69 protein-coding genes, 1 tRNA gene and 1 pseudogene (1 of these 71 only partly in view) are annotated in these 115,343 nt (G+C 45.6%); 14 read left to right on the top strand and 57 right to left on the bottom strand.

Translation table 11 applies throughout. The features are described from left to right. The 3 genes from AC0THY_RS03130 to AC0THY_RS03140 all read right to left on the bottom strand — a co-directional run. Nucleotides 1-402, bottom strand: the 5' end (the start) of a protein-coding gene (locus AC0THY_RS03130) for a PTS sugar transporter subunit IIC (RefSeq protein WP_489993017.1). It extends 663 nt beyond the left edge of the window; the window shows 402 of its 1,065 coding nt (coding positions 1-402); it begins with the start codon at nt 400-402; the stop codon falls past the left edge of the window. A gap of 292 nt (nt 403-694) precedes the next feature. After that, on the bottom strand, nt 695-7,552 hold the full coding sequence (locus tag AC0THY_RS03135; protein ID WP_489993018.1) for a discoidin domain-containing protein: 6,858 nt from the start codon (nt 7,550-7,552) through the stop codon (nt 695-697). A 32-nt stretch (nt 7,553-7,584) separates the two neighbouring features. Continuing rightward, entirely contained in the window at nt 7,585-11,007 is a 3,423-nt protein-coding gene (locus tag AC0THY_RS03140) for a family 43 glycosylhydrolase (RefSeq protein ID WP_489993019.1), read from the bottom strand. A gap of 578 nt (nt 11,008-11,585) precedes the next feature. Here AC0THY_RS03140 and AC0THY_RS03145 point away from each other — a divergent pair. Together AC0THY_RS03145 and AC0THY_RS03150 are read left to right on the top strand one after the other, a co-directional pair. Then, entirely contained in the window at nt 11,586-13,031 is a 1,446-nt protein-coding gene (locus AC0THY_RS03145) for a serine hydrolase (protein ID WP_489993020.1), read from the top strand. A gap of 10 nt (nt 13,032-13,041) precedes the next feature. Further along, a complete protein-coding gene (locus AC0THY_RS03150) occupies nt 13,042-13,305 on the top strand; it encodes a hypothetical protein (RefSeq protein ID WP_489993021.1) in 264 nt (87 codons plus the stop codon). 55 nt (nt 13,306-13,360) lie between these two features. Here AC0THY_RS03150 and AC0THY_RS03155 read toward each other — a convergent pair whose 3' ends face one another. From AC0THY_RS03155 to AC0THY_RS03175, 5 genes are all read right to left on the bottom strand, one after another. Next, on the bottom strand, nt 13,361-14,710 hold the full coding sequence (locus AC0THY_RS03155; protein ID WP_489993022.1) for a glucose-6-phosphate isomerase: 1,350 nt from the start codon (nt 14,708-14,710) through the stop codon (nt 13,361-13,363). 110 nt (nt 14,711-14,820) lie between these two features. Next, nucleotides 14,821-15,618, bottom strand: a complete 798-nt coding sequence (locus tag AC0THY_RS03160; protein WP_489993023.1) for a hypothetical protein — start codon at nt 15,616-15,618, stop codon at nt 14,821-14,823. A 182-nt stretch (nt 15,619-15,800) separates the two neighbouring features. After that, nucleotides 15,801-16,508, bottom strand: coding sequence for a 5'-methylthioadenosine/adenosylhomocysteine nucleosidase (locus AC0THY_RS03165; protein ID WP_489993024.1), 708 nt, complete (start codon nt 16,506-16,508; stop codon nt 15,801-15,803). Between the two features lie 99 nt (nt 16,509-16,607). Beyond that, nucleotides 16,608-17,669 carry a helix-turn-helix domain-containing protein gene (locus AC0THY_RS03170; protein WP_489993025.1) on the bottom strand — a complete coding sequence of 354 codons (1,062 nt, stop codon included), beginning with the start codon at nt 17,667-17,669 and terminating at the stop codon, nt 16,608-16,610. A gap of 262 nt (nt 17,670-17,931) precedes the next feature. Continuing rightward, entirely contained in the window at nt 17,932-22,719 is a 4,788-nt protein-coding gene (locus AC0THY_RS03175) for a glycosyl hydrolase family 95 catalytic domain-containing protein (protein WP_489993026.1), read from the bottom strand. A gap of 321 nt (nt 22,720-23,040) precedes the next feature. Between AC0THY_RS03175 and AC0THY_RS03180 the strand changes: the two genes are divergently transcribed. The 3 genes from AC0THY_RS03180 (at nt 23,041) to AC0THY_RS03190 (ending at nt 26,312) form a co-directional block, all read left to right on the top strand. Further along, nucleotides 23,041-24,801, top strand: coding sequence for a glycoside hydrolase family 2 protein (locus tag AC0THY_RS03180; protein WP_489993027.1), 1,761 nt, complete (start codon nt 23,041-23,043; stop codon nt 24,799-24,801). A 2-nt stretch (nt 24,802-24,803) separates the two neighbouring features. Beyond that, nucleotides 24,804-25,508, top strand: a complete 705-nt coding sequence (locus AC0THY_RS03185) for a hypothetical protein (RefSeq protein ID WP_489993028.1) — start codon at nt 24,804-24,806, stop codon at nt 25,506-25,508. Nucleotides 25,509-25,574: 66 nt separating this feature from the next. Continuing rightward, the gene (locus AC0THY_RS03190) at nt 25,575-26,312 is read left to right on the top strand and encodes a MerR family transcriptional regulator (protein ID WP_489993029.1); all 738 of its coding nucleotides are present in this window, start codon (nt 25,575-25,577) and stop codon (nt 26,310-26,312) included. Between the two features lie 5 nt (nt 26,313-26,317). Here AC0THY_RS03190 and AC0THY_RS03195 read toward each other — a convergent pair whose 3' ends face one another. Further along, nucleotides 26,318-26,587 carry a hypothetical protein gene (locus AC0THY_RS03195; protein WP_489993030.1) on the bottom strand — a complete coding sequence of 90 codons (270 nt, stop codon included), beginning with the start codon at nt 26,585-26,587 and terminating at the stop codon, nt 26,318-26,320. A gap of 247 nt (nt 26,588-26,834) precedes the next feature. On the opposite strand from AC0THY_RS03195, the gene AC0THY_RS03200 reads away from it, so the two are divergent. Both AC0THY_RS03200 and AC0THY_RS03205 read left to right on the top strand, forming a co-directional pair. Next, nucleotides 26,835-27,242 carry a GntR family transcriptional regulator gene (locus AC0THY_RS03200; protein WP_489993031.1) on the top strand — a complete coding sequence of 136 codons (408 nt, stop codon included), beginning with the start codon at nt 26,835-26,837 and terminating at the stop codon, nt 27,240-27,242. Between the two features lie 2 nt (nt 27,243-27,244). After that, on the top strand, nt 27,245-28,666 hold the full coding sequence (locus AC0THY_RS03205; protein ID WP_489993032.1) for a hypothetical protein: 1,422 nt from the start codon (nt 27,245-27,247) through the stop codon (nt 28,664-28,666). A 32-nt stretch (nt 28,667-28,698) separates the two neighbouring features. Here the strand turns inward: AC0THY_RS03205 and xylB are convergent, their stop codons facing one another. From xylB to AC0THY_RS03220, 3 genes are read right to left on the bottom strand one after another with little or no spacing between them, the layout of a single operon-like run. After that, nucleotides 28,699-30,168, bottom strand: coding sequence for a xylulokinase (gene xylB, locus AC0THY_RS03210; protein WP_489993033.1), 1,470 nt, complete (start codon nt 30,166-30,168; stop codon nt 28,699-28,701). Nucleotides 30,169-30,213: 45 nt separating this feature from the next. Beyond that, nucleotides 30,214-31,698 (bottom strand): L-fucose/L-arabinose isomerase family protein, encoded by a 1,485-nt coding sequence (locus tag AC0THY_RS03215; protein WP_489994139.1) that lies wholly within the window; start codon nt 31,696-31,698, stop codon nt 30,214-30,216. A 46-nt stretch (nt 31,699-31,744) separates the two neighbouring features. Beyond that, the gene (locus tag AC0THY_RS03220; protein ID WP_489993034.1) at nt 31,745-32,368 is read right to left on the bottom strand and encodes a DUF4867 family protein; all 624 of its coding nucleotides are present in this window, start codon (nt 32,366-32,368) and stop codon (nt 31,745-31,747) included. A gap of 170 nt (nt 32,369-32,538) precedes the next feature. Here AC0THY_RS03220 and AC0THY_RS03225 point away from each other — a divergent pair, with 170 nt between their 5' ends. Beyond that, nucleotides 32,539-33,666, top strand: a complete 1,128-nt coding sequence (locus tag AC0THY_RS03225; RefSeq protein WP_489993035.1) for an ROK family protein — start codon at nt 32,539-32,541, stop codon at nt 33,664-33,666. 70 nt (nt 33,667-33,736) lie between these two features. On the opposite strand, the gene AC0THY_RS03230 is transcribed toward AC0THY_RS03225, so the two are convergent. The 5 genes from AC0THY_RS03230 to AC0THY_RS03250 form a co-directional block, all read right to left on the bottom strand. Beyond that, a complete protein-coding gene (locus AC0THY_RS03230; RefSeq protein ID WP_489993036.1) occupies nt 33,737-34,729 on the bottom strand; it encodes a DUF4340 domain-containing protein in 993 nt (330 codons plus the stop codon). Continuing rightward, entirely contained in the window at nt 34,729-36,201 is a 1,473-nt protein-coding gene (locus tag AC0THY_RS03235) for a GldG family protein (protein ID WP_489993037.1), read from the bottom strand. The genes AC0THY_RS03230 and AC0THY_RS03235 overlap by 1 nt, the downstream gene beginning before the upstream one ends. A 10-nt stretch (nt 36,202-36,211) precedes the next feature. Next, nucleotides 36,212-37,075: an ABC transporter permease subunit gene (locus AC0THY_RS03240; RefSeq protein WP_489993038.1), complete on the bottom strand. Its 864-nt coding sequence runs from the start codon at nt 37,073-37,075 to the stop codon at nt 36,212-36,214. Then, nucleotides 37,072-38,331 carry an ABC transporter ATP-binding protein gene (locus AC0THY_RS03245; RefSeq protein WP_489994140.1) on the bottom strand — a complete coding sequence of 420 codons (1,260 nt, stop codon included), beginning with the start codon at nt 38,329-38,331 and terminating at the stop codon, nt 37,072-37,074. The genes AC0THY_RS03240 and AC0THY_RS03245 overlap by 4 nt, the downstream gene beginning before the upstream one ends. Nucleotides 38,332-38,603: 272 nt before the next feature. After that, nucleotides 38,604-40,064, bottom strand: a complete 1,461-nt coding sequence (locus AC0THY_RS03250; RefSeq protein WP_489993039.1) for a GntR family transcriptional regulator — start codon at nt 40,062-40,064, stop codon at nt 38,604-38,606. Between the two features lie 228 nt (nt 40,065-40,292). On the opposite strand from AC0THY_RS03250, the gene AC0THY_RS03255 reads away from it, so the two are divergent. Continuing rightward, nucleotides 40,293-42,749 carry a response regulator gene (locus tag AC0THY_RS03255; RefSeq protein ID WP_489993040.1) on the top strand — a complete coding sequence of 819 codons (2,457 nt, stop codon included), beginning with the start codon at nt 40,293-40,295 and terminating at the stop codon, nt 42,747-42,749. Between the two features lie 19 nt (nt 42,750-42,768). Here the strand turns inward: AC0THY_RS03255 and AC0THY_RS03260 are convergent, their stop codons facing one another. The 14 genes from AC0THY_RS03260 to AC0THY_RS03325 all read right to left on the bottom strand — a co-directional run bounded on the left by AC0THY_RS03260 (nt 42,769) and on the right by AC0THY_RS03325 (nt 65,802). Then, on the bottom strand, nt 42,769-45,198 hold the full coding sequence (locus tag AC0THY_RS03260) for a heavy metal translocating P-type ATPase (RefSeq protein ID WP_489993041.1): 2,430 nt from the start codon (nt 45,196-45,198) through the stop codon (nt 42,769-42,771). Between the two features lie 195 nt (nt 45,199-45,393). Next, nucleotides 45,394-46,005, bottom strand: a complete 612-nt coding sequence (locus AC0THY_RS03265; RefSeq protein WP_489993042.1) for a glycerol-3-phosphate acyltransferase — start codon at nt 46,003-46,005, stop codon at nt 45,394-45,396. After that, on the bottom strand, nt 46,005-47,129 hold the full coding sequence (locus AC0THY_RS03270; protein WP_489993043.1) for an MGDG synthase family glycosyltransferase: 1,125 nt from the start codon (nt 47,127-47,129) through the stop codon (nt 46,005-46,007). Before AC0THY_RS03270 ends, AC0THY_RS03265 begins: the two co-directional genes overlap by 1 nt. A 385-nt stretch (nt 47,130-47,514) precedes the next feature. After that, nucleotides 47,515-49,158, bottom strand: a complete 1,644-nt coding sequence (locus AC0THY_RS03275) for a hypothetical protein (protein ID WP_489993044.1) — start codon at nt 49,156-49,158, stop codon at nt 47,515-47,517. 6 nt (nt 49,159-49,164) lie between these two features. Next, a complete protein-coding gene (locus tag AC0THY_RS03280; protein ID WP_489993045.1) occupies nt 49,165-49,752 on the bottom strand; it encodes a hypothetical protein in 588 nt (195 codons plus the stop codon). Nucleotides 49,753-49,778: 26 nt separating this feature from the next. Next, nucleotides 49,779-50,486, bottom strand: a complete 708-nt coding sequence (locus AC0THY_RS03285; RefSeq protein ID WP_489993046.1) for a hypothetical protein — start codon at nt 50,484-50,486, stop codon at nt 49,779-49,781. Nucleotides 50,487-50,943: 457 nt separating this feature from the next. Continuing rightward, complete coding sequence (locus tag AC0THY_RS03290; protein ID WP_489993047.1) at nt 50,944-51,576, bottom strand: hypothetical protein; 633 nt, start codon at nt 51,574-51,576, stop codon at nt 50,944-50,946. Continuing rightward, complete coding sequence (locus tag AC0THY_RS03295; protein WP_489993048.1) at nt 51,573-52,613, bottom strand: hypothetical protein; 1,041 nt, start codon at nt 52,611-52,613, stop codon at nt 51,573-51,575. The genes AC0THY_RS03290 and AC0THY_RS03295 overlap by 4 nt, the downstream gene beginning before the upstream one ends. Continuing rightward, on the bottom strand, nt 52,606-53,736 hold the full coding sequence (locus AC0THY_RS03300) for a HEAT repeat domain-containing protein (protein ID WP_489993049.1): 1,131 nt from the start codon (nt 53,734-53,736) through the stop codon (nt 52,606-52,608). Before AC0THY_RS03300 ends, AC0THY_RS03295 begins: the two co-directional genes overlap by 8 nt. A gap of 37 nt (nt 53,737-53,773) precedes the next feature. Next, entirely contained in the window at nt 53,774-54,415 is a 642-nt protein-coding gene (locus AC0THY_RS03305) for a hypothetical protein (protein WP_489993050.1), read from the bottom strand. Continuing rightward, complete coding sequence (locus AC0THY_RS03310; protein WP_489993051.1) at nt 54,412-55,074, bottom strand: hypothetical protein; 663 nt, start codon at nt 55,072-55,074, stop codon at nt 54,412-54,414. The genes AC0THY_RS03305 and AC0THY_RS03310 overlap by 4 nt, the downstream gene beginning before the upstream one ends. Before the next feature lie 40 nt (nt 55,075-55,114). Then, nucleotides 55,115-55,588: a hypothetical protein gene (locus tag AC0THY_RS03315; protein WP_489993052.1), complete on the bottom strand. Its 474-nt coding sequence runs from the start codon at nt 55,586-55,588 to the stop codon at nt 55,115-55,117. Nucleotides 55,589-55,886: 298 nt separating this feature from the next. Further along, nucleotides 55,887-56,360, bottom strand: coding sequence for a hypothetical protein (locus AC0THY_RS03320; protein WP_489993053.1), 474 nt, complete (start codon nt 56,358-56,360; stop codon nt 55,887-55,889). Nucleotides 56,361-56,550: 190 nt separating this feature from the next. Further along, nucleotides 56,551-65,802 carry a DNRLRE domain-containing protein gene (locus AC0THY_RS03325; protein ID WP_489993054.1) on the bottom strand — a complete coding sequence of 3,084 codons (9,252 nt, stop codon included), beginning with the start codon at nt 65,800-65,802 and terminating at the stop codon, nt 56,551-56,553. 378 nt (nt 65,803-66,180) lie between these two features. Here AC0THY_RS03325 and AC0THY_RS03330 point away from each other — a divergent pair, with 378 nt between their 5' ends. The 3 genes and pseudogenes from AC0THY_RS03330 (at nt 66,181) to AC0THY_RS03340 (ending at nt 67,927) form a co-directional block, all read left to right on the top strand. Next, nucleotides 66,181-66,558 carry a BlaI/MecI/CopY family transcriptional regulator gene (locus AC0THY_RS03330; protein ID WP_489993055.1) on the top strand — a complete coding sequence of 126 codons (378 nt, stop codon included), beginning with the start codon at nt 66,181-66,183 and terminating at the stop codon, nt 66,556-66,558. Nucleotides 66,559-66,577: 19 nt separating this feature from the next. Next, nucleotides 66,578-67,366: pseudogene (locus AC0THY_RS03335) on the top strand (M56 family metallopeptidase); the annotation flags it as partial. A gap of 87 nt (nt 67,367-67,453) precedes the next feature. Beyond that, nucleotides 67,454-67,927: a hypothetical protein gene (locus AC0THY_RS03340; RefSeq protein WP_489994230.1), complete on the top strand. Its 474-nt coding sequence runs from the start codon at nt 67,454-67,456 to the stop codon at nt 67,925-67,927. Between the two features lie 218 nt (nt 67,928-68,145). On the opposite strand, the gene AC0THY_RS03345 is transcribed toward AC0THY_RS03340, so the two are convergent. After that, the gene (locus tag AC0THY_RS03345; RefSeq protein WP_489993056.1) at nt 68,146-68,964 is read right to left on the bottom strand and encodes a MerR family transcriptional regulator; all 819 of its coding nucleotides are present in this window, start codon (nt 68,962-68,964) and stop codon (nt 68,146-68,148) included. Nucleotides 68,965-69,021: 57 nt separating this feature from the next. On the opposite strand from AC0THY_RS03345, the gene AC0THY_RS03350 reads away from it, so the two are divergent. Beyond that, on the top strand, nt 69,022-70,443 hold the full coding sequence (locus AC0THY_RS03350; RefSeq protein ID WP_489993057.1) for an MATE family efflux transporter: 1,422 nt from the start codon (nt 69,022-69,024) through the stop codon (nt 70,441-70,443). On the opposite strand, the gene ilvN is transcribed toward AC0THY_RS03350, so the two are convergent. The 17 genes from ilvN to AC0THY_RS03435 form a co-directional block, all read right to left on the bottom strand. Further along, nucleotides 70,440-70,937, bottom strand: a complete 498-nt coding sequence (ilvN, locus tag AC0THY_RS03355; RefSeq protein ID WP_489993058.1) for an acetolactate synthase small subunit — start codon at nt 70,935-70,937, stop codon at nt 70,440-70,442. The two genes, AC0THY_RS03350 and ilvN, sit on opposite strands and share 4 nt — an antisense overlap. Further along, nucleotides 70,934-72,679: a biosynthetic-type acetolactate synthase large subunit gene (ilvB, locus tag AC0THY_RS03360; RefSeq protein ID WP_489993059.1), complete on the bottom strand. Its 1,746-nt coding sequence runs from the start codon at nt 72,677-72,679 to the stop codon at nt 70,934-70,936. Before ilvB ends, ilvN begins: the two co-directional genes overlap by 4 nt. Nucleotides 72,680-72,744: 65 nt before the next feature. Beyond that, on the bottom strand, nt 72,745-73,317 hold the full coding sequence (locus AC0THY_RS03365) for a TetR/AcrR family transcriptional regulator (RefSeq protein WP_489993060.1): 573 nt from the start codon (nt 73,315-73,317) through the stop codon (nt 72,745-72,747). A 124-nt stretch (nt 73,318-73,441) separates the two neighbouring features. Then, the gene (locus AC0THY_RS03370; protein WP_489993061.1) at nt 73,442-80,347 is read right to left on the bottom strand and encodes a glycosyl hydrolase family 95 catalytic domain-containing protein; all 6,906 of its coding nucleotides are present in this window, start codon (nt 80,345-80,347) and stop codon (nt 73,442-73,444) included. A 386-nt stretch (nt 80,348-80,733) separates the two neighbouring features. Further along, a complete protein-coding gene (locus AC0THY_RS03375) occupies nt 80,734-86,547 on the bottom strand; it encodes a glycosyl hydrolase family 95 catalytic domain-containing protein (RefSeq protein ID WP_489993062.1) in 5,814 nt (1,937 codons plus the stop codon). 734 nt (nt 86,548-87,281) lie between these two features. Beyond that, nucleotides 87,282-89,912 carry an ABC transporter permease gene (locus AC0THY_RS03380; RefSeq protein WP_489993063.1) on the bottom strand — a complete coding sequence of 877 codons (2,631 nt, stop codon included), beginning with the start codon at nt 89,910-89,912 and terminating at the stop codon, nt 87,282-87,284. A gap of 15 nt (nt 89,913-89,927) precedes the next feature. Continuing rightward, on the bottom strand, nt 89,928-90,593 hold the full coding sequence (locus AC0THY_RS03385) for an ABC transporter ATP-binding protein (RefSeq protein WP_489993064.1): 666 nt from the start codon (nt 90,591-90,593) through the stop codon (nt 89,928-89,930). Between the two features lie 119 nt (nt 90,594-90,712). Further along, nucleotides 90,713-91,744 carry a sensor histidine kinase gene (locus AC0THY_RS03390; RefSeq protein ID WP_489993065.1) on the bottom strand — a complete coding sequence of 344 codons (1,032 nt, stop codon included), beginning with the start codon at nt 91,742-91,744 and terminating at the stop codon, nt 90,713-90,715. Continuing rightward, nucleotides 91,741-92,424 (bottom strand): response regulator transcription factor, encoded by a 684-nt coding sequence (locus AC0THY_RS03395; RefSeq protein WP_489993066.1) that lies wholly within the window; start codon nt 92,422-92,424, stop codon nt 91,741-91,743. Before AC0THY_RS03395 ends, AC0THY_RS03390 begins: the two co-directional genes overlap by 4 nt. Before the next feature lie 139 nt (nt 92,425-92,563). After that, a tRNA-Arg gene (locus AC0THY_RS03400) sits at nt 92,564-92,637 on the bottom strand. Between the two features lie 196 nt (nt 92,638-92,833). After that, on the bottom strand, nt 92,834-93,724 hold the full coding sequence (locus AC0THY_RS03405) for a DUF3881 family protein (RefSeq protein ID WP_489993067.1): 891 nt from the start codon (nt 93,722-93,724) through the stop codon (nt 92,834-92,836). A 29-nt stretch (nt 93,725-93,753) separates the two neighbouring features. Then, nucleotides 93,754-95,031, bottom strand: coding sequence for a serine--tRNA ligase (serS, locus tag AC0THY_RS03410; RefSeq protein ID WP_489993068.1), 1,278 nt, complete (start codon nt 95,029-95,031; stop codon nt 93,754-93,756). A gap of 258 nt (nt 95,032-95,289) precedes the next feature. After that, nucleotides 95,290-102,519 carry an Ig-like domain-containing protein gene (locus AC0THY_RS03415; RefSeq protein WP_489993069.1) on the bottom strand — a complete coding sequence of 2,410 codons (7,230 nt, stop codon included), beginning with the start codon at nt 102,517-102,519 and terminating at the stop codon, nt 95,290-95,292. 626 nt (nt 102,520-103,145) lie between these two features. Beyond that, complete coding sequence (locus AC0THY_RS03420) at nt 103,146-103,658, bottom strand: DUF4446 family protein (protein ID WP_489993070.1); 513 nt, start codon at nt 103,656-103,658, stop codon at nt 103,146-103,148. A 26-nt stretch (nt 103,659-103,684) separates the two neighbouring features. Further along, a complete protein-coding gene (locus AC0THY_RS03425) occupies nt 103,685-104,569 on the bottom strand; it encodes a ParB/RepB/Spo0J family partition protein (protein ID WP_489993071.1) in 885 nt (294 codons plus the stop codon). Further along, on the bottom strand, nt 104,563-105,336 hold the full coding sequence (locus tag AC0THY_RS03430; protein WP_489993072.1) for a ParA family protein: 774 nt from the start codon (nt 105,334-105,336) through the stop codon (nt 104,563-104,565). The genes AC0THY_RS03425 and AC0THY_RS03430 overlap by 7 nt, the downstream gene beginning before the upstream one ends. A gap of 196 nt (nt 105,337-105,532) precedes the next feature. Further along, nucleotides 105,533-105,871, bottom strand: coding sequence for a hypothetical protein (locus tag AC0THY_RS03435; protein WP_489993073.1), 339 nt, complete (start codon nt 105,869-105,871; stop codon nt 105,533-105,535). A gap of 184 nt (nt 105,872-106,055) precedes the next feature. On the opposite strand from AC0THY_RS03435, the gene AC0THY_RS03440 reads away from it, so the two are divergent. Beyond that, nucleotides 106,056-107,000: an alpha/beta fold hydrolase gene (locus AC0THY_RS03440; RefSeq protein ID WP_489993074.1), complete on the top strand. Its 945-nt coding sequence runs from the start codon at nt 106,056-106,058 to the stop codon at nt 106,998-107,000. Nucleotides 107,001-107,429: 429 nt separating this feature from the next. On the opposite strand, the gene rsmG is transcribed toward AC0THY_RS03440, so the two are convergent. From rsmG to rpmH, 8 genes are all read right to left on the bottom strand, one after another. Then, nucleotides 107,430-108,149 (bottom strand): 16S rRNA (guanine(527)-N(7))-methyltransferase RsmG, encoded by a 720-nt coding sequence (rsmG, locus tag AC0THY_RS03445; RefSeq protein ID WP_489993075.1) that lies wholly within the window; start codon nt 108,147-108,149, stop codon nt 107,430-107,432. 101 nt (nt 108,150-108,250) lie between these two features. Continuing rightward, nucleotides 108,251-110,137, bottom strand: coding sequence for a tRNA uridine-5-carboxymethylaminomethyl(34) synthesis enzyme MnmG (gene mnmG / locus AC0THY_RS03450; RefSeq protein ID WP_489993076.1), 1,887 nt, complete (start codon nt 110,135-110,137; stop codon nt 108,251-108,253). 12 nt (nt 110,138-110,149) lie between these two features. Further along, on the bottom strand, nt 110,150-111,529 hold the full coding sequence (mnmE, locus tag AC0THY_RS03455) for a tRNA uridine-5-carboxymethylaminomethyl(34) synthesis GTPase MnmE (protein ID WP_489993077.1): 1,380 nt from the start codon (nt 111,527-111,529) through the stop codon (nt 110,150-110,152). A gap of 149 nt (nt 111,530-111,678) precedes the next feature. Beyond that, on the bottom strand, nt 111,679-112,566 hold the full coding sequence (gene jag, locus AC0THY_RS03460) for an RNA-binding cell elongation regulator Jag/EloR (RefSeq protein ID WP_489993078.1): 888 nt from the start codon (nt 112,564-112,566) through the stop codon (nt 111,679-111,681). Between the two features lie 12 nt (nt 112,567-112,578). After that, the gene (locus tag AC0THY_RS03465; protein WP_489993079.1) at nt 112,579-113,859 is read right to left on the bottom strand and encodes a YidC/Oxa1 family membrane protein insertase; all 1,281 of its coding nucleotides are present in this window, start codon (nt 113,857-113,859) and stop codon (nt 112,579-112,581) included. A 26-nt stretch (nt 113,860-113,885) separates the two neighbouring features. Further along, the gene (gene yidD, locus AC0THY_RS03470) at nt 113,886-114,095 is read right to left on the bottom strand and encodes a membrane protein insertion efficiency factor YidD (protein ID WP_489993080.1); all 210 of its coding nucleotides are present in this window, start codon (nt 114,093-114,095) and stop codon (nt 113,886-113,888) included. After that, entirely contained in the window at nt 114,092-114,451 is a 360-nt protein-coding gene (gene rnpA, locus AC0THY_RS03475) for a ribonuclease P protein component (protein WP_489993081.1), read from the bottom strand. Before rnpA ends, yidD begins: the two co-directional genes overlap by 4 nt. A gap of 52 nt (nt 114,452-114,503) precedes the next feature. Continuing rightward, the gene (rpmH, locus tag AC0THY_RS03480) at nt 114,504-114,638 is read right to left on the bottom strand and encodes a 50S ribosomal protein L34 (RefSeq protein ID WP_489993082.1); all 135 of its coding nucleotides are present in this window, start codon (nt 114,636-114,638) and stop codon (nt 114,504-114,506) included. Nucleotides 114,639-115,343: the final 705 nt, after the last annotated feature.

The raw sequence follows: 115,343 nt of genomic DNA on the forward strand, positions 1-115,343 counted from the left end.
TGTCCGTCCGGACACCAGATGTCCGATTACGATGGCCACATACGCGGCAATGAAGGCCCCCAGCGGTTCCCCCGGACCCGCCAGCACAATGCTCCCCTCCACAAGCACCTGCCCGGCCAGGATCTTACTGGCAAATCCGCCGACCATCCCCGCTGTGGCGGCAGATACCGTGACGAGGGGGCTTTCCTTAAACTTGTGCGCAACACCCACGCCGATCCCGGCGCTGGTCATGGCAGCCGCCACCTTACCGATCAGGAACAGCATGTCGCCCGCTGGGCCTCCGATCAGGTTACCCACCTGCTGAATGATGGTTCCCACAATCAGTGTGGCAAACAGACCCATGGCCATGCCGCTGAGTCCGTCAATAAAAATGTGATTCAATACCTTTTTCAGTGTCTTCATTCTCTCCTCCTTGACTGGCAGGACCCGTGCCTGCCTATCTTTACATCTGTCATGTCAGTAATTTAGCATACCTGTCCTCATAATTCAAGCAATTTCTTCCTTCCCCGTGAATATCCTGCCTGCTCACGGCTTTAATATACTCCGGTACCACTCCTGTGGGAATTGCACTGCCAAGTGTCCTTGCGTATCTTACAACGCCATAAATAATGCCGGGTCCCGCTTAAACGGTCTTCCGCCTAACCGAGACCCGACAGCTTTACGATCGAGGCCCTCCTTCACTACCTTTACAGCCCTATTTCATTCTTATTTTCACTGCCTTAGAATAACCAGAATAGGAAACATAGCTCTTTCCAACCTTTTTATAACTCCGGACCTTTACCTGATAGTTCTTGTTTCTTTTCAATTTCTTTGTGCTATAAGCAGTTGTCTTTGATTTAACTCTGGCAAGGCATTTAAACTTGCCCTTTCCGATTTTCAGCCAGATTTCATAACCATCTGCTTTTGTTAGCTTCTTTTTCGGAAGCTTAATCTTTATTCTTCTGGTACCGGATTTCTTTGCTGTTATCTTGGGCTTAAGCGGTGCAGTTGCCGTCTTTAGTGTCTGGGACGGTACTCCGTCTCCCGCAGCATTCACTGCAGTCACCCGGAAAGAGTAGACGCTTCCAACCTTAAGTTTCTTTACATTATAACTGGTTTCTTGGGTTTGACTTATCGTCTTCCACTTCTTCTTTTCCAGAACCTGCACTTTATAAGTATCCGCATTGCTTGCTTTATTCCAGTTTAGTTTAACGCTCTTGCTTTTATTTGTTTTTACTTCTGCTTTAAGATTTTGTACTTTTCCTGGTCTCTGCAATTCTTTTTTAGTGACCTTATAGGTTGCTGTCGCGGTCTTTGTAATCAAGGCATCGCCTGCCACGCAAGCGGTCACTTTAATCACAATCGTTCCGGCTTTATCTACAGTCAACTTATTCCCGGATAAAGTACCAGCTTTGTCCGGATCGGAATCAATGGCATATTGATACACAATCATACTGTCTGTGTGCCCTTCTGCCTCACAACTACCGATCAAACTTGCTTTTGCAGATAATATAACAGTCTTTGCTGCTTCCTTTGCTTCCAGAGTTATATCCTGACCCAGAAACTCAAGTATATCTATCTCACAGGTGCATTCCGGCTTATCTGGCTTCTCTTGTTTCTCAACGGTGATAACCGCCTGTGTCACCGACTGAACCAGGGTTCCAGCAATTGCCGCAGTCACTTCCACTTGAATCTCTCCGGCATCCTTTAAGATAAGCAGATCGCCTTTAAGTACTGCACTGTTGCTTGTATCTGTTTTGATCTGATAGGTATACTGAATGTCACGCACCCTATGCCCTTCTATTTCACAAGTTCCACCGATGGATGCCGATGCGTCCAGGACAACCTCTTTGCTTTCTTCTTCTGCCCCAATCTTGATAGTCTGATCCGCAAAGGTAAGGTTCTCAATTACGCAAGTGCACTGCGGACTCTCTTTTGTCACCGTTATGACTGCTAATTTTGTCTTCTTAATCTCCGGGTCAGAGCCGGTCACTTCAGCCGTTACTTCAATCTCCAGCTCCCCCGGTTCTGATACGCTCAGCTTATCGCCCGTCAATACTGCCGAACCGGTTGTATCCGATACTTTTCTGTAACTATAAGTGATTTTCCGTTCCGGATGTCCCGCCACCTGACAGGCCCCGCTCAGTTCTGCTTCGGCTGATAAGTCCACTTGTCTGCCTGCCTCGGCTGCACCTAACCGGATGGCCTGATCTGCAAAGGTAATCTCGCCAATATCACAACTGCATTCTGCCTCGCCGTCTTCTTTATAATATACATAGAATTCTGCTGCTGTAATATACTTGTCTACATCCCAGCCGCTGGTTCCCATTGCTCTGATTTGAATCCTGCGGGCCGAAACCGGAACAAATGCGATTTCTTTTTTGTCTTCGCTGTCTGCCCAGACACCCGCTCCTCCCGGAATATCTTCAAAATCATCCTGATCTTCGGTGGTGCTGTACCGCAGCTTGTAAGAAACAATTCTCCCGTTCCAATCCTTCCTGGGCACGTATTCCAACTTGCATACTGCATAAGTCTTTCCTAAATCTATGGTAATGCTGTTATTTATGTCCTTCGGAATATTCGGCTCGTTATTTCCTGAATAGTTCGAATGCCAATGAGTGGACTCATCTCCATCTACTGCCCAGCTTGCCGGACCGTCGCCACCCGAATTTTCTTCACTGTCTGCTATTGCGAATAATTCGGAAGAGGGGATTTTAAATACGGTTATCTTCTCCCAAACCGCCTCCAAAGTTATATTTTCCTTGGGAATCCGATACGACGTACCCGATGGATAAGTTTTTGTTCCGTCGCTCCATCCAATAAATTCATATCCTTCCTTCTCATAACCGCATGGGGGCAATACCGTAAAAGCTCCGCTATAATATGTAATGCTGGCCGGATCACTGCCACTGCTTCCCTGACCGCCGGTAAAAGAAATGGTTGTTTCTGTATTGATCACTTCGAAGTTGTCAAATTCTAACTTAGTACCGCTGCTGGCTGCATTTTTCCTTCCGGTTCCTTCTAACTTTATAGTATGTTTTCCGTACGCCAAACCCGTTTTCTCATAGATTAACTGTCGATTTTGTTTTGTCCCATAAAAGTCTGCCTCTGCCACTTCCGTTCCGTCAATGAAAACCTTCGTAATTCCAAAGTTTCCGCCCCTTGGCGCCTGTACCCGAATTCCGGTGCCCATAAATACTAAGGAGATAGTCTCTTCGCTGGTACTGGTTTCTGCATAGTGAATGCTTCCGCCATAATGATCATTCGGATTTCCAGTCCATTCACCCCAATTTCCTGTGAAAACGACTCTTTGATCACTATTATCCACCTTTCCTGTAATCGAGATATCCTGGACCGCTATGTTATCTGAAGGAAGACTTTCTTTTCCATCCAGAACATAGGTCACTTGATAACTTACATCCGCTATCTCTGCAAACTCACTCTGATCCTGATAAACAGCATCTGCTAAACCACTTTCTATCTTTTCGTAATCACTATCCTCTCCGTCTTTACGGTATACATTATAGGTAATGCCCGTAAACTCTATCTTATCCCAGAACACTTCGATACCTTCGGTTTCACCCATATAATATGCTTTTCCATCAAGGGGTCTATCCGTATCTGGTTTTTCCACATTCGGCCCTTTCTCCTCTAAAGCAAGGATCGCTTCTGCTAATTGTTTCTGTACCGCATTTATCTGTCTATAAGTATCTGAATGATACAAATATGATGGCGGCAAGACAGCTCCTGCTCCGCTTAAGGAACTCTGGTCATATTTTTTATTCAGCAAAGCTGAAGATTCTTCGAAATAGCGTTCAATCAAAGGTCTGACCTCTACCCAGGATTCAAATGTATACAGAGAGGAATCCAGATTCTCTGCATTGTAGGCAGTTACAGGCAAACCAGGCAATGAAACTGAAATATCATACTCCGGCAGCCATTCACCTGCCACAAAATCCCGTGCCCTGAAATAAATTTCATCATCGTATACATATACTTCATAAGCACTGCCTGTACCAGACTTACCAATTTGGTTGTAATTGAAAGATGGAACATCCACCAAAGTGCCATATGGACGGCTGATAACTTCTGCTGCACCGAAGCCGTTATGAATATGCCCGGAGCATAAAACAGTCTGCGGATATTTTGAAAGAATTGCTTTGACTTTTGCATCTTGCGGCCCAAAACCATTATACACATTACTTCGCCAATGGCTGTCATTAAGCGCCTGGTGAATGAATACAAAAATAGGTTTATTTAATTCTGCATTTTCTGCCAGTTTAGCTTCAAACCACTCCAATTGTGCGTCACTTAACCAAGCCGTATCTTTCGGCGCATCCTCAGGATTTAATACAATAAAATGGTATCCGTCAATCCATCTGTCATAATACGTCTTACCACCTGTTTCCGGCATATAATCACTACTATGCTTCATATACAGATCATACGCTGTTTCCCAATATGCATTGGGATTACCTGGTGTGGTTTGCCAATCACCAGAATTGGGACCTCTTACATCGTGATTCCCCAGAGCGATCATCACACTGTCATCGTTTACCGGCAGATGCGCCTTCAAAATATCATTAAATGCCTGGAATTCTTCCGGCCTGCCATCCTGAGTATTATCTCCCACGGTAACAAATGCTGACGCATCGGGATTTGCCATGCCCATATCTGTTAGTCCGTCTGCCAAATTTTTATAACTATTAGAATCCGGACTCGACTCCACATGCATATCGCTAATCAGGTGGAAACTCATATTCGCAGCAGTACCGCCATCTAAAAAACTCTCAAAAGCAGATTTTAGTGCCGCCAGAATACCCGCCGCCTTCTCTGATGATGCAGTTTTCAGTGCAGTCTCAGCCTTTGAAATCTCCGTTTGCATTTGGTTGATTGCTTCTTGTGGATACCTTGTCCCTGCATTTATATTCTCTAACTGCTGTTCTATTTTTGCAATTTCCTGATATGTCTTTTCCACACTTATGATTTCCTGCAACTGTGTTTTCGTTAAAGCTTTTTTATAGATTACCAGCTCATCAACACAGGCATCTTCCACACCGTATTTCGTATCTCCACCAGCGCCCAAAACAAGGTTCATAACATCTACAGGGCCTGTATAATCGGAAATATCCGCATAATTTTTGCTGCCCCAGTTTCCGGCCGCACCGGTTGCCTCGTTTCCGTCAATATATAAACGGGTTTGTTTTGCTCCGCTGCGGTCAATCACTGCGGATACATGATGCCAGGTATTATCCGTTGCCGCTTTAAACCGGTCGGTCTCTGCCCTTCCTTTTCCATCGGTAGTTGTATTGAAGTTCAGGTTGATGCCTTCTCTCATATCACCGATGTTAAAGCCCGGATTATCTCCGCTTTTCCAATCTTTGTTGCTGATGACAGCCCCCTCCTTTTGCATACTGCCATCTGCCTTATACCAAAACATAACCGTAAAATCGCCGGTTCCAAACTGAAGCTCCTTCGGGGTTCCAAAGTCCACATATTGTGTCGCAACCCTGTTTCTATCCTCCGGATTCACAAAGTGAATGGCTTTCCCTTTCACACCCTCAACAAATTCGGGGTTTCCAACTACCGTCCCATGATTTTTAGCTGCTGTCTCATCATTTGCATTAGCACCGTCAAAGCTCACTTTTAATACTGGTTGTGGTTTATTGGGGTCTTCTTTCAAGCTAATCGCCAGCTTGGGTGCATAAGCATTCCCTGCCTCCCTGCTTCCAAACCTGAGGCGACATCCGGTTACCGTCATATTCGTTGCAAAGCTCATTATTGTTTCTTCCGGATTTTCTGCCACAAACTGTTTCACTAATTTTGTAACATCAACTTTAATCTCTTTTTGAAGATCCGTCATGTCAAACTCTTCTGAAATGCCGGTGGTGTTTTCTATATCACTGGCATCGTATCTTAAGGCAGGTTGATTGGCATAGGTTAACGTTCCGGTATCCGCCCAGTTATCATTTACACTCTCGCGGCCGGTTCCCTCCTCCCAATCAGAGTCACACAGCGTTGCTTGTATTTGCCCTGTCTTTGCATTACCATCCGGTTGATTCAGATACACGAACGACAAATAGGCATGATCGATTTTCTCCGCTTCTAAATTCTCAAAACCTGAAATATCGTACTTTATATATCCGATTTTATTGTCATAGGAACTGTTGGGCCTGGTTCCCTCCCCTAAAACACCATTATTTCTATAGTTTGGATCTTTCTGCATTTGAATATAATGTTCGCCGCCATAGTTCTTGCCCTCTTCACTTCCCCACGACTGTGCGTTGGTATCTGCAATTGGGAAAATTCCTTCTCTGATTTCCAGCGGATCAGGCCGAGCAGCAAACTCGGTCAACTTTTCTGATGAAAAAGGAACTACAATCACCTTGCTGCCATGCTGGTCGTTTCCATAATCCTGTTCCTTCTCAACGTCAATCACCGCAAAAATCATCGCCTTAATTTTTCCATCTTCTACGTATATATTAGGACGTTCAATCTTTTTCCAGTTATTTACCGTTCCATCCTCGTATCTTAAGAATTCGGCATCCGGTGTATAGGCTGTTCCCGGGCGAAGCTTCCAGTCCGTAATCCCATCTTCGGAGGTCATGTAATAGGCTTTGCGCGCATCCCACTTGTTCGCCACAATATGGTACAGGCCATCAGAGTACCAGATAACAGGGTCCTCTATACAGTCTGTTGGCATTCCGGATATTTTCCACCAGAGTCCATTTTCTTCTACATTCCATCTTCCGGCAAGGGAGTCGGCAATCGCGATATCTCCCTCTCTGTTGGTAGCTTCATATCTTCCATCCGGTCTCACCATAATGCTGATATTTGACATGGAAAATCCACTGCCGCCCACAGCATTTAGTTTTCCTCCGTTATTATTGTCAATTAAAGACCACGGTCCTTCCGGCTCTTTGGCAATGTGAATCGTACCGTTTGCCGTTTCCTCATGCATTCCGGTATCACTGATGGAAATCGCATATCTGTATCCCTCATTATATAAGGGATCGCTTTCGCTTACCTCAAACGGAAAGACATTATGCCCGGCACCTTCACACCAATCCGGCCAGATCGGCCCCTTATCTTCATACGGTCCATATAAGTTATCACTTATCGCATAAACCGCCTGTGATCTCCGCCATCCTCCGGGCACAGTATCATTTCCCCAATGGCCGCTGTCCTGAGCCCAGCGGCTGGCAAACATATAATATTTACCGGTTTTATCATCTTTAATGATGCCGCCATCCCAATAGCAATAGTCGCTCATTGTCCTATCTTCCAAGCCGTTCCCCTGGTCACGGGGACCTACCTCCGGGGCGCCCCAACAGTCTGATGACAATTCTTCGATTATTGGCATTGGTTCTATGCAGTCCATGAATTGCGTTACTTCTGAGCCCTCTTTGCTTACATCAGATGGAATTGTTGCTGCTTTTAGATCCAATGCCGGAAAAGCCGCTGATAAGCCCAACAGTCCAGTCATCGTAAGCGCCGTAACTTTTTTTACCAGCTTTCTAATACGTTCAGCATTTCGAATACGTTTTTTTAGCATCATTTTTCTCCTTTTCATTCCTTCTCTTTGCTCCCACTCGTGTTAGGATATTACTTTTTTATCTTCACTGATTTTATCTTGCTATATTTACTGTAAATCTTTAATTTTCCAGCCTTTTTATAAGCCCTTATCCTCACATAAAATTTCTTTCCTGCTTTCAATTTCGAAAAGGTATACTTTCTTTTCGTTGATTTCACTGAATACTTTTTCGCTTTTTTCCAATTAAACTTTTTAGATGAAATCTCAAGTTTATAACCGCTTACCCCCTTCACTTCCTTCCAGGTAACTGTCGCTTTACCTCTTTTTTTGCTGCTTACAGATTTCAAAGAGACCTTCCCCGGTCTTACATTGACAACAATCACATCCTTCCCACTGCCGTCAGCCGGCTCTGTTGGTTTGATTGGTTTAATTGGTTCAATTGGTCTGCTTGGTTCGATTGGCTTTTTCTTCTTCGCCGGAACAACTACCGTCATTAAAAATGTATCCGTTTCCATTCCATTGTTCAGAATCACGCTAAGCTCTACTGGAGTTTTGGTCTCCTGCAAGGCTATTACTGCTTTACCTTGTACTATTTTAACCGCATCATGATTGCTGATCCAGACCACACTGGTGCCATTCTTTGTATGTAGTGGTATCATAAATTCCTGAACCGGATCTGTATCATTGATTTTCCAGCTCTCTACCAATTTTCTTAGATCCTCACTATCCGCTTTTACAATATCTCTTTCTTCCTTCCTATCCTTTGCAATGAGAATCCAGCTTACCAATACATCATGCTCTCCTCTTTTTATAAAATCCAGATTGATTTCGCCTCTTTCTGTTACAGTGACCGTATATTTCACTCCTTGCTTGTCACCAGTAATGTTTCTATTATCAACCGTTTGCCCATTCAGCCTTACTTCTACCGCTCTATTCTCAGCATACTCCGACCAGGGATCATAATATCCGACATACACATGATACTGCCCTTGCTCTAAATCGCTAAAATAGTAAGACAGATTTCCTTTTGTATACAATAGCGATTCATATAGGTTCGTACCATATTTATGAACAAACACCTCAGCAGTACTGCGATATCCCCATTTGGCGCCATCTGTTAACGGCTGATCAGCCTGGTTCCTGTTTTTTAAATCGATTTGATTATGAGCAACTAAGGCATCATAATCTGTATATGTGATTCCGTCTCTCGCCCCTGCATTAACGATGTAAGCAGCCCCTTTTACCGCAACCAAAATATCTGTTTTAATCTTCCTTGGCGAACCGGCGCTTATTATATCTGTTAAAGTTCCGGTTATCGAATACATACCCGGAACAGACTTATTTAATTTTCCGGTATCCCAGATGACATCTGTACTCTTTTCTTCTGTTCCAATCAATATATCAATACGATCCGGTAATTCCAATGTTTGGTCAAGATACACCATATCCGGCAGGGGTGTTAACGATGTAATCGTCCCTTTATTTTCCAATGATTCCAGTGTCCAGTCTTCATAAGGGCGTAAGATTAATTCGCCGTTTTCTCCAAATTCTACCGGAAGCCATACGTACTTGGGATTATTCAGTGCATTTATCAACGGATTATCCCGATTCCAGCGATCTCCCATATAGATGAATTTTCCATTTGCAGCATCAACCGGAAAAACATTGCTGCTTTGAGACCCAAATGTTCTGTCTGCCGGATATTTGGTTATGTTGCTGTCCGCCACGCAGGGATCGCCCATATCCTTCCATTCTCCAAAAATTGAGTCCGCAACCGCATACCTGGACTGCGTTGCTGCCCATCCCTCTGTTCCGGAAGTTAACATATAGTACTTGCCATTATACTTAAATAGTGCCGGAGCCTCCCGATGCTTCCGTACAAAACAACTGCTTCGTACAAAATCAACTCCCTCTTTAGCATCTTCCGGATTTGACGACAAATAAGTATAGTCTTCATTTAGCTTTGAAATAAATAGGGTTGCATTCTCTTCACTGGAATAGATTATATATGCGGTTTCATCATCATCCACAAATAAATTCATATCTCTTGCCATACCTTTATCATGATAAGCGCCCTCTACATAATTCAGGCGGTAACGACCTATAAATGTAAAGGGACCTGTTGGTGTATCACTGACAGCAACCCCGGCACTGGCAACTTCATAATTAGAACCATCTTCCGATAATGGTCCGTCTGCATGAAACCACATCACATACTTCCCGGTCTTTTTGTTATAAATAACTTTAGGACGCTCAATAACGGAATAACTATCATTAATCGCATCCAGAATATATTGTTTCTCCTCCAGTGTCTTATCCCCGTACAAGCTTGCAAAGTAATCTTCTTCAAAATCATATATATCTGTCAGGTTGCGCATCGCAACCCCTTCTTCCGTCCAATTATATAAATCGGCAGAAGAGTATACGCGGACTCCACCATCCACACTTCGATACCCATCCGTTTTGTCCTCTCCATACCAGTAATACTTTGTTTCTCCATTATGAGTAAACTGTTGTATCTGCCCACCGTGCGCCTGAATTTCCGTACCATTGGTATCGCACCAGATGCCACCCCCTGTTCCGGTAATTGAAGTATAGGTCTTTATTTCCCCCTTCTCCCGCAGACACCTATACTTTAATTGAAGCTTATCATAATAAGACTTTATCTTTGTCGTTGAAAAACTGTCCGCCTGAGGATTATTTGCGACTTTATCTGCATAATACCATGCCTCATCATATTTCTCTAAAGTCGATGCCGAATATATTGCCCGCTCTTCATCTGTTAATGAATATTCTTTTACCAATGCTTTTAATAAGGCCGCATCATAGCGAATCGGTACTTCCACGATAATATAGCTAAGTAACGCATCCTCATATTGATTGGTCCGATTCGGATTATGAATTTTTACATTTAATTCTCCATCAACCACTTCTATCGCATATCTTTTTTCCACTTTACTGTTCTGAGTCAGATATACACCTCTGCCTACTGTCTGATCCTCTAACACAATATCAACTGAGCGGCCGCTCCAATCATTATAAAACCCCAGCTTTACATCATATGTACCATCTGGTAATTCAAAATGATAGTAAATACCGGATACATCTTTCACATATGTATAATCCGCTGCCTCCGCACCATAATTATAGCGCTTACTGTCCGTTAAATTTTCTCCATCAAATGTTTGATTTGGATAGGCAATCGCAGGTCTGTTCTCATAATACCCCCACCATTTACCTGTCTGTTCATCCGGACCATATTCTTGTTCTACAACCGATTGATATAAACCCATCTTCCGATAGCCAGCCGGAATGTGGTACGGTAACTTAGTTCCACAATTAACTAAATATATAAGATGATCATGAGATATCAATTCTTCCGCTGTCGGAAAGACGGATTCGGTTTTTTCCTGTGCCAGTACCATTTTATCCGCATACATAACGAAAAAAAGCAGCATAGATATGATTACAATTATTTTCATTCCTCTTTTCATTTTAATGGTTTTCCCTCCCTGTTTTAAATGACGTTGGTCGACGCGCTTCATATATTTCTTATGGTTATTAAGCCAAATCTTACATTTGGATTTACCTGATACATTATTAAACTTTGCATTTAGCGTATAATCGTATTTATATCAAACAAAAAATAACGCAATTTCCTTGATAATATACCGTACTTTTTGTCAATGTTGATAGTATATATGATATGTATTTAAGAAAACATAGAATATTTTCCTCTTTCCATTAAAATTCTTAATTATAAATTAGTCATTTGCAACAATTGAGTGATCAGCATAATTGCTGAAATTGCAGGCTTTTTTATTTTTTTCATAGAGTTAAGAAGAATCCCGCGAGCGGGATTCTCCACTGCCTTTCACCATCTCCGGTTCAAGTCTATATTTACAATTCACGACAAATATTGTATCATTTCCTATAGACATGGAAAACTAACCACATAGCAAACGCTGTGGATCAGCAGGACTAAGCATTTGCTGTTCAGACTGAAAATTGATCCAGGTAACCGCAAAATGATAAACGGTTGCGGACAATGATGATAAGAGGTTTTAATTTTATGGATATAAAATGGAAGAAACCCCAAAATCTGCCGAGACGCCTGATACAGACTCTCTCTGTGGCAGGGGTTGCGGGATTGGTTGGAGCGGGGATTTTAAGCTATGGAGGACAGTACCGCGCTGTATCCGTCTCTCCTCTCTCACCGGAAACGGCAATGGAGACCGCGGGCAGTGCGTCCTCCAATAAGAAAACGAAAAAGGAGAACTCCTTCGAATCCGAAAACCGAAAAAGTGCTCAAAAAGAGACGGCAGGTCAGAACGAGACGCAGGCCCAAGAGAAAGACACCGCTAAAGGTGAGGGGAAAAGGGAGGCCTACGATCCCCAAAAGTACTTTAAAATCCAGGATCCCGAGTCCGGGGAAGAGGTTATGGCAGAGTACGCTCCTCCGGGGGGCGGTGAAAGCCTTTCCGGATACCTTCTGGTAGAGAAGGTCCCCGGGGAGACAAGCGGAGAACTGGTCCAGTATGAGCTTGTCCCCTCCACGGACGCAGACGCAGAGGGCAAGACCGAAAGCGGAGAGGAATCCAGTGGAGATTCAGACCAAAGTCCGGGAGTGACCATGACCGCTCCCTACGCCAAACCTTTAGAATACCTCCCCTCCATCAACCGGGATGTTGTGGGAATTCTCCAGTTTCAGCCCATATATCTAAAGGATTTGACCCAGCTTTCCCTCTCCTGGACACAGCTGGAACGGGAACTGACAAAAATGCTTGATAGTTACTCCGGCGACTGGTCCGTGTGCGTCATAGACCTGTCCACCCAAAACACCATCACCATCAACAGTCACCCCATGGAATCCGCCAGCCTGATTAAGCTCTATATTATGGGGGCTGTTATGGAACAGATCCATCTGGGGAATCTGGAAGAGACGAGCACCATCAACTCCCTTCTAAATGACATGATCACAGTCAGCGACAATGAGTCTTCCAATGAGCTGGTGCGCTACCTGGATGCGGACCACAATCACAAAAAGGGGATGGACGTGCTGAACGACTTTGCCAAACGCCACGGGTACATGGATACCCAGCAGATCAACGGTCTTGCGGACACCAGCCTGTGGGTGGACAGCAACAAAAGAAACGAGACTTCTGTGGCGGACTGCGCAAAGCTGCTCTCCGACATCTACGAGGGCAGTCTTGTCTCCCATATGGCCTCCCGCATGATGGAAGATCTGCTTCTGGACCAGCAGATCCGCTACAAGATTCCGGGAGCACTCCCATCCAATGTCATCTGTGCCAACAAGACAGGAGAGGTAGATGGGGTTGAGAACGACACCTCCATCATTTACTCAAAGGGCGGCGATTTCGTTCTCTGCATCATGTCCGGGGATTGGAGCAGCGGCAACACAGCCATTGACTATATCCACGACATCACGAAACTGGTGTACAGCTATTTTAATCCGGTAAACAATACAAATGAGGCCACTGCCTCCGCAGAAGAATAGGATGTGAACTATGCGCATTTGGGGAAAGATATTTAAGAGCAACAGAATGCTGCAGGATACGGTGGTGGAGGACAACACCATTGACACCCGCACGCACAAGGTGTTCCGGGCGTTGGAGGAAATCTGCTATGTCTTTGATCTGGGGAAACCTCTGTGGCTGGACGCCACTGTGGAGGAGTTCCGGCGGCACGATAAGGCACGGTTTAACCAGGACAATTTTATTGAAGAAATTCCGTTTGATTATCTGGAGATACAGGTGATTGATGAGGATTAACAAAGCACCGGTGCGGCAACCATACAGATGCCGCACCGGTGCTTTTATCATTAATTTATAATCTTTTTAACAACTCTTCTCTCTCTTTTTCATACCCCGGCTTGCCAAGCAACGCAAACATATTCCGTTTATAGCTCTCCACACCCGGCTGGTTGAAAGGATTTACGCCCAGCAGATATCCGCTGACACCGCAGGCAAATTCGAAGAAATAGAACAGCTCACCTAAATAAAATTCGTTCTGTTCTGGGATGGTGACCATCAGGTTTGGTACATTTCCATCCGTATGTGCAAGAATGGTACCGTTCATAGCACTCTTGTTTACAAAATCTACCGTCTTACCCGCCAGATAATTGAGGCCGTCTAAATCCACTGGCTCCTCCTGAATCTTCAGCTCACACCGTGGTTCTTCCACGTTCAGTACCGTTTCGAACAGAATACGGTTCCCGTCCTGGATAAATTGACCCATTGAGTGCAGATCCGTTGTAAGGTCTACAGATGCAGGGAAGATTCCCTTTTGGTCTTTTCCTTCGGACTCGCCGTAGAGCTGTTTCCACCACTCGGATACATAATGGAGGCTTGGCTCATAGTTTGCCAGGATTTCTATTTGTTTGCCTTTTCTGAGCAGGATATTACGGACGGCTGCATACTGCAGCGCATCGTTTTGCGCAAAGTCATTTTCCAGTGCACGCTTTCTGCCGGATGCAGCGCCCTCCATGAGTTTCGCGATATCAGCTCCGCTGACTGCGATGGGAAGAAGGCCTACGGCCGTCAGTACAGAAAATCTGCCCCCTACGTCGTCCGGAACTACAAAGCTCTCATATCCCTCCTCTGTGGCCAGATTTTTAAGGGCTCCCTTCGCTTTGTCGGTAGTGGCGTAGATTCTCTTTGCAGCTGCCTCTTTGCCGTATTTCTTTTCCAGCATCTCTTTGAAGATACGGAAGGCGATAGCCGGCTCCGTGGTTGTGCCTGACTTTGATATAATATTAACAGAAAAATCTCTGTCCCCGATAACATCGATTAAATGTTTTAAATAGGTGCTGCTGATGCTGTTTCCCACGAAGTAGATCTCCGGTGTTTTGCGGATCTCCCTGGAAACATTATTGTAAAAGCTATGGCGCAGGAATTCGATAGCCGCTCTGGCTCCCAGATAGGATCCTCCGATTCCAATGACCAGCAGGACCTCGCTGTCCTCTTTGATTCTCTGTGCCGCTTTTATAATCCGATCAAACTCTTCTTTGTCGTAATCAACAGGCAGATCAATCCATCCCAGGAAATCATTTCCTTCGCCTGTCTTGCTTACCAACACTTCTCTGGCATCTTTTACGAGCTTTTCCATGGGTGCCAATTCATTTTCACCAATAAACTTCATTGCTTTTGAATAATCAAACGTTACTTTATCTGCCATGATTTACTCTCCTTACGGTGTTTTATTTATCCATCCGGCTGCAGGGCCCTACAGCGGCGGACAGCTTCTTTCTTCCTAATTTTAGCAAAGTTGCACTTGATTATCAAGTATCAAGACAAAAATTCCTTTAACACCTCCCGTATTACCCTCTCCTGCTCCGAGGGGTCCATCTGTTTCAAGATCTCTGTGTTGCGCTCCTTGCTCCGTTCCACTCCTGCCGCCGTCTCACTGATACCCTCTTTCAGTTTAGCCAGGTTTTCCTTCAGCTCCTGCTTATCCCGCTGGGCCTGGCTGTGCACCACTTTTCCCCGCTTTCGCTTGGGCTCCATGGCGGCTTTCGCAGGCTCCGGCCTTCTCAGAGGCGCCACCTCCTTATCTGTAACTTCCACCTCCTGATAAGCCTGTCCAACCTGGGTATTGGTAAATACGTTTTCAAGGCCTGTAATCAGGTACTTTCTTCTATATCCATTATCGGTGAGCCCGTAGGACGCCGCGATCAGCAGCGCGGACGCTGCCGTGGCCCACAGATAGTTCATTCTCATATCCTGGGCTGCCCCTGCAAGGCCGGTTAAATAGTAACCTCCTATTCCAAAGGCGGCACACAGCACAAAAGCCATGCCTCCTAATTTACGCCAGGTGTGCAGGCTCATTCCCATAGCCTGGTACTCCATGACGCTCTTTCTAATGAATACTTCCACATTGGCCGCCCCTTCATTCAGCCGTCGGAAGGATTGGTACTTTTGTTTTAGCTGTTTCATAAACTTACCTTTTGGCATGCTCATGTTTGCCATATCTTTAATCAGCCTTTCATATATGGAACGTAAGATGATTTGACTGATTACCCCCAAGATACCAAAGAGCGCTACCCCATAAAGTAATACGTTTTGATTCGTGATAAGCTGCAACATAATGATCCCCCTTTTTTTGGTTTTGAAAATTTGTATCGCCATTATAGCGGATTTAGCGGGGTTTGAAAAGCTAAATCGTCCGACAAAAAAAGCCCGGGGAGTGTCGAAATCCCGGGCTTTTCTTTACTTGAACCACCTCGAATAGGGGGTTTAGAAATCATATGATGTCAGGCTGTGAGGGTTCACGCTGCACTGACATATTCCATGAGCCTTTTAACAAGTCGCACACTGTGCTCCACCGCCAGCTTCTCAAAGGCCGGGTAATCCATGGTCGCGCTGTCATCGGCCTTGTCTGAGATGGCTCGAATCACCACAAAGGGCACCTTGTTTAAGTGTGCGGTCTGGGCAATGGACGCTCCCTCCATCTCCGTACAATATCCGTCGAAATTTTGGGCAATTTTCTCTTTGACAGTCCGGTCAGAGATAAACTGGTCCCCGCTGACGATCCTGCCCCGAAACACCTGAATTTCAGGATTAACCTCCTCACAGGCCTTTTGAGCCAGCTTAGCCAGGTCCTCATCCGCCTCAAAGGAAAATGCCTCCATCTGAGGAATCTGACCCAGAGGATATCCAAAGCCCCTGGCATCCATATCGTGATGCACCAGGTCTGTGGATATCACCATATCCCCGATGTTGATCTCTGTCTTCAGGGAGCCCGCAATGCCTGTATTGATCACCGTATCCGCATGGAAATCATCGATGAGGATCTGGGTGCACACAGCTGCGTTCACCTTCCCTATTCCGCTGCGTACCACCACCGCATACTGTCCGCAGAGGATGCCCTCGCAGAACTCCATACCTGCCTTAGACACGATTCTGTGGATCTTCATATCTCTTTTTAAGGCATCTACCTCAACCTCCATAGCTCCTATAATTCCTACTGTGCTCATATTGTCCTCCATATCTGCTTGGCCTGTTCTTTCTATATTAATAAAGTACGGGAACAGGTTATCGCTGTTTGCTCTGCCTAGTAGGAAGTATAGCAAATTTTAAGGAGTTTGCAAACGGAATTTTTCCAGCGCCTTCTGAAACCTCTCCTCTCCCCTAAGCTCTTCCCACTCCTCCTCCGTCTCAAAGCTCTGTACTAACAGCCTGCGCAGCTGAGTCATATTTTCCTTTGATTCCTTGAGTTCGAGTGTGGAGAAAAAGAAGCTGTCCGAGTAGTCAAAGCTGATCCGGTCAAATTCTTCCAAGTATCGTTCCAGCCAGTCCAGGGCAAGGGAGCGGTCTCCGGAATTCATGTAAAAGTCCAGGTATTGTTCACAGACCGTGGTGTGATGCAGTCCAAACATGGTGAGCAGTTCCGCTCCCATGTCAATATACTTCTTCGCCCGCTCCCTGTCTCCTCTTCGGATATAGATGCCTTTTAAGCTATTCAGAGCCAGAATAATCCGGTTCAGCTTCTGGAACAGCTCCGTCTCAAACATCTTCTGTGCTTTGTCAAGCTTATTCTGCTGAAGGTAGAGCGAGGGGTAGAGGTCTCTCTTGTCATAAATAAGGTCCGGCATACCGTCCAGTATCTGCTCTGCCTTGTCAAAATCCTTCTTTCCCATATAATGCCCCACCAGCATGACCTTTGCAGCCTCCGCCAGATCCACTCGCGTTCCCGCAGCCACCTCCTCCAGAAGCTCCCGGGCCCGCGCCTGGTAGTCTGTCCTGTCCCCCTGTACATTGCAGATGAGCAGCATAGAGCTGATCAGGTTTGCCACCCGGAACTTCAGACAGAGGCAGTTTGGATACTCCTTCAAATATTTCTCACAGGCTTCAAGTGCCGTCTCATACCCCTCTGCCTCAAACCGCTTTCCCAAGTCTGCCTCCAGTTTCAGCACTTCCCGGTCAGTGAGCTCTCTTTGAAAGGATAAAAGTTCATCCAGGGTGGTATCCAGTATACGGGCCAGGGGCGCTAACAGAGTAATGTCAGGGTAGGAGTTGCCTTTTTCCCACTTATTTACCGCCGGCGCTGTAACCCCCAGAGCATTTGCCAGCTGTTCCTGGGTCATCTGTTTACCCCGGCGCAGTTCATATATTTTCTCATTTATTTTTAAGTCCATTACATTGCCTCCATGGTTGATTGTATTACGTCAGGCCTTACGTTAACTAAAGTATAACCCGTTTTCCCGGATAGCACAATTGAAGGGAAATTAACTTTCTGTTTCTTTTTTTAACGGTTGGTTAAGTGCATCGCTCCGGATTCTCCCACTCCGCCGCAGGGCGATCCCGCCCGGAGGGCTTTTTATATCATAGGGAATTCCGAAGGACTTTACTATGATATAAAAAAAGTGCGCCTCTAAGTCCAAAGGCGCACTTTTTTATCTACTTAACAGTGACGTTCACTGTCACTTTCTTCCCATTGGAAGACTTTATGGTAATTTTTGCGGTTCCAGCCTTTTTCGCTGTTACTTTCCCGCTCCTGCTCACGGATGCTACAGAGGATTTGGAGGAACGGTAGGTGAGTGTTCCGGTTGCGGTAACCGGGGTCTTAATCACGCGGATTTTGTAAGTACTTCCCTTTTTTAAGGTTATTCTTGTTTTTTCTGCCGTGATTTTGGTGATTTTCACAGCCTTCTTTGTGACTGTAAGCTTCAGGCTGGCTTTTGCTCCCTTTGCAGTGGTTACGGTGATGATCGTCTTTCCGGCTTTTCTGGCCTTTATTTTACCATTCTTGCTAACCGTGGCCACAGATTTCTTTGAACTGCTCCAGCTCTTGATCTTATCTCCCTTGATAAGGCCAGATGCTTTTATTCCAGCGGTGGTTTTGCCTTTCTGGAGTTTTGCAGTCTTTACATTTAATTTTACAGTTGGTCTTTCTGAGCCTTTGGTCACAGTAATCTTGCATACTGCCTGTACTCCATTTGCTGCTTTTACTGTGATTACTGCGCTGCCCTCTGCTTTTGCAGTTACTCTGCCATTTTTGTCCACTTCAGCCACTTCCGGCTTGGAAGATTCATATACCAGTGTCTTATCCACTGCCGTAGACGGATATGCTTTCGCGTTCAAATCTACGGTTTCTCCCACAAAAGCCTCCGCTGTCTGGCGCACCGCTATGTCGGTCACTTCCATTACTGTGGGTGTCTTGAGACCGCGCACTGCCTCTGAGATTGCAACTGCCGCTTTGTCTACTAAGCTCTGTTTCTTCTCGCTGAGGTTCTCATCACCGATCAATTCCTTGCCCACTGCAACCGCATTTTTCAACGCCTCCACACTGTCCCTGGTATAGCCAGACAGGTCTCTGCCCTCTGCATCCGCAATCACAGACGCAAGGGTAGCGGTGTCCGCCCGTTTCACCAGATTTTCTCTACAGGTATCCAGTTTCTTCGCCGCTGCATCCATTTCTGCCTGTGTGACGCTGTCACCGCTCAATGCGGCTTTTGCCTCCTGTAATGCCTTATCAAGCTCATCTTTTCCGTCCTGAATGTAGTTTTCCAATACAACCGCCTCTGCCTTTGCAATAGCGCCTGTAAGTTCGTCAAAGTCTTTATAAACCAGCTTGCCGGCATAGTATTCCAGATCTTCGAGAGCGAAAGCCACATCATCTGCATTCGTTGCGGGATCTGTGAAGGAGGCCTTTATATCCTCTATGACTGCCTGCAGTTTCTGATATCCATCCGGCTCCACCGCAATCTGATCAATTGCCTGCAATTCTGCCAGTTTTTTCACCAGGCTGGTGCGGTCTACAATCTTATCTGCACTTGTGTACACCCGGAAACCATCCACCCGGAAAATCAAAGTGCTGCTGCTGGGGTTCTTCTCATTTGTGGTCTCCACCTTAATGGTGTGCGGTCCCTCCTCCAAATCTAAATAATCCTGTGAGTCAAAGAGCACCGCATTTTGAATTCCGTTTCCGGAATCATAGGAATCCAACTTTTCGGCCGCCAATTTTCCGTCTATATAGATATTTACATAGGATGAACCTTGAGCTTTCTCTACGATATACTCCACACGGTTCCCCGTGAAAGTCATCTCTGCATATGACCATGCAGACTTACACACATGGATGCCGCCATTGGAATATTTTGAGCCGGTATTTCGATACCATTCTCCCTTGTTTCCTGCGCTGGTATCTGGTCCGGACTCTCCAAATCCGTAGGTGATTTTGTCTGTCTCGCTGTCGTCAATTTCCGTAGTGCTGATATTGTACAGCTCGTTCACTGCGAGAAGCAGTTCTTCAGCAGCCTTAACCGCCGCTTCATTGGACACCTCCATAGCCGTGTACAGGGTTTCCAGCTTGGCCTGTACGTTTTCCCATTCGTCACAATCTGCATAGCTGGTACCGGAAAGCGCCTTAACATAGTTTACGGTCTCAATCACGAAATTGTAAGAGTCATCCCACAGAGTCAAATCTGAGAGTGCCTTCTCTAGTGCTGCTGCCGCCTCTTCCACTTGCTCCTGAGTAAACTCCTCCGCAGCCAGAACTTCCTCTGCCTTTGCAAGCGCTGCCTTCAGGTCTTTCACCGTAGCTGCTGTGTAAAGCAATGTATCCACAGCTTTTGCTTCCTTTACGAGTTTTGAGAGCTCTCCTCTGTTGACTGTCTCCAGAGTGTACACACCGTCCTTTACAGTGTCAAATACGATGGTTCCCCTGTCTGTCTCCTGGTAAGCAACGGTCTCTCCTGCCTGGTCTGTCACTGTCACATTTCTAAGCTTGGCTGCATTTATCTCTGCCCGGGCTCCTGCATTGGAGGTAATCACTGCGCTCTCTACCTCCCCGTTGGCCCACTGCGCATCCACCTCAAAGTTTCCTCTGGCTACCAGTCCCGTGTAGCTTCCGCTGTCCCACTCGTCCGGAACTGCCGGGAGCATGTCAATATACCCGTTCTGGCTCTGAAGCAGCATTTCGGTGATTCCCGCAGTACCGCCAAAGTTACCGTCAATCTGGAAGTAGCTGGGCTGATGGTAATCAAAAAGATTCTCAAAGGTTCCTGTGGTCAGCAGGTTGTTCAAAAGCTTGTAGGCACGGTTGCCGTCCTGCAGTCTTGCCCAAAGGTTCAGCTTATGTCCCATAGACCATCCTGTGGCCTCGTCTCCCCGGTAGTTTAATGTCACCTTGGCTGCCTCCACCAGGTCCGGTGTATTGCTGGTGATCAGATTACCCGGATACAGTGCTACCAGCTGGGAATTGTGTCGGTGGTGGCCTGCGCTCTCCCCAAGGGTTTTTCCACTTTTATCTTTATTATATTCTACTTCCTGCTGCCATTCCTTGATCTGTCCGGAGGCCCCGATCTCAATGGGGTCCAGCTTTGCCATGGTTGTCTTCAATGTCTGGGCAAATTCATCATCTACACCCAGAATTTCTGCTGCCTCCGCCGTATCCTTAAAAATCATGTAAAGGAGCTGCTGGTCAAAATAGGTACCCACAGTCCACGGTCCCTGTTCGGATGAGTAGGAGGGAACCATATACAGCTTATCCTTGTCCTCCTCTGTCCGCCCCGGCTGCAGAATCTGAAGGTATGTCTTACAGCTCTCCTTCAGGATAGGATAAATCTTTTCCTTTAGATACTCCTCGTCCATAGTAAACTTGTAATAGTCATACAGATTCTGTGCGATAAAGGCTGCCCCTGTTGCGGTAAAGGAGGCCGTGGAATTGATGTTTCCGGTAAACCCAAGCGGTCCGTTTGAACAGTTTACGATCCAGCCGCTCTCGGTATCTCCTTCTTCCGGTTCAATACCCCAGGTTTTCTGGAAGGTAATACGTCCCGGCTCGCGCAGAGACTCAATGTAATCCACCAGCGAGTCTGCAGTCTCCACCAGGTTTGTCTCATAGGCCGGCCAATAATTCATCTGCAAATTGATGTTTGTGTGGTAATCCGCCTGCCACTGTGGTGCCTCCGAATCGTTCCAGATACCCTGCAGGTTCGCCGGCAGCGAAGTCTCTCTGGATGAGGCAATCAAGAGATATCTTCCGTATTGGAAATACAGCTCTTCCAAATATTTATTCTTTTTCCCATTCTGGTAGTTTTTAAGCAGCTGGTTTGTGGGAACGTCTGTCGGAAAGGAGCTTCCCAGATCTAAGGACACACGGTCGAAAAGGTTCTTGTAATCCGCCTCGTGGTTTGCGTATAATTCCTCATACCCCATCTTCGCAGCCGCCTCAATGCGCTCGGTCACTGCCTGGTGGGGATTTTCCCCCTTATAGTCTTTGGAAAAATCATTTACATAGCTTGTACCCAGTGCAATGATAATATAGGCGCTGTCAGCCCTGCTGACTTTAATCTGTCCATTGTCACCGCTGCTGTCATTGGCAGCCTGAATATTGCCGCCATCTGTAATTACCTTATATTGCCCCTCAAACTTCATGCCATTGTGCTTGAGTGAGCCCGCCAGGGTGATCGTATCCCCTTGTGCGTATACTTTTCCCTCTTTCCCGTAGGTGTTCTTGTCCACATTTCCGCCTGCGGATGAAGTTTTATTCGGAATCTGAGGTCTGAGGGTAAAGTTTACCGCTCTTCCCTCCGATGCGGAAATTTTGTATACCATCACGTTATCCGGATAATTTGCGAACATTTCCCTCTTATAATGAACGCCGTTGTAGTCATATTCCACATCTGCTACAGCTGTATTAAGATCCAGAGAACGTGTATAATTCGTCGCTCCTGTGTGGTTAAAATCAATGTAGGTCTCCGCAAAATTCTGGTAATTTCCCAATGCATGGCGGTTGTTCGGCAGATATTCACTGGGGGGTGTTGAAGTATTGTCACCTGCATAAAAACGTTCAAAGGCTTTGTCTACCAGCTTCTGCATGGTGCCAGCCGGATCTTCCACATTTTTATTTCCGTACATGTCCGCATCGGTCTTACCCTGCGCAATATTGGAATCAGGGCCGCCGGTCCAGAGTGTTTTCTCATTCATCTGCAGCCGCTCTGTATCCGTCTTTCCGAATACCATAGCGCTGATATGTCCGTTTCCGATGGGAAGCGCCTGGGTCTTCCATGTTCCAGCTGGTTCTGTATACCACAGCTTCAGGTTTTCTTTTTCTTCTTCTGCACTGTTCTCCATTAACTCCGGTGCATCCTGTTTTGCCGCCAGAGCTGACAGAGGCAGGGATGTTGACACCATTGCCGTAACCAATGCAGCCGACATAATCCTCATCCATCGCTTCTTCATTTTGTTGCCCTCCTGATTTTTTCAATCATCATCTACATTTATCTATATTAGCTAATATGTTCACTATTTTACTATTATTTCCCGTCATATTGCTAGCACAATTTTGTCCGATTGTGGACATTTTTTGTCTTTTTTGATTTTTGCATCTGCCATGCCCAATATTTACTATTGTTTTTTGTGCAAAAGTAATATTTTACCTATTTTTCATAATTTTTTCCCCTTGACATTGTGACAGCATTTTGTTGCAATCTAAAAATTTGTGTAAACGCCGGCTTCGTGGTAAAATATATAATATATAAGGTTAAAAGGGGAGGCTGTGACGTGAATATTAAGGATGCTCTGTCTACATTTCAATTCCATAAGAAGAAAGCTCCCCCTCGCCAGCTGACAACTGTGTGGGGAGAGTCCCTTGATCCAAAGCACATACTGGATGAATACCCAAGGCCACAGCTGCGCCGCAGCGCCTGGGTGAATTTAAACGGATGGTGGGATTATGCCATCTCCGCGGAAACACAGCGTCCGTCTAAATTTGACGGTAAGATTTTAGTGCCCTTTTCACCGGAAAGCCCCCTCTCAGGAGTCCAGCGGACGCTTATGCCCGATGAGTACCTCTGGTACCACCGAACAGTCTCCCTGAGCGAGCTGCCCAAAAAGCAGCGCCTCCTTCTTCACTTTGGCGCAGTGGATCAGGACTGTGCGGTGTATTGGAATGGAAATCCGGTGGACACTCATTTGGGCGGATATCTCTCTTTCACCGTGGATGTTACAAAGTACACCCGCATGGGCAGCAACACCCTTTGGGTGAAAGTGCGGGATGAGAGTGACCGTTCCTGGAAGAATCGAGGCAAGCAGAAGCTGAATCCCGGCGGTATGTTTTACACTGCACAAAGCGGAATCTGGCAGACAGTCTGGATGGAGTGGGTTCCGGAAAATCACATTCATACCTTAAAGCTCACCCCTTCCCTGGACGACGAAACCCTTCGTCTGGAGGTCCTCACTACCGGGCCCTGCACAAAGAAGGTGTCCGTCTACGAGGAGGGCCGGCTGCTGCTGTGCCAAAGCTTTCAGCGCTCAGCCCATACCCTTTCCATACCCCAGCCCCGCCCCTGGAGCCCGGAATCCCCGTTCCTCTACGATCTTGTCATTGAGACGGATTTCGACCGGATCGAGAGCTATTTTGCCATGCGCAAGTTTTCAGCGGGAGCGGATGCGAAGGGCCTTCCCAGACTCTTTCTGAACAATCAGCCCTATTTCCAAAACGGAGTATTAGACCAGGGCTATTGGCCGGACGGCCTGTACACAGCCCCCAGCGATGACGCCCTGATCTTTGATATTCAGGCCATGAAAGACTTGGGATTTAATATGATCCGGAAGCACTTAAAGATTGAACCCATGCGCTGGTACTACCACTGTGACCGCCTGGGGATGATTGTCTGGCAGGATATGGTCAACGGAGGAGGGCGTTCTCTCATGACCTTTCTCTGTTACCTGCCCACTGCCCTTCCCTTTGTCACCACCCACTTTAAGGACAGCTATTATCCCCTGTTCTCCAGGACATCCAAAAAGGGGCGCCTTCAATGGATCCGGGAGTGCCGAGCTGCTGTGGAGCAGCTCTACAACTGCCCCTGCATCGGTATGTGGGTGCCGTTCAATGAGGGGTGGGGTCAGTTTGACGCCCTGGAAATCACCGAGAAGATGAAACACTGGGATTCCACCCGGCTCATTGACCACGCCAGCGGATGGTACGATCAAAAGGGAGGAGATGTCCGAAGCGTACACAACTACTTCCGCAGGCTGCAGGTGATCCCCGAAAGCCGCCCCTATGTGATCTCAGAATACGGTGGATATACCTGTCATGTGGCAGGCCACTCCCACTCGGACCAGGTCTATGGATACCGAAAGTTCCAGACTCTGCTGCAGTTCCAGAAAGCGTTTGAGAAGCTTCAGGACGAAGTGCGCGGGCTGGCAGAGGATGGATTGGCTGCAGCTGTCTACACTCAGCTCTCCGATGTGGAGGAGGAGGTCAACGGCTTGTTCACCTATGACCGCAAAATAAATAAACTTAATCAAGAAAGGAAATGACTATGAAACATACAAGAAAATTACTGATACTTTTTTCGACCCTAGTGCTCGCCCTGGGCTTTACCCTCACTGCCCGGGCGAAATCCCCTATGAGATTCAGCAAAGAGATCTATGTGATGACAGAGGGCAGAAACGGTACCCTAACGCTGATCAACTCAGACAGCCGTCCGGAATTTCTCTATGACAGCGAGCTCTTCACAAGTACGGTTCTGAGCAACACCAAGATTCGCGTCACTGCAAAAAAGCCCGGCATCGAATATATCAATGTAAGGTCCGGTCTGCGCACCGCCTCCTGCCGACTGGTGATTATGCCGAAAGCCAATCCAGCCATAAAAAAGAAGGCAGTCCGCAATGGTACCAGGATCACCTACAAAAAAATTTCTCTGACTCTGCCTAAAGTGTGGAAAAAGAACGCATATGTGATTCTCACAGGAAAAAACTACATCTCCTTTCACGCAAAAGGCAGCTATAAGACCGGGTACTATGGTAAGGTCTTTGATGTCAGCTGGTGCTCCGTAAAGCAGTGGCGCCAGCTCAAAAACTACCTGCCCAACTACACATACCTCAAAAAGAGGGGCAGCCGCGTTTACTATCTGACCTTACCCTCAGACGTGCAGTTTAACACAGAGAGCAGGAAGCTGATGAAGCAATACAGCTCCCTGAGTAATTCTGTGGACACCCTAAAGAAATCCATTAAAATCCGATGATTGTATCAAATTTCTCTTGACTCTCACGCTGCGTCATAAACTATACTGCCCTTGAGGTGATAAGGAATGAAACGAAGTATTAGTGAAACAGCCAGACTGTGCGGGGTCAGCGTACGCACCCTGCACTATTACGATGAAATTGGACTTTTACCTCCCTCGAGTACCACCGAATCCGGATACCGGTACTACTCGGAGGAGGCCTTAGAAGTGCTGCAGCAGATCCTCTTTTACCGGGAGCTGGAGTTTCCGCTCAAGGAGATACGAAACATTCTTTCCCACCCAGACTATGACAAAAGACTGGCTCTGCAGAGGCAGAAAGAGCTGCTCCAGATGAAAAAAGAGCGTCTGGAAAAGCTCATTGGCCTGGCAGACCGTCAACTGAAAGGAGAGAATACTATGAGTTTTCAGGAATTTAATCAAAGTGAGATCAATGCAGTGAAAAAAAAGTACGCGGAAGAAGTAAAGGAGCGCTGGGGAGATTCCAGCGCCTATAAAGAGAGTGAGAAAAAGACCGAAGGCTACACCCCGGATGACTGGAAAGTCCTTACCCGGGAGATGGCTCAGATTTTTGAAGAATTTGCCGCGCTGCGTGCTGAGGACCCCGGCTGTGATGAAGCCAGAGCCCTTGTGAAAAAATGGCAGGACTATATCACCCAAAGCTATTACAAGTGCACAGATGAGATCTTGGCAGGCCTCGGGGAAATGTATACCTGCGATGAACGCTTTTCCCAAAATATAGACCAGGCAGGTGAGGGTACAGCCCGGTTTATGGGGGAAGCTATCCGCGCTTACTGCGGCCGATGAGATTGTTACTGTGAGCGTGTGAACAGCAACATAAGATTCGCCGCCCGTTCATAATCTTTCTTATGAACATAAATAATGTACTCTTTCATGAGCGCCTGATCCTGACCGTAGGAGCCCACCCTGGCCCTGGTATTCGCCAGAACCGAGGGGCTGCTGCGGTCTATTACTTTCAGGCTGTAATCAATCCCCTCTGTTGTCAAAAGATTTCTGATTTCAGACTGTTCTTTTAGCTGAAAAGTGATGCAGAGTTCCCTGCGGTTCCATACAGCAATCATGATCCTACTCCTCTCTGAATACGGTGTATCATGTTTTGTAACCCTATTCGTAACGGTTTAATGCCTTCACAGTTACATGCAAAAATCTATTTAAACGCAGCTTCGGTGAGGGCGTTTATCACTCCTGGATTCTCTTCTTATATTTTAATCTATATTTACCCCAATAACAAGCTTTCCGGTATGTAATTTTTCTTTTTCTTTTAAGTATTATATGATATAATACATTTAATACAAAGGAGGTGTGCCCATGATCCTTGAACTAGATCTCTCATCTGAGATTCCCATCTATGTGCAGCTGCGAAACCAGATCGTAATGGGGATTGCCAGGGGCCAGCTGCGGACCGGCGAATCCCTGCCCACAGTGCGCCGGATGGCGGCGGATGCGGGCATCAACACAATGACAGTGAACAAAGCGTATCAGCTGCTGAAAGCTGAGGGCTATATCGAAATCGACCGGAGGCACGGTGCAGCGGTGAGGGAAAACCTGGACATGGACCGGGAATTCCGTGAGAAATTCACATCTGAGCTGGAGCTGTTAAGCGCTCAGGCTGCAGCGAAGGGGCTCCCAAAGGAAGAGTTTCTAATTCTATGCAGCCGTATTTTCGATGAGTTTTCCGGCTGCTCTAAAAAATACGCACAGCCGCGGGAGGGATAGCTATGTTTTTAATTATCATTTTATTCTGCAGTATCTCCATGCTGGGGGCAGGCTACTATGCCTTTATGGCTGCCGCCAAGCCGCAGCAGCATCTGCTTTTGGGGGCAACTCTGACTCCCGAACAGATGCGCTCCCCTCAGGTTCAGGAAGTAGTCCGGAACTACAGGCGCCAGGTAAAGAGACTGGCTTTGCTCTGCATCCTGCTGCACGTTCCACTGTGTTTTTTGGCCAACTGGTATCTCTCCGTCTTCCTGATCCTGTATTTTCTCTGGTGTGGGATTCTGTACGGGGGCGGATATTTTCTGTATCAAAAATACTTTCAAAAGATCTACTCCCTGAAAAAGCAGCAAGGGTGGTTCATGGAGGACTCCGCCCATTTGGTTACCATTGATACAAAGTTAAGCCACGCCAGCGGGAAAATGCCACTCTCTGCATGGTGGTTTCTGCCCTCCTTTTTAGTCTGCCTGGCTCCTCTGTTCTACCCGGGCCAGGAAACTGCCGCCTCTCCAGGAGTCATCCAGCCGTTGCTGTTTGCACTCGCCTTTGGACTTAACCTGCTCTTTTTGATTCTCTACTATGTGACTGCGCGCAGGCGCAATGTGGTGTACAGCCGGGACAGCAGGATCAATCTGGCCTGCAACCGGATTGCCAAGCGACTCTGGTCTCTGTGCTGGATCGTCACCGCTGTGCTGAACAGCTTGAGTCTTATATATCTGCAGTGGGAATGGCGGGGAGGCCAAAAGGAGGATTTCACTGCCCTCTGGATCTACCTCTGCTTTCAGTCAGTGCCTGTACTCCTGCTCTTTTGGAGCCTGCGCTCCATGGGAAAGCAGATTTCTGACCTTGTTAATACAGACCCGGAGCCTGTGGTGGTGGATGAGGATGCGTACTGGGCCAGGGGATATTACTACAATCCAAACAGGAAGAGCTTTCTGGCGCCCGCCAGGCCGGGTATGACCTCCAGCCTCAACTTCAACATGGCCCATCCCGCAGCCAGGTTCATCTGCTACCTGTTCTGGGGAATCTTAGCTGCCTTGCTCCTGTGGATGGTGGTTTTGTTCCTGAGACTGGACTTTACGCCCTTTGGTCTGACAATTGCGGGAAATCAGGTTTCGATAACCGCAGGTTCCTATGACATGGAATTTCCCCTGGAGGAGGTGGAAGAAGTCTCCCTGGTGGACGGACTTCCCACCCAGGATTACACCAAAAATAACGGGGCCGATACCGGGCAGTACCTGTTGGGCAAGTTTCGACTCAAGGGGTACGGGCAGTGCCGTATGTACTACTATATAGGTTACGCTCCTGTGGTGAAGATTGTTCTGTCGGAGTGTACGGTTTACTTTAATACCCGGGATTCTGCAAAAACCCGGGAGCTGTACGAACAGTTAGCGCAGAAAGTGCAGAAGCGACCGGGTCATTTTTGAAAAATGACCCGGTCGCTTCTGCACTTTTTACTTTATACGAGTTCCTTAAACAGTTTCTTCACACTTGGGTAGATCTTCCTGAACTTCTGGTACCGCTCATCGTACTTCCGGGTCAGCTCCTCGTCCGGCATCACTGTGTCGGACACCCGGACCAGCTTCCCGGCAGCCTCCTGCACGGTAGCATACTCTTTGCAAGCCACCGCCGCCAGGATTGCGCCACCGTACCCCGGCCCCTCCTCAGTCCGCACGATATCTACCGGAATTCCCAGAACATTTGCGATGATCTTTTTCCAGAGAGGGCTTTTTGCCCCTCCCCCGCAGATCTTGGTCCTCTTAATCTGGATTCCCAAAGATCTTGCCACCTCAAAGGAATCCCGGATGGCAAATGCCACCCCCTCCAGGACCGCCTGGGTTAAGTCTTCCCTTGCGGTATCCATTGTCATTCCGATGAAGGTTCCCCTGGCATCTGAATCGTTGTGGGGAGACCGCTCTCCCATCAGATAGGGGAGGAAAAACACTCTGTTCTCACCCAGCTTCGTGATTGTCTCCTGCTCTTTCCCGTACTCCCTGGTATTCAGGATCTCCTCCATCCACCATTTATTGCAGGACGCGGCACTAAGCATACACCCCATCAGATGATAGTGTCCGTCCGCATGGGCAAAGGCGTGCAGGGCATTGTTTGGGTCCACTTTAAAATGCTCGCTGGAAATGAATATGGTTCCGCTGGTCCCCAGGGAGATATTACAGCATCCTTCCCCCACGGTACCGGTTCCCACTGCAGCTGCTGCATTATCTCCCGCTCCCGCTGCGATTTTTACATCACTGGGAAATCCCAGCTCTTCGGCCAACTGGGGCAGCAGGGTTCCCACTGCCTCATAGCTCTCATAAATCCTCGGGAGCTGGCTCTCTGTAATCCGGCAGATGCCAAGCATCTCATGGGACCAGCACTTGTGTTCCACATCCATCAGCAGCATACCGGACGCATCCGATACGTCAGTGCAGAAGCTTCCCGACAGCCTGTAGGCCAAATAATCTTTTGGCAGCATGATCTTACTGATCTTCCCAAAGTTCTCCGGCTCTTCTTCCATGAGCCACAAAATCTTGGGAGCTGTGAATCCGGCAAAGGCAATATTGGCGGTATACTGGGAGAGCTTTTCTTTTCCCACAACACGGTTCAAATAGTCTGTCTGCTTAGACGTCCTCCCATCGTTCCACAGTATTGCGGGACGAATCACCTGATCCCTGTCGTCCAGTACCACCAGCCCGTGCATCTGCCCCCCAAAGCTGATTCCTCTGATGGTACTCCTGTCACATTCCACTGTCAACTCTTTTAACCCTTTAAGCACTGCCTTCCACCAGTCCTCAGGATTCTGTTCCGACCATCCCGGCTGAGGAAAATACAGCGGATATTCCTTTGACACCGTATTTTCAATATCTCCTTCTGCACTCATCAAAAGCAGCTTTACCGCGGATGTCCCCAAATCAATTCCTATATAACGCATTTGCCTGCTACTCCTTCCTCCGTATACTGCCCTATATCGCGGCTGTTACGCAAACGGATTTTCCGTCTTGTACAGCATACTCTTTGGCTGGTTAAATCCGATATCCTCCACCCCTACTCCAATGTATTTGAATACCTCGTAGAGTGCTTTTCCAAAATGACCGAATGCCACTGCCCCGTGGTGAGGGAAATTCCCCTCAATAAGCACATGGCGGTAGAAACGTCCCATCTCGGGAATCGCAAAGATCCCAATGCCTCCAAAGGAACGAGTGGCAACCGGAAGCACCTCGCCCTGGGCAATGTATGCTTTTAACTGGGAGTCCGCAGTGCTCTGAATACGGAAGAAGGTGATGTCGCCTGGTGTAATGTCTCCCTCCAGGGTTCCCTGGGTTACCTCCTCAGGCAGCGCTCTGGCCATGATCATCTGGTACTTCATGGAACAGGAGGACAGCTTCTTAGAGCTGGTATTTCCGCAGTGGAATCCCATAAAGGTATCCTTCTGTGTGTAGTCAAATTTGCCCTGGATCTCCTCCTGGTAAAGATCTGCGGGAACCGTATTGTTGATGTCCAGAAGCGTCACCGCATCCTCGCTGACACAGGTTCCGATAAACTCGCTGAGCGCGCCGTAGATATCCACCTCACAAGACACGGGAATGCCCCTTCCGGTAAGCCTGCTGTTCACGTAGCAGGGGACAAATCCAAACTGGGTCTGGAATGCGGGCCAGCATTTGCCTGCAATTGTCACATATTTGCGGTACCCTCTGTGCTCCTCAATCCAATCCAGAAGCGTAAGCTCATACTGGGCCAGTTTAGGCAGAATCTCAGGCTTGTGGTTCCCTTCTCCCAGCTCTGCCTCCATTTCTTTGACCAGTTCAGGAATTCGGCTGTCTCCTTCGTGTTTGTTAAACGCCTCAAACAAATCCAGTTCTGAATTCTCCTCAATCTCAATGCCCAGGTTATAGAGTTGCTTTATGGGCGCATTGCAAGCCAGGAAATTCAGCGGTCTGGGACCAAAGCTGATAATCTTTAAATCTTTAAGAGCTACCACAGCCCTGGCGATTGGGAGAAACTCCTCAATCATGTCTGCGCATTCCTGGGCCGTGCCCACAGGATATTCCGGAATATAGGCTTTTATATTGCGCAGCCGCAGATTGTAGCTGGCGTTCAGCATTCCACAGTAGGCATCCCCTCTGCCCTGAACCAGGTTGTCCCCCGACTCCTCAGCAGCTGCCACAAACATAGCTGGTCCGTCAAAATGCTTTGCCAGTAGTGTCTCTGAAATTTCTGGTCCAAAGTTACCCAGATAAACCACCAAGGCGTTACAGCCGGCAGCTTTTATGTCCTCTAAGGCCTGCACCATATGTATTTCACTCTCCACAATGCAGACGGGACATTCATAGATGTTGTCCTCATCGTACTTTGCTTTGTAGGCCTCCACCAGGGCCTTTCTCCTGTTCACAGAGAGGCTTTCCGGAAAGCAATCCCGGCTTACTGCTACGATTCCGATTTTAATTTTAGGTATATTGTTCATCATATTATCCCTTCCTTTCATTGCTTCTTGATAGCTGTTCTGTACCTTAACAGTTGATACTTAAATTCTCGCCCACAAGGCCCACAAAGGCGCCCTCTTTCCCAAGCCCGGAATCTTCATGGGCAATCAGCCACTTATTTCTCGCGGTCAGCAGCTTATCCTCCCCGGATTTCCCGGAAACCTGGGGGGTCTCCGTGTTAGTCCCCCTGGGCAGTATGACGGCCACACGGAATCCTCTGTCATTCAGGCTGCAGGGAGCATAGTGCAGTGTAGTTCCATACAGCTCCACAGCCGTACCCGCAGGTACGCAGAAGGCTTCCATCAGGGCGGTATCGTAGGTATAGTCCTCCCCCACGTCCTGCAGACAGCCCAGCATCAATACCGCGCCTGTCTGTGTAAAATTGATCTCCGAATCCCGATGGTACTCCACTGCATTCAGGAGATGATTCCTTCCATTGCAGTAGCCAATCTGCACAGGCATCCCTCCAAAAAGGCTGTTCTGGATGTCATCGAACTCAGCACAGTCCTCCAGTGATGCATCTGACGGCACATATACCACATCCTCTGTGACCTTTGTGTCATCCAAACGCCTTCCCAGATCAGCCAGGTCCAGATCCACTATTCTGCCATACTTTCGAAACGCTGAATCTGTAATCTTCTTTACTTCCATTAATGTCCCCCTTTTTCGTATATTTTTGTTTACTGATTAAACAAAATATGATATAATTATTTTACACTGAAAATTCGGAAAATTCAAGTCACATTTTTCTTTTTTTGTATGAATTTTTTTGATAAAATATACTTTGAAGGTACTGTTACAAATCATAGGAGGAATGAAGTATGATAACCGGAAGCAAAGAACTGATACGAGATATCAACACAAAACTTGTGCTGGATAGAATCCGGCATAAAGGTCCTATTTCCAGAGCTACCATCTCAAAGCAGCTAGGCCTGACCAAAGCCACCATTTCCTCCATTGTTCAAGTACTGCTGGACAAAGATCTGGTGCTGGAAATTGGAAGTGACAATACAAAAAAGGGGAGAAAACCCATACTGCTGCAGTTTAATCAGGGCTGCGGATATGTGATTTCCCTGGACCTTTCCGCTGAATTCATCACCTTGATGACTGCGGATCTAAACGGACAGAACTGTTCACTGAAACGGATAGAGAATCAGGCAGGAAGGGCAAAAATCATTCCTGTGCTGGGGGATCTGATTGAAAATGCCATGGAAAAACTTCCCGATTGCACCTATGGTGTGGTGGGAATCAGTCTGGGAATCCATGGTGTAGTGCATGAGAACATTCCCCATTTTGTTCCCTACTCTCCTTATGCAGAGTTGGATTTTGCGCAAGAGCTGACAGAGCGCCTGGGCATCCCGGTTCTTTTGGAAAACGAAGCAAATCTGGCTGTCCTCGGGGAATGGAACTATAGCTACCATACTCCTAATATGCTGAGCATCAGCGTACACTCCGGTATTGGTCTGGGAATCATTATGAACAATGAGCTGATTCGAGGACAAAATGGGTTGGCTGGGGAATTTGGACATTCCATCATCTCCGTAGACGGACGGCCCTGTCCCTGCGGCAATCGGGGCTGCCTGGAAACCTATGCCTCGGAGCGGGCACTTCTGAAGGCACTCTCCAAAGTAAAAGGGGAAGAGATAACCCCCGACCGTTTTGCTGATCTCTACCAGGCTCAAGATCCAGATGCCATGCGGACCATGGATGACTTTATCAAGTATATTTCTGTTGGCATCAACAATCTTCTGAACACCATAAATCCAGAGATCATTGTGGTCAACAGCTCCTTTACCATGAACTTTCCTGAGATCACAAAAGAAATCCACGGGAAATTGCATAATTTCGCACAGAGGTTCGGGAGGATAGAGCCCTCCCTGCTTCAGGATACGGCGATCCTACTGGGCGGTGTAACCCAATGCGTCCGCCACTTTATAGAAACTTTATAATTTCCCCCATTTTGACCAGGTCATTTTTGAGAAACGACCAGGTCATTTCCGAAAATGACCTGGTCGAAAATTAAATCTCATTCAGCCATGTATCCAGGGTCGCCGCTGTCATGGTATGCACCTCTCTGCTTCCCTGAAGCTTTACATAATAATCACCGTTTTCATCCTGTGTTCCCACCTCCAACACCACCCGTCTGGGGACCTCCATGGTTTCTGATCCTGTTTCGTCCCCCTCTGTTTCTCCCTCCTGGGTCTCGGTATAGTCTATGGTCACCACAGCCCCCGGTTCCTCTAACCCATACACACTTAAATCCTCTGCATTATAGTTGACATAGGATGTATAAATGAGACTATCCGCCACCCCCGTCAGTGCAGTCATCTTGTCGGAATCCGCCTTGCTTTCCTGCCCGTTTGCACTCTCTGTCCAACTGTCATCCTCCTCTGATTTCGTAAAGGATATACTCTGCTCTTCCTTCTCAACCTTGAATCCTGTCAGCTTTGCGGAAGAAACTGAGGGGAAGTTGCTGGCCTTGACCAGATCATAAAGTCCGCAGGTGAATGCCTCCGCTGTGGCTCCGTCAATGGTATAAATCCTCTCTCCCACCCCGGACCTTGCATAGTAGTCTCCCGTGGAAGTGTTCATATCTCCTATATACAGCTCCTGCTTGACCCCATCCCCGGTCTCTGCGGTGACGGTGACTGCAGGTTTTGAAAGACCGTACTCATCCGGACTGCCCGCCCCTTCAAGGGTTCGCACCGCAGAAACTTCTTCCAAAATAGAAACCAGATTCTCAAACGTATCCTCATCCAGTGGAAAATTTTCATCTTCCTCATACACCCAATTATCATCCTTCTTGAAAAAATAAAGCGTACCGTTTGCATTTTCAATAGAAACATGGCGCAGCTCATCTGTGTCCATAGAGAGCACCTGCTCCCCCTGTGTTTCCGTCTCTGTCTTTTCCTCCCTCTCCCTGTTGCTGAAGTCCAGGATAAAATATACCACCAGCAGAAGGATCAGCACAAAGACGGAGGCCAAAAGCACCTGTAATTTGCTCTTTTTCATTACTTCTTTCTCCTCCTAAACCATATCACCCCTCCAGTCAGCAGACACAGTGCAGGTAGCAGGGCCGTAGATACCATGCTCCAGAATCCCGCGCTGGCAGACGTCAATGTGAGATAGGAAACCTGCATACTTTTGCTTGGAATGGAGACACTGGATTCCTGTCCGCACATCCAGCTCAGGACACTACTCATCAGCTCCATATTCGTGCCGGAAACTGCCTGGTTGATACTGTCCACAAACAAACTGCTGCTGGAGAGATAGACCATCTTCGTCTCCACGTCATCGCGATTCTCGGTGATTGCCACCCCAAGAGTAAAGGTCCCGGATTCATCCCCATCCTCCTTCTCCAGAGTGGTCATATTCTCTGCATCTTTTTTCACATATGCGGACTCAGAGGTGGTGAGAATATTCTGGATATCAATGGTTTCCCTCGGTGTATCCAGCGTCTCGATTCCCTGTGCCACAGGCATGAGGATCAGGCTGTTCTTACTGCCCAGATCACCGGTGGCATCGCTTACTGCCACATCCGGCACCAAATAGGAGGGATTTCCGGACACGTAGTGGTTGGCATCTCCCTCCAGCACAATCCCATCCATGGTGCGCACCCCATAGTTCTGTAAAACCGACTGAAAATTCGGCATATCCTTACCCGTGTAGCCGGAGACAATAAACGCCCTGCCCCCGTTCTCCAAATACGTGATGATCTTGTCAGCCTCCTCCTGGGACAGGTCCTTCTGAGGCGCAAAGAGAAACAGGCAGTCCGCATCCTCAGGCACACTCTCTGATGTGAGCAGACTCAGATCCCGAATCTCAATATTTCCCTTCTCTACAGCAGCGGTCATATCAGAAGTCAGGGGTGACTCCTCATGCCCCGCAAGCACATACATCACCGGCAGCTCCTCCGTAGTCACGTAAGCTATGGCGCTTGTAATCTGTCCTTCCCCGTCAAATCCTGTGGTACTGTAGGAGTAGGTATTGTAGTCCATGCTGGTCTCATACATTTCGCTGTAGCTGATCACTTTATTGCGCTTCTGCCCTGCCACTATAATACTGTTGGAGGCCACCTCCTCATCCGTAAACTGGGAGGAAAATTTAGGATAGAGCACAGGGTCCTTTGTCTCCACCTTCAAGTGGGAAGACAATTCCTCATACCGTTCCAGAAGCTTCTGCAGATTGTCATCCTCACTGCCGCTCTCCGCCACCAGATACAGTGTCACATCCTCCGTTAAGCCCTTCACAACCTCCTTCGTCTGCTCTCCAACCGTGTAGAGTTTGTTCTCGCTCACATCCACCTTAGCCGCAGAGCTGGGAAGTTCGCCCGCAATCAAATTTACCGCCGCCACAATGGCAATCACCACTGCGGTGATAACAACACTAAAGGAACCGTTGCGTACACTCTTGCTGCTCCATCTGGGCAGTATTGCTCTCTTGCTGCCCTTATGCCTTCCAGGCCTCTTTGTTTTCATCTTCATAGCTGCCCTCCTAACTCCAGCGTCTCTTCTGAATAGACTGTACGGTTAAAAACAGGAAAATCAGAATCACAGACAGATAATATACTATCCCTGTAAAATCCAGCATTCCATCCACAAAATTCGAAAAATGGCTGGTAAGGTCAAATATAGATAAAAACTTCTGTACTGCACCCTCAAAAAGGGCCGGTTTAATCAGATAAACCGCCAGCAACGCGCCCTCCCCGGCCACGCCGGCCACAATCCCCACAAACGCATTCCTGAGCATATAATAAATCCCCACGCAGACTGCCAAAATCAGGATTGCAAACACGGTGAAAGACACAAACGCCGTCTCTCCAAAGAGACCCTCAATCCCGCTCATCATATAGGAGACAAACAGCACCGCAAAGGTGAGCACTGCCGCAATGATCTGACTCTCTGTCACGGAAGAGAGAAAGACCCCGATAGAAATATTGGCGCACCCCAGCAAAAAGAATCCCAGAACTGCTGTGTAAGCCATGGACAGGGATACGTCTCCAAAACTGCTCATGATCAGAGGGTACAGGCACAGCACTGCTGTGGGTATCAAAAAGATCACTGCCAGGGCAAGATACTTCCCCGCTACAATCTGCGCCACAGAGATTGGTGCAGTGAGCAGCAGCTGATCGGTCTTCTGTTTCTTCTCCTCAGCCAGCACCCGCATGGTCAGCACAGGAGTAATAATCAAAAACGCAAACGTGATAGAGGAAAGCGTATAGCCGAACACCGGATACCCCATACTGAGGTTGTAAGCAGTAAAATAAATCCCCGTAAGCAGCAAGATAAAAGCAATAAATACATAGCCTGTCATGGAAGTGAGGTAAGATCTCAGTTCCTTTCTGCAGATAATGGTCATGACACATTTCCTCCCCTCTCAGCCACAATTTCCTGCATTCCAGCCAAAACCACGTCCTCCAGGGTGGGTTCTGTGCGCCGCAGGATACCCTCACCTATCCAGATGCTTCTGTTCTCCATAGAAGCTGCCCTGGTTTCCGCTTTCTCTGGCGCACGCTCTGTCACATTATCCTCATCTCGCCCTGAGACATTGTCCTGCGCACCGTCCGTTTCCCCCTCCTGTGCAATCTCGGCCGGGTTACTTTGAGCAGCATCCTCAACACTGCCCTCACCATTCACGTAGTCCCCGCCTTCCGGAGGCTCATGATCATCCCCATTCTGTTCCTTTGCGCTTTCCTCAGCCGTCAGCTCCAGGAAAATATCCTCCAGAGACACGCGCGAAATCTGCATGCCAAGAATGGGACATCCCACCTCCGCCAGGGCATAAAAGAGCTCCTCCCGGATATCCGCATCCTCCTCTGTCCTGATCTGCACATCCACTGTGCCTTCCTCCGCTCCGTCTGCAAACTCCATCTCCGTGATTCCGCTTATGCTCTCCAGCACCTGGCGCACTTCCGGCTCTCCGCCTTTTATGTTCACCTGCAGAGTACTCTGCCCCTCCATGAGTTTCGCCAGATTCTCAGGCGTATCACTGGCAACCAGCTGTCCATGGGCAATAATCATCACGTAATCACACACCGCGCTCACCTCTGACAGAATATGAGAGCTGAGGATCACCGTATGCTTCTTTGCCAGACTGCGGATCAGGTCCCGTATCTCAATGATCTGCTTTGGGTCCAGTCCTACGGTAGGCTCATCCAGGATAATGACCTCCGGGTATCCCAGCACAGCCTGGGCAAGTCCCACCCTCTGCCGGTAGCCTTTTGAGAGATTTTTAATCAGCCGGTTCTGCATATCCGTGATCATGGTCATCTCCATAACTTCACTGATCTGAGTCCCGCGCTGTCCCTTGGGAAGCTTTTTCAATCTTGCTGCAAATTCCAGATACTCCCTCACCGTCATATCAAAATATAAGGGCGGCTGCTCCGGGAGATATCCAATACATCTCTTCGCCTCCTCCGGCTCCTCTAAAATATCATGTCCATTAATTACCACCGTACCCTCCGTAGAAGCCAGGTAACCGGTAATAATATTCATCGTAGTGGATTTCCCTGCCCCGTTAGGCCCCAAAAATCCATAGATCTGCCCTCGCTCAACCCGAAAGCTCAGATCATTGACTGCCGCATTGCTGCCATATTTCTTCACCAAATGCTTCACTTCAATCAAGATAGTCCCTCCTATTCGGCTTAAATCTGAAACTATCTTATAGAAATTTTGTGTTGGTTATGAGATGAGTCTGTGTTTTTTCATTGAAAATTCTGTGAACAGGAGAGAAGCCCCCAATGAATACGGCAGATTGGGGCAAAATCGCCCCCTCTGCTGTTACTTTGAAATGATTTTACTGAAAAGGAGAAAACTTCGGCGATGGGCTGACCAGCGACAATTTAAAGCCTCTTCCCCATGCCAATAGCGTCTGCCGAAGCTAAGGATCAGTCCAGCATCAGCCGAATTGACGTGGAAATCCTGAGTTCATCCGGCTGCATGCCGCATTTGAGCAGATACCTTTCCGCCACTGCAAACTGCCGGGTGACCAGCCCCCGGAAGCAGGCTTCAGCTTTCTGAAAGTCCTCCTCTCTCAGTGACCGGAGCATATTCTCTGTAAACCGCTCATCCTCCTGATCATTGCGCAACGTCTTTTTATGGGAAATCTTTAAGGGATAGCCCCACAGAAAAAGTCCATATATTTTTTCATATATCTCCCTCACCCCTCTCAGAGGGCTGTACTGCGCAATATAGATCAAAAGATGCCACAAGGAAAACTCACATCTTCCGGTATGTCTGTTTTCCTCAAGCTGCCTGATCAGACTATCCAGCTCCTCAGGTTCAGATCCCTTAAGTACCACAGGAACCACTCTCTCACTGGTATAGATAACCAGCTCAAAGGCCTGAAAGAACAACGCCACATTGCTCCGCACCGCGGGACTGGCAAAATCCGGCATCCTCTCTGTTTCTCCCACTGAGAGAATACGGATACCAACCCCATTCACCGGCTCCACCGCACCCATCTCAGTAATTACACGGATGGTTCTGCGCATAGTGCTGACTGACACATTGTATTTTCCCGCCATTTTTTCATAGGAGGGCAGAAATCTTTTTCCCCGGTATTCCCCTAAATAGATTTCATGCAGCAAGCGCATGGAAAGACTATAGCAGATCTGCGGGCGGTCATAGTATATTCTCCAGATAAAGGGAATTTGCTCCTGATCCCGCCGGACTGGCAGATCCGCAGCTATTCTTTCCAGCGCCTTCTGTTCAGATCTTCTCTGATAGTCCACAATCGCGTCATTTAAATGATCCCAGTCCTGTTCCCGGCTGGTGGATATAATGTTCCTGAGAGCCTCATACACTTCAACAGGGTCGCGAAGATTTGGGATGATCTTCTCTCCTACAAAGGAGAGCCCAAAAAACATAGAAGTTTCCCAGTAGAGGTTCATAGTCAAGGGGTTTTCCAATTTCTGCAAAACATAGCCAAAAAACTTCAGAACATAGTCCACCCTGCCCCCCTGCACATAATGAGCGAGCTCCTCCAACTCCCCGCTGCTGATGCGGCGAAACCCTTCAATGATCATGGGAGTGAAGATCATGTCCGCTGTCTTGAAAAGATCCGCAAACTCCCACTGGCGGGCAGAAAGATATTGCTGGATTTTCTCCCACAACTCCTGCTCTGTCTGCCGGTAGATAACCTTAGTTGACCTGCCGTTGTGCATATCAATAAAGCCTTCTTCCCGAAGGCGCCGCAATGCCGACTTCACCGTCTGAGGGGAAACACTGAATTCCCGGCATAGTGTCTCAATGGACGGAAGCGTGTCCCCGTATTTGTAATACTGAAAATGAAACCGCATTAGAAAAAAATCATATATTAACTTGGAAAGCTGGTGATTGTTTTTCATTGGTAAGCACCCCCATTTTAGTTTCTGGAACTTCGTAGATACGTAGCTTTTTATAGTTATTAGCACAGTAATTAATTTTATCATCTCCCAGTCCAAATTGCCATAAGACTGTTGAGTTTTTTTAGTCTTTATGGTATGATTTAAACAAATTTACCTGAACAAGGTAAGGGTGCAGTGTCTTAAAAGAAAGGCGTCCCTTCAAGGACGCAGGTAGGAGGGAACACAAACATGACAGAGTCGGAAAGAGAAATAGAAAAAGACAGCATTGGCTCTCAGACAACACCGGCTGATTATGAATACAACACACTAATGCGTCTTCTGGGTGTCAGTGTCAGCAAACACCTGCTGGACGAACATTTCACCTTAATCTGGGCCAATGAATTCTACTATCAGCTCATAGGCTGGCCTAAGAAGGAATATGAAGCCAAATACCACAACCGGCCGGATCTCTACTATGAACAGGACATGGAGGAGTGGAGGGAGCTTACGCAGACCGTTCTGACTGCCCTCTCAGAGCACCGCAGCGGTTACCAGATTGTCTCCCGGATAAGGCGGAAAAGCGGAGAGCTCATATGGGTACAGTTCTCCACCCAATTTGCAGATGAGTACATAGACGGGTATCAGGTAGCATACACTGTGCTCACCAATATTGACAAGGTCGTCCGTATGCAGAGAGAACAGAGCGTGACTTACGAAAGCCTCCCCGGTTTTGTGGCCAAATACCGTGTGGACCGGATCAGGGCAGATCTGCATCTGACTCTTCTGGAGGCAAATGACCGCTTTACCGAATACTTCGGAGGCGACATAGAGACAGACGGAGGTTCTCTCCACAGGGAAAATATAAAAGCCAATATGGATGTAATCAACACCCAAAAAGCCAAAATGAAGAGTGGAGCCCCCCTGCAATTTGTCATGCGTGTGAAGAGCAGGCAAAACCAGCTGTTGTGGCTGCAAGTGAACGCCACCTGTGTGGACTGGCAGGAAGAATGCCCTGTGTATCTGGCAATCTTCATCGATATCACGGATGTGACGGAGCTGAGGGAAATGCAGAAACAGCTCACCCAACAGGCCGAGGCGCTCAGGGACGCCCTCACTGTGGCTGAAAACGCCAATCGGGCCAAATCTGACTTTCTCTCACGCATGAGCCATGAGATCCGAACCCCCATGAACGCCATTATCGGCATGACCACCATAGCCGGCGCCTACATTGACGACCAGCAGCGTGTGGCGGACTGTTTGGAAAAAATAGGATACTCCTCCAAGCATCTTATGTCCCTGATCAACGATATTCTGGACATGTCCAAAATCGATGAGGGCAAGATGCGCATTGCCCATGAGACCTTTAACCTGGAGACTGTGGCAGAGTCCATCACCTCTATCATCTATCCCCAGGCTGTCTCCAAGGAACTGATCTTCACTGTTCCGCTAGTGGACCTCATAGATACGCTTCTGGTGGGAGATTCCCTCCGCTTAAATCAAATATTACTCAATCTCCTCTCCAATGCCCTCAAGTTTACCCCCAAGGGAGGCTCCATACGGCTGGAAATCCGGCAGCTGCAGCGCACAGACAGCCGGGTCCGCCTGAGCTTTGCCGTGAGTGACACTGGATTGGGCATGAGCAAAGAGTTTCTGACCCATGTATTTACTCCCTTTGAACAGGAGAACCTTGCCGCAGGGAAAAGTTCAGGTGGAACCGGTCTGGGTATGGCAATCACCAAAAATCTGGTTACCCTCATGGGAGGAACCATCTCTGTAAAAAGTGAGGTTGGAATCGGAAGCACCTTCACGGTGGAACTGGACTTTGATTTGCCGGAAAACGAAAAGAGGGTACAGCTGCAAAAACAGCCCGCGCTGGAATCCCTTAAAGTGCTGGTGTCAGATGATGACAGAGACAACTGCATCCACGCCTCACTTCTTTTAGAGAACCTGGGTATCCACTCAGACTGGGTAATGACCGGCGCTGAGTGTATATCCAAGGTCCGGGAAGCGCATCAAACAGGAACAGACTACGATGTCTGCCTCATAGACTGGAAAATGCCGGACATTGACGGCATTGAAGTGACCCGGGGTATCCGGGAACTGGTAGGACCAAATACCACGATTATTATTATTACCGCCTATGACTGGACGGCAATTGAGGAGAGCGCAAGAGATGCAGGGGCCAATGGCTTTCTGGCCAAACCGATATTTGCCTCCACACTGTATAATACCCTGTTGTCCGTCACAGGAATAAACCGGTTAGTTCTGATTCCCACCCCCGGTGACAAAGGGTCACGTCCGAACCTGGCAGGACACCATGTACTGCTGGCCGAGGACAATATGTTGAATCGTGAGATCGCAATGGAACTGCTAAAAATGACCAATATCACTGTGGACTGCGCAGAAAACGGAAGGGAGGCCCTGGATAAATTTCTCACAAACGGCGGACAGTACGACCTAATCCTGATGGATGTACAGATGCCTGTCATGGACGGCTACCAAACCACCATGGCAATCCGCAAGTCGGATCACCCCAGGGCTCTCTCGATTCCCATCATAGCCATGACTGCCGACGCCTTTCGTGAGGATGTTATCCGGGCCTCCTCCGCGGGAATGAATGGCCACCTTGCAAAACCCATTGACCCCAGCCTTCTGTTTCAAACGCTGGCTGAGGTCATTGAGAATAATGGCACTGTACAGAGATAGGCATAAAACGCCCCTAAAATCACTTATTCTTATATAATATGCGGATTGAATTCAACACACAGATCAAAGCTACCCCTGTATCCGCAAACACTGCCATCCACATGGAAGCATAACCGATGAGACCTAAGATCATAACCGCTATTTTCACCGCCAGGGCAAAGATTACATTTTGTTTGGAAATCCTGCTGCTGGCCCTGGCGATTTCCAGGGATTGGGGGATCGCTTCCATGCTGGACGTCATAAATACCACATCCGCTGCCTCTATAGCTGCATCCGCCCCGCTTCCCATGGCTGCTCCCACATCCGCTCCCGCAAGAACCGGGGCATCATTGATTCCATCTCCCACAAACATGACAGCACCTCTGTTTTCCCGGATCTTTGTGAGCTCAGAGAGCTTATCCTGGGGAAGAAGCTTGGCGTATACCTCGTCAACTCCTGTCTCTCTGGCAACTGCCATGGCACTATTCTTAGCATCACCTGTCAGCATGGCTGTCACAATGTTTTGTCTCTTCAGCCTTCCAATCGCGCTCTTTGCATCCTTCTTGACCGTGTCGGCGATCACCAAGTATCCGGCGAACTCTCCGTCTATGGCCACCAACACCTCTGCACCAAAGATGCCGTTTTGGATGTTCTTCACTTGAACGCCATTCTTTTCCATCAATTTCTGGTTTCCGCAGAGAATCCGGCTGCCCAAAAGCTTTGCCGAGATACCATGGCCCGCGGTCTCCTCCAGGGCGGATGAGTCATCCAGTTTCAGTCCCCTCTCCTTAGCAGCTGTTACAATGCTGTTTCCGATGGGATGCGTGGAATTCTGCTCACAGCTTGCGCAAATCCTTAAGAGTTCCTCCTCCGTCCATTTTCCGGTGGGGACCACCTTCTGCAATACAAAATTTCCTTCCGTGATGGTACCCGTCTTATCCATTACCACTGCCTTTATGCTGCTCATGGACTCCAGAGCCACTCCTCCCTTAAAGAGAATCCCCTTCTTGGAGCCAGCGCCGATTCCGGAGAAAAAGGCCAGCGGAACACTCAGCACAAGCGCGCAGGGGCAGCTCATAACCAGGAATGTGAGGGCTGTGTAAACCCAATAATTCCAATCTCCCGTGACCAGAGACGGAAGTATTGCAGTTGCCGCTGCCAAAGTCACCACGATGGGGGTGTAGATTCTTGCAAAACGCGTGATAAAACGCTCCATCTTAGGCTTGCTGGCCGCCGCATTTTCCACAGAGTCCAAAATCCGGGTAACCATGGATTCTTCCAGAGGCTTTTCCACGCGCATACGCAGCTGCCCGGAAGTATTCACACAGCCCGAGATGACCTCATCCCCCACAGAGGCTTTCACAGGAACAGGTTCACCAGTCACCGGTGAGGTGTCAATACGGCTAACTCCTTCCACGATCCTTCCGTCCAGAGGAATCCGGTCGCCGGGCCGTATCAGAAGCACATCCCCCACCCTGGCCTCCTCTGCTGAAATCACTTCAATTTCTTTTCCTGTCACCAGATTAACCGTCTCCGGTCTCATATCCACTGCATCCATGATCTGGGAACGGCTCTTTTCCACTGCGCGGTGTTCAAAATACTCACCGATCCGGAAGAAAAGCATTACTCCAACCGCCTCCGGATACTTCTGGATGGCAAAGGCGCCAAGCGTTGCAATACTCATCAAAAAGTTTTCGTCAAATATCCGGCCTTTTACCAGATTTCTGGCCGCGGTCAGCACAATCTTTCCACCCAGGATCAAATAGGCTACAATGTTTATGGGAAGGGTGATCACTGTTCCAACCCCCAGGTACTCCAGGATTTTCCCAGCCGCAAAGAGCACAGCACCTATGATGATCTCAATCAGGGACTTTGTCTCCTCCGACATCCTGTTTTTAACATCCTCCTGCCGTCCCTCCCGGCTCACCGCTTTCCCCGCTGGCGCAGTCTCTTTTTTCTTCACTACAACTTCCGACTCAATTGAGCTGCATATATCCTGAATGGCCGGCAGCATCGCTGCACCGTCCGCCGCATACAGACGAAGCTGCTTGGTGGCAAAGGTAATCGTGGCTTCCTGCACTCCCGGCAGCTGGTTGATCTTAGCCTCCATCTTGGCCGCACAGTTGGCACAGTCCAGATTCTCCAGGATAAAAACATGTCTGGGAGCACCGCTGAAGCTCCTGCCTCTCGCAGCCTGTGTGTGTCGGTCTTCGTGGGAGTCATGTGCGAGGTTCCCATGTTCTCCGCCGCACCCGCAGGCCTCTCCCACGTGATGATCATGTGCGTGGCCGTGATGCTTCTCCTCTTCATCCTCCTCGCCGTGATGATGACCGCAGCCACATTCTTCCGAGTGCCCCTGGGCGCTGTTCCCGTCCGTTTCCCACTCATGTGCGTCATTATGTCCATGATCGTGTCCACAGCCGCATGTATCATCATGCTGATGTTCCAGCGGATATCTTCTCTCCTTCATATCAATACCTCCTGTTTTCCGAAATAATTTATACTACAACATTTTTATTTATCGAAACATATGAATAACTGTTCATATGTTAATTTAACCACGAGTTTTCTCTTTTGTCAATAGATTTTCACAAAAAAAACAGGTCTTACAAAATTTGCAAAACCCGTTTAATAAATTAAATCAAGAGGTACTTTTCCGATCTCTTCAAATATTTTCTTTCTGCCTGCACAGCCTCACCTGCAGCTGTTCCCCTTGGTATTTGAGCATATGGCGCGCCACCACAATCAGCGAGATCAATACCACGCCCACCAAAATCCCGGGGATTTCCACGCGCATCACGCTGTATCCACATAGAAAGAGGTATGTAATCACAGACCGGAAGAAATGAGGTCCAATCACGATCACAAGGGAAAACAAAAGATAGAAGACAGCCAGCATAATAACAGGGCCGCACTGGGGAAAGAGTCCTAAAAGTACTCCAAAGGAGACCGCAATGGATTTGCCTCCGCCTTTCAGGTCCCATAGCGGCCATCCATGTCCCAGCACAGGAGCCGCAAGTACCAGCCCAAAGACTGCCCGCTCCATATCCAGACACCTTCCAGCCAAAAACACAGGCACAAACCCCTTGGCAAGTTCCAGCAATATGACCAAAATGCCCAGTCCCACACCCACATGGCGAAAAACATTGAAGGTTCCGGGGTTGTGATCCTCACTGATCTCACATACATCAATATGGCAGAAGAATTTAGGTATTAGCCGGGCAAACAGAATGCTGCCCGACAGATAACCGAAAATGATAAATAAAAAATATCCCATTATTTTCGCTCCTCACCGCACAGCTTAAGCAAAAGGTCCGCAATCTGCCTGGCTGCATTCGGATTGCAGTTATGCCTCTGTGCCTCCCGCATTTTCTCTCTCAGTTCCTCATGATCCATCAGCTTCATCCCCGCATTGATCTGGTCCTTAATGGTATCGGAGGCGTAGGACATTTTTCTCTGTGTAAAAAAATTTCTGTTTTTTGTCTCACACCCGGGGATAGGTGTGGTGTGAACCATGGCAATATTTTTAACTGCAGCCTCTGTGCTGGTGAGTCCGCCCGGCTTTGTAAATATCACATCGCAGGCATCCATGTACAAAGACACTCTCTCCGTATACCCCAAAATATGGATATTTTCATTCCAGCGAAATTCCTTTTTGAGTATGTATTCCAATTTTTTATTGTTCCCGCAGATGATCACGATCTGTTCTCCCCGCTCGCATTTCAGAGCCAGCCTCGCCACAAAGAGATGAATTTTCCCAAATCCCATACTCCCGCTCATCACCAAAAATGCCGGTTTATCCTCCGGGAGATGACATTTTCTGCGCGCCTCCCTCTTCTGCTCCCGATCCAAAAACCTTGCGCGAACCGGTATCCCATAGGGGAGAAGCCGTTCTCTCTTCATTCCCTTTGCTGCGTACTCATGAATCAGATCTCTGTGGGGTACAATGCAGTAATCACATTCTGTCTCCTCAAAAAAAGGGATGCAGGTATAGTCCGTGGCTATGGACACGGTCTTTTGCTCAAGAAGTCCCTTTTTCATCATGCAAGTCAGTGTCTCCGCCGCAAACAGATGCGGTGTCACAATAATGTCAAAATGATTTTCCCTAAGAAACCGCTGCAGGTGTTTTACCATCAGCGAATTGGCATAGTATACAGGAGATTTTCTCTTGGGCGAAGAAATCAGACCTCCCAGCCGATAGAGCAGTTTAAAAAATCCTGGCGCATGCTTCACAATACCCACATAAGCCCCTCCCACTGCCGTGGAGGTCTTTTTTCCGGACAGCAGCATAATATCCAGCATTACCGACTCATGGCCAGATTCAACAACTGCCTCCGCCACCGCTTTCCCCGCTGAATTGTGCCCCTCTCCTGTGTTGCAGGATAATATCAAAACTCTCATATATTCGTCCTTCCTGTGGCCGCTTTCTCTATAGCTTTATCTTAACACGCAAGAGGGTACTTTGTAAACGTCAGGCCCGCTGTTCATAAAACTGTTTTTACAAAAAATAATATGGCCCCGAAAGGCCATATTATTTAAGTAATGTGTAATATGTTTTGGAAAAAAGAATGTTGATTGTATCTTCTTTTCATTAATGTTATGCGTTTGTATATCCTGTGATCCAAGGGGAGATAGCGACCACAGACACATAACATCGAAGGGATATTTATAATATAGCATACATTTCCAGTTTTGTAAATCCATTAAAGTTTGACAAATTTCGACAAAAGATAAGCAAAATTTCAGTTGAAACGCTCTCTATGTCCTGTGCAGCATCCGGCAAAATCTATGCCTCACCCCTGCGCCTGTGCCATTCATTCCAAAAAGCAATATACCCGTCTCTGTCAAATTCATTTCTGGACAAATCCTTTGGTGTACATCTATTATAAAACGCTTCGACTTTATCCGCAAATTTATAAACCTCCGCTTTATACTCTGGGAGCGCGACACGTGTCTCTCTGCCGCTCTCTGTGATTAACCTTACCTGGTCATCTTCATGCAGAACCGACCAATCAATGCCATTGTCGCACCCTATTATTGTAACATTGGAGAGGACCTCATTTGACATGATTAAATGACCGCAGCATGGAATCAGTTTACAATCCGTGTCTATGATATGATTTTCTGTCAACGTTTTCAATAGATAGAGGGCACATGCACTCACAGTTGCCTCATAATAAAACTTTTCTTCCCCGATAACAGCCGTCACATCTCCATGGAGACACCGATCCTCGGGATCATCTTGGCTGCCACTGATCCATCTGAAATGTTCTGCATTAATTCGAAACACTCCCGCCGCGCCCTCCGAAGACTGTGTGATGTCAAAAAGATGCTCATTACGCTCCAATACTTCTTTTACAGATAAAGGAAACACCGGTGTCCACAAAATATGTTTGTCTGCCCTTCTCAATAAATCTAACATCTTACGGCTAAAGATCAATTTTTGATCTCGGAACGCCAGTTCATGCCTTGCCACATTGACATCACCCAGTTTATCAACTTTTTCACAATCTATGTATGCATTGTGAAAATATTGCTGTTCGATATCCTTGGAATCCTTTTGTACAAGCCTCCTGCCACACTTCTTGCAGTTTTCCTTCGTTTCTATCAACGAATCTGAGTAACTGCCTTCCGGTAATATATTGCTCCCAATGAACTGATATCCTGCCAGTCTTTTCTTTTTATGGTCAAAATACGCCGGGCGAAAATTTTCGGGTGAAATTTCGTTCTCCCGCAAATACTTGTACATTGATACCGTTACAAAGGTTGCCAGTCCATCATCCGACGAAAACACTCTCTTTTTCTGCCCGGCCCATTTTATTCTTAGATTGCTGTTCAGTATATAAGACCCTTTTTGTTCTGTGCATCTCCTGCACGCATCGCACCACTCCAAAAATTCATCCTCGTCGTCAGCAACTTCATACTCCATATCTCCTTTGATCGTGTACCCTATTGCATCGTTCAACTCTTCCTCTGTATACTCCGGATTGTGCCCCATTATATAAATCTGGCATCCATTTATCCTGTCCTCCTCGGGGTTCCCTACGTCTACCTTTTTACCTAAAGTATCTCCCATTTTCTCGCCGTAAGTCTGCAGCAAATCAAACATTACTTCTTCATCTTCACCTGCACTTAACATCTTTTCCAGTTTATCATTTTGTTCATTATATAATTCCCAGAACCGTTTGCTCTCCTCATCCTTTTTGGCTGGTTCATAAAGCTTCTCCTCATCCACGATCTCTTTGTATATGAGCAAAATCTCACGGAACAGAGGATCATGCTGGTAAACCTGCAGATAGTAACTTTTCAGTGAATACTCTATGCTCTCCTCCCTAATCCCCCGTTCTTTCATCAGGTTCTCAATTTTAATACACCTCTCATCGTGCTTCTTTAAATCAATCTGCAACATTATATCTACTTTTACTCTCATCTGTAACTACCTCAAAAATTTCTCGTTATGTCGGTGGACCATTATAACATAATCCTTTCCGGCTGTTTGATTACACTCATTAATTGTTTCTTCTATTTTGTCTAATACCTCAGCATTTTCAAAACATATAAAAACGTCCATATGATCCGTTGGAGACAACACTATTTTTTCCTCCGCAAAAACAAACTCTGCAAAAGTATTGTATTTAACGATAGATTCTACAAACAGCGGTATTACAGAGGATTTTTTATGTATCTCTATCGCCGGAGTTTTTCTTATTTGAATATGAGCTTGCTTTAAGCTTTTATACAGTTTCCTTGATCGTCTCTTGTTCTTTACCCATTCATCTTGATATTTCCTGATTATACATTCTTGATCCGCTATTTTGTCCATCAGTTTTGCAATAAACAGTTGTATGCAAAATAGCTCTTGATAAAACACCTTGCCATTCACATGATACCCCGGATCAGCAAGAGAAAACTGATCTCTTCCAAAGTATATCACAACCTTATTTTCTGCGTCAAAGGATGAAAAATCATAAAACGCCATTTGTTTTTCTATTGTAGATAGTTGTAAATTATTAACTTTTCTCATTTCACAATCACTTATCTTTCACAATTCTAATTTTCAATAGATATAGATTTGCTGTCAACCTGGATTCCTTCCCGGGAACATTCCTCGCAAATTACATCCATTAATCTATTCAGAATTTCTTTCCCCTGCTCTATTGCAATCGTTTCTTCCCCTATGCTCTCAAATGTATGGATTATTTTTTGACACGGAAAAAGCTCATCTTCTATTGTCACTCCAATTGGCACTAAAAACTGCCTGTCCCAAACACGGCTCATTTGTTTTGGATAATGATATCTGTTTAGATTGATCGAATAATTGTCTTGTACTGCTTCAACCAATTCGGAATTTATCTCACTCCCAGGGTGGAGACCAGCCGAATAAAAATCATAATTATACAGATAGCTCCCTAAGAATTCCAGCAATTGTGATACACCTGTATTCGTATTATCTATAATAAGGACCCTGGGATCTTCTATACTTTTTATGTACTCCGGGATTTCATTGATGAGATAGCATGGACATATATAATTTAAAGCATTTTCTAATTCTTTATTAATCCATGCCGCATTCCATATATTTCTAAGTCTTTGTATGCTACTTACCAGAGCGCTATATACATGATAATCATCCCCCGTATAGGTTCTTATCTTTTGGAATAAATTTTGAAGTCCTTCCTGATCACCAGCAATATAAGCCGTTTCCTCATAGGATGCCTCGACCCACTTGTTTTTCTCTGATTCCTTAAATCTGCACATTTTTTTCTATAACTCTCCATACTTTCTACATTATAGCCAAAACAGTTTACCCACACATTAAAGTGGGAGGTTGCCGCATATCCACGGATCACATAATAACTATCTGTAAATAATTTTTCAAGTCGGGAAAGCGTTTCTAAAGTCCGTCCTATTTTTAATGAATCAACAGCAGCTACCCTTACCAGACTATCTTTATCATGCGTCATATTTAACAGATAATTTTCATTTTCCGGAGTATACCAGATTTCCAAAGCTTCTGACACGTCAAATCTAATACGAGAATCCTTATCATGTCCCAGAACGTATAGTTTTTAAGTCTCGTTTTTATTGGGTATATAATCGTTTTCCGATATGTAGTCTATAAATTTTACTTTTTGCGTATAGTTTTTAAATCTTTTCTTCATTGTACACACATTCCCTCTGGATCTGTATGAATGGCTTTAGAAAAGCCTGCTCCTTAATTATTTAGCTTTTCCTCTATGTCTTCTCCTTCCTTTTCATAAGCTTCTTGACTTTTTCCTTGTAAGAGCAAATCGCAGTAAATTACATTAAAAAGCCTGTCCTCCGCTTCGGTAATTTTCCACTTTCCGTTCTTTTTCTGTAGAGATATACTTAAATTGGCGGTTACTTCATCAGGTGGAAATTGCTTTACAAACTTCCGGAACGCTTCCTGTGCATATTTTTTAAGCCACATTAAATACACTGAATCTTTCTTAGAACCCTCCTCCGATTCCACCACTGTAAAAAGAGTGGCTAAGTAAGCTTTTGAGAGGCTTCTATACTTTACCCTTACTCTCACTTTTGCCTTATTTCCAGTAATCCGGGTACTTTTAATTTTCCAGGACAGATTCTTACTATATGGCCTAAGCTCCTTACGCAGGCCAGCAGGAGCGTCAAAGATGAGAACGCCTTTAGATACAAAACACTTATTCATTTTCTTGCTATTTAGTTTTCCTGCATTGGCAAAAAATGTGTTGACAGTCTTATTTACGGCTGCTTTTCTTGATTGGGCCTGGGCACTTACCGGCAACGCCAAAGATACCATGATAAATATAACCAGCAATGTCATTGTCTTTTTCATTCTTTTCAAACTTCTTCTTCTCCTTTAAGTAGATTTTTTCTTGAGGTTCTTTTATAAAATATTTTAATACCCCTTCTTAATGTTGAAATTTGTTCTAATTGTTCCTTTTGCTTTTCATGCTGATATGTATTTACATTGTAATCACACCCTATGGCTTCGCAGATTTTACATCCCATATTGTATAACTCGTTCTGAGACTCCTTTCCCGAACTGCAATATTCCTGGAAGATTGTAACCATCTTTTCTGATGAACATAACTCCTCTTTTAAAATGATTCCCAGAGGAACAATATGATCGTACTCCTCCAAATTACATACGTGATTAATATGAAGTATACTTGTCAGATCCATTCCATACCACTCTTTTCCAATCGCAGCCACCCTGTCCGTCACCTTTGCCCCCGGATTTAGCCCCGCAGAAAATACAGTAATATCATCAACCATAATTTCTTGCAAAACCAGCTCAAGTATCTGTGAAAGCTCTGTATTCGTCTCATCTACCAGCAAAATTTTTTTATTCTTTTCCTCAGGGTAACTATAATGTTTGCCGTTTAAAACATCAATGAAATGCCATTCTTCATACTCTTCATCATAGTATCCCTCATTGGGATATGTAGTAAATGCCTCAAAACAATAACCTTTTTCAAAGACTATTTTTAAATCTCCCACCTCATTTTTGTTAACCTCCAACAGTTTTAATGGCAGAACTGGGTAAACATCCCCAAAAATAATTTTCTCAAACAGCGTGCGCTTTCGCACAAATTCATCGTCGCTGCTCGTTTCTGTTTCATCGTCATCAATAATATTTCCATCTTCGTCAATTTCCGTATAAACATCCTGATATCCCGCAATCATTTTACTCCCCTGCCTAAATCGCCAAATACAGTTAATGTGGAAATCATAATCAATACTCCAGTGTTCTTCGGCTTTGGGATCTGTGATTGACAAAGGGTGTTTCGATAAACCCAAAAGTATCATATTCTGGAATCTGTTTATTGCTATTAAGTAGAGCGTATGATCCTTTCCCTCTGTTAACATGCTAATCATCAGCCAATATATCCTCCATATCTAAGCAAATCCCCTCCCCGGCACATACTTTACAAATCTCCGCCACCAACTCATCAACCATCCTTTGGCCTTGGTCTATTGTTATCTGCTCTTCTGTCATATTCTCATATTTCCGGATAATCTTGTGGAAAGGGTATTGTTTCTCTTGAATCTTAACTCCCAGCGGCACAATAAACTGATAATCCTGAAGAAACTCCTGCTGCTTGGGGTACTGCCAATTCCTTATATCTTCTCCATAAGTCTCCTGCACTGCATGAATGACCCAGGGCTCGATGCCATCTCGTAAAACGAAGCCAGCTGAAAAAAATTGGAACATATATTTTACATTCCCCAGATATTCCAGCACTTGTGAGATCCCGGTATTTGTATGATCCAGGAAAAGTATCTGCGGATAGGCAAAAGATTCCGTCACCTCCAAAATTTCCCTCGCCGCCACGCCCGACTCTGGCATATTGAGTATACTATCCTTTAGCCCCTTGTCTATCCATTCCTGATTCCAAACATTTCTTATTTTCCTTATACAGCTGCGCAGTGAACTGATTTCCCTCAGGTTTTTGCCATCGCAGCTTTGCAGCCTATGCAGCAAAAACTCAGCGCCTTCTCTTATTCCAGCGTGATATCGATTCTCTTCATAATGGTTAAGTACCCAGAGATTCTCTTCCTTGCATCTGTATTTTTCTGTTTTTGCCAGATAGGCTGCTACACTCTCCCGGTTGTACCCATAGCAATTAAGCCAAACACTAAAAAAGGACAATATGGAATACCCCCTGGTCAGATAGTTGGTGCCCTGAAACAGCTCCTCCAGCCGCTTCAGTGTGGCCACTTTGTGTCCTATACAGAGAGCATCCACAGCCTCCACCCTGACCAGCATATTTTTGTCATAGGTCATTTGCAGCAAAACATCCTCGCTCTCCGGTGTATACCGATAGACAAGCCCTGACGCTGCCTCAAAACGTATGCATACATTTTTATCGCTGCAGAGACGTAGTATCGTTCGCAGCTCTTCGTCATTGGGAACACGGCCTTGTTCGTCTATTTTATCTAGAAATCTTTGCTTTTCTGTATAGTTTCTTAATGTATGTTTGTTTTTCTTTTTTCTCATACTGCCACCTTCCTCCGTAATGATCCCTCATCCGTTTTCAATATACCTTGTCCGCAATATGGTCAAAGTCTTTATCATACTCTTTTTCACTTTTGCCTTTCAAAAACAAATCACAATATACTACGTTTAACAAACGGTCTGTGGCTTTCGTTATCTTCCATTTACCATTTTTTCTCTGTAAAGATATTTGAAGGTTGGAAGTGATTTTATCCGGTGTATACTTCTTTAAACATTTCCCTAACAGTTTCATCTTATATTTCTTTAGCCAAATCTCTTTAGCGGGGTTCTTTTCGGGAGCTTCCACTCCAAGAAACGATGTTTTCCACCACATTGCAAAATAAGCATTTGCAATACTCATATAATTTGCCTGTACCGCCACTTTTGCCTTATCCCCATTAATCTTTGTGCTCTTTATCCTCCAGGTCAGTTTCCCGCTCCATGGTCTGATTACATTGCAGAGGCTGGCCCGCTCATCAAATATGACCACACCAGCGGGTACAAAGCACTTCTCCATCTTCTTACAATTTAATTTCTTTGCACTGGTAAAAAACGTGTTGACGGTCTTGTTTACGGCTGATTTTTTGGTTTTTGTGGATTGGGCCTGGGTGCTTACCGGAACTATTAGAAATACCATGATAAATACAACAAGCAGTGGGATAATCTTTTTTATTCTATTCATAACTCGTTTTCTCCTTTTGGATAATATACGTGTTCTTTTTCCATCATATCTTTAATCTCTTTTACATACTCTTCTTCACTTTTTCCTTTTCGCAGCAAATCGCAATATACCACATTAAGCAAACGATCTGTAGCATGAGATATCTTCCATTTGCCGTCCTTTTTTTGTAAAGATATTTTAAGACGGGACGTAATCTCATCCGGTTTGACCTTCTTTAAACGTTCACGTAATAAATTCATCTTATACTTTTTCAGCCAAATTATTTTAGCCTGACTCTTTTTGGGTTCTTCTACCTCATAATACGATGTCTTCAACCACATTTCAAAATAAGCCTTTGAAATACTTCTATACTGTACCTGCACGGTCGCTTCTGCTCTGTCCCCAGAAATCTTTGAACTCTTGATTTTCCAAGTCATTTTCTTGCTCCATGGTCTGATTACATTGCAGAAACTGGCTGGTTCATCAAATATGACCACGCCTGCAGGTACAAAGCACTTCTCCATCTTCTTACAATTTAATCTCTTTGCACTGGTAAAAAACGTGTTGATGGTCTTGTTTACGGCTGCTTTTTTTGATTGGGCTTGGGTGCTTATCGGCACTGTTAAGAATACCATGATAAATACAGTAAGCAACGGAATCATCTTTTTCATTCTTTTCATAACTTATCCTCTCTCCTTTTAAATAAGATTTTTTCTCTCTCTATTTACTTTCATTGTCTGTTTCCGATTTGGTGTTATCACTCTCGAGAGGCACCCTTATGAAGGTAAGTCTTTCACCGTTGTAGTACTGACCCCTTTCATCGTCAACATCTACAATCAATTTTTCTGGTCCAAATTTACAGTAACCTACTATTAAATCCTCTTCTGACCCATTTATTACTCTGGTAGTCTCATCCCAATCACTTTCCATAAGAAAATAAATACCATCTGCGGGGTTAAAAGTAACTCTGCAAGGATATACTTTATCCTCAATAGTAAGTTCTCCTTTTACAATTGGAGTATTCGCACGGGTGTATTCTACCTCTTCTTGCACCTCAAACCATATGTATGGTTTTTCTGAAATCCAACGTGCAGGTCCATAATCAGTAGGGCGGACTCCAAAATTGTTGTTTTGGCATCCGCAGCAGCAGAGAGCAGCATATAATACTATTAAATATAACCATTTCTTTTTCATCCTAACTCCTTCCACTTTGTTAGGTAGTGTCAAATTTATATACCTTTATGCCTCAAACCCAGTAAAATCAATAGTTTCAGGGGCAATGAGCCTTTACATCCACTTACTCTGGCTTGGGCAACAAAATTTTACGTTGGAAAACCTGTCAAGGCCGGGCTGAAAATCCGTTAAATCCAGCCTTGACGAGGCTTCTATAAGTAAAATATATAATTAGTCAGTCCAACGGAAAGTTACGGTTTATTCATATCTCACTTTATACTACCTTAAATAAAACTTTTAATGAAAGTATTTTATCTCTCTATTTACTTTCATTGTCTGTTTCTAAATTGTTGCTATCACTCTCAAGAGGCACCCTTATGAAGGTAAGTCTTTCACCGTTGTAGTACTGTCCCATATCCTCATTAACGTCTACAACCAACTTATCAGGTCCAAATTTACAAGTTCCCATCATTAATTGCTCATACGATAGAAGCATCACTTTGTTTTTTTCATCCCAATCACTTTCCATATAAAAACAAATACCACCCGCAGGCTTAAAAGTAACTCTGCAGGGATATACTTCATCATCAATAGTAAGTTCTCCTTTTACAATTGGATTATTCCCACGGGTGTATTCTACCTCTTCTTGCACCTCAAACCATATGTATGGTTCTTCTGAAATCCAAAGTGCAGGTCCATAATCAGTAGGACGGCCTCCAAAATCGTTGTTTTGGCATCCGATACAGCATATAATTAAACATGATACGATACAAAATAATATTCTCTTCCTCATTCTGATCTCCTTTGGCTTCGTATAGTTACAGCACACAACGGCTAATCTGATAATATGCGCTTTTAAACAATCCATACGTATATTACATCTAGAGGCAGAAGAGCAGATGTCGAAAGGGTCATATGATTTTAGACCACGCATAGAGTTTAACTGATATCTGCCCTCCCGAATAATATAAAAGACCACAGTTTTAATGAAAGCAATCTCTTTCTTTTTTGCGCTTACCTATACTGATAATATACTTCCTTTTACAGCCTTCTTTTTTCAAAAGCCTCATATATTCAGATATAGATATAAAATTATTTTTATAGTCGTCAAGAAATGAACTGTAAAATTTAATCTTCTTTCCTGACGCTTTTGTAATCCCCGCAACATAATGCATTCTTTTACCCTTACCAGGCCATTGAAACAAAGTAATAATCCCACGGGAACGTTTTACTATATTTTCCCATCCCCACCAAAATTTGCTTTTCACATCTTCAAAATAATTTTTTAAATATCTTTTTACAGTAAATGGTAAAATTCCCCCTATCCCAACTGCATTCCATGCACGTTCTGCTTTATTTCCTCCTCTCATAATCACCAATGAATCTAATACTGTTTTAAAAGTGGGCTTATATCCGTGAAATATCATTAAATTATAGGTAGCTATCGCCGCACATCCATTATCAGCAACATTCCCAAATGCTCCAACCGGTATATCCTCCATCCGTTTACCATCTACCATCACGCCGTATCCCTGATCTTTTATAAATTTTTTATTATGTCCGCTTAAATCCAAGAAATTCACCGGATCATTTGCACAGTACGAGTACAAATGTAAGCTGGATGGTTCCTTTTTTTCTCCCCTATAGGTATCCCTGGTAATAAACCGTCCGTCTTCCGGGTCATAATATCTGGCGTTAAGATAATATAAACCAGTGGCGCTGTCATAGATACCTCCTGTATAGCAAAAATCTGTGAAGATTTCTGAACCATATACCTCTGTCTCACCAAATGTTCCATATTGATAACTTTGTGCAATAGTACCTGTTGAATTTAAAATTGCAGTTGTACTATTTCTAACATCCTTATTATAGAAAAAGTATTCTCCATTCAACTGATCTTTACAGCGCTTGGCTGCTATTACGTTATTCTCACCATTTAATAGGTAAAGATCAACGGTATCATCTTTTTCATCTGCTGTTAAAAATACGGTAGCGCCCTGGTAGTAATAATGGGTGACAGAACCGTTTACCTTTGTTTCTGTTCTCTGCCCTTCCCCATTATACTTATTTTCCTGTGTTACTGACAGTTTGTTGTCTTTATAGATCTTCTGACTTTCTAACTGGTTCTTAATATCATAAACAGATTCTGTGCGCAAATTGTTCAAGTCATCTAATTCCAGAACAAGATTTCCTCTCTTATCATAATGATAGGTACATTTTGATTCTGGTGTTGTTCCCTTTTTCTGCTCAGCCGTTACAATCTGGTTAAGACTATTATACGTCATAACTGTCTCTATGTTGTCCTTTTTTTCACTTATTCTATTTCCTACTTTATCATATGAATAAGTATTTACTGACGTTTTCCCTGTTTTTTTGTTATTGATTGTAACCTTTATTATTCTTCCAAGAGGATCGTAATCATAGCGGACGATCTCGTCTACTTTCTCTCCCTCCGTCATTCCTTTCGTATTGCAATACTTACTCTCCGTCAAAATGTGAGAATTTTTGTCATATGTGTATTCATAAGATTCCAGACAATTTGTCAATTCTGGGCTGTCATAGTAAGCAATTTTGCTTATCCTGGAGAATACATCATAAGTATATTTCTTATACACTATTTTATTAGAGCCTGTATCAAATAATCCTATATTAACAATCTCTGTATCCAAATTGCCTATTCCTGTATAGCTAAAATTGTTTAATATTTCTTCCTGACCGTTTTCCTGAACAGCAAGAATTTCCGTCTTCCAGCCATATTCATTATACACATACTTGAGACCTTTAAGCCCTTTTCTCCTGTTAGGTGGGTATATGATTTCCGTCAAACGCCCATCCAAGTCATAGGAATATGCAATCCTGCCCCCTGCAAGCTGGGCCTCACTTGGAATATCCTCTCCATTATATTCTGCAACACCTGTCAGTTGATCATTTTCATCATATGTATAGTTTGTATAGTGATATCGTTTCTTTTGCCCTCCACTGATTTTGAAATCCTCGATGACCAGTATCTGATCTGTCTCTGTATAGGTATATTTTGTCTCCAGAGATTGTGAACCGTTTTTATCAAAGCACCCTTCCTGTTTCAGGCGGCTTCTCTCGTCATATTGGAATTCTTTATAGTTTCCATCCGCATAAGTCTCCCTTATCACGTTATCATTATTATCGTATACATAAAATGTAGTTATAGGAGTTATGCTGCCATCTCCCAAGTCAGATGTCTTTATTTTATTTCCACTGGTATCAAAATACTCTTTACTCACATTGCCATTTGCGTCTGTAGTCTTAGAGCTAGTGGTTCCATCCGGCTCCAATACATCATTTTCAAATGTAGTAACATTGTCATTACCTGTCCCGTCATTTATCCTGACTTCTTTTAGGGCCTTAAGGTTCTCATAGACATACGTTACCACATTCCCTTCCCCATCTTTTTTTGATGTTTGATGGTTCATGACATCATAGGTACTACTGGTTACAACTGAATCATCTGATATCATCCATGCGCCTGTTGCAGCATCCACACCCGGATTTAAAATACAAGCGGTTACATTACCATTTTCATCATAAAGGCTCACAGTAACTGTACCTTCCTCTGAACCGTCTTCTGAACAAATATGCTGGGCAATCACCTTGCCCTCTGGATCAAACTCACTCCAGGTCATTAAGCCACCCTTAATTGCTTTCACACTTAACCCACCCGCACTTGTATAAGTCTTTTCAGTGCTCCCTCCCGGACTCACGTTTTCCAAGACAGATAGAAGTTCTTTCTCTGTTCCCTGACTCCATTCATAATCATATGATGTTTTCCATATGAGTTGATTTGTGTCCTTAATCTGTTTTTTCTGGACGATCCGGTTCCTGGTGTCATAGCTGTAAATGAATTTTGTTCCGTCCTGGCTAGTTTCCTGAACTAATGTGCCGTTTTTGTCATAGATATATGAAACCGATGACCTCTTGCCATTCTCGTTATATTCAGCTAAAACCTCTCTTCCCATAAAATCATAAGTATAAGTCACCGTATTGCCTGATCCATCATCCGTATAGATCAGCCTTCCCATAGTGTCATACCTTTCAACCGAGACTGTACTTTTCCCGTCTATAGTCACTGTAGTAGTCTCCGTCTTTATACCATCCTTGTCATAGGCATACTCATACTTAGTCGTGGTTGTCAGATAAGCCTCGGTATTGTCCTCGCCAATCACCTTTATCTTATCCACTGTCTCCTTTTCCTCACCAGGGAACTCACTGTCTTCATCATAATAAAATGTCTCTGAAATATCGCCGCTTATAAGGTCCTCCTCATAAATCAGGTTTCCATACTCATCATAATCATAGTACTCGTCATCATATATTTCATCATCATATCCCTCAGTAGTTCTGGTAGGCAAGTCATCAACATACTCATTAATCTGATTTGCGTATTCGTAGGTGACCTCCCCTCCATTTTCCTTATGTTCCATAACCGGATTCATATTCTGGTCAGGGTCATAAACGATTTCCTCTGTTTTTGTTTTTGACTTTGTAATCACTTTGCCGTCCACTAATTCCTGATAATAAACCTGAAATGTTTTTGTTTTGGGCAGATTATCTTCATATGTGTAAAAAGACTCTAGTCCAAGAATATCTTTTCGATACAATATATTCCCAAACCGGTTGCATTTTACCATCTCCCCTTTTCCATATACCCCGTTAAGACCTTTTTGGATTACCGTAGAAGAAACGTAATCTCCACTATTTAAATCTTCATATGCAAACCTTACTGACTCTTTCTGTCCGCCTGTTATAGGATATAGTAATTCACTTACCTTTTTGCCCTGATAAACTACCGTATATGGAATTTCATTTGCGTCCTTGATAACAGATAGATTTCCCTGACCATTATACTCGTACAAATAGCTGACACTTTCACCATTTGTTTTTCCATCGCTTCGTACGACTTTGTTCAGATGATTCTGTTCATCATACTCATACTGAAGATCTGAGCCATCCGGAAGACTGATTTTTCGAACAAGGAGCAGATTATTTACAGCATCCTCCACAGAGACACCTGTGTTCGTTACATTATTGTTAGCAACTTGTGTCATATCCACTACCTTATTTTCTACCGGCATAGGCCCTTTAGATGTCTTACCGTTTTGCTCCAGATCTTCTATGGCTTGTTCTACAATCTTGTCTGCCTTCTCCTTAGCGTCTATTTCATAAGTAAAGGTTACCATAAGATTTTGATTTGTGACTGCTGTTAATAAACGTCCGGTCTTTCCGTCGTGAGTAAGCAGTAAAAAGCTCCCATTCGGTTCTTTTACATAAATCAATTGCCCACCGCTATTGAATCTATATTCCAGATTGTCTTTAGTTAACATAGTATAACTGCTTACAATCTCCTTAGATATTTTGCTGTTTCCATTTTTTGCTGGTATCTCTACTGTCTCCTTTTTCTCCTCTGCCTTCAAAGTAATGTATCTTCCCATAGAGGAGGCATACGTCCCATCCTGCAGTTTTTCGAAAAGGAAAATCGTCCCTGTCTCGTCTCTCAGGGCTTTACGGTCTATCAGCTTATCTGCCTCGTTTATATTTAATAGTTCTATATCATACGAATGATTCCAACCTAAGCCCAATGAGGATACCGTGCTTGCCTGACTGTTGTACGTCCGGTCAATCTTCACTGGCAGCTTTTCATTTTCTATCTCTGCATCTGTCTGCGTATAGACAAAGTTGCCCTGACTTTTCTCTACATATCCGGTACCAACAGGATTTTCAAAGCTTTCATATTCCCAATAAGACTTATAACCTAATAGCTTAGTATACTCATCTCCATCCACTACTTTTGTGCTGATGACATTTGAAAAACTGCTATATACCGTCTCGTCTTTTCCCGTCTGCACATTCTTCTTTTTTCTGACAGCTCTGACTCTATAGTAAAAATCCTCACCGTAATTTATGTTCAGTTCACTGTAGTAATCATCTTTAATTCCTGTAACAGTTGCCTTCTCCATATTCAACAGTTCGTCTCTGCTGCATGCACGGTATATTTCATAGCTGACGTCATCCGGAATTTTTACTTCGGTTTTATCTGTCTTGTTTCTATCCCATGTAAGATATGTTTTATAATTTAGTTTACTGACTGCCGTTACGGATATAGGAACATAATTATCCATCTCCGAAACCCTAAAGCTTTCCGGCTCCACCGTATTCCCCACCAGCCGCAGTGCTTCCGTGTCCACGGGCGGTACCTTATCCTGGTATTTCACCGCCAGGCTGCTGACGGTCAGTTTGTTTGCAAACAGCTCACTGATCTGGTACTCTCTCCCTGCCTCTATCTCTATCCAGTTGGAACCTCCATCTTTTACATAAAAGGATCTCACATTAGAACTTCCCGGCCGTACGTCCCTTACCAGGGTAAATCCCGACAGAGGTTCCTCGAACTCCAGTGTTTTTGCATTATTTGATGTAAGGTTCAGCTCTCTGTTATAAGCATTCTGATAGGACGGTACGGAGTAGGTTACCTTTCCTGCCGCATCCGTACATCTGGCGATAATCGTATGCTTTGTCCCATCCGGATAGCTGCCCTTTAAGTTTCCGAAATTCAAAATCCACGGGCTGCCTGGCTGCTGATTGGTTCCTGAGATCTTCTGATTGTCAATATACCATTCCACGGTCCTGGGCGTTGTGCCATTGTTTGCTTTCAATTCCAGGTAATTGGTGTTTTGGGGTATGGAGTACTCAGATTCTCCCGTCCGCAAATAAGCCGGTTGCTCTAACACATAGACTGGGTCCACAATCGTCCAGGTATTGTCCCCCTCCTTCTTGGTATAGGAATACTGAGCGGTCTGTGAGTTACCCGCTACATCTTCAACACTCAGCAGAAACTGGTATGTCTTTCCAACCTCATAGTCTCTGCTTCCTATATCAATGGTCTGCAGGACGCCATTTTCTATGCTAGACGTTCCAAATCCCACCCGCTTGTAGGCGCTGTCCTCCTGTCCCTGCTCCTTCATCTGGAGGGTCCAGATCTTCAGGTATGCATCCATTGCGGTCCCTCTCATCGCTCCCTGCTGAAGGCTTGTGAGAAGAACCATTGGCTTTGTCCTGTCATAAATGCACTTTACCGTTGCTTCCCTGCCGGCGAAATCTGTAGTATCTACCGCGCGCACTTTTATATCATAAGCCCCTTCCTGTGCAGGCAGTGTAACGGTATAATACCCCTGCATTTTACCGGAATTCGGAATTCGGTTCCAGGTGCTGCTGCCATTCATCTGGATTTCCATGGCTTTTAAAGTATTGATGCTTGAGGGCAGACTCCACTGGATCTGCGCCGTCCGGTCATTCCGGTTGCTTCCCGTCAAGGTTGGGGCCGGAAGCTGGTTTTGAATTTTTACAGTCTCGCTTTTGGTCGTCTTGTGGTTTGCGTTGTCCTCAACGGTCAATACCAATGTATACGTACCGTTCTTAATATTCAGCGTATTAAATGGTTTTGTGACGGACGCAGTTGTCACGTTACTGTATACCGTATCCACCTTATTTCCGGATGTGTCCTGCAGTATAAGGCTGCTGGTCTTTATCCCGCTCCCGGTTCCGTCGCTGCAGGCCGCGGTGATCTGAACCGTATCGTGCAGCGCAGTCTTGTCCTGGGAGTAGGTGAGCGTCCCTGTGGGAGCTGTCCTGTCACGTTTGTAAGACACTTCTTTTATGACAGCATTATCGGTCCTGTCCTTAAGACGGATGTGGATGGTGTACGCGCCGTCCGGCTTGTTCTGATCCGTGCTGTCCATGGTAAAGTTTCCGGCATACGGGCTGGATGCAGAGGTGAAGCGCAGATTTGCCGCATTTTTGTAGGTCTGCGGTTTCTCCCCCTGGGGTGTTATATTATACGTTACCCCGGAAGCTTCCATTCCACTGTGTAGTTCCGTGATATTGCTAAAATAGATAATAGGATTCCCGTTCTCTGTCCACTGTCCTTCTGCGGGCTGTGTGGTGACTGTCCCAAATGTGGGCGGAGTGATGTCCACCTGATAGGTGAGTGATTTCACCGCGCTGATATTTCCCGCATAGTCTACCGCACGGACATGGATGGTATAGACTCCGGAACTTGGAAAATTGGAAGCTGGTATTTCCACTCTTCCGGCTGCGCCGCTTCCTGCCGCTGTGTAGGCTCCGCTTCCCACCTGGTACTGTATCTCTTTGAGATGGACATCCGATACACTGCTCCAGCTCAAGATGGGATTCCGGATGGCTGTATAGCCGGTGTGGTCAAGCGATACGCTTCCGATTACTGGCGCTGTGCTGTCGATATGGAAGTTCCAGCTTCTGGCAGCCCCTGCGATTCCTCCTTTATCCACACCGCGCACCCATAGGCGATAGCAGCCCTCTCCCCAGGTATTGCTGCCCCCTATGGATGCTGTTCCGGACGCGGCTGTGCCGATCTTCGTACTGCTGCTATAGTCAATAACCACGCCCGCTTCCGTACCTGTGGCGTCATTCATCTTTACCAGCCTGTATTCCACGTGGTCCAGTGCTCTGGAGGATATACCACTCCAGGTTACCTGAACTGTACTTCCTTTTTTGTAATAATTTGCGTTTGTCTGTACCTTGTCCGGCTTTGTGGGTGCATCGTAATAGACTACCGTCAGCTTTGGCCTCTGGGATGCGGTTGCGTATCTGGAATTGTAAAACTGTGTATAAAATCCTCCTGTTCCTTCTGTGGCTGCGCGCAGCATAACACCATGCCCCGGAAAGTCATTTCTGGCCATCTGCCTGGCATTTTCCGTGATATTCAGTGTGCGCTTTGTTCCAGCCTTTCCCGTTGTTTTGAACTGATCGTAATAGCTGCCCGTGTTGTAGGAAGGTTTGTTGTTCCAGTTGATGCTTGCAGCCTCCCAGCTGTCCTTTGTCCTGTAAGCGCGGACGTATTCTCCGGCCACACCGCCACCGGACTCATACAGATCCAGCGTTGCGCTCTCCACATACTTTCCTGCCAGCTTAGTCCGGATATCAATAAACTTTATGTAGGTGCGGTACAGTCCCTGCTTGCTGCTGCGCCCCACAGAAATGGTCTTTACACCGCTGCTGTAATAATTGGTAGCCGGACTTCCGCCGCACACATACACATCTCTGATCTGACTGGTTCCCGTCCAGGTAACCGTGGGGTCTATGGTCACCGGGTAGGCTCTGTTCTCATCCCTCAGATAGTTTTCAGACGGAATAACCGTCAGAATATAGGTATCATCGACACCTTCTTTCTCCTCCAGCTCACATACTATGTCTTCTGAATATGCTTCCCCCGTGACGTCATTCATAAAGGGGGCCTCAATGCCTCCCACCATATCTCCGGTAACTTTATCATAGAATGTAAAGCCTTCATCCGTGGGATTCTCCCTGATATCCATGCCCTGCAGATGAAATTCAAAGGAAAAACGGTTGTTTTCCAGAATCTCATTCAGCACAATGCTTTCCTTTACTCCGATATCGCTGGACTCGTACTCCAGCTGATAGGTCTGCGCCTCGTTTTCATAAACTGCCTTTAACGGCTGGTTGGATTCCTCACCGTACAGATCCACGCTTTCCATATCTTCGATAGACACAGGCCGGAGCGCGTCCGCCTCCTTCTCAGCGGATAAACCCTGCACCTCTCCGCCACTTCCGGAATTGTCTGCTTCAGGCTCCCCGTCTATGGGCATACTTTCATTTAAAGAGTCCTGATCTGAAACCTCCTCCGCAATGGGCATTTCCTTACCCAATGGAGTTACATTTCCAGCGTCCGCCTGGCTCTCCAACCCCGTTGATTCCTGTATGGGATAAAAGGAGATGCTGTACCCTTCCTTTTCCATCTTGATCGGAGTCGTCTCAGACAAGATTTCCGGCAGATACTGTTTACTGTCTCCTTCCCTGTTTTCATATGCGTAGCCATCCAGACTCTCCCCATTTATGCTCTCCTCAGAGGCCACCGGAACCAAGGCGGGGTCATAATCAACTAATTCCCCTCCATCCTTCTCAAACCGGACATCTCCACCATAAAAAACCTCCATCTTTCTATTTCCGCCCAGATCAAATACGGTTGAATCTGTGGTCCGCTTCTCTGTTATTTCATTTTCCGCAGTAACCTGATCCGGTTCTATACTTTGTTCTGTCTCTGCAATTTCATCTGCTGCTTTAACCAGCAATTGATCCCACGACGCAGAGGTGGCTAACATACATACGCTTAATATGACTGCCATTGTCTTTTCAAATATTTTTTTCTTCATAGTTTTCCCTTTCTGTGATTTCACAACTCACTCTTTAAATGTGTTACAATAATTTTCCTTTCCTTTAATTATTTGTATTATTATATATTATACTGCTATTTGTCTTACTTTTCAAGTGCTATACTAACGTTTTTAAGATTGAATATTTATTAACAAATTCTCAACTTCCTCTTGCAATAGTGTCCTATTTGTTATAGAATATATTTAGTAACTATTCAGCAGGTGTGCGCATTTTACTGTGCAGACTGTAAGAAAATCATTCAAGAGTGCAAAAATTCCATCACCAAAGGTGATTTTAAATGGATTTTTGCATGTAACTGCGAAGGTACTGAACAGTTATTATATTTATAAATCTATTAAAAAAGAAGGGATGATCTTTTGAATACGAATCTTACAAACACAACGGAAGAAATTATGAATTACCTATGGGAACATGAAGACGGATTGACTTTTCGGCAAATCTATGACTACTTTACACTTACACAGAACAAAACCTGGAAACGCCAGACCCTGTATACCCATATTACCATTTTGATGGAAAAGGGGTTTATACGGGCAGAGGGAACACGCAGGAAGATGATCTATATTCCTGCCGTCACTTTAGATACCTATCGAAAATACTATGCTGAGAATGTATTGAATGCACGCTACGACGGATCACTTTCAAAATTTGTCTCAGCCTTTACTGACAATCACACTCTGACCCAGGAGGAGGCTGATGAGTTGTTGGAGCTAATAAACCGGAAAGAGAAATAGTATGAGTTTACTTTTTAGTATGTCATTGTGTGGCACGCTTCTTTTTCTATTTGCTCTTTGTATTGAACATTTATTTTTGAATAGAACCGGCGGACGCTATGTGCTGAGAGTTTATAAGATTGCTCTGGCATTTTTTCTGTTGCCATTACAGTACTTTAAATATAATTACTTAGATTTTTTGAATTTACTTGATAGCAGTTCAATGGATGTCTACAGTATTTCATTTGTAAAGCGTTCCGATAAAGTGCCTGTTCAGATAGGAAACAATGAATATTATTTTTACTCAAAACCGCTATTGATTTTCTTAGCTGTATCTCTCTGTATCTTCATTATATGTCTCACATATCAATGCTTTCGATATCACAGGGAGATGCAGAAAATCAAATCATTTTCCTTTCCTATGGAGGATGCTGTTTTTGAGAAAGTGATTTCTTCGAAAGATGCGGTTGTCCCAAAGAGTACACACAATATCAAAATTTTTAAAAATCCATTTATACAGACTCCCATAACTTCCGGAGTGCTCCATCCAAAAATTATTTTTCCGTCTAAAGAGTTCACACCCAGAGAGCGCGAATTTCTTTACCGACACGAATTATGTCATGTTAAAAACAGGGATGTACTGCTTAAACTTGTCTGTATTTTGACACTCATTATTCACTGGTACAATCCTTTCGTGTATTTACTCTACATAAAAATTAGACAGTTGTGTGAATATGCCTGTGACGAGATGGTATTGGAAGGGGTTTCAGAAGAAGACAGGATTTATTATGCTACACTTCTGGTAAATATGTCCGTTTCAAAGGAGACAGTAAAGGAAGAAGATATGGTGAGTAAACCTCTGTTTGTCCAGCGGTTCTCCAGTACCAAAAAAATGCTAAGAGCGAGGATATTGATTATGAAAAATGTGAAGAAAAGCACAAAAATCAAGAAATTGTTAACATCCACAGCCGTGATTATGATTCTGATGTCCTGTACCATGTCTGTATTAGCCTATGAACCGCCAGCAGAAGAAATTATTTCATCAGAGACTCCTGATGATTACATTGTAAATAATGAAGATTTCTTTTTTGTGCCGGATGGTGTTGCTGCCAATCCTCTGGAACATGATGACATCACCATTGACTACTCTGAGTCCGGCAGTGTATTTATAGGGCCTGATAATATCCCTCACGCTGTAATATCAAATCAAATCACTGCCAAAAGTACATGCTCACACAACTATGTAAGCGGAATTATCAATAGACATGTAAAAAATTCCAGTGGAGGCTGTACAATAAAACAATACAATGGAAAAAGATGTACAAAATGCGGCGCAACTATTTTAGGTACTTATATTAACAGTTATTCCTATGCAAAATGCCCCCATTAAAGCGAAACCTTTTTGCTCTCTTGAATATTTGTTACTGTTCACACTTTCATAGTAACAAATATTACAGATAATTAAGAACACATGCACAATTACGGTTTACAATCCTATACTTGCATGCTATATTTAAATTGTTATGTAGAACGTGGCCTTTCTTCTCCCCTTTAGGCCAGCAAGGGGCGGTCTATGTGACAGGGAGGGAGCTTTTTTGGCTCCCTCCCCTATTTTTCCCCTTCTTTATATCTCACAATGATCTCTGTTACATAGCTGTCCATGTTCGTGCTCAGAGTCTCGTTCAGCCCTCTCTCATAAGCATATCCCACAAGCTCCAGGTCATGTTGATTTGCATACTGCCTTATCTTCCTGTAGGCACAGGGAGTCTTGTCCCAGTCCCCATTGCAGACAATGCGCAGATACGTGCCTGCGGGGCGCAGGTTTAGTACCTTTCCCTCACTGTCATATGGTTTGATATAAAAGTAATCATAGTCCTCATACATCTCATTGCGAATCTTCTCACTGGAGAGCATAATCCCGTAATTGTGATTGTACAGGCGGTAATACCCTTCCCTCTGAATCAGCTCCGCAAGAACCATATAGTATTTCTCATCCGACGCCCCTGACAGGGGGCTGCTCAGGACAAACTCCTCATCCGGATAGGTGACTCTCTGTATCTCATCTCTTTTGCTCTCCTTTGACAACACCGCCAGCTGCCTCTTTTCCTCAAGCAGCTGTTTCATATTCAGAAGATTTTCCATTTTCTTGTCAATCTCTGATATCTTATCCTCCACGATCCGGTTCGTGTCATCCACATTCCCACTGATTGCTGCCTTTATCTCCTCAATAGACATCCCAAGCTCCCGAAAGGCCAGGATCAGTTCCAGGTCCGCGATCTGCTCCAGGGTATAGTACCGGTAACCGTTCTCCCCGGTTTCGTTGGGGGAAAACAGTCCTATGGAGTCATAATAGTGCAGTGTCCGGTTGTTGATTTTATGCAGCTTTGCAAGCTGTCCTGTGGTCAGGGTCCTCTTCTGGTTTTTCAATTTACGAACCTCCTTGACATTACACTTAGTGTAAGGTTTATCATATCATAAGAAATCATGTTAAACAAGGAGGATACCGCCGCACAGTCTGCGGTTAATAAAATTATGAACAACAATCTGGACAGGGATTTCAACGCATTATCCCTATTAAAATTTACCATACCCAGTATTTTAAATCTGCTGTTTATGTCAGTGTATCAGATGGTGGACGCTATCTTTATCGCCAACTGTGTGGGCGAGAATGCCCTTGCTTCCATCAATATTGTATATCCGGTCATCAGTGTGGTGCTCGCAGTGACTCTGATGTTTTCCACAGGTGGCAGCGCCATTGTGGCCATGAACATGGGGCAGGGCAAGAATCGGACTGCCAGTGAGAACTTTACCGCTATCACCATTGTCTCCGCTCTGGTCGCTGTGGTTATTTCCCTGTGCTCCGCCATTTTTATGGAGCCTCTTCTGGCCTTTTTGGGCGCTACCCCGGCTCTTTTGGAGGATTGCCGCGGGTATCTGAACGTTTTGATTTTATTTATGCCTGTGGCAGCCCTTCAGTTGGTCTTCCTCTCCTTCTTTATAGTATCGGGTAAGCCGGGGCTGGGCTTTGTGCTCACACTGCTTTCCGGCTCCGTAAATATTGTGCTGGACTATCTTTTTGTCGCTGTGCTGGGGTGGGGAGTTCAGGGAGCTGCCCTGGCAACAGCCATAGGATATATGACCGCTGCCCTTCCCGGACTGTTCTATTTTCTATTTAAGAGAAAGGGGACACTCCTTTTTGTGAGACCTAGGTTCCGCTTAAAGGTTCTGGGCTTTTCCTGCTTCAATGGCTCCTCTGAGATGGTAAGCAACCTCTCCATCTCTGTGACCACCCTGCTCTTTAACAAGATGGCCCTGCAATATCTGGGGGAATCCGGTGTGGCTGCCATCACTGTGGCCCTTTACTCGCAGTTTTTCCTGACCGCTGTGTTTATGGGCTTTACGGGAGGTTCCGGTCCTGTGTTCAGCTTCCAGTACGGAAGGCAAAACGCCGGGGGACTGAACAAGCTGTTTCGCAGCAGCACCCTGATTGTGTCTGTGCTGACGGTTCTGGTGGTGATCTGCGCCTATGTGCTTGCCAGACCCATTGTATCTGTGTTTATCAGACCATCCAGCTCTTCCTACGGGCTTGCGCTCCACGGTTTTTACCTATTTTCGCTGGGCTATCTGTTTGCGGGCATCAATATCTACGCATCCGGACTGTTCACTGCCCTACAAAATGGAAAGGTATCGGCTGTCATCTCCTTTCTGCGCACCTTTTTGTTTATCGCCGCCTCCCTGATACTGCTGCCCCTTATCATAGGCGCAGATGGAATCTGGCTGGCCGTGCCCGTGGCAGAGCTCTTTTCCTTCCTGGTGTCCCTGTGCTTCCTCTTTGCTTACCGGAAGAAGTATTTCTTTATCATGAAGGCTGCAAAAGCTCCATCGGCACAGACTCCCCTGGCTTAGTGGGGGACGGATATCGCTTCGATGGCAACACTGCCGCCTCTTACCACCTCTATACGCCCTGCAAACGATTCCCTCAGTTTGCAGATGAGGTGGGTGTTCCTCTCCTCTGTCTGGGCGCATTCAATGAGAAGGGTATCTGAGCTGCCATCCACTATGGCTGCCTGGAAACTTTTTGCCACCTGAAACAGCATGCGGATATCCGTATCTGAACACTGCCTCACCTTCACAAACATAAACTCTTTCCTAACTGTAGCCGCCTCCGTGTAATCCACAACCTTAATGACCTCCACACACCGGTTCAGTTGTTTTTTTACCTGTTCAAAAATCGCATCATCGCTGATCAGGCTGATGGTCATTCTGGACATGGTTTCATCCTCCGCAGGTCCCACTGTCAGACTGTTCAGATTATAGGACTTGGCTGAGAATAAACCTGAAATCCGCGCCAATACCCCCACGTCATTTTCCACAAGCAGGCTGATCCATCTCTTTTTCATACTCCGTCCCCTCCATTTCCGTTTTCTTCAAAAATCATTCCTCCCAGGGGGTTGCCGGGGGGCACAATGGGAAACACATTCTCCTCCCTCTCAATGATAAATTCAATCAGGGAGGGGATCTTCTTTCTCGCCTTTGCCCATCTGAGCGCTCCCTCTACCTCATCCGGCCTGGTTACGCGCATCCCGTCCGTTCCATAACTTCTGGCCAGACTCACAAAATCCGGAATATAGACAGGACATTCCTCTCCGGGTCCATTACAGGCTGCAGAGCAGCCTCTCCTAAAGCGCAGGCAGGTCGCCGAATAGCGCTTTTCATAGAACATTTCCTGCCACTGTCTCACATTGCCCAGATACCCGTTGTTCAGCACACAGATGATTACCGGAAGCTCATACACCATGGCAGTTGCCATCTCTTGTATATTCATCTGCATACCCCCATCCCCGGAAATGACGATCACATCTCTGTCCGGATTTCCTATCTTAGCCCCCAGAGCCGCCGGAAAACCGTATCCCATGGTGCCCAGTCCCCCGGAGGTGAGCAGCTGTCTCTGTCCGTCCAGCTCCAGAAACTGTGTGGCCCACAGTTGATTCTGTCCCACATCTGTTGCGATCACGGAACGGTCGAAAACCTTATTTATCCCATCCAATATGTGCTTTGGCGTCAGATATCCACATTTCATAGAAAGGGGGTGGATATCTTTCCAGCTTTCCACACACTCTCTCCACTCATCAACCGACAAATACTCCGCCCTCTGAAGAAATGCAAGAATTGCCTCTTTTGCATCCGCCACAATGGGGATCTGAGCGCTCACATTGCGCGAGATGGAGGCGGTATCTATATCCACATGTACGATGACCGCATTCCTGGCAAACTCCTCCACCCGTCCTGTGATCCGGTCATTGAATCTGGTTCCTATGGAGAACAGCAGATCGCAGTTGGAGATGGCCGTATTTGCCGCGTAGCTGCCGTGAATCCCCAGATTTCCCACGTACAGAGGATGCTCAGTGGAAATGGCCCCTCTTCCCATAATGGTTGTGACCACCGGTACACCCGTCTTCTCGGCAAGCTGCGTCATCTCCTCCCCTGCATTTGCAATCTTAACGCCTCCTCCCACCAAAAAGACGGGTCTTTTTGCATTTGAAAGGGCATTCATGGCCTTCTTAACCTGGCCCACATGAACCTGTTTGCTGGGGCAGTATCCCCTGATCGTCACGCCATCGGGGTAACAGTCCGAACCGGATTCCTTCTGAATGTCCTTGGGAATATCCACTACCACCACCCCCGGCTTTCCAGTGCGTGCAATATAAAAAGCCTTTTTAATGATTTCCCCCAATTCGCTGCGATTCCTCACTGTCACCGCATATTTGCAGATACTGCGGGTGATCCCCACAATGTCCACCTCCTGAAAAGCATCGTTTCCAATCAGACTGGTGGGTACCTGGCCCGTAAAGCAGACCAGGGGCACACTGTCATAGTTGGCCGTGGCGATCCCTGTGACCAGATTGGTCGCTCCTGGCCCGCTGGTTACAAGACAGACCCCCACCTTTCCTGTAGATCTGGCATATCCGTCCGCTGCATGGACCAGCCCCTGCTCATGTCTGGGCAGAATTACCTCTATCTCCTCTTCCCCATACAGCGCGTCAAAGAGATCAATCGCCTGACCTCCCGGATAACCAAATAAAATAGTTACCTTTTCTTCTTTAAGCGCCTTCACAAATAACTGCGCACCTGTAATTTCCATATACTGCACCTCCTTGTATGCATGTACTTGCTTGCTTAAAATTCAAGTGCGCCTTGGCGCACTCTCTAGGAAACCCCATCCAGAAACAGCCTAACGCTGCTTCGGATATATTCCTCCTGTTCCAGTTGTGTCAAACTCTGCCCAAAAGAAGCTTTTAAAAAGGTATATCCAAAAGTGGAGGAAAAGATTGTCATGGCAAGGCTCTCATAATCCCTGTGAGGGATCTTTCCCCTCTCCTCCATTCCCTCAAAATACTCCTTGAGAGAACTTATGAAAGCCCGGGGTATCTTCATGATCAGGGGCGCGGTCTCCTCGTAGATCTGGGGGGCGCGCAGTCCTATGGACAGCCTCACAAAGTCCGGTGTAATCCTCCTCATATACTCTCTCATAAACATTTCAAGATCCGGCTCCAGTTCCCATACCACCTCCTTAAAGCACTCCTCCGTCAAATTTCCTCTCCATTTTTCCTGCTCCATTCCGTGAAGCACAATGTCCTTCTTATTCTGAAACTTTCGGAAAAGAGTACACTCATTGACCTCGGCTCTTTTGGCAATATCCTTTGTCGTTGTGGCAATGTATCCCTTATCCCTCACCAGAGACATGGTCGCATCTATGATCTTTTGACTTGTTGTATCCAATTCGGCACCTCCATGCAAGTACTTGCTTTCAACTATTTTATATTAGATTGCAGAGATTGTCAATAGAAGAAACCGGGCCAACTCACAGCCGGCCCGGCATGTAAACGAAAAGATTAATGATAATTTATTTCTTTACCTTCACAACTCTGGAAACCTTACCCCCACTATATTTGGAAGATTTCTTTACTACAACTTTATAGTAATATTTTTTTCCAGCCTTCGCTTTCTTATCCACATATGTCCTCTTTGCGGCCTTAGCAGTGGCGATTCTTACATATTCTTTGTTCTTACTAGAAGAACGATAGATATAATATTTGTCTGCGCCTTTTACTTTTGACCAGGTAATTTTCACCTGCCTTTTTCCAGATTGTTTTGCCAAAACCTTCCTGGGGTTTGAAGGCAAATTGATGGATACTTTCTTACTATTTGTACTGTCCAAATACTTCGTCGTGTCTTTAGAAATAACTTTAATGTAATAAAGAGCTTTCTTTCCACTGGCTGGAGCATTGTCATAGAGATAACCTGACTTTGTGGTCCCAATTAGTTTTCTATTTTTTCCAACTTGACGGTATACCTTGACTTCCTGTCCCATTGGCGGCTTTTTAAAGCTGATCTTCACTCTGCCTGTAGCCTTGTTCGCTATGCTGCTCTTCACCGAGAGAATCCGCGGCTGAGCAATCTGTACCGGCTTTACTGTAACCGGCGGTTTTTCATTTTTAAGATCAATAATCTTTTTTTCCGCCTGCTGCAAAACCTGAATATTATCTACCTGAGCCTTCTGAGACTCTGTCAAAGCCTCATAAGCATTGCGGGCATCCCTGACTTTTGCCTCGTCCTCCAGTGTTACGTTTCCGAGCGCCGCAATCTGTTCTTTAACGGAATCCACTGCTGCCTTATCTGTCTTCAATCCTTCCAGTACGTTCTCCGCGTTTTCTAAGATACTGAGATTATTTACCAGCTCCCTCTGGCTTTCTGTCAGGCTTTCATAGGCATTCCGAACTGCCATGATCTCTGCTTCTGAGGCAATGCTTACCTCTCCGATTTTGTCAATAAGTTCTATTACCTTGCCTGCTGCATCTCCATCTACCAGTTCCGCAAATTTTATCTCTGCTTCTGTCAACACGCTCAGTTTCTCAGCACTGATCATTGCCTTTTGTGACTCCGTCAACGCATCATAAGCTGCTCTTGCCTCTTCAATTGCTCCCCGGGAATCCAATGTTACCGTGCCTACAGCATCAATCTTCTCCACAACTGCTTCTGCCTTTGCTTTGTCCGTCTTTAAACCTATAAGTGTTTCCTCTGCTTTAATTAGCACTTCCACCTGCTCTTGACTGATTAATGCTTTTTGACTGTCTGTCAGACCTTCATAGGCTTCTCTTGCCTCTCTGACAGCCTCCTCGGAGTCCAGCGTTACCGTTCCGATTCCATTAATCTTCGCTGTCACACTGTCAGCCGCTTCCTGATTTGCTTTGTTTTCCTTCAACTCTTTTAATGTCTTTTCTGCTTCAATCAGCACTTTCAACTGTTCCAGACTGATCAATTCCTTTTGGTTGTCTGTCAGACCTTCATAGGCTTCTCTTGCCTCTCTGATAACCTCCTCGGAGTCCAGCGTTACCGTTCCGATTCCATTAATCTTTGCTGCCACACTGTCAGCCGCTTCCTGATCTGACTTATTGTCCTTCAAATCCGCCAGAGCCTTCTCTGCCTCGGTTAGTACTTTCACCTTCTCATCACTAATCAGGGCCTTCTGGCTATCTGTCAGACCTTCATAGGCTTTTCTCGCCTCCTCAATGGCTTTTTCGGAGTTCAACGTGACTGTTCCGATCGCATCGATTTTCTGAATCACCTTATCGGCTGCTTCTCTATCAGAAATGCTTTCCAAAACAGATTTCATTTTTTCTATACGAGTGTTGATTTCTTCCTGTGTTGCCAATTCATTGTCGCGGATCAAAATCATATTGTTGTATGCATCCATGAACAGCCGTTTTTGTTCATAGAAGAACCCGTCCAATTTACTGTCTGCAATCCATTTTGCAGCTTCAGCGATGACTTCATTTAACTCCGTGCGGTCCGCTTCCACTCCGCCTTTCCGGCCTGATATTTTAAAGCCGTCCACCACGGTATACTCACCTGCTTTACTGGGCTGGCTTACAGCTCTCAGAATGTAGGTTCCTGCCGGCAGTTTTCCTGAGGTATATACCGCAGTCTGATATGCGCCATTTGGTTCCTTACAATTTGCAATTCCCGTTTCCACCTCATTACCTTTGTCATCACGAATTGTAATCTGGAAATTAGACTGATCATTCTTTGAGCGTGATAAAATAGTAATCTGTTCTCCTGCAAATGTTATTTCAAACCATGGTGCATCTCCTGACTGATAATTATAAGCCATGCACTTTCCGCCCTGATCCTGCACATTCATGCTATAAAACCACTGGTTTTTCACACCTGCTGTGGCAGAAGAAATAGCAGTACTATAGACAATGGATTCATCATCACATTCCACAACCGTATCCTCTACAGGATCTTCTACGGGAACGGTTACTTCTATGGTGCGTTCTGCTACTGTCTGGTCATCCAGTTTTGTTACACGATATGTAACAGAAACAGCTGTTTCCTCCTTAGGTCTTGTGATTGCCCCTGTGCTGTCAATCACATCCTGATTGCTGGTGGATGAAATAGATAAATGGTATCCCGCCGGCAATATCGATGGAATCAGGACTGTGGAGGAGGAAGTAGGCTGCTGCACGCTCAGCATTTTTGCTACCTGCTCTGCTGTCAAGGCTGCTTTCGCCCTCACGGTAAGCGTATCCGTTTTCTCCCCTGTACTTCCATCTGCTGTTTTTGTAACACGGTAGGTCAAAGTCACCTCTGTATCCTCCGTGGGAGTCGTGATTGTGCCGTCCAACGCTACCACTTTCTGGTTACTAGAAGAGATAAGGTCCACCTTATAGCCTTCCGGCACCACAGAAGTAGTCACCGAGGATGCACCATAAGCCGGCTGGTACACACACAGATCATCTGCAACACTCTGTGCTGACTCTTCTTCATAAAATGCCTGATACAGTTCTACTTCTGACAGCGTAACGCCTGCAGCGCCTGACATAGTAAACTCAATGCGCAGCTTTGTCGCAATGGTGTCCGGAAGTTCCACGCCCAGATTAGCTCCTACTCCGCCTCCTTCTGCGATTTTCTTCCACTCACCATCAATCTCTGCCTCCACCTGATATCCGGAAACACGATTCGCAAATGAGGCCGCTTCCATAATTACCAGATAGTTAAAGGCTGTCTCCTTTTGTAAATCAAAGGTTATGGTTATCGGAGAAACATTGTCGTCAGTTGCCCAGCGGGTGCTCTGGTTACCATCTACTACGGCAGAGGGCCCATACTGAGCATTATTCTTATAGTAATTCGATGCTTCTGCGGGTTTGTTCAGCAGCAGATTATCTCCCTTCACTAAAACCCCTTTAGCCGGAACATCCAAATTGAACTGATTGATCACAACCCTATTTCCTGTTGCATAATTCCTACCATCTACATGCTTTATTGTCAGTGTGTGATCTCCCAGAGGAAGGCCTTTCTTCTGGTACAGGCTGCAGGAATCATTCGTTTCCTCAAATGAATATAAATCAACTGTCTTGTCCAGTTGTCCATCCAGATAAACCTCTATTTTCCCGCAATCTGTATTTGAACGTCCCATTACAGTAATTCCTTCTCCGTAGAAGGGAACGGTAAGTGTGTCTCCAGCAGCATCACTCACTATCTTTGTTCCAGAGTTCTGCCAATTGCCTGTTTTTTGCACTTCACTGCTGGTTGCTACCAGTGTCTTCGTCTGATACCTGTCTGCCAGTTTTTCTCTTGCATATGCCATCTGCTCTCTTGCTGTCGTCATCTCTTTCAAAGAAGGCATCTTCTCCCCTTCGAGTAAAGCAAGGGCCTTCTCTCTGGTTGACTGAAGCATTTTCCAGCTCTCATCTGTGTAATCTATACCTCTCAGGCATTTTGTGCGCTCATATTCCTGAGTCAGAGAAGCCAGATCATAGACATCTTTCCCTGATTTGAGAGTAAAGATGCGGCTGACATAGTCCGCTGATCTATCGATGCTAATCAGCACCTCATATGTGCCATCCAGATTTGCCGGTACTTTAAAGTCTGCTTGAAATCCACTGAAATGTTTCACATCGATCATCTGCTGCGCAATCACTTCTCCGTTTGACCTGTCAATTATCTGAACTACCGCTGTTTTATTTTTATCTGGCAGCTGATATGCGATAAAGGACAAATCTCCTTTTGCAGAATCATAGTACATTCTGATATCTGCTTCGTCTTCCCCCTCCAATGCAACACGTGAAATCGGCAGTTCTTCATCAGCAACCCCAATGTTTTCAAATCCTGCCGGAATTGAATAAGCTGCTCCATAAGAGGTAGGCACGGGCTCCTCTTTCTCCGACGGAGCTGCCACCTGATAAGCGGAAGAAACTCTCTTATTGGGAGTAATTGTGTAAGTCTCTCCCTCTATTGTAGTGAATGTGATCGTATTGTCATCTTCCACAGTAAAGGAAATCCTGTTTCCCTTTGAGTCAACAACAACGCTGTCCTTAATGTTATTGTACCGAAGCTTCAGATCCTTCCCCTTGTTGGATCGTACTTTCATAAGAGTTAAAGCATTCTCTTCCCATTCAGCATCCACCTCAAAATTACCTCGGGCCATCAGACCTTCATAGCTTCCACTTATCCATTCCTCAGGAAGGGCCGGGATAGGCTGTATATAACCTGCATGGCTCTGCAGCAACATCTCTGTCACACCTGCGCTTAAACCAAGCGTTCCATCAATCTGGAATGGTGGATGGGTGTCAAACATATTTGAGAGGGTGCGCTCTGCCAGTATTCCTGAGAAGCACTCCATCGCATTTTTGCCGTCCAGCAGCCTCGCCCATTCATTCATTTTCATTGCCCGTGACCAACCGGTCTGAGCATTTCCGCGCTTTGTCAATGAAACCTTTGCAGCTGCAAATTCATCCGGTGTTTCCGGAGTAACCATGAATAATGGATACAGGCAGACCAAATGGGAAGTATGACGATGCTGATCCTCTCCCTCTCCCTCCATGTTGCCCAGGCGTCCGATTTCAACGATATCTTCCTCTCTCCACTCTTTAATCTGTCCCCATTCACCAATGCGGATAGGATCTAAACGCTCCTTCTGCTCCGCTAATTTTTTAATAAATTCTGTATCCTTTTCACCAACCACCTTACTGCTCTCAATGACATTTTCAAACAACTGATAGGTGAGAGATTGTTCATAGGTTGTTCCCACTGTTACAGGTCCATGCTCTGAAGAAAAGCTGGGAGCAACTACCAGACTTCCATCACGAGGATCTTCCACCAGCAGCTCTGACAAATACTCAGCAGCTCCCCGCATAATGGGATAGATTCTGTCTCTCAGCATCTGTTCATCCCCGGTAAACAGATAGTAATCATAGATATTTGCACATATCCATGCAGATGAAGCAGGATTCAATGCATAATTGTAATGATTGTAAGGCGCTGTATAACCCAGAGGACTGCTGGAGCAATTTGTCATCCATCCTTTTTCAATTCCTGTATACTCGAAAGCTGTCACACTTCCAGGTGCGCGCAGACCGTCCACATAGTCAATCAGCGGGATCATCGTATCGCCCATGTTTGCGTTCATGGCTTCCCAGTAATTCATTTCCAGGTTTACATTCAGATGATAGTCTGAACTAAACATGGGGTTATTGTTGTCATTCCAAACTCCCTGAAGGTTGGCTGGAAGTGATCCTGCCCTCGAAGACGCAATCAGTGCATATCTTCCAAATTGATATGCCAGCATCTCAAATTCACGGTATTTACTGTCACTCAGATCTCCTGCCTTGAACCCTTCCTGGTACTGGCCCAGAAGTTCATTGGTGGGCAGTCCATTGTCAAACTGGCCCAAATCAATCCTTACTGTATCAAAAAGCTTCTTGTAGTCATCAATATGCCTTTCCTTTAAGGTTTCATATCCCTTCTTAGTTGCCTCTTCAATCCGTTCAATGACACCTGGAAGAGGGTCTTCTCCAACATAATTTGGGTATTCATTTTTATAGTCTGTACCTATGGTCATCAACAGAACAACAGAATCGGCCCCATCAATGTGAATGTCCTTGTTCTCTGTGGCCGACAATGTTCCGCCATCATTCAATACACGCACTCTTGAAGCAAGCTTCATGTTATTGCTCTTTACATTTGCTGTAACCGTTAAGGTATTATCCTGTTCAATCTCTTTCTTTACATTTACCTTTGTCTCTTTACCGCTTGTTATTTTCTCTGTTACCAGCGGTTCCAAATTCATTGTAAAGCTTAATTTTCCAGGCTCACTGGCTGTTAATTTAAATGCCATCACATTATCAGGATAATTTGCCAGGTATTCTCTGGTGTAGGTAACTCCATCATGACTGTATGTAACACCCGATAAGGCATTCTCTAAATCCAGATACCGATGATAATCCCCCGGTATAGCGGAAGGCGCCTCATCAAAGATTAAATTCAGATTACCAAAGGTCTGGTAAGAGCCTCTCTCGTATCCCTTTCCGAGCAGCAGACCCGTATCCATGATTTTATCTACTGCATCCTGATCATATTTGAAAGCCGCTTCCCGAAGCTCGGGAATCAGCTTATTTCCTCCTGTTTTATTCCCTCCTGTATAATCGGGGCGGGAATTCGGTCCACTTTTCCAAATTGTCTTTTCACTTAGCTGTAATTTTTCATTTTTTAAATCACCGTAAATAGCAGCGCCCATATAACCATTACCAATCACTAAAGGTTGAAGATCACTGGGCTTTGTGCTGGAACTACTAACCCAATTATAGTTTGTTGCAGGTTTGTTATACCACAATTCCAGTTTAGCCGACTCCTCTGATAAGACAGCCTTTTTCTCTTCAACACTTCCTCCACCGGATGCACTGACAGATAATACAGGGGATATCAGCAATGCTGCACTGACCACCAAACTAATAATTTTTCTTTTCATAATTTTTACATCCCTTCATTTTCTTTTTAATCTTTCATTCTGTTGATTGACTTTAATGTCAGTGAGGGATACGATTTCTCTCCGTCCGTCACTGCCGTTAATCTTGTTTTAGGTGATTTGCCTCTTCACCTCCTTTTTCAAAATTCGTCAAAGCTTATATCTTTTTTTGCAAACACGACTATTATATGTCTAAATTGTAGATATTTTAATAGAATATCTTATCAAAATAGGTAAAAATTCAACTTTATATATTAAACTTCACTGACATCTTATACACGTTGCGGGTTGAACTTTTCTGACAATTAGCTAGGTTGTTCTTCTTTTTAAATAAAGACGCCGGGCCAACTCACAGCCAGCCCGGCCTTCAAAGCAAAATAGCATTCTAATTATTTCACCTTTTTCACAATCTTCTTTGCACTGTAAACAGTATAAACCTTCTTATTGCTTATAGTCTTGTAAGCGCGCATTCTAAAGTAGTATTTCTTTCCGCTCTTTAGCTTCGTGATTACCTTGCCTGCTGCTTTTGCGCTGTTTACCGTTACGGTCTTCTTTCCTTTGAAGTTCGCCTTGAGTGCATACTGAATCTGATATCCCTCTGCACTCTCAACCTTCTTCCAGCTAAGCTTAACCTGTTTCTTCCTGGCGCTCTTAGCTGACTTGATGGATACTTTTGCCTTTTCAAACTTCGCCTGAGCCAGCAGATCTTCCATCTCTTTTTTCAGCTGCTCTGCCCGCTCAATTGCCTTTTCTGCTTCCTTCGCTTTCTCTTCCGCAATCTTCTGAGCCTGCTCTGCTGCCTTTGCTTTTTCTTCCGACACCTTCTGAGCTGCCTCTGCTGCCGCCTGAGCCTTTAACGCCTCATCCTTGGCTGCCACAGCCAAGTCTTTTGCTGCCTCTGCCAGATTTGCATATTTCTCTGCTGATTCCGCTGACTTGGATGCTGCGCACTTTGACTCCTCTGCAGACTGCTGAGCCTTAGATGCCTCGTCTCTTGCCTGCTCCACTTTCTGCAGTGCTCCCTCCGCTCCTATCCGTGCTTCCTTAGCTGCATTTTCTGCGTCCTTGGCTGCCTTTGCAGACTGGTCTGCCGCATCCTTTGCATCCTCAGCCAATTTTTTGGCTGCGTCCGCTTTCTCCTGAGCCTCTGTTGCTGCTATTTTTGCCTGCTCCGCTGCCGCACTGTTTGTGCCTGCTGTCTGGGCTGCTGCCACTGCCTGATCCTTTGCCTTATCGGCCGCCTCCTGGGCTGCTTTTGCTAATTTCTCAGCTTCCTGTGCATCCTTCTTTGCCTGTCCGGCCACATCGGCTGCCTCTTTGGCTGCCTCGGCCGCTGCTACCGCCAGGTCTTTCGCTGCCACTGCCTGATTTGCATACCCCTCTGCTGACTGGGCTGACTGGGATGCTTCGTTCTTTGACTGCTCTGCTGTCTGCTGAGCCTGTAATGCCGCATCACGTGCCTGCTTGGCTTCCTGCAATGCCCCTTCCGCTCCTGTCTGGGCTTTCTTAGCTGCATCTTCTGCATCCTTGGCTGCTTGAGCAGACTGGCTTGCCGCATCCCTGGCAGTTTCAGCCAGCTTTTTGGCATCATCTGCTTTTGCCTGAGCCTGCTCTGCCGCTATTCTTGCCTGCTCTGCTGCTGCACTGTCTGTGCCAGCTGACTTGGCTGCTGCCTCAGCCTCCGCTTTCGCTGTATCTGCCGCATTCTGTGCGATCTGGGCCAATCTCTGAGCCTCTTCTGCGTCTGTTTTTGCCTGCTCTGCCTCTTCTGCCGCCTCTTTTGCCGCCTCTGCAGCCAGTCCGGCGATCTGTCCATTCAGATCAACATACAGAGCAGTCTTGCCCGGGATGTCAAATGTTCCTGTATCTTCCACTGTTCCATTGGTCACGCGGTAGGAGTATGTCCCGTTAGGAAGCATAGTCTGCCCGCCGTTCTGTACTGTGTATCCGTATCCATCCGCATCCAGCAGCTCTATTTCTGCATCCCGCGGCTGTACTTCAACACTGATCTCTGACTGTTCAGGTGCCTCATTGGCTGTCAGCAGATCTAACTCTGTATTGGAGTAATTAAACTCTGTATCTGTCCAGTAAATATAGACATCTTTTATTCCCTTTGCTGACTCCGCATTGCTGAGCACTGGATTCCCGCACTCTTTGAGTGTCTGCCAGCCTCCTGTCTCGCCTTTAATGTCAAAGATTGCCACTGTAGCAGCAGAATCCACATCGCCCTGCCCCGGTTCAGCAACCCTAACTTCCAGACGGCGTTTGTCTCTGATCGCCGGAGATGCAAAATAAGTTCTGCCTCCCTGAATACCATCCTTCAAATCCACGTTTTCGTATTTCAGCCATCCATTCGGTTTCAGGAATTCTGCCAGGTTTGGACCGATCTGCATCTGACCTGATTGGTTTGATCCGCCGGATTCATCGTCTCTGTCAATAGCGCGCAGCTTAAGCGAACCAACGGTGCCGTTAATCAACTCTACTTCTTTACTTGCACTGAGCGTGCCATTCTCTGCAGTTGCTGTGATCGTAAATTTCTGTGCTGCGCTGTTTGCCTTGATTCCAAGGACACCGCTATTTAACTTAACACCTGCATAGTTACCTGTGAGAGCCCAATCACTCTCAATTCCTCCAACCCTGACAAGACCGTCTGCATAAGCCACTGCCATATGGTATGCGTAGCTTTCATTCTTGCTGGCATTGATATAGATTGGTGAATTTCCCACAAGTTTTGTGCTGGCAGCTTCACCTGGAGTCTGCTCCTCACCAAAGAACTGAAGGGACTCTAAATTTGCATTTCCGGTAAATACCAGGTACACATTGTGCTTTCCGGTAACGTTCCCGGCAAAATTCTCAAAGAATCTTAAATAATCTGTCCCCATATCTGCCAGTCCCACTGATGCCAGCAGTTCTCCGTTTTTGCTGTCCAGACGAACCTCTACCGCTCCGGCCTGGGATGGATTTTTGGTACCTGCGGAAGCTTTCAGTATAACGCTCTTTGCTCCCTCTTCGCCAAATGCCACATTCTTAAATAACAGGTAATCGCCTCTCGCTGTATCCTCAACAGCACTCTCACCTACGGTAAGGCTGCCGCTGATTACGTCCGCTTTCACCGCTGAGATTTCACTGTAAGCATCCACATTCTCACCAGAGGGCTGGATCTCACTGAGTGAATACACGTCACCCGCCTTTGCGTCTTTGATGATAATGGAATCTTTGTCACCCTCAATGGTTTCAAAGGCTGCTGCTTCTCCGTTTTTCGTCAGAACACCTGTCGTTAAATTCTCCGATTTAACAGTTAAATCTCCGTCAACCTGGGGACGCAGCTTCGCAGTCTTGAGTTCTTTTTCATCCCACTGCATATCTATCTCTACGTTTCCTCTGGCTTTCAGCCCTGTCACCCGGCCGCTGTTCCACTTAGCCGGAAGTGCAGGAAGCAGTTCAATCGCGCCTCCCTGGCTCTGAAGCAGCATTTCCGTCATACCGGAGGTTCCGCCAAAGTTTCCGTCAATCTGGAATGGTGCATGTGTGTCAAAAAGGTTCGGCAATGTAGACTCTGACAGGAGCTCTTTCACCAGCTTCTGCGCGCGGTCTCCGTCCCGCAGTCTTGCCCAGAAATTGATCTTCCATGCCTTACTCCATCCGGTACCGCCGTCTCCTCTGGTATTCAAGGTCACCTTCATGGCTTCCCCAAAAGTATCTTCCTCTGCGCTGCGTCCGATTACAATCTGATTTCCCGGATGCAGAGCATACAGATGATTTACATGGCGATGGCCATTGTCTCCAATGATATCCATCTGAATTTCATCTTTCCACTCCTGATACTGGCCGGCCTGACCGATCTTAGGACCGCTTAATCTCTCCTGCGCATTCCTGATTTCCTCAATGTCAGCTTCGGTATCTCCCACAACCTCACTTGCCCGTAATACCTGATCAAAAATTCCCCATACTACAGACTGCGGTTCCGTAGCACCCAGGGAGTATGCCCCGTGCTCCGGTGAATAGGAAGGACTCACTACTAAGGTACCATCCCTTTCATCCTCCACCAGGTTATCTACCCAGAACAGTGCTGCGTCTTTCAATGTCTTGTAATTCTCTCGCAAGAATGTCTCATCCTGTGTAAACTGATAATATTCCCACAGGTCATTTGCGATCCATGCACCATCCTCAGGGCTGAAGAAAGCATCGCTGGTAGCTGGCCCTACGCCGCCCCAAATGTTATTCTCATGCCAAATGGTCCATCCGCGTGTATCATTGCCAAAAATAGTCTTTGCGCCTGCATATCCTTTCACTGCAAGACTCTTGATATATTCAATCAGAGGCTTATGTGTTTCTTCCAGGTTTGTCTGCTGTGCCGGCCAGTAGTTCATCTGCAGATTAATATTTGCATGATAATCTGAATTCCACGGCGGATTCAGTCCGTCTGCCCATACACCCTGAAGATTTGCAGGTAAGCTTCCTTCTCTGGATGAAGAAATCAAAAGGTAGCGTCCAAACTGATAGTATAAGGTCTCAAGATACCGGTCTTCCTCCGGCGTGTTCGTCTTTGCGTACCCACTTAAAAGTTCGTCTGTGGTTTTATCTGCCGGAGCACTTAAACCATCCAGATCCAGCTGTACACGATCAAACAACTCATGATAATCTCTTTCATGTTCTTCCAGCAGCTGATCATAACCTTTTTCCACCGCCGTCTGCATCCTCTCCTGAACTGCAAGCAAAGGATCTTCGCCGGTGAAGAAATCGTCATAATTTTCCGTCATGCTCAGGTTATAGTTTGTTCCTGCTGTCATCAGAATTACTGCACTGTCTGCTCCCTCAATGGTGAGGCCATCTTCCTCTGCTCTTACAGAACCGCCCTGTGGAATCACCTTTACCTGCTGTGCAAAATGCAGCGCATTGCTGAAATCCTCCTCACTTCCGTGAATCTGATCACTTGGCCAGCCTGTCATGGTGATGGTATCTCCCTCAGAAGAAATTGTTTTCATGCCCTGCGGGGATGACAAGCGCACATGCGTCGTGAGCTTTCCGCTCTCAGATGCAGATACACGGATTGCCATCATATTGCTCGGATAATTGACAAAGTACTCTTTCTCATAGTCTACACCATCTCTGGTATATGAGATATTTACCTTGCTGTCATCCAGGCTCAGAGTTCTCTCATAGTTTGAAAACTGAACTTTTTCTTTTTCTCCCGCGGAAACTTCGATCTCCGCTAACTGAAATTTTTGTGTATTGTCACGCAGATCGTTCACTACCAGACGATATCTCTGATAAGTGCCGGGAGCGTCCAAATCAAACTTCACGGTCTTTCCTCTGGAATCCTCTTTAAAGTCAATCACTTCAGAGACCTGAACGTAGCTGTCTTCTCCCTCTGCTTCCTCAGATGCATATAATACCCATGACTTGGGATCTCTGCTGGGCATATCATTTCCTGTTGTCAAGGAATAGCTGTTTGCCAGAAATGCCTTATTGTAATCCCACTCTACTATGTAGGGAACTGTATAAGATGTGCCGTTTGGCGGATCTGCAAAATACTTGCTCCCTGTATTGCCATCAAACAGATTTCCGCTTCCCTCGCCGCCGTTCTGCCCGTTTTTATGCTCATTGTTGGCAAATATACGCACAATCTTGGGACCAGTCAATCCTACGTCCTCAATATAGAGATTTGCCAATGCCTGATAAGACCCAAAGTGATTCTTATCACCTTTCAGCTGGTTGATGGCATTCACTGCTGTCTGATTTGTAGGATAGTCTTTTCCGATCCATTTGCCGCTTGCCTCATCATACACCGGCTTATTGGATTCATCTGCTGAAAATGCAGTCATCGTATCCTGCAGTTCTCTTCTTGCAGTCTCCAGGTTTGCCAGATTTTCCTCAGTTGTCTTTCCTCTTGGCATACCTCCATTATAATTCTCATCCGATCCCGGACCGCCTGACCAAACCGTTTTCTCATTAATCAGGATACGGTCACTATCTACCCCTCCGTATACCATTGCACCCATATACCCATTTCCAATGGGCAGCGCCTCAGCCAGCGGTTCCCCGTTTACGCTCATCTGAGCTGGCCTTGTATAGCGTGTCTTCAATTCCGGTTGAAAATGAATCTCTGCGGTCTCACTGGCCGGTGCTGCCATAGATGGTATGGGTACACTTGTAAATACCATCAAACCGGCAAGCAAAATTGAAAAAAATCTCTTTTTCATTCGAATTCCCTCCAAAATCTTGTTGTGGATCTGTCATAGTTTCTTTTCTGACACCCAATTTATTTCTTTCCCTTTACTGATGATGCTTCTTCTCCATATTGCCTGCATCCTTTCATTTACCATTTAAAGCTCTTACATATACCTTTAATAATTTCCTCCCTGTCCCTCCCTGGGAATGACTAGTTCATTCCCATCCTTGTTTCAACTACCTCACCTAAAATGTCTCTCCTTCACCCTCACCTACCATTCCTCTATATTAAGCATGGACTCTTTTGCACAGACATAAGCCATTTGGCAAAATGGATACCGTCCAATGTCTATGCGAACATTATATGTCTAAATTGTTAATATTTTAATAGAATATCTTCCTAAAAAGGGTAAAAATTTAACTTTCTTTATATTTTTTTACTTGTTTGTTCATTTTATTTGGTTATATAACCCATTATAAAAACAAAATTTAGTGTCACATTAAACAATGGTTGTGGAAATATTGTATAAAAAATTCCTCATATTTCGCTTTTTCTTATCAGAATAGATAAGAACAATTTTCCATTATAAATAGTTTAAGAATGATTCAGATAAACAAACCAATTTTTTATTATTTTTTTAAAGCAAAAAAATAATTAATTAATCTTCGTTATGTTTTGATTGAGATTACATACGAAACTTATAACTTATTCAAATGTAAATTTAATAAAAACAGTGATTAAATATCTGAAATCGGAACCCCCCTCTTATTCTATTATCCGCAAGCGTTCCACAACTGTTCCTCTGTTAAAGAAACGCAGAACGATTACCGGGATACTAGCAGCTAATAGCAGATAAACCAATGCGACAATCAACGCCGGAGCCAAAGTGAAATGCAGAGTGAAAAACCAAAGCGACGGCGAGTTCAAAACGCTTTTTAAGACAGTCAATCCTATAATAGCTGCAAAAATGCCGCCGATCAGGTCCGCACCAGCCGCATAATAAAGTCCCTCGCAGATCATCATGCGGCGCAGCTGGCGGTTTGTCATGCCAATACTCTGCATGGTAGCAAATTCATGGCGGCGGGTGATAATGTTTGTAATCATCATATTTGTAAAGTTGATTAAACCGGCAAACGCCATAATAGCCCCAATCATTCCACCAACAATCAGAACCATGCTTCCAATAGAATTAAGCTGCTGCTTTAATAATGCTGTGGAAGTATAGGTGACAGAAGAGTTACTGCTTGTAAAATTGTTTAAGAAATCTTCAAGCTGCTGGCTGTGACTGTCTGCAACATTAAATCCATAGCTGAACAGTGTGGGGTTATCATAAAGCTGCTGAAACATTGCATCCGTCATATAGAGAAATGGAGCGTCCCCGCCTATGCGGCCGGCAGCAAGTGTACCCGCACTGGTTTCATATTCTGTTGGCACCAAATTTGCAATTGCAAGAACCGTATAGGTTTTGAACAATTTCCCATTCTTATAAAACGTAATATGGTCACCAACCTGAAACTGTTCTTCCCAGAGTTCCAAACCGGGTTCGCCAGTCAGACGGTTTATAACATACCCGAGAATAATATATTCCCCTGTGTCCATCTGTTGTTTGAGAGTGTCTTTATTTTTTTCACCGTCATAAATCGTAACATCATCCCAAAACGCACTTGATGCTCCAAACACATTTCCATAATATTGATCTTCTTTGTCTGGTGCAATAGCCAGTCTTACACCATTTTCAAGCCCTACAAATTTTCGTCCATTTTCTTCATCTGTTCCTGTAACCGTCATATCATCAAAACCATAGTCTACCGTGACTGTCGTATCATCCAGTGTGTTTCGATACAGGTATCTTCCATTTTCCACCCCGGATTGCTGATTGATTCGTTCCGGCACTGATACAGGCAGCCCATCCGTATGGTATTGAAATGGGTTCGTGATATTGAGGCTTTTGGAGCTGTAAACCGTATAGTCTGTTTTGGTTGCACGGCTGATAAACTTATTTTCATCCATACTCTGTGCAATAACAAGAACAGAATTGAACAATACAATACACAAAAGCATGGAAACCATAATAAAAACAGTACGGCGTTTGCTTCGACCCAAATTAGCAAGAGCCATGTGCGGCAGCTTTGCCCCATGTGTCCTGCTTATCGTTTTCTTTTGGAAACTTTCTTCCCCTGTATATCGAATTGCCTCTAACGGAGATACCCTTGCCGCCTTTTTTGCGGGCTTCCGTATACTGATCAGTACAGTCAGGATGGTAAACAGGGCGGCTATGACAAAAATCAATGGAGATACCGATACCTCAGTTGCTTTCAAGGCAGTATAGCTGAAAAATTCCATTATGGAGGGGAGAAGCATCCAGCTCACTACAAAGCCAGCAGCCAAACCAATGGGCAGCCCAATCACGGTCAACCAGACAGCCTGACGGTTTACCAGCTTTTTAATTTGCCGGGTGGAACATCCAATGGTTCGCAGTAGCCCATACTGTTGGACATCCTGCGTGACAGAAATATCAAAAATGTTATAAATCAGCAAATATCCGCAGACCATAAACAAAAGCGCAAAGCCCACAACAGCAATCACCATGCCCGGCTGTACCCTTTGTATGGTTACTTCATTCTCTGCACAGAGAATATAATTGCCTGCGTCCATATCCTCGGTGTTTCCGCCGACAGAACGGGCAAATTTCTGTAATTGTCCCTGCGCATCCTTTTTGTCTTTTAATACAACATCGGACAGATAAGTGCCCGCAAATTCCCCATCCTCTGCATAGGTGTTGAGAAACAAATTGGGATTTTGCTCTACATATCTTTCGGATACAATCATCTGGCTGACAGTATTATCGGGCGCTTCCCACCAGCCGGAAAGAACCATATCAAAATGATAAGTCTGTCCCCGCAATTCAAACTCTATGGGAACCTGTTCCCCAATCTCTGCTTTCACCCCCAAGGCCTCCAGCGCAAGATCACTGGCTGAAACCTCATTTGCCGCTTGTGGAGCATCCCCGTGTGTTGGAGAGCAGAATGTTAATTCCTGCTGTATATCATCGGCATATTCAATTTCGATAATATGTGCGGCTGTATTTGTTGCATATCCGATAACCCGCCTGCATCCGGCCTGTTCGATAAAATCGCTGTAAACCAGCTCTTCATACTGTTCTTCATTCATATAGCGAATATCACCATCCGCCTTACTCCCTTTTAGCATCTGCTGGGAGAGATGGATGGACGACGCCATGCTAAACGCCAGGGAGGTGATGGAAGTAAATAGAAATGCCGTTAAAAGAATTGCCAGAATTGCAGCAATGTTCCGTACTCTGTTTTTCTTAAAATACCGCTTTGAAAGGCGTTTGATTACTGCCGCGTTATTGTTGCCAAATAAAATGTCATTCATATTTCCGCCTCCCCCTCACTGTATGATTTTTCCATCCTCAATACGAACAATCCGGTCTGCAAGCTGGGCGATCTCATTATTATGGGTAATCATTACAAGTGTTTGATGGAATTTCTGGCTGGTAAATTTCAGCAGGCCGAGAACATCTCTACTGGTGCGGCTGTCCAGGTTGCCCGTTGGTTCATCGGCCAGTACAATAGCAGGTTTAGAGACGAGAGCGCGGGCAATAGCGACACGCTGTTGCTGACCGCCGGAAAGATTGTTTGGCATATTGTTCAGCTTATCTTCTAAAGCCAGCATCTGCACAACCTCCTGCATAAATTTCTTATCCACTCTATCGCCGTCCAGTTCTACCGGCAGGACGATATTTTCGCAGACATTGAGAACGGGCACAAGATTGTAATTTTGAAAGATAAATCCGATCTTCCGTCTGCGGAAAATAGTAAGCTGTTGGTCTTTCATTGTGAACAAGTCTTTGCCATCCACAATAACCTTGCCGGAAGTGGGAACATCCAAGCCCCCGATCATGTTCAGAAGCGTGGATTTGCCGCTGCCAGATGTACCAACGATGGCAATAAATTCACCCTCCCCAACAGTAAGCGAAACCCCGTCCAGAGCCCGGGTAATGTTTGGCTCTGCGCCGTAGTATTTTTTCAGATCAATCGTTTCCAAAATGTTCATAGGAACACCATCCTTTCTTTGTGATGGCATCATTGTAACGACCAATCCTCACAGAAATGTCACGGTCATACCCAAACTCATCCCCAAAATACCTCAAAATGTCACAATTACGTGACATTTCAAGAGTGGGGCAGAAACACCGAAAAGGTGGAACCCACCCCCACATCTGAGGTGACAAGGATAAATCCTCCTTGCCGGGTAACGATCTCACGGGCCAGATATAATCCGATTCCTATGCCGGGAGCATCATGCACACTGCTCTCACGGTAGAACCGCTTAAAGATTGTCCCTTGATGCTGTTCGGGAATACCTATGCCAGTGTCAGAAATATCAATTTTTGCGTACATCTTCCAACACGCAGCAGCAACATGAATTTCCCCTCCCTCTGGCGTGTACTTTACCGCATTGTCCAAAATGTTGAATAGAGCTTCTGCTGTCCATTTCGGATCATGGACAGCAGACACCGTTTTTTGGCAATCCACTGCGACCTCAATCCTTTTCTTTTCTGCGCTCAACAGAATACCCCCCAGTGCCGCAGCGAGAGTATCATAGATGGGCTGCGGCTTTGGTTCCAAGGAAATCACCCCGGTCTCCAGCCGGGATGTTTTTATCATGGCCTGCATGAGAAAGTCCAGCTTATCTAACTGGCCGCCCATAGCCACAAGAAATTCTCTCTGCTTTTCTGGTGGTACGGTTTGTTCCAGCAAAGTTGCATCGAGCATTTTCAGGTTTGCAATCGGAGTTTTGACCTGATGGGAGATATCGGAAATCAATTCCTGCAAGCCTGCCCGTTCTTTTGCAATGCTGCTTTTGCTTTCCTGCAGCACTTCATAAAGCCGTGAAAGCCGATGCTGGATTTTATAAAATAGGCTTTCCTCCTCTGTGTATTGCAGTGGCCCTTGATCAGACGACATCATATCGTCGAGCAGTTTACACAAGGCATCTGAAAACAAGGTGAGCTTCCGCCGAACAAAAGCCAGAAAAATTGCCATGCACCCAATGACACCAACAGCATAGAGCAATCCGCAGTACAGAGCCAGTTTGTTTTGTGTCAGGAAGTACAGCATCAATGACATGAACACTGACAGCAGCGTAAGAACAGTACAGACTGCGATACACGCCCTATTGACCGAAAGCTTTTCCGTTCTCATTTTCCCCCGCCTCCAATCCACATATAACCCATTCCATAAACCGTTTTGATATAGGATTTGTCCGGCTTTTCTATTTTGCCGCGTATTCTGCTGATTGCTGAGGTCAAGGCATGTTCATCCACAAAATTACCATCAATATCCCACAGTTTTTCCAATAGTACCTGCCGTGTCAGGACGATCTGCGGATTTTTCGTCAGCACTTTCAAAAGCCGATATTCCATTGAGGTAAACAATACAGCCTCTCCATTGAGTGTTGCGGCCATTTCTGCAAAATTCACGATCAGATTGCCGTCATTGTAGCAGTCACCGCCATCCTGTTTTTTGATTCGGTCCAGCAGCACAGACACTTTTTTCTGGAATACGCTCATAGGAAATGGCTTTGTTACATAATCGTCCGCCCCAAGCTCATAGCCCCGGAGCATATCGCTTTCCATATCATTTGCCGTCAGGAAAATTACTGCGGTGTCTGGGTGCCGTTCTTTCATATCCCGGCAAAAATCAAAGCCGTTTCCATCCGGCAGGTTGATGTCAAGAACAATCAAGTCATATTCCTGTTTTCCGCAAAGGCATTTTGCAACGCCCTTTGTTAAAGCAGCATCAACTTCATAGCCAACAGCAGACAGATTGTAGCAAAGTGTTGTATTCAATAGTTGGTCATCCTCGACCACTAAAATTTTCATTTAACCACATCCTTTTCTTTATAGAGTATCATCAAAATGTCACAGAAACCTCGCTATAGAACAATTTTTTGAACTGCTGCAAAAAAGACGCAAAAAGCCGCAAGCCTTTTTTTATCCAGGCTTGCGGCATGGTAATCAGCGTTCCCGAGGTGATTCGAACACCCGGCCTACCGCTTAGGAGGCGGTCGCTCTATCCAGCTGAGCTACGGAAACATTTATCTAAATAAAAACGGTATTATTCAGACCAATATATATTCTATCACACATCAAGTGATTTCTGCAAGTATTTTCTTTCATCCTTGCAGAAGCTCTGGTGCCATGCACCTCGCTGTACGGCACCAAACCCAATGAAGTGCTGGGTCAAAAGCATCTGCCCATTGCCAAAGGCTATTTATGATGGGTTGTTCTCTTATTTCTCCGGAAAATTGATGTACCCCTGCAGCCAGATCACGCCCTTAAAACGGCGTCCCTCAACAGGCTCTCCCACCAGATCCTTCTCATTGATACAGATATCAAAGATGATCTCATTGCACTCGATATTCATCTGGTATATCTTCTCCCCTGTAAGGCTGTTTGCTACCTTCTCCACGTTTTTAATCTCCCCCAAAACGTGGTACTGGTCACACTCCATACCATAGGGCATAAAAAAGGATTCTACAATCGTAAACACATCCTCCTGTTGAATCCTTCTGGATATCATGGTGTAGGTATCGATATCCTCCAGAGTCAGACTCTCAATAGCCTCCTCGTTTCCCTTGCGGGCCTCCGCCAGCAGCCGGTTCCTGGTTTTGGCTGCCTCCTGATCTGAGAGTATCTGCTCCTCACTTTTACATAGGGGAAGAAGTACCTTTCCCTGCAGGGAGAGGCCGGAGAACGTTGTTGTGATATTCTTGCTCAGCAGATGATTTAAAATACTCTCTTTTTTGTACCTGGCGGCATTCTGCAGATAAAAGATCATGGAAACACCCACTCTCATATCCTCGCACACTCCTGCAAAGGATTCTTTTCCGCCATGCTTTTCCACAATCAGGTCTTCCTTCGTGGTTACCCCTGTACCCCTGAAATACGGAAAGTAGTATTCCTGGTGATATCCCTCCTCATCCATAGTGCCGCACACGGTGATCCCCATATCCGGCCCAAATGATTTGGAGTACTCTATAAATGCGCTGTTGACTTCCTCTTTTGCAACACACTTCTCATTGTAATCCTGAAATACCTCCTGCAGGATCTTCTCAATCTCCCGCCCGGTTTTCAGTTTACTGAATCCAATTGCCCTCAGATAACTGTGCACTGTATCCACCCCTTCTTTCTTTTCCCCTCCGGCGGCTGCTATTTGATAACCGTCTTGCCTCCCATATAGGGCTGCAGCACCGCGGGGATATTTACACTTCCATCCTCATTTAAATTGTTCTCCAGGAATGCAATTAACATTCTGGGAGGAGCAACAACCGTATTATTTAATGTATGCGCGAAATACTTGCCATCTTTCCCATTTACACGAATTTTTAACCGGCGGGCCTGGGCATCTCCCAGATTTGAACAGCTCCCCACCTCAAAGTACTTCTTCTGTCTGGGTGACCACGCCTCCACATCCACGGATTTCACCTTCAAATCAGCCAAATCTCCGGAGCAGCACTCCAGTGTACGCACGGGAATATCCAGAGAGCAAAAGAGGTCTACGGTATTCTGCCAAAGCTTGTCATACCACATCATGCTATCCTCCGGTCTGCATACCACAATCATCTCCTGCTTCTCAAACTGGTGTATTCTGTATACCCCTCTCTCCTCAATTCCATGGGCCCCCTTCTCTTTCCGGAAGCAGGGAGAGTAGCTTGTCAGTGTCTTGGGGAGTGTCTCCTCCGGCAGTATAGTATCAATAAATTTTCCAATCATAGAGTGTTCGCTGGTCCCGATGAGATAGAGATCCTCACCCTCAATCTTATACATCATGGATTCCATCTCAGCAAAACTCATAACACCCGTCACCACGTCACTTCTGATCATAAATGGGGGTACACAGTAAGTAAATCCTCTGTCAATCATAAAATCTCTCGCATAGGAGATCACCGCTGAGTGAAGCCTTGCCATATCTCCCATGAGATAATAAAACCCGTTTCCGGCCACCTTTCTGGCGCTGTCCAGGTCAATCCCGTCAAATTTCTCCATAATCTCTGTGTGATACGGGATTTCGAAATCCGGAACCTTAGGCTCCCCGTATCTCTGAATCTCCACATTCTCACTGTCATCTTTGCCAATGGGCACAGAGGGGTCAATGATATTTGGAATCACCATCATATTCTTTTTAAGGCTTTCCTCCACCTCTTTTTCTCTCTCGGAGAGCTCCTCAATCCTGTCTGCTTTTGCAGCCACCTGAGCCTTCACCTGTTCCGCTTCTTCTCTCTTGCCCTGCCCCATCAGAGCGCCAATCTGCTTAGATATCTTATTCCTCTCCGCGCGCAGAGATTCCACTTCCTGCTTAATCTTACGGTTCTCCTCATCTAATTTTAACACTTCATCCACAAGAGGCAGCTTGTGGTCCTGAAACTTATTTCGAATATTCTGTTTAACGATTTCCGGATTTTCTCTGACAAATTTAATATCTAACATGGCTGTTCCCTTTCCTGTTCTTTCTTCATAGTTTTTCCGGTATCTTCCAGCATATACAGCGCTGCCTTTGATTTCTTTTGCACCGGTTTTTCGCTGAATTATAGTAAAACTCTGTTGGAATTTTGCATTCCAGAATCATAATAACCTATTTTGTACTTTTAGTAAAGAAAAATGTAAGTAGGTCATCATGATCCACAAGAATCATGATGACCCACGTTTGGACTATCTATGTTCCAACAGCCCTACCTCTCATTTTCTCTATTTCGTGATCTTTGCGTTTGTCCTTCCTTTAAACTTCTTCTTGTAGACATTCAGCTTGGCTTTCGGTACCTTGATCTTTGCATTCTTATGGATTCCCTTGAATGCAGCAGTTCCGACTGTTTTGAGCTTCTTGCTCTTGATAACCACGCTTTTTAGCACCTTGTCACTATAGAAGGCACGTTTTCCAACGGTCTTAAGGCCAGTTCCAATGGTTACTTTTTTCAGCTTCTTACAGCTTCTGAATGCATCGGATTGGATCGCAGTCACGTTGTTTCCAATTTTGACAGTGGTCAGCTTGGAGGCTCCTTTGAAGGCTGCTTTCTCTACACAGGTTACCTTGAAGGTAAATTTCTGGTAGCGGACCGTACTTGGTATGGAAACACTCTTCAGTTTCTTGTTCTTTGAAGTCTTTGCCACCCAAACAGTGCCTGTCTTAGATGAAGATGACACAGACTTAATCTTGTAGGTCAGGGCGCCTGACTTGAAAGCAGTTCCCTTCTTGGGCACAATTTGTGTAGGAGGCGTTGGGGTCGGAGGTGTTGGAGTGGGAGGCGTAGGCTTCGGATTGTCCGGTTTTGGATCATCTGGTTTCGGGTTATCCGGATTTGCCAGTTTGTCATAAGCCTCCTCGGCTGCTGTCAGCATAGCCAGGACCTCTGCAGGTATCTCCCCTTTCAGTTCATCCTTCAATGCATCATATGCCTTTCTTGCTGCCTCGATCTTCTCTTTCTTTTCCAGGGTTACTGTTCCGATTCCCTTAATCTTGTCAATTACATCCTGTATAGCCCTCAGGTCATCTGAATCTACAAACAGTGTAGCTATCGCTACTCCCTTCATATGGGTATCGGTTTCGGATGTCACCAGCTTTATGCGGATCGTTCCCGCCTTGGAGACCGTCAGGGTCTTCTTGTCTGATGCGTTCACCCGGCCTTTGCCGGTTCCGCCGCTTACCACACTGTAAATGTGGGTCTTTCCTGCATGTTCATCAATATTAAACAGTCCCAGAGTACTTAAATCAACAGGAGTATCGTCTAATTCCACAGTCTTTTCGTTCACAGTGATCGTTACCGGATCTTTATAAACCGCATACAGGGTCAAATCAGCTGCTTCCATCACAACCTCATCTCCTGTGCGGTAACCTGTTCCGCTTCCGTCCGCCTTGGTGTTCCATCCAGCGAATTGTTTTCCATTTGGCCCTTCAATACCCTGGCCGCCGGCTGCTTTAAAGCTCTCTCCCGCATTCACAGTTCCCTGAATCGGAGCAGTTCCGGTTCCTCCGTTCAAGTCATAGGTCACCATGTAATCCGGTTCTTTTTCCACCTCTACCAGCAGTCTCGGCGCCTTGGATGCATTGGAGCCGGTTGCTCCCTCCTTGGACATAATCCTAAAGTCACATGCGTTGGAGTTTGCGGTAATTGCAAATGCAATCTCTGTTTCTTCCCCGGATAAGCTCTCATAAAGCTTGCTAACGTCAAGCTCAACAGCCAGTCCGGCATCTTTTGTAGCCTGGAACTGGGCGGACTCCGCAATGACGTCCGGATTGATCAGCTCTGGATATTTGTTACTCCAGGTCACCTTGTTTTCTGACCAGTCGGAAGCTGCCCGTACTGCCAGGATCTTAATATCCTTTGTGGTTGGCTGGTTCTCATTGCCGTTATAGTACAGAGCCAGTTTCACGGATTTTATATTCTCGTCCTTCAGATCCTTCACATTAAATTTCACCAGAGAGGTCTTGATATCCGTGCCATCTGAGGTACTTGTGTTCTTAAATTTTTCACCAAACTGCCCGTAGCTCTTCGTGTCGTTGTTCTGGCGTATCAACAGATTAGAATCTAACCCATAATTTGTCTCTTTCTCAGTTTGCCAGGTCTTCATTGTAGTGTCCCCGTTGGTCCGGATGTATAAATACGGATCTTTGGTCCAGATGGCGTACAGCACCGTATCCTCCTCTACCTGAAGCTTATCCAGTTCCACAGGCTCTTTGCCCGCCCTGTCTGTCGTCCATCCGCCAAAGAGGTAACCCTCTCTCACTGGCTGGGCGCTGGGAGCCGTCACTTTGCTTCCCTGTGAGATAAAGTTGGTAATGGCCTGGGTACTTCCGTTAATACTGCCTCCATAGGGATGGAAGGTCACATTGACACCTCTGTTTACGGTTACCTGATAGGTCTTCTGAACCTGCCCGTTGGATACCGTATAGGTCACTGGTTTTGTGAAATCCTGCGGTCCCTCCGGCTTCACAGAAGCCCCTGTGCTTGCCAGGATTTCAGGAGTGATGTTCTTTACATCCATGGAACTTGGTACTGTTATATTTACCGTCTTTGCACTCTGGTCAATCACACCTGCGTGCTCTCCCAATTTGAAGAGCGCCAGATCAACCAGTTCTCCCTCGCCGCCCTCTAAGTCAATGCCTGTCATATTAAACTGCCAGGTATTTCCTGCCGGGTATGTCACACGCAGGAAATTTGTCCCCTTCGGGAAGGAATCCGCGCTGTTTGAGGTATAATCTCTCTGCGCCCATACGGATTCTGTTCCGGTTCCGGGCAGCACATTCCCCTTTGTAAAGTCAGTAAAACTTGTCCAATCTGTACCATTGGAGGAAATCTCAAACGTAAAGCTGTTGCTGTTTGAAGTATTTGTTGTATTTGCCACATTGCGAATCTGGAAATAGTGCAGATCCGGCGTTGCAAATACGATCTGTTTTCCGCTTCCTGCGTTGCTTGGATAAATACCATATGAAAAACCATAGTTATGGACGTTCTCCACAAGCATGTCGGAGGAAGCTGAGTAAATCATCTTGGGAGCCAGTCCCAATGAGTTGAGGTTCACCTTTTCACTAAGACCAACAGGATAATCAAAAGTATCCTTCACGCTCCACTTTCCGATCTCGGAGTAGAGACTGTCTGTCTTCACAGCCTCGCCGTAATCCGTGATATACTTAAAGGCCACTACGCAGTTGTCCGCTCCCTCCAGTTGGCCATAAATCCGCTGGACACTTCCGGATGTAAACATGGAGCTTGTCAACGGAGACAGCCAGTTAACGGTAAAATCAACCGGATCTGCGATGCCCGGAACTGTTGCCTGTACAGTTGATGGCAGGGAAGGAACTTCTCCCTTTTTGTTGGTACAGATGGAGTTTGTCATAATCTTATCCACCACAACGTGAGCGGAAAGGAATTTAGCATCCACCCAGTCTGCCAGATCGACTTCAGGGTCCCCGGACTCAGACTTGGTTACCAAGCTGATTTTGGAAGCGCCCGTCACATCCACATCCACAAGCATAGCCTCGTTGGCTCTGGTCATTGTGCCGCTGGTAAATACCGGTTTTGTGTCATTGTCCAGATAAACTTCAAAGGAAACTGCACCCGGCGCCGTCACACCGCCGTTTAACAGACTCAGATTCACATAAGAGCGGAACCGTTCGTAACCTTTTCCCGCAATGTCGATCTCAATCTTAGCAGGTGCTTTGGTCTCAAAACCTTTTGCATATACTTCACCAGGTCCACCCTGCATACCTCTGGCCTGCAGTGACTCCCCGTTTACCATCTGGTCTGTGAATACGCGGTCAGGTTTATCTGTGGTCATTTCCAGATCACTTGCGTACACGGCAATGCTCACATTGATCCAGGCTGTAGCTGTCACGTCGGAGCTTAAGACCGTTCCGGTAATCTTCTTAACACCTGCTGATTTCACATCATCAGAAGATATCTTCCACTTCACACCCAGCATCTCTTCTGTTCCATCGGTAAACTTCACCGGAATGGTAGTGGGCATCTCAGGAATCTTCCCGATCTCTGTACTCAGGGTAATATCTTCAATGGACAGCATTTCCTTTACCGTTACCTCTGCCGTCACATTCAGGTTCTCTCCCACGCTTCCGACCGCATCAAAGATGCCCTCCTCCGCATACTTGGAAGCCTGCACAGACTCCCAGGTCACCTGTGCGGACCCAACAGTTCCGTCTGTGTAATGAACTGTAACAAACTTAGGCAGAGCAGGTGCAACGCCTGCAATGGTGGTCACCTCTGCCGTCTCGATAGACTCAATATCCTTTACATAGATCTTGGCCTCAACCTTGCTGGTGATGCCGCTGGCTGTTCCGTAGGCAGAGTAAGTGCCTGGCTTTTTCAGGTTCACCTGGCTCATATCCCAGGCTTTTACTTCAAACTGCTCAATCAAGCCGTTGTCATAGATCACACCCACGCTGTCCGGCAATTCCGGAGTAATACCTACGCCGGTAGTTACCTCAGGAGCATCATAGGACTGAACATTGGTTCCATCGCCGATCTCTTCTTTTGATCCAACTTCCAACAGGTTGGAGCCAAGTTTCCCTCCATCTGCCTCTGCAGTGGCGGTCACTGTAATGTCTTCTGCACTGCCTTTTGTGGCTTTAATGATGGCCAAAGCCTTGCCGTTAAATGCCTTCCGGTTATTGCTGGTATTGCTGTTGTTGTTATTGTTAGTGCCTCTGAACGGCTCCCTGTCTCTTGGATCTCCATTGTCCAGGGCAACAATCTCGCCGCCTTCCACATGGAAGGTAATCCGGTTGTCTGCAGTGGGAACTTCAATCCCTGCACTGTCCACAACAGAGGCTTCCACGTACAGCAGATCGCTTCCGTCATTTTTGATAAAGGAGCGGTCTCCAGTGAGGACTACAGACTGAGCGTCTCCTGCTGTGTAGACCACATCAGTGGCGATCACATTTCCATCTTTGTCCTTTGCGACGGCTTTCAGTTCACCCGGCTGGTAATCATGCATTCCAAAATCCAGATAAACAGGTTTTGCCGTATCTCTATCATACTCCATCTCTCCGATGGACTTATCGTTGATAAACACTTCCACGCTGGCCCCATTGGTGTAGACCATGATCGGAACCGATGTTCCCATATCCCAGTTCCACTTCTGAGGCAGAAGGTGTACTGTAGGGATGTCTGTCCAGGCGGAGCGGTACATATAGAAGGCATCTTTCTCAAAGCCCGCTGTATCAATGATACCAAAGTAAGAGCTTCTGGAGGGGCTGCTGTGAGGCGTGGGCTCTCCCAGATAGTCGTGTCCTGTCCATACCATCTCTCCGAACAGGAACGGCATCATATCTGCCCTGTGTTCCCGGATGGATACGCTGGCGGCTACAAAGTTTTTGTTAAAGGGCCACTCTGAAGCATATCCACTGTAGTGCGCCTCACGGAATCCCTCTTCTCCGCCCTTATAGTGATCAATATTGTAAACACCTCTGGTATAGAAGGAAGAGGAGGTCTCCGTACCTGCCACACACATATTCGGATATCGGTTTTTATGAGCCGTGTACTGATTGTTGGCTCTGGAGTAATTATGACCTCCAATGTCTGCCAGGGCCATATTATCAATAAATCCATTCTTCCTGGTCACTTTGTTGCTTCCCGTGTCCCAGGTAGGAGGAGCGGAAGCAATGGGTCTCCCGTAGCGGGCACCGCCGCCTCTCACATTGTAATCCGTCTTGTAACCGTTGCTCTCATTTGGCAGAGCATTGTAATTCTCTTCCGCAGTGGGACGGATGGTTCTCTTATTTTCCTTGTCTATTACATTTGTGTATGGAATATTATCCAGAGAATCAATCTCTTTGACAGCTGCGGACAGAAGCCACTGGGTATCCATTCCATGTCCCTCTGCTGCATCATAGATCTCGTTTCCGGTACTCCACAGGAAGATGGACGGGGAGTTCTTGTCCCTGTCTACCATTGCCTGGATATCACGTACACAGTTGGGAACCAGATCCGGATTTATCCATCTGATGTAAGAATCTGTTCCACCGCTGGAGGAATACTCAAACACAACGGTCTCTCCGTCGGCTGCTTTATTAAAATAATTGTGGTAATCGTCACTGTTTTTCGCAAGCAGCCACTGGTCAAATCCCTCTTCAAAGATCAGCATACCCAGGCGATCAGCCGCTTCGATGTATTCCGCTGAAACCGGATTGTGGGAACAGCGCACCACATTCACACCCATATCCTTCAGTTTCCGTATTCTCCGGTCTATGGCCGCCTGATAGGTCTCCATACCGAGAGCTCCCAGATCGCGATGCTCGCAGACACCGTTGATCTTTGTGTATTTTCCGTTAATAAAGAGTCCGCCCTGCGTATTGTTCTCACTGTAGGGAGCCTCAAAAGAACCTGGATTCAGATACAGATAACGGATACCAAAACGGGTATCCAGGGTGTCTACCACCTCTCCATTCTGGACAATCTCGGTCTTCACCCAGTACAGATTGGGGTCGTCCACATTCCAGAGATCCGGGTTCTGTATGTCAATCAACTGATCAATCTTCTTCGTCTCCCCTGCAGGGATCTGAATGTTCTCATCGCTGGCCTTTGCCACCTCCGGGTTGGTCTTGCTGTAAATTACAGAATGCACGGAAACCTCTGTGGAATTTTCAGAGCTGTTTTCAATACTTGTCCTCACATTTACGGTAGACTTCTTCTTTAGAGCTTCCATATCCGGCTCTGTATGAAAATCAGGCTGGATATATTCTCCATCCTCCTCCACGACAGTGGCCACATGGACACCGTTCACAGGGATATGTACCTTATCCGTGGCAATCAGATAGACGCTGCCGTAGATTCCTGCTCCGGGATACCAGCGTGCGCTGTCCCTACTGGAATATGCCTTTACTGCAATGACATTCTCCTGCCCGTCAAAGCGGAGATAATCCGTAATGTCATACTCGAAGGTCACGTACCCCAGATATTGCTTACCTAAATTTTCCCCGTTGATCCATACTTCACTGACCATCTGAACCGCGTCAAACTGAAGCACAACGTTTTTCCCCTTCATATCATCTGAGAGGGTGAAGGACTTCCGGTACCAGCCAGTGCCTCCGGGCAGGGAGCCCTGAGCCGCTCTTGCATCACTATCCGTAAATCCTTGATAAATACTCCAGTCATGAGGAAGAGTAACGGTATTCCATTCGCCCTTCTCCGTGTAGTCCAACTGACTGGCCGTTTTGTCCAGGGAGTTATCAATCTCCCGTCTGGTAGTCAAAAGGTTGAACCTCCAGTTGTCATTGATCTTTATCTTTCGTTCCGCGGCGGATATCGACTCTGTCTGTGCGTCTCTCGATACCTGCTCTTCCACTTCCAACAATTCGTCAGAAGCAGCCAGCACACTTCCCATCTGTCCGTAGGGCAGCATGCCAAGTACCATAGCTAAGGCAAGTGCCCATGCTATGGTTCGTTTTAGAATCTTTCCTTTACCCATGTCTACTCTCCCTTGCATAATAAGTTTACAGACATAAATTAATCTGCAGACTTATCTTTTTAGTGGTATAGATTGATGTTAGAGTCAGAAGGTATTTTGACCCCTGATGCCTGCGGATTTCTCCGCACATTGTGACCCTGGCATCATACACTATCACATCTATACAGTTAATTGGTTACTTTATATCAGAGCTCCCCTATACTTAAGGATTCACAGGAAATCTCAGACAGGGGGGCTGCTGTTCACACTACTATGAACACCCCGAAAGCGGTTGTGCGGGTTTATTATATAAAAATAATGATTCATAAAATTTCACAGTTTTACATAAGAAAATATAGTAACACTATAATGGCATATTATACCTATTATTATTAATGACAGTATATACGATGTGTATTTAAGAAAACATAGAATATTTTATTCTTTTCATTGAAAATTTTATGCTAATATTAGTCATTTATAACAATTTAAAAACCCTGCTCTCAGCATATGTGCTGAAATGGCAGGGCTTCTGTAATCCTCTTCAGTATATTTTGTGTAACAGGCATATATCAAAGAATATTCTGATCTTAAATACTCAAATAAATTGTCTCCTTAACGTTAACATCTGCTAAACAAAATACCACTTATATCTCATTGTGCATATTCACAGCCTGTCTCAGAGCCTCTTTCTCCTCCTCACCTAACACGATGTAGGATTCCCCCTTTACAATCTCCTTGATGTAGGTATAACATCCCTCACGGCTGTGGATCGCGTTGAGCACAAATCCATTGTTCTCTTTATCCAACATTGCCAGGGCAAAGCTCAATTTACCGCCCATCTCCTTGAATGCATCGTACTTTACAATTGCAGTCTTGTTCAGAGAAATATTTTGAATTTCTTTGATCCGGCGGATTTCTTCCATGTGATTTTTGTTGGATTCACTTAATTTATCCAGCTCATTGAATCGGCGGATAAACGATTTTTCCAGAGATATACCATCCTGTCCTCTCATAAATGTCTTGTATTTATTCAGGAACCGGGTCATCTTCATGGACACCTTGACCATATACAGTATCATCAGTATCATGACCAGCAGTACAACTATAAGAATAATTCCCGGATCAATTCCAATCATATCTAATATTGAACTATTCATCTTCTATCCCTTTCATTTTTTTGACTTCATTGTATCGTCTCAAACAAATCAATAAGCCTTTCCAGCTCCTCATTTGAATAATACTCTATCTCTATTTTCCCGCGATGATTGTTTTTATGGTTTACATAAACTTTTGTTCCTAAAATAGACTTTATTTTCTCTTCAATATCTTTATAGATAAAACTATCGTCCCTCTTCTCCTTTTTCTCCTCCGGCTTTGCTTCCCTCTGAAGGCTCTTCACCAGCCGCTCAACTTCACGTACACTCAGTTTTTCATCAAAGATTCTGTTTGCCAGAGCAAACTGCATCTGTGCATCCTCAACAGACAGAAGAGCTCTGGCGTGACCACTGGAGATCATGTCATCAATCACCATCTGCTGCACTCTCTTATCCAGCTTTAACAGACGCATAGAGTTTGTCACAGCCGTACGGCTCTTGGAAACTCTCTCCGCTACCTCATCCTGTTTGAGATGAAATTCCTCCAAAAGTCTTTTAAAAGCCTGGGCTTCCTCAATTGGATTCAGATTCTCCCTCTGTATATTCTCGATCAGAGATATCTCCACTACCTCCTGGTCAGAATAGCTTTTTATAATCACAGGCACTTCCTTGATACCGGCCAGCTTTGCCGCCCGCCATCTACGCTCCCCGGCAATAATCTCATAATAATCCTCTCTCTTCTGAACAATCAGAGGCTGTATTACACCAAACTGCTTGATAGACTCCGCCAGCTCTAAAAGTGCATCCTCGTCAAAATTTTTCCGGGGCTGATCCCTGTTGGGTTCAATCTCCGTTATTTTCAACATCACTTCTTCCTTTTTAATAACCTTTTCCACAACCACTTCTTTTTTTGTGCTATGTGCAGGAATCAATGAATCCAATCCTTTTCCTAAACCACTTTTTTTTGCTACCATTCTTCTTCTCCTCTATGTATCACTTCTTCCGCCAACAGACGGTAGCTCTCAGCTCCAGTTGATCTTGAATCATACGCATTGATCGGCATCCCATAGCTTGGAGCTTCAGCCAGGCGAATATTGCGCGGAATAATTGTCTTATATATATTTTGATCAAGATTTCCTTTTACATTTTCTACTACCTGAAGTGAAAGATTTGTGCGGGCGTCATACATGGTAAACACAACTCCCTCTATCTCCAGATCTGGATTTAATCTGTCCTTCACCAAATCAATGGTGTGTATCAACTGTGTCAGTCCTTCCAAAGCATAGTACTCACACTGGATGGGAACTAGAACCGTATCTGCAGCGCACATGGAATTGATCGTCAGCATATTCAGTGAAGGGGGACAATCGATCAATACAAAGTCATACTGTTTCTTAATTATCTCCAATGCTTCTTTTAACAAATATTCCTTGTTTTCCACTCCGATCAGTTCAATCTCCGCAGCAGCCAGATTTATATTGGAAGGCAGTACTGTCAGATTCTCATAAACATTTTCAATCAGACATTCCTCTATCGTACATTCTCCCAAAAGAAGTTCATACACTGTATTCTCCTGCTCCTCTTTTTCCACACCAACACCGCTTGTAGTGTTTCCCTGTGGGTCCATATCAACAATTAGTACTTTTTGATTTAATTCTGCAAGGGAAGCTGACAAATTAATCGCCGTAGTTGTCTTACCGACTCCGCCCTTCTGATTTGCAATTACAATCGTTCTCCCCATTGAAATTACCTTCCTTCCGTGGAGTATCTTTGTTGCTTTTATAAAAGTATATTCTGAATAAGATTATAGCATTGTTTGTTTCTTTTATCCACATAAAAAGCTTTCCAATAAACACTTTATGTTTCACGTGAAACATTTCTTCCTCTAGAAAATGAAATTCTTATCTATATTGGAATAATGTTTCACGTGAAACATTTTATTTGTTTGCCAGTTTTTCCAACTCTTCCAATTCATCTGCCATAGTTTGAAACCTTTGCTCTTCTATCTCTAACTGTTCGATCTCCAACCTAAGCTTGCCATTTAAAGAAATTAATTGATTTAATTTCTCATACATCTCATTTATCTTACCTTTTATTGAGTACTCCCCAGTTCTAGGGGAGAAAATTTCGAAATCAAGATCTTCCTCCTCCTGCATTTTGCGAATACTTTCCTTTATATATCTTTCCTGCTCCTGATTTCTATTCCATTCTTTGTTCTTTGTCTCCAGTGTATTTCGAGCTGTTTTCAGCTTTCCCTGTATGTACTCTTTAACCATATTTTTTCCTTCTTACCCTGTTTCTTTTCGTAAATGATTTTCTCACTTCTATCATATCCTACTCCATCTAATAATGCAAATTATAATTCTATAAATTGGACTTTATCTGTTGTATCTCGCTGCATTTTGGACTATAATAAAGGATATACGACACAATTTCATTTATGATGGAAGGAGTACGACTATGAAACATAAAATTAAAACAACTGTCATACTAACCACCCTGGCAGTTGGATGCCTTCATATTATTAACCGCTGCATTACTGCAGCCGCGGTATTAAAAAATCTGTTGGTAAAAGATAGTGGAAAACGTTTTGAGTGGCGATTTGGAAATATTTACTACACAAAAAGCGGAACCGGAACTCCACTGCTGCTCCTACATGACTTATCGCCCTATGCCTCCTCTTACGAGTGGAATGAATTGGTGCGCAAGTTATCTAAGGATCACACGGTCTATGCCATAGACCTTTTAGGCTGCGGACGTTCAGACAAACCCAACATTACCTACACAAATTTTCTGTATGTGCAGATGCTGAACGACTTTATCAAAAACGTTATTGGACAAAAGACAGATGTGGCTGTCACGGGACTGACCTCATCCTTTATAGTGATGGCCTGCCACGTGGAACCAGAACTTTACAACAAAATCATGATGATCAACCCCGAGAGTCTTACAAAGCTCAGTGCTATACCGGGAAAGCGCGCAAAAGTCACCAAGTTTCTGATGGATTTTCCTATCATTGGAACTGCCGTATACAATATGATTGTAAGCAAAAACAATTTGGAGTATCTGTTTACGGAGGATTATCTCTACAATCCTTTTAAACTACAGCAAAAGTATCTGGATACATACTACGAATCCGCACACCTTGGAGAATGTGGTGGAAAATATCTGCTCTCCAGTATCAACGGGTTTTATGTGAATGCCAATATATCTCACGCTCTCAGGGAACTTAACCACAGTATTTTCCTTGTGTGTGGAAAAAAGTGTGAGAATATAGAAGCCACTGTGGAAAGTTATCTGGAACGTAATCCGGCAATTGAGGCTGAGTATATAGACAAGGCCAAGTATCTTCCACAAATTGAGACACCAGAGGAATTGTACAGCAAAATGAAGATTTTCTTTTAAACATTACATAACTGTTCAGTATCTTCACAGTTATATACGAAAATCCCATCCCCTTCTGTGATGGGATTTTTGCACTTCTGAACCACTTTCATACGGTAGCGCAATAAATGCGGAGGACTTTTTATATCATAGGGAATTCCGAAGGACTTTTCTATCATACTAAAAACAGGAGCCTCGCGGCTCCTGTTTTCAAGGAAAGAGAAAAAATTAAAATATTTTGAGGGAGTACTTCGCAGCGTGTGGGAGCTGCGAAGTGTGAGTTATGAAATATATTAGCTGTTTGCTAATATGCTTATAGTATACCCAATAATTGTGTTCAAAGTATGTTCTTTCTATAAAATAATTACAAATTTTTTAACTAATTTATTACGAATCCGTGAAGAATACCTTTCTTTCAGCGTTTATAAGTATCTCAGCAGCCATTGAAGCTCACTGAATCGGCTCCTTAGCAGGTATTCCGGCTTTTCTGGGATACTTCTTTGGGGTGGTATTTATCTTCTCCACTATTACAAGGGATCTCTCTATATCACTCCCCGGAAGGCAGAAATGAATGGTATCCCTGCGCTCCCCACCAAGTACAAAGACCGCCTTCTTTGCTTGTGTAATCTCCTCCTGAACATTTCCCGATTTATAGGAGATAAAATATCCTCCCCTTTTCACATAGGGAAGACAATATTCTGAAAGTGAGGCCAGATTTGCAACCGCCCTGGATACGCAGAAGTCAAACTGCTCCCTGTACTCTGCTTGCCTGGCAAAATCCTCTGCTCTTCCGTGGACTGCCCTGATCCCCGGCAGTTCCAGTTTTTCAATCACCTGATCCAGAAACTTGATTCTCTTGTTTAAGGAGTCTAAAAGCACCACTTCCAGCTCCGGGAAAGCGATCTTTAAAGGTATCCCCGGAAACCCTGCCCCTGTTCCGATGTCAATAAGCTTCTCCCCGCCTGACAACCTTTCTGTCCGCTTCAAGGCCAGACTGTCCACAAAGTGTTTCCTCATTACTTCCCCATACTCTGTAATGGCTGTGAGGTTCATCACCTTGTTCCACTCAATCAGAAGTTCATAGTATTGCATAAACTGAGAAACCTGTCTCTCACTCAGCTCTATACCAAAGTATTTGCATCCATCCAGTAATATATTTTCATTTGCCATATTTTTACCACCAATTTTTCATGTTTTAAGGTACCCCTGCATATATATCTTTCTACTGAGTAGTACCCCGCCTGTAAGGTCTCTCTGACCTCCTGCACCGATCAGGATCGCCTGTAAGCCCTGCTTTCCAGGTAAACCAACAACACTGATATATCAGCCGGAGAGACACCCGAGATCCTGGAGGCCTGTCCAATACTCTCCGGCTCATACAGCTTTAACTTCTGTACTGCCTCAATACGCAGACTGTTTATATCATCATAATTGATATCCCGGGGAATCTTCTTACTCTCCAGCTTTTTAAACTGTTCTACCTGTTTGAGCTGACGCTTGATATACCCCTCATATTTTATATTGATATTTACCTGCTCTCTGACTCCATCCGGGAGGCTGGGTCTTTTTTCGTCAATAGGCTCTAAAAGGTCATAGGTAAGTTCTGGACGGCGTATCAATTCTCCGATCGTAGTCCCGGAGTTCAGGAGCGTGCTGCCCTGGGATTCCAAAAACTTTTGTACTTTTGTATTTGCACCCACATTTGCATGCTCTACTCTCTCCGTCTCCTCCCGGATCAATCTTTTCTTTTCCAGCAGCGCCTCATACCTCTCCTGTGAGATCAGTCCAATTTCATAGCCTTTCTCAGTGAGCCGCAGATCCGCATTGTCCTGTCGCAGAAGCAGCCTATACTCCGCCCTGGAGGTCATCATACGGTAGGGCTCCCGATTCTCCTTTGTCACCAGATCATCGATCAAAACCCCGATATACGCCTCGGACCGGTCCAGTACAAAGGGGTTCTTTCCCTTTATCTTTCTGGCTGCGTTGATTCCTGCCATAAGCCCCTGCGCCGCCGCTTCCTCATATCCTGAGCTTCCGTTAAACTGACCTCCGCTGAACAGACCGCTTATACTCTTAAACTCCAGGGAAGCCTTCAACTGCCTGGGGTCAATGCAATCGTACTCAATGGCATAAGCGTTTCGAACAATTTGCGCGTGTTCCAGGCCAGGCACTGTACGGTACATGCGGTACTGCACATCCTCCGGAAGGGAACTGGACATTCCTCCCACGTACATCTCATTGGTGTCCAGACCCTCCGGCTCAATAAACACCTGATGTCTGTCCTTATCCGCAAATTTTACCACCTTATCCTCAATGGAGGGACAATATCTGGGTCCTGTTCCCTCAATGATACCTGAATAAAGGGGAGAACGATCCAGATTCCCCCTAATTATCTCATGGGTCCTCTCATTTGTGTAGGTAAGCCAGCAGGACACCTGATCAATCTGTACACTGCCTGGGTCTGTCGTAAAGGAAAAAGGCACCACGTGCTCGTCGCCCACCTGCTCCTGCATTTTATCAAAGTCAATAGAACGCCTGTCGATTCTGGCAGGAGTACCTGTCTTAAACCGGTACATCTCAATTCCATGTGCCTTTAGGGAGTCTGTTAAATGATTGGCGGCCTGCAGTCCATTTGGCCCTGTGGCATTGCTCACATCCCCGTAAATACAGCGGGCTCTCAGATAGGTCCCTGTACACAGTATACAAGCCTTACAGTAGTACACTGCCCCAGAGTATGTCTTCACCCCTTTAACTTCTCCATCCTCAGCTATCAACTCTGTGACCTCGGCCTGTTTGATCCAGAGATTCTCGGTACTTTCCAGCACCCTGCGCATGCTCCGGCTGTAATTTGCCTTATCCGCCTGAGCACGCAGGGAGTGTACTGCAGGCCCCTTGGACTTATTCAGCATCTTGGATTGAATAAAGGTTTTGTCTGTATTGATTCCCATCTCTCCGCCCAGTGCGTCGATCTCCCGAACCAGGTGGCCCTTGGAGCTTCCTCCTATATTGGGATTGCAGGGCATAAGTGCAATACTGTCCACACTCACTGTAAACAATGCGGTCAAAAGTCCCAGACGGGCGCATGCCAGTGCCGCTTCGCATCCCGCGTGGCCTGCTCCAACCACTACCACATCTACCTGTTCTTCCAGTGTATTCATTGTTCTTCCTCTCTATTTTCCAGTACAAAATTTGCTGAATATCTCATTTACCAGGTCCTCCCCCACTGATTCCCCCACTATTAGGCCCAACTCTTCATAGGCACTCATCAAATCAATGGAGTAAAAGTCCTCAGGCATCTGCATATCCAGACTCATCTGCACCTGTTTAAGGCTCTCTAAAGCCTGCGTCAGTGCATCTTTATGTCTCATATTTGTGATATATACCTGATCGTTAAAGGAAAGCCTGCCTTCAAAAAACATATCCCTCAGAGTGCTCTCCAGAATCTCAATCCCCTGATTCTCCTTGGCTGAGACAGAAAGAATCGGATGTCCGCAGAGCCTCTCTCCCAACATCTCCTCTGTGGTGACGGAAGTCAGGTCTGTCTTATTCAGCAGCACGATAACCTTTTTATCGGAAAGCATTTCCATGATCTCCCTGTCACTCTCATCCAGTTCTGTGGAGGAATCCACAACATAGATCACCAGATCTGCATCCTTTACACATTCCCTGGCTTTATCCACACCGATCCGCTCCACCACATCGTCCGTCTGCCGGATTCCGGCTGTGTCCACGATATTTAAAGTAATTCCGTGTATATTCACTGACTCCTGCAGGATATCCCTGGTAGTTCCTGCAATTTCCGTGACAATAGCTCTCTCCTGTCCCACCAGCAGGTTTAAAAGAGAGGACTTGCCCGCATTTGGTTTGCCCACAATCACAGTCTGGATACCCTCTGTCATAACACGTCCGTTTTCAGAGGATTGGATCAGTCTGTCAATCCTTTGGCACCATTCCTTGTTCTCCTCCTCCAGACGCTCGGGGTATCCACTCAGATCTGAGTGCTCCGGATCATCAAGAGCTGACTCAATAAAGGCAATGTGATAGAGTATCTTTTCCCTCAGCTCCTTCACCGCCACCTGTACCGCTCCCTTTAACTGGCTCACTGAGCTTTTTAAGGCATACTCGTTCTTTGCCTGGATAATATCCATGACTGCCTCCGCCTGGGACAGGTCGATTCTTCCATTTAAAAATGCCCTCTTGGTAAACTCCCCAGGCTGGGCAGGCCGGGCTCCATTTTTGATCACCGTCTCCAGAATTTTCTTCATAGCTACGATCCCGCCGTGGCAATTGATTTCCACTGTATCCTCGGCCGTAAAACTCCTGGGCGCCCGCATGAGCATCACGAGCACCTCATCCACCGCTTCCTCCCCATCCCAGATGTAGCCGTAATGGATTGTGTGGGTTGGCATAAGGGAAAGCTTTTTCTTATCCTGCTTTGAGCGGTACACTCTGTCCGCCACCAAAAAAGCATCCTCCCCGCTGATTCGGATAATACCGATTCCCGCATCATTCATAGCTGTGGAGATAGCTGCAATTGTATCACTTCTCAAGGGAACTCCTCCTATTGCTACTACACGGCTGTGCAGTAAATACACAGACCGGCTAAATAGCTATGCATTTCAATATGTTTAAAGGGCTGTCGCGTTAAGCCTGCCGTATGCGCTTAAAGCGACAGCCCATTGTTTGCTGTCTGTTACTACTATTTTTTTAATGTAACAACTACCTTGCGGTAGGGCTCCTCCCCCTCACTATGTGTGGAAACATAGGGATTGTTCTGCAGGGCGGAGTGGATAATCCTGCGCTCATAGGGATTCATAGGCTCTAAGAATACCGGCTTTTTTGTCCTCCTCACCTTGGAGGCAATATTCTTTGCCAGATTCTCCAGAGTCTCCCTTCTCCGTCTGCGGTAATCCTCTGTATCCACCTTTACCCGGATATAGGAACCGTTTTCCTTGTTCACCACCAGGCTGGTCAGATACTGGATGGAGTCAAGAGTCTGCCCCCTCTTTCCAATCAATATCCCCATCTCAGGGCCGGACAGATCAACATTCAGATTCTCATCCTCATCAAAGGCTGCCTTCACCTCAACCTGAAGCTTCATGGCCTTAAATGTGGCATTCAAAAACTGAATCGCATTCTCCTCAGCAGCCGCATGATCAATAGGAGCTTTCTTGACAGCTTCCTTCTCCTCCTTAAACGGCCTCTCCTCAGACTTTTGAAGTTCCGGTTTTCTCGGTTCCGGCTTCTTAGGCTCCGCTGGCTTTGCTTCCGGTTTTCTTGGCTCCGGCTTTCTCTGCTGTGGTTTGCCTGTTTCTTTTTTGGGCTCTCTCTTAATTTCTTTCTTCTCTTCTCTCTTTGGTTCTTTCTTTATCTCAAGGTCCAAATCCAGATCATTCAGTGAAGAGCTGTATTCTTCCTTTTTGCGCGCGCGAATCACCGCCGGTTTGCTGCCAAATCCCAGAAATCCACTGCTGCCGCGTTCAATCACTTCATACTCAATGTTATCACTGCTGGTTTCTAATTGGATGGATGCCTCAATAATCGCGTCATCCACAGTTTTCGCTTTCACCTCAATATAATCCATCATTGTGAAACCCTCCTATTTTTTATTTTTCTCGTTGTACTGCTGCACCATGCGTGCCTTCGAAGCGATACTCCCCGGTTTTGCCTTTGCGTTCTGATTGTAGAACTCCGTCGATTTCTGGATTTGCTTCTGCTTGTCCTCCTCAGAGACATTCTTTTTCTGGGTAGAAGCATTGGGACTCTGAATATTTCTCACATTGGATTTGGCCTGATTTGTGATCTTCTGGGGCGGAAGTCCCATTTTTTCACGCTTTTTGTTCTGCTTCTCCATATTTTTCTCAATCAGTGCATCCAGATCCATGCTGTCAATGTGTCTGTTTACCATCACCTGCTGGATACTTCTGATCACTGCACCGGCGATCCAGTAGATACCCATACCTGCAGGAAGTGTAAAGCAGAAGAACACGGACATAAGGGGCATAATATTGTTCATGGTTTTCATGGTACTTGCCATATTACCAGCAGCCTCAGGAGTATTTCCCGTATCGGCTGTGGGCATAAGCTTCATATTCAGCCACTGGGTCAGACCGGCCAATACCGGAATGGAAAGCGCTGCAATCAGCGCCAAAATCTGAAAATCACCGCTGACAGCATCTTTTACCATTGCAAAAGGAGAGTTTGCAATATTGATTCCCAGAAAGTTATTCATATGGTCAACCTGCTGTTGTGTCTGTGTCACCAGGTTGGAAATTCCGGAGAAGCTGGGGTCAGATGCCATGGCGGACCAGTTTTCCGGCTTGAATTTGTAGAGGCAGTCAATAATGGTATTTGTAGTGTATCCTAATTTTTCAAAGTTTACCTGATTGGAAGACGCAAAATCAGCAAGATACTGCTGGCTGCCCGCGATAGCATGAATCTTATCAGCCAGAGGCATAAATACGTCCTTTACTCCGCTTACGTAAGCGGGAATATTCCAGATCACGCGATAGAGTGCAAACAAAATAGGTAGCTGTATGATCATCTGCAGACAACTTCCCATGGGAGATACGCCGTACTTTCCATATACAGCCTTAGTCTCCTCATTCATCTTCATCATGGAAACCTGATCCTGCTTGCCCTTATATTTCTTCTGAATTGCCTGAATCTCAGGATTCATCTTTGCTGACAGCTTGGAAAACTTCTGCTGTTTGATGGTCAGAGGCATCAGCAGCATATAGATTATGATCGTAAATAAGATAATGGTAAGTCCAATGCTCGGGATGGTAAGCAGATTGCAGAATTCAAAAATAGCATCCATAATAAATCCGAGTATTGTTGCGATTGGCCCTAAAAAGCCGCCATTTTTGGTTAATAACATATGTTTCCTCCTAATTCAGGCCTCACTCACGGAACCGGATCATAGCCACCCTTAGAAAAGGGATTGCACCTCAATATCCTCCAGCAGGTCAGTATACCGCCTTTTAATGCACCATATTTTTCGATTGCCTCCAGCCCGTACTGTGAACAGGTGGGGAAATAAGGACATTTTGTCCTTTTCATTGGTGAAAGATATTTTCTATATAATTTAATCATACCGATTAATATTTTTTTCACTTCTCATCATTCTCTTCCAAATCTGTGCGGATCTTATGAAGCTTGGCCAGGTGGAGCAGAGCGCTCTCAATTTCGTGAAAGCCGCAGTCTTTTCCGCCAGGCCGGACAATCACTACAATATCGTATCCAGCTTCAAACTTTGCCTCATTCAACCGGTAGCTCTCCCGTATCAAACGGGTCAGGTGATGCCTCACCACGCTGTTTCCAACTTTTTTACTGACGGAAATACCGATCCTGTTTCTTTCGGAATCATTTTTCAACAGATACATCACCAAATATCTGTTAGCCTCCGATTTTCCTTTTCGATAAACACACTGAAAATCCCTATTTTTCTTCAATGATTCTGAAAATATCATGCCGACTTCCTTTTCCTAAAGTAAAGAGAAGAAAAGGCCACAAATCTGCGGCCTATGCTGATAACTGTCTTCTTCCTTTTGCTCTTCTTGCAGCGATAACTTTTCTTCCGCCTGCAGTACTCATTCTAGCTCTAAATCCGTGAACTTTTGCTCTGGATCTCTTTTTAGGTTGGAATGTCATTTTCATTAGTCCGGCACCTCCTTTATCTGACCAAATATCTATATCCATTTGGCAAATTCGTTATTCCACATGTTTAAAAAACATCATTTCAATTATATTCATAAAACCCGGCAAAGTCAAGCAGTTCCTTTACTTTTTTATATTTTTTCGTAACAGTTCAGACTGGTCGGGTCTGTTATGTACTTGCTGCCAGGACGTCACCCGGGCGTAGGCAGCTCTCACGCAAACACGTGCAGCGCTCTGGGGAACTAACCGTTAATTGTTTGCTTTGAGAGCTGCCTACGCCCGGGTGACTGTGTTCTGGAACCGAAAACTTTCCCAAAGCTTGTTAGGAAATCGCCTGGGTAGTCCGATCTTCCGGCTAAAAGAAACAGCTTCCACCATACGATATCCCCAAAATGTTGAAATGTGGATAAGTATTATACACCACGCAAATGGCCTGTATTTTCAATGGATAGCAGAATTGTCCAAAAAAGTTATCCACATTTTGGGGATATCTTGTGCATAACTTTTGGATTTAATGTGAAAAACTTGGGGGAAAACTGACAAAACCCGCTGTTTTTCTATGTTTATAGTGTTGAAAGGAGTTATAAACACTGTCCAAAAATTGGTTTTTTGTCAAAATTTATCCACAGTAAAATTTCTCGTTGCTAATTTACTTATTTTCAGGTATTATTAATGTAGAGAAATTGGGTTCAAAAGGAGATTTTC

This window comes from Ruminococcus sp. 8Y-12 (assembly GCF_058119865.1).

Bases quoted from the DNA above. Each gene is read 5' to 3' on its own strand.
- AC0THY_RS03250 (WP_489993039.1), bottom strand. From the start codon at position 40,064: ATGAAAAACAATCACCAGCTTTCCAAGTTAATATATGATTTTTTTCTA.
- AC0THY_RS03155 (WP_489993022.1), bottom strand. From the start codon at position 14,710: ATGGCAGATAAAGTAACGTTTGATTATTCAAAAGCAATGAAGTTTATT.
- AC0THY_RS03200 (WP_489993031.1), top strand. From the start codon at position 26,835: ATGATCCTTGAACTAGATCTCTCATCTGAGATTCCCATCTATGTGCAG.
- AC0THY_RS03370 (WP_489993061.1), bottom strand. From the start codon at position 80,347: ATGAAAAGAAAAATTATTAGTTTGGTGGTCAGTGCAGCATTGCTGATA.
- rnpA (WP_489993081.1), bottom strand. From the start codon at position 114,451: ATGATATTTTCAGAATCATTGAAGAAAAATAGGGATTTTCAGTGTGTT.
- AC0THY_RS03390 (WP_489993065.1), bottom strand. From the start codon at position 91,744: ATGAGAACGGAAAAGCTTTCGGTCAATAGGGCGTGTATCGCAGTCTGT.
- AC0THY_RS03225 (WP_489993035.1), top strand. From the start codon at position 32,539: ATGATAACCGGAAGCAAAGAACTGATACGAGATATCAACACAAAACTT.
- AC0THY_RS03385 (WP_489993064.1), bottom strand. From the start codon at position 90,593: ATGAACATTTTGGAAACGATTGATCTGAAAAAATACTACGGCGCAGAG.
- rsmG (WP_489993075.1), bottom strand. From the start codon at position 108,149: ATGGCAAATGAAAATATATTACTGGATGGATGCAAATACTTTGGTATA.
- AC0THY_RS03320 (WP_489993053.1), bottom strand. From the start codon at position 56,360: ATGAGGAAGAGAATATTATTTTGTATCGTATCATGTTTAATTATATGC.
- AC0THY_RS03295 (WP_489993048.1), bottom strand. From the start codon at position 52,613: ATGATTAGCATGTTAACAGAGGGAAAGGATCATACGCTCTACTTAATA.
- AC0THY_RS03230 (WP_489993036.1), bottom strand. From the start codon at position 34,729: ATGAAAAAGAGCAAATTACAGGTGCTTTTGGCCTCCGTCTTTGTGCTG.
- AC0THY_RS03190 (WP_489993029.1), top strand. From the start codon at position 25,575: ATGAAACGAAGTATTAGTGAAACAGCCAGACTGTGCGGGGTCAGCGTA.
- AC0THY_RS03220 (WP_489993034.1), bottom strand. From the start codon at position 32,368: ATGGAAGTAAAGAAGATTACAGATTCAGCGTTTCGAAAGTATGGCAGA.
- AC0THY_RS03255 (WP_489993040.1), top strand. From the start codon at position 40,293: ATGACAGAGTCGGAAAGAGAAATAGAAAAAGACAGCATTGGCTCTCAG.
- ilvN (WP_489993058.1), bottom strand. From the start codon at position 70,937: ATGAAAAAGAGATGGATCAGCCTGCTTGTGGAAAATGACGTGGGGGTA.
- AC0THY_RS03185 (WP_489993028.1), top strand. From the start codon at position 24,804: ATGAAACATACAAGAAAATTACTGATACTTTTTTCGACCCTAGTGCTC.
- AC0THY_RS03145 (WP_489993020.1), top strand. From the start codon at position 11,586: ATGGATATAAAATGGAAGAAACCCCAAAATCTGCCGAGACGCCTGATA.
- AC0THY_RS03140 (WP_489993019.1), bottom strand. From the start codon at position 11,007: ATGAAAAGAGGAATGAAAATAATTGTAATCATATCTATGCTGCTTTTT.
- AC0THY_RS03325 (WP_489993054.1), bottom strand. From the start codon at position 65,802: ATGAAGAAAAAAATATTTGAAAAGACAATGGCAGTCATATTAAGCGTA.
- AC0THY_RS03260 (WP_489993041.1), bottom strand. From the start codon at position 45,198: ATGAAGGAGAGAAGATATCCGCTGGAACATCAGCATGATGATACATGC.
- AC0THY_RS03440 (WP_489993074.1), top strand. From the start codon at position 106,056: ATGAAACATAAAATTAAAACAACTGTCATACTAACCACCCTGGCAGTT.
- AC0THY_RS03375 (WP_489993062.1), bottom strand. From the start codon at position 86,547: ATGAAAAAGAGATTTTTTTCAATTTTGCTTGCCGGTTTGATGGTATTT.
- AC0THY_RS03435 (WP_489993073.1), bottom strand. From the start codon at position 105,871: ATGGTTAAAGAGTACATACAGGGAAAGCTGAAAACAGCTCGAAATACA.
- AC0THY_RS03300 (WP_489993049.1), bottom strand. From the start codon at position 53,736: ATGAGAAAAAAGAAAAACAAACATACATTAAGAAACTATACAGAAAAG.
- AC0THY_RS03315 (WP_489993052.1), bottom strand. From the start codon at position 55,588: ATGAAAAAGAAATGGTTATATTTAATAGTATTATATGCTGCTCTCTGC.
- AC0THY_RS03175 (WP_489993026.1), bottom strand. From the start codon at position 22,719: ATGAAGAAGCGATGGATGAGGATTATGTCGGCTGCATTGGTTACGGCA.
- AC0THY_RS03350 (WP_489993057.1), top strand. From the start codon at position 69,022: ATGTTAAACAAGGAGGATACCGCCGCACAGTCTGCGGTTAATAAAATT.
- rpmH (WP_489993082.1), bottom strand. From the start codon at position 114,638: ATGAAAATGACATTCCAACCTAAAAAGAGATCCAGAGCAAAAGTTCAC.
- AC0THY_RS03240 (WP_489993038.1), bottom strand. From the start codon at position 37,075: ATGACCATTATCTGCAGAAAGGAACTGAGATCTTACCTCACTTCCATG.
- AC0THY_RS03420 (WP_489993070.1), bottom strand. From the start codon at position 103,658: ATGAATAGTTCAATATTAGATATGATTGGAATTGATCCGGGAATTATT.
- AC0THY_RS03425 (WP_489993071.1), bottom strand. From the start codon at position 104,569: ATGGTAGCAAAAAAAAGTGGTTTAGGAAAAGGATTGGATTCATTGATT.
- AC0THY_RS03430 (WP_489993072.1), bottom strand. From the start codon at position 105,336: ATGGGGAGAACGATTGTAATTGCAAATCAGAAGGGCGGAGTCGGTAAG.
- AC0THY_RS03160 (WP_489993023.1), bottom strand. From the start codon at position 15,618: ATGTTGCAGCTTATCACGAATCAAAACGTATTACTTTATGGGGTAGCG.
- AC0THY_RS03415 (WP_489993069.1), bottom strand. From the start codon at position 102,519: ATGGGTAAAGGAAAGATTCTAAAACGAACCATAGCATGGGCACTTGCC.
- serS (WP_489993068.1), bottom strand. From the start codon at position 95,031: ATGTTAGATATTAAATTTGTCAGAGAAAATCCGGAAATCGTTAAACAG.
- AC0THY_RS03395 (WP_489993066.1), bottom strand. From the start codon at position 92,424: ATGAAAATTTTAGTGGTCGAGGATGACCAACTATTGAATACAACACTT.
- AC0THY_RS03205 (WP_489993032.1), top strand. From the start codon at position 27,245: ATGTTTTTAATTATCATTTTATTCTGCAGTATCTCCATGCTGGGGGCA.
- AC0THY_RS03135 (WP_489993018.1), bottom strand. From the start codon at position 7,552: ATGAAAAGGAGAAAAATGATGCTAAAAAAACGTATTCGAAATGCTGAA.
- AC0THY_RS03165 (WP_489993024.1), bottom strand. From the start codon at position 16,508: ATGAGCACAGTAGGAATTATAGGAGCTATGGAGGTTGAGGTAGATGCC.
- AC0THY_RS03280 (WP_489993045.1), bottom strand. From the start codon at position 49,752: ATGAGAAAAGTTAATAATTTACAACTATCTACAATAGAAAAACAAATG.
- AC0THY_RS03285 (WP_489993046.1), bottom strand. From the start codon at position 50,486: ATGTGCAGATTTAAGGAATCAGAGAAAAACAAGTGGGTCGAGGCATCC.
- AC0THY_RS03170 (WP_489993025.1), bottom strand. From the start codon at position 17,669: ATGGACTTAAAAATAAATGAGAAAATATATGAACTGCGCCGGGGTAAA.
- AC0THY_RS03465 (WP_489993079.1), bottom strand. From the start codon at position 113,859: ATGTTATTAACCAAAAATGGCGGCTTTTTAGGGCCAATCGCAACAATA.
- jag (WP_489993078.1), bottom strand. From the start codon at position 112,566: ATGATGGATTATATTGAGGTGAAAGCGAAAACTGTGGATGACGCGATT.
- AC0THY_RS03270 (WP_489993043.1), bottom strand. From the start codon at position 47,129: ATGAGAGTTTTGATATTATCCTGCAACACAGGAGAGGGGCACAATTCA.
- AC0THY_RS03310 (WP_489993051.1), bottom strand. From the start codon at position 55,074: ATGAAAAGAATGAAAAAGATGATTCCGTTGCTTACTGTATTTATCATG.
- AC0THY_RS03150 (WP_489993021.1), top strand. From the start codon at position 13,042: ATGCGCATTTGGGGAAAGATATTTAAGAGCAACAGAATGCTGCAGGAT.
- AC0THY_RS03235 (WP_489993037.1), bottom strand. From the start codon at position 36,201: ATGAAGATGAAAACAAAGAGGCCTGGAAGGCATAAGGGCAGCAAGAGA.
- AC0THY_RS03215 (WP_489994139.1), bottom strand. From the start codon at position 31,698: ATGAACAATATACCTAAAATTAAAATCGGAATCGTAGCAGTAAGCCGG.
- AC0THY_RS03275 (WP_489993044.1), bottom strand. From the start codon at position 49,158: ATGAGAGTAAAAGTAGATATAATGTTGCAGATTGATTTAAAGAAGCAC.
- AC0THY_RS03340 (WP_489994230.1), top strand. From the start codon at position 67,454: ATGAAAAATGTGAAGAAAAGCACAAAAATCAAGAAATTGTTAACATCC.
- AC0THY_RS03380 (WP_489993063.1), bottom strand. From the start codon at position 89,912: ATGAATGACATTTTATTTGGCAACAATAACGCGGCAGTAATCAAACGC.
- xylB (WP_489993033.1), bottom strand. From the start codon at position 30,168: ATGCGTTATATAGGAATTGATTTGGGGACATCCGCGGTAAAGCTGCTT.
- ilvB (WP_489993059.1), bottom strand. From the start codon at position 72,679: ATGGAAATTACAGGTGCGCAGTTATTTGTGAAGGCGCTTAAAGAAGAA.
- AC0THY_RS03265 (WP_489993042.1), bottom strand. From the start codon at position 46,005: ATGGGATATTTTTTATTTATCATTTTCGGTTATCTGTCGGGCAGCATT.
- mnmG (WP_489993076.1), bottom strand. From the start codon at position 110,137: ATGAATACACTGGAAGAACAGGTAGATGTGGTAGTGGTTGGAGCAGGC.
- AC0THY_RS03305 (WP_489993050.1), bottom strand. From the start codon at position 54,415: ATGAATAGAATAAAAAAGATTATCCCACTGCTTGTTGTATTTATCATG.
- AC0THY_RS03195 (WP_489993030.1), bottom strand. From the start codon at position 26,587: ATGATTGCTGTATGGAACCGCAGGGAACTCTGCATCACTTTTCAGCTA.